This window comes from uncultured Roseibium sp. (genome assembly GCF_947494555.1).
Taxonomy (GTDB): domain Bacteria; phylum Pseudomonadota; class Alphaproteobacteria; order Rhizobiales; family Stappiaceae; genus Roseibium.
Map to the genome: position 1 here is coordinate 402,671 of NZ_CANLVF010000003.1, position 115,343 is coordinate 518,013.

Annotated in this window: 101 protein-coding genes and 2 tRNA genes (1 of these 103 cut by a window edge); 46 read left to right on the forward strand and 57 right to left on the reverse strand. The window is 57.1% G+C overall.

Going from position 1 to position 115,343, the window contains the following annotated elements:
* Positions 1 to 284: 284 nt before the first annotated feature.
* The 8 genes from Q0915_RS16580 to Q0915_RS16615 all read right to left on the reverse strand — a co-directional run bounded on the left by Q0915_RS16580 (position 285) and on the right by Q0915_RS16615 (position 10,335).
* Positions 285 to 1,022, reverse strand: coding sequence for a DUF2971 domain-containing protein (locus Q0915_RS16580; protein WP_299475772.1), 738 nt, complete (start codon positions 1,020 to 1,022; stop codon positions 285 to 287).
* Between the two features lie 67 nt (positions 1,023 to 1,089).
* Positions 1,090 to 5,970 (reverse strand): type ISP restriction/modification enzyme, encoded by a 4,881-nt coding sequence (locus Q0915_RS16585; protein WP_299477051.1) that lies wholly within the window; start codon positions 5,968 to 5,970, stop codon positions 1,090 to 1,092.
* 146 nt (positions 5,971 to 6,116) lie between these two features.
* Positions 6,117 to 7,226, reverse strand: coding sequence for a tyrosine-type recombinase/integrase (locus Q0915_RS16590; protein ID WP_299475774.1), 1,110 nt, complete (start codon positions 7,224 to 7,226; stop codon positions 6,117 to 6,119).
* Positions 7,219 to 7,707 (reverse strand): helix-turn-helix domain-containing protein, encoded by a 489-nt coding sequence (locus tag Q0915_RS16595; protein ID WP_299475777.1) that lies wholly within the window; start codon positions 7,705 to 7,707, stop codon positions 7,219 to 7,221. The genes Q0915_RS16590 and Q0915_RS16595 overlap by 8 nt, the downstream gene beginning before the upstream one ends.
* A 1-nt stretch (position 7,708) precedes the next feature.
* Complete coding sequence (locus Q0915_RS16600) at positions 7,709 to 7,927, reverse strand: AlpA family phage regulatory protein (protein WP_299475780.1); 219 nt, start codon at positions 7,925 to 7,927, stop codon at positions 7,709 to 7,711.
* A gap of 85 nt (positions 7,928 to 8,012) precedes the next feature.
* Complete coding sequence (locus Q0915_RS16605; protein ID WP_299475783.1) at positions 8,013 to 8,834, reverse strand: hypothetical protein; 822 nt, start codon at positions 8,832 to 8,834, stop codon at positions 8,013 to 8,015.
* A gap of 33 nt (positions 8,835 to 8,867) precedes the next feature.
* A complete protein-coding gene (locus tag Q0915_RS16610; protein ID WP_299475786.1) occupies positions 8,868 to 10,052 on the reverse strand; it encodes an integrase arm-type DNA-binding domain-containing protein in 1,185 nt (394 codons plus the stop codon).
* A 196-nt stretch (positions 10,053 to 10,248) separates the two neighbouring features.
* A tRNA-Leu gene (locus Q0915_RS16615) sits at positions 10,249 to 10,335 on the reverse strand.
* Positions 10,336 to 10,512: 177 nt separating this feature from the next.
* Between Q0915_RS16615 and Q0915_RS16620 the strand changes: the two genes are divergently transcribed.
* A complete protein-coding gene (locus Q0915_RS16620) occupies positions 10,513 to 11,487 on the forward strand; it encodes a complex I NDUFA9 subunit family protein (RefSeq protein WP_299475790.1) in 975 nt (324 codons plus the stop codon).
* Positions 11,488 to 11,599: 112 nt separating this feature from the next.
* Positions 11,600 to 12,862, forward strand: coding sequence for an MFS transporter (locus Q0915_RS16625; RefSeq protein ID WP_299475791.1), 1,263 nt, complete (start codon positions 11,600 to 11,602; stop codon positions 12,860 to 12,862).
* A gap of 27 nt (positions 12,863 to 12,889) precedes the next feature.
* Here Q0915_RS16625 and Q0915_RS16630 read toward each other — a convergent pair whose 3' ends face one another.
* Positions 12,890 to 13,123: a DUF1127 domain-containing protein gene (locus Q0915_RS16630; RefSeq protein ID WP_299475794.1), complete on the reverse strand. Its 234-nt coding sequence runs from the start codon at positions 13,121 to 13,123 to the stop codon at positions 12,890 to 12,892.
* A 147-nt stretch (positions 13,124 to 13,270) separates the two neighbouring features.
* Between Q0915_RS16630 and Q0915_RS16635 the strand changes: the two genes are divergently transcribed.
* Positions 13,271 to 14,299, forward strand: coding sequence for a WYL domain-containing protein (locus tag Q0915_RS16635; RefSeq protein WP_299475797.1), 1,029 nt, complete (start codon positions 13,271 to 13,273; stop codon positions 14,297 to 14,299).
* Here the strand turns inward: Q0915_RS16635 and Q0915_RS16640 are convergent.
* Positions 14,291 to 15,097, reverse strand: a complete 807-nt coding sequence (locus tag Q0915_RS16640; RefSeq protein WP_299475799.1) for an undecaprenyl-diphosphate phosphatase — start codon at positions 15,095 to 15,097, stop codon at positions 14,291 to 14,293. The two genes, Q0915_RS16635 and Q0915_RS16640, sit on opposite strands and share 9 nt — an antisense overlap.
* A 189-nt stretch (positions 15,098 to 15,286) precedes the next feature.
* On the opposite strand from Q0915_RS16640, the gene Q0915_RS16645 reads away from it, so the two are divergent.
* The 3 genes from Q0915_RS16645 to Q0915_RS16655 all read left to right on the forward strand — a co-directional run bounded on the left by Q0915_RS16645 (position 15,287) and on the right by Q0915_RS16655 (position 19,436).
* Complete coding sequence (locus tag Q0915_RS16645; RefSeq protein ID WP_299475802.1) at positions 15,287 to 15,979, forward strand: glutathione S-transferase family protein; 693 nt, start codon at positions 15,287 to 15,289, stop codon at positions 15,977 to 15,979.
* 17 nt (positions 15,980 to 15,996) lie between these two features.
* A complete protein-coding gene (gene queG / locus Q0915_RS16650) occupies positions 15,997 to 17,154 on the forward strand; it encodes a tRNA epoxyqueuosine(34) reductase QueG (RefSeq protein ID WP_299475805.1) in 1,158 nt (385 codons plus the stop codon).
* Positions 17,155 to 17,330: 176 nt separating this feature from the next.
* Positions 17,331 to 19,436: a hypothetical protein gene (locus Q0915_RS16655; RefSeq protein WP_299475808.1), complete on the forward strand. Its 2,106-nt coding sequence runs from the start codon at positions 17,331 to 17,333 to the stop codon at positions 19,434 to 19,436.
* Between the two features lie 218 nt (positions 19,437 to 19,654).
* On the opposite strand, the gene Q0915_RS16660 is transcribed toward Q0915_RS16655, so the two are convergent.
* Positions 19,655 to 20,608 carry an AraC family transcriptional regulator gene (locus Q0915_RS16660; protein ID WP_299475810.1) on the reverse strand — a complete coding sequence of 318 codons (954 nt, stop codon included), beginning with the start codon at positions 20,606 to 20,608 and terminating at the stop codon, positions 19,655 to 19,657.
* A 95-nt stretch (positions 20,609 to 20,703) separates the two neighbouring features.
* Between Q0915_RS16660 and Q0915_RS16665 the strand changes: the two genes are divergently transcribed.
* Positions 20,704 to 21,453 carry an SDR family oxidoreductase gene (locus Q0915_RS16665; RefSeq protein WP_299475813.1) on the forward strand — a complete coding sequence of 250 codons (750 nt, stop codon included), beginning with the start codon at positions 20,704 to 20,706 and terminating at the stop codon, positions 21,451 to 21,453.
* Between the two features lie 40 nt (positions 21,454 to 21,493).
* Here Q0915_RS16665 and Q0915_RS16670 read toward each other — a convergent pair whose 3' ends face one another.
* On the reverse strand, positions 21,494 to 22,132 hold the full coding sequence (locus Q0915_RS16670; RefSeq protein WP_299475816.1) for a TetR/AcrR family transcriptional regulator: 639 nt from the start codon (positions 22,130 to 22,132) through the stop codon (positions 21,494 to 21,496).
* Positions 22,133 to 22,238: 106 nt separating this feature from the next.
* Between Q0915_RS16670 and Q0915_RS16675 the strand changes: the two genes are divergently transcribed.
* Both Q0915_RS16675 and Q0915_RS16680 read left to right on the forward strand, forming a co-directional pair.
* Positions 22,239 to 22,700 (forward strand): nuclear transport factor 2 family protein, encoded by a 462-nt coding sequence (locus Q0915_RS16675; RefSeq protein WP_299475818.1) that lies wholly within the window; start codon positions 22,239 to 22,241, stop codon positions 22,698 to 22,700.
* Positions 22,693 to 23,532 carry an ergot alkaloid biosynthesis protein gene (locus Q0915_RS16680; protein WP_299475821.1) on the forward strand — a complete coding sequence of 280 codons (840 nt, stop codon included), beginning with the start codon at positions 22,693 to 22,695 and terminating at the stop codon, positions 23,530 to 23,532. Before Q0915_RS16675 ends, Q0915_RS16680 begins: the two co-directional genes overlap by 8 nt.
* 240 nt (positions 23,533 to 23,772) lie before the next feature.
* Here Q0915_RS16680 and fdhF read toward each other — a convergent pair whose 3' ends face one another.
* The 19 genes from fdhF to Q0915_RS16775 form a co-directional block, all read right to left on the reverse strand.
* Positions 23,773 to 26,541, reverse strand: coding sequence for a formate dehydrogenase subunit alpha (fdhF, locus tag Q0915_RS16685; protein WP_299475824.1), 2,769 nt, complete (start codon positions 26,539 to 26,541; stop codon positions 23,773 to 23,775).
* Positions 26,538 to 28,214: an NAD(P)H-dependent oxidoreductase subunit E gene (locus Q0915_RS16690; RefSeq protein ID WP_299475826.1), complete on the reverse strand. Its 1,677-nt coding sequence runs from the start codon at positions 28,212 to 28,214 to the stop codon at positions 26,538 to 26,540. The genes fdhF and Q0915_RS16690 overlap by 4 nt, the downstream gene beginning before the upstream one ends.
* Before the next feature lie 211 nt (positions 28,215 to 28,425).
* Complete coding sequence (locus Q0915_RS16695; RefSeq protein ID WP_299475829.1) at positions 28,426 to 28,956, reverse strand: RNA pyrophosphohydrolase; 531 nt, start codon at positions 28,954 to 28,956, stop codon at positions 28,426 to 28,428.
* Positions 28,957 to 28,998: 42 nt separating this feature from the next.
* Entirely contained in the window at positions 28,999 to 30,144 is a 1,146-nt protein-coding gene (locus Q0915_RS16700) for a divergent polysaccharide deacetylase family protein (protein ID WP_299475831.1), read from the reverse strand.
* Positions 30,145 to 30,254: 110 nt separating this feature from the next.
* Entirely contained in the window at positions 30,255 to 31,583 is a 1,329-nt protein-coding gene (locus Q0915_RS16705; protein WP_299475833.1) for a S41 family peptidase, read from the reverse strand.
* On the reverse strand, positions 31,580 to 32,971 hold the full coding sequence (locus Q0915_RS16710; protein ID WP_299475836.1) for a peptidoglycan DD-metalloendopeptidase family protein: 1,392 nt from the start codon (positions 32,969 to 32,971) through the stop codon (positions 31,580 to 31,582). The genes Q0915_RS16705 and Q0915_RS16710 overlap by 4 nt, the downstream gene beginning before the upstream one ends.
* A 276-nt stretch (positions 32,972 to 33,247) precedes the next feature.
* Positions 33,248 to 33,748: a GNAT family N-acetyltransferase gene (locus Q0915_RS16715; RefSeq protein WP_299475839.1), complete on the reverse strand. Its 501-nt coding sequence runs from the start codon at positions 33,746 to 33,748 to the stop codon at positions 33,248 to 33,250.
* Between the two features lie 44 nt (positions 33,749 to 33,792).
* Positions 33,793 to 34,275 carry a 23S rRNA (pseudouridine(1915)-N(3))-methyltransferase RlmH gene (gene rlmH, locus Q0915_RS16720; RefSeq protein ID WP_299477055.1) on the reverse strand — a complete coding sequence of 161 codons (483 nt, stop codon included), beginning with the start codon at positions 34,273 to 34,275 and terminating at the stop codon, positions 33,793 to 33,795.
* Positions 34,276 to 34,394: 119 nt separating this feature from the next.
* On the reverse strand, positions 34,395 to 34,805 hold the full coding sequence (gene rsfS, locus Q0915_RS16725) for a ribosome silencing factor (RefSeq protein ID WP_299475841.1): 411 nt from the start codon (positions 34,803 to 34,805) through the stop codon (positions 34,395 to 34,397).
* Between the two features lie 206 nt (positions 34,806 to 35,011).
* Complete coding sequence (locus Q0915_RS16730; RefSeq protein ID WP_299475844.1) at positions 35,012 to 35,644, reverse strand: nicotinate-nucleotide adenylyltransferase; 633 nt, start codon at positions 35,642 to 35,644, stop codon at positions 35,012 to 35,014.
* Complete coding sequence (locus tag Q0915_RS16735; RefSeq protein WP_299475846.1) at positions 35,641 to 36,921, reverse strand: glutamate-5-semialdehyde dehydrogenase; 1,281 nt, start codon at positions 36,919 to 36,921, stop codon at positions 35,641 to 35,643. Before Q0915_RS16735 ends, Q0915_RS16730 begins: the two co-directional genes overlap by 4 nt.
* A 52-nt stretch (positions 36,922 to 36,973) precedes the next feature.
* Positions 36,974 to 38,119 carry a glutamate 5-kinase gene (gene proB / locus Q0915_RS16740; RefSeq protein WP_299475849.1) on the reverse strand — a complete coding sequence of 382 codons (1,146 nt, stop codon included), beginning with the start codon at positions 38,117 to 38,119 and terminating at the stop codon, positions 36,974 to 36,976.
* Complete coding sequence (gene obgE, locus Q0915_RS16745; RefSeq protein WP_299475852.1) at positions 38,119 to 39,165, reverse strand: GTPase ObgE; 1,047 nt, start codon at positions 39,163 to 39,165, stop codon at positions 38,119 to 38,121. Before obgE ends, proB begins: the two co-directional genes overlap by 1 nt.
* A gap of 52 nt (positions 39,166 to 39,217) precedes the next feature.
* Positions 39,218 to 39,763, reverse strand: a complete 546-nt coding sequence (locus tag Q0915_RS16750; RefSeq protein WP_299475854.1) for a GNAT family N-acetyltransferase — start codon at positions 39,761 to 39,763, stop codon at positions 39,218 to 39,220.
* On the reverse strand, positions 39,763 to 40,302 hold the full coding sequence (locus Q0915_RS16755; protein ID WP_299475856.1) for a GNAT family N-acetyltransferase: 540 nt from the start codon (positions 40,300 to 40,302) through the stop codon (positions 39,763 to 39,765). The genes Q0915_RS16750 and Q0915_RS16755 overlap by 1 nt, the downstream gene beginning before the upstream one ends.
* Positions 40,299 to 40,868, reverse strand: coding sequence for a GNAT family N-acetyltransferase (locus Q0915_RS16760; RefSeq protein WP_299475859.1), 570 nt, complete (start codon positions 40,866 to 40,868; stop codon positions 40,299 to 40,301). The genes Q0915_RS16755 and Q0915_RS16760 overlap by 4 nt, the downstream gene beginning before the upstream one ends.
* Positions 40,865 to 41,470: a GNAT family N-acetyltransferase gene (locus Q0915_RS16765; protein WP_299475862.1), complete on the reverse strand. Its 606-nt coding sequence runs from the start codon at positions 41,468 to 41,470 to the stop codon at positions 40,865 to 40,867. Before Q0915_RS16765 ends, Q0915_RS16760 begins: the two co-directional genes overlap by 4 nt.
* 142 nt (positions 41,471 to 41,612) lie before the next feature.
* The gene (gene rpmA, locus Q0915_RS16770; RefSeq protein ID WP_299475865.1) at positions 41,613 to 41,882 is read right to left on the reverse strand and encodes a 50S ribosomal protein L27; all 270 of its coding nucleotides are present in this window, start codon (positions 41,880 to 41,882) and stop codon (positions 41,613 to 41,615) included.
* A 55-nt stretch (positions 41,883 to 41,937) separates the two neighbouring features.
* Complete coding sequence (locus tag Q0915_RS16775; RefSeq protein ID WP_299475868.1) at positions 41,938 to 42,633, reverse strand: 50S ribosomal protein L21; 696 nt, start codon at positions 42,631 to 42,633, stop codon at positions 41,938 to 41,940.
* Between the two features lie 492 nt (positions 42,634 to 43,125).
* Between Q0915_RS16775 and Q0915_RS16780 the strand changes: the two genes are divergently transcribed.
* The 8 genes from Q0915_RS16780 to Q0915_RS16810 all read left to right on the forward strand — a co-directional run bounded on the left by Q0915_RS16780 (position 43,126) and on the right by Q0915_RS16810 (position 50,645).
* Positions 43,126 to 43,215, forward strand: a tRNA-Ser gene (locus Q0915_RS16780).
* A 279-nt stretch (positions 43,216 to 43,494) separates the two neighbouring features.
* Positions 43,495 to 44,049 (forward strand): hypothetical protein, encoded by a 555-nt coding sequence (locus tag Q0915_RS32115; protein WP_366525301.1) that lies wholly within the window; start codon positions 43,495 to 43,497, stop codon positions 44,047 to 44,049.
* 377 nt (positions 44,050 to 44,426) lie between these two features.
* Positions 44,427 to 45,110, forward strand: coding sequence for a hypothetical protein (locus Q0915_RS16785; RefSeq protein ID WP_299475870.1), 684 nt, complete (start codon positions 44,427 to 44,429; stop codon positions 45,108 to 45,110).
* A gap of 191 nt (positions 45,111 to 45,301) precedes the next feature.
* The gene (locus tag Q0915_RS16790; protein WP_299475873.1) at positions 45,302 to 46,039 is read left to right on the forward strand and encodes an acylneuraminate cytidylyltransferase family protein; all 738 of its coding nucleotides are present in this window, start codon (positions 45,302 to 45,304) and stop codon (positions 46,037 to 46,039) included.
* 202 nt (positions 46,040 to 46,241) lie between these two features.
* Positions 46,242 to 47,630, forward strand: a complete 1,389-nt coding sequence (locus tag Q0915_RS16795; protein ID WP_299475876.1) for a glycosyltransferase — start codon at positions 46,242 to 46,244, stop codon at positions 47,628 to 47,630.
* Complete coding sequence (locus Q0915_RS16800) at positions 47,627 to 48,724, forward strand: Gfo/Idh/MocA family oxidoreductase (protein ID WP_299475879.1); 1,098 nt, start codon at positions 47,627 to 47,629, stop codon at positions 48,722 to 48,724. Before Q0915_RS16795 ends, Q0915_RS16800 begins: the two co-directional genes overlap by 4 nt.
* Positions 48,724 to 49,626: a 3-deoxy-7-phosphoheptulonate synthase gene (gene aroF, locus Q0915_RS16805; RefSeq protein ID WP_299475882.1), complete on the forward strand. Its 903-nt coding sequence runs from the start codon at positions 48,724 to 48,726 to the stop codon at positions 49,624 to 49,626. Before Q0915_RS16800 ends, aroF begins: the two co-directional genes overlap by 1 nt.
* Positions 49,627 to 49,763: 137 nt before the next feature.
* Entirely contained in the window at positions 49,764 to 50,645 is an 882-nt protein-coding gene (locus tag Q0915_RS16810; RefSeq protein ID WP_299475884.1) for a shikimate dehydrogenase, read from the forward strand.
* 621 nt (positions 50,646 to 51,266) lie between these two features.
* Here Q0915_RS16810 and Q0915_RS16815 read toward each other — a convergent pair.
* Together Q0915_RS16815 and Q0915_RS16820 are read right to left on the reverse strand one after the other, a co-directional pair.
* Positions 51,267 to 51,812: a hypothetical protein gene (locus Q0915_RS16815; protein WP_299475886.1), complete on the reverse strand. Its 546-nt coding sequence runs from the start codon at positions 51,810 to 51,812 to the stop codon at positions 51,267 to 51,269.
* Positions 51,813 to 51,911: 99 nt separating this feature from the next.
* Positions 51,912 to 52,817, reverse strand: a complete 906-nt coding sequence (locus Q0915_RS16820) for a LysR substrate-binding domain-containing protein (protein WP_299475889.1) — start codon at positions 52,815 to 52,817, stop codon at positions 51,912 to 51,914.
* Positions 52,818 to 52,912: 95 nt separating this feature from the next.
* On the opposite strand from Q0915_RS16820, the gene Q0915_RS16825 reads away from it, so the two are divergent.
* The 4 genes from Q0915_RS16825 to Q0915_RS16840 all read left to right on the forward strand — a co-directional run bounded on the left by Q0915_RS16825 (position 52,913) and on the right by Q0915_RS16840 (position 58,836).
* A complete protein-coding gene (locus Q0915_RS16825; RefSeq protein ID WP_299475892.1) occupies positions 52,913 to 54,427 on the forward strand; it encodes a trimethylamine methyltransferase family protein in 1,515 nt (504 codons plus the stop codon).
* The gene (locus Q0915_RS16830; protein ID WP_299475894.1) at positions 54,414 to 55,589 is read left to right on the forward strand and encodes a mandelate racemase/muconate lactonizing enzyme family protein; all 1,176 of its coding nucleotides are present in this window, start codon (positions 54,414 to 54,416) and stop codon (positions 55,587 to 55,589) included. Before Q0915_RS16825 ends, Q0915_RS16830 begins: the two co-directional genes overlap by 14 nt.
* A gap of 10 nt (positions 55,590 to 55,599) precedes the next feature.
* Positions 55,600 to 58,065 (forward strand): FAD-dependent oxidoreductase, encoded by a 2,466-nt coding sequence (locus Q0915_RS16835; protein WP_299475897.1) that lies wholly within the window; start codon positions 55,600 to 55,602, stop codon positions 58,063 to 58,065.
* A gap of 117 nt (positions 58,066 to 58,182) precedes the next feature.
* On the forward strand, positions 58,183 to 58,836 hold the full coding sequence (locus tag Q0915_RS16840) for a DedA family protein (protein ID WP_299475899.1): 654 nt from the start codon (positions 58,183 to 58,185) through the stop codon (positions 58,834 to 58,836).
* A gap of 96 nt (positions 58,837 to 58,932) precedes the next feature.
* Here Q0915_RS16840 and Q0915_RS16845 read toward each other — a convergent pair whose 3' ends face one another.
* Complete coding sequence (locus Q0915_RS16845; RefSeq protein WP_299475901.1) at positions 58,933 to 59,910, reverse strand: GlxA family transcriptional regulator; 978 nt, start codon at positions 59,908 to 59,910, stop codon at positions 58,933 to 58,935.
* Positions 59,911 to 60,038: 128 nt separating this feature from the next.
* On the opposite strand from Q0915_RS16845, the gene Q0915_RS16850 reads away from it, so the two are divergent.
* Genes Q0915_RS16850 through Q0915_RS16865 form a run of 4 tightly spaced genes read left to right on the forward strand, consistent with a single transcriptional unit; the run spans position 60,039 to position 64,516 of the window.
* Positions 60,039 to 60,749, forward strand: coding sequence for a GntR family transcriptional regulator (locus Q0915_RS16850; RefSeq protein WP_299475904.1), 711 nt, complete (start codon positions 60,039 to 60,041; stop codon positions 60,747 to 60,749).
* 19 nt (positions 60,750 to 60,768) lie between these two features.
* Positions 60,769 to 61,674, forward strand: coding sequence for a dihydrodipicolinate synthase family protein (locus Q0915_RS16855; RefSeq protein WP_299477059.1), 906 nt, complete (start codon positions 60,769 to 60,771; stop codon positions 61,672 to 61,674).
* Positions 61,675 to 61,676: 2 nt separating this feature from the next.
* The gene (locus tag Q0915_RS16860; protein ID WP_299475905.1) at positions 61,677 to 63,176 is read left to right on the forward strand and encodes an aldehyde dehydrogenase; all 1,500 of its coding nucleotides are present in this window, start codon (positions 61,677 to 61,679) and stop codon (positions 63,174 to 63,176) included.
* Positions 63,173 to 64,516: an FAD-binding oxidoreductase gene (locus tag Q0915_RS16865; protein ID WP_299475907.1), complete on the forward strand. Its 1,344-nt coding sequence runs from the start codon at positions 63,173 to 63,175 to the stop codon at positions 64,514 to 64,516. Before Q0915_RS16860 ends, Q0915_RS16865 begins: the two co-directional genes overlap by 4 nt.
* Positions 64,517 to 64,798: 282 nt before the next feature.
* Here Q0915_RS16865 and Q0915_RS16870 read toward each other — a convergent pair whose 3' ends face one another.
* Entirely contained in the window at positions 64,799 to 65,821 is a 1,023-nt protein-coding gene (locus Q0915_RS16870) for a permease (protein WP_299475910.1), read from the reverse strand.
* An 89-nt stretch (positions 65,822 to 65,910) separates the two neighbouring features.
* Between Q0915_RS16870 and Q0915_RS16875 the strand changes: the two genes are divergently transcribed.
* Complete coding sequence (locus tag Q0915_RS16875) at positions 65,911 to 66,765, forward strand: LysR substrate-binding domain-containing protein (RefSeq protein ID WP_299475912.1); 855 nt, start codon at positions 65,911 to 65,913, stop codon at positions 66,763 to 66,765.
* Between the two features lie 29 nt (positions 66,766 to 66,794).
* Here Q0915_RS16875 and Q0915_RS16880 read toward each other — a convergent pair whose 3' ends face one another.
* The 5 genes from Q0915_RS16880 to Q0915_RS16900 form a co-directional block, all read right to left on the reverse strand.
* Positions 66,795 to 67,529 carry an SDR family oxidoreductase gene (locus Q0915_RS16880; RefSeq protein WP_299475915.1) on the reverse strand — a complete coding sequence of 245 codons (735 nt, stop codon included), beginning with the start codon at positions 67,527 to 67,529 and terminating at the stop codon, positions 66,795 to 66,797.
* Positions 67,526 to 68,257, reverse strand: a complete 732-nt coding sequence (locus Q0915_RS16885; protein ID WP_299475918.1) for an SDR family oxidoreductase — start codon at positions 68,255 to 68,257, stop codon at positions 67,526 to 67,528. Before Q0915_RS16885 ends, Q0915_RS16880 begins: the two co-directional genes overlap by 4 nt.
* A 14-nt stretch (positions 68,258 to 68,271) precedes the next feature.
* Entirely contained in the window at positions 68,272 to 69,375 is a 1,104-nt protein-coding gene (locus Q0915_RS16890; RefSeq protein WP_299475920.1) for a mandelate racemase/muconate lactonizing enzyme family protein, read from the reverse strand.
* A gap of 55 nt (positions 69,376 to 69,430) precedes the next feature.
* Entirely contained in the window at positions 69,431 to 70,978 is a 1,548-nt protein-coding gene (locus Q0915_RS16895; protein ID WP_299475922.1) for a trimethylamine methyltransferase family protein, read from the reverse strand.
* Between the two features lie 146 nt (positions 70,979 to 71,124).
* Entirely contained in the window at positions 71,125 to 72,096 is a 972-nt protein-coding gene (locus tag Q0915_RS16900) for a helix-turn-helix domain-containing protein (RefSeq protein WP_299475924.1), read from the reverse strand.
* 60 nt (positions 72,097 to 72,156) lie between these two features.
* Here Q0915_RS16900 and Q0915_RS16905 point away from each other — a divergent pair, with 60 nt between their 5' ends.
* The 5 genes from Q0915_RS16905 to Q0915_RS16925 all read left to right on the forward strand — a co-directional run bounded on the left by Q0915_RS16905 (position 72,157) and on the right by Q0915_RS16925 (position 80,604).
* Entirely contained in the window at positions 72,157 to 74,634 is a 2,478-nt protein-coding gene (locus Q0915_RS16905; protein WP_299475927.1) for a CoA transferase, read from the forward strand.
* 490 nt (positions 74,635 to 75,124) lie between these two features.
* Positions 75,125 to 76,735 (forward strand): ABC transporter substrate-binding protein, encoded by a 1,611-nt coding sequence (locus Q0915_RS16910; protein WP_299475929.1) that lies wholly within the window; start codon positions 75,125 to 75,127, stop codon positions 76,733 to 76,735.
* A 182-nt stretch (positions 76,736 to 76,917) separates the two neighbouring features.
* Entirely contained in the window at positions 76,918 to 77,874 is a 957-nt protein-coding gene (locus Q0915_RS16915; RefSeq protein ID WP_299475931.1) for an ABC transporter permease, read from the forward strand.
* A gap of 10 nt (positions 77,875 to 77,884) precedes the next feature.
* On the forward strand, positions 77,885 to 78,949 hold the full coding sequence (locus tag Q0915_RS16920) for an ABC transporter permease (protein ID WP_366525292.1): 1,065 nt from the start codon (positions 77,885 to 77,887) through the stop codon (positions 78,947 to 78,949).
* A 2-nt stretch (positions 78,950 to 78,951) separates the two neighbouring features.
* A complete protein-coding gene (locus Q0915_RS16925) occupies positions 78,952 to 80,604 on the forward strand; it encodes an ABC transporter ATP-binding protein (protein ID WP_299475935.1) in 1,653 nt (550 codons plus the stop codon).
* 75 nt (positions 80,605 to 80,679) lie between these two features.
* Here Q0915_RS16925 and Q0915_RS16930 read toward each other — a convergent pair whose 3' ends face one another.
* From Q0915_RS16930 to Q0915_RS16945, 4 genes are all read right to left on the reverse strand, one after another.
* The gene (locus tag Q0915_RS16930; protein ID WP_299475938.1) at positions 80,680 to 80,802 is read right to left on the reverse strand and encodes a hypothetical protein; all 123 of its coding nucleotides are present in this window, start codon (positions 80,800 to 80,802) and stop codon (positions 80,680 to 80,682) included.
* Between the two features lie 302 nt (positions 80,803 to 81,104).
* Positions 81,105 to 81,974, reverse strand: a complete 870-nt coding sequence (locus tag Q0915_RS16935; RefSeq protein ID WP_299475940.1) for an NAD(P)-dependent oxidoreductase — start codon at positions 81,972 to 81,974, stop codon at positions 81,105 to 81,107.
* 109 nt (positions 81,975 to 82,083) lie between these two features.
* The gene (locus tag Q0915_RS16940) at positions 82,084 to 83,517 is read right to left on the reverse strand and encodes a pyridoxal-dependent decarboxylase (RefSeq protein ID WP_299475942.1); all 1,434 of its coding nucleotides are present in this window, start codon (positions 83,515 to 83,517) and stop codon (positions 82,084 to 82,086) included.
* A 166-nt stretch (positions 83,518 to 83,683) separates the two neighbouring features.
* Positions 83,684 to 84,646 (reverse strand): LysR family transcriptional regulator, encoded by a 963-nt coding sequence (locus tag Q0915_RS16945; protein ID WP_299475944.1) that lies wholly within the window; start codon positions 84,644 to 84,646, stop codon positions 83,684 to 83,686.
* Positions 84,647 to 84,723: 77 nt separating this feature from the next.
* On the opposite strand from Q0915_RS16945, the gene Q0915_RS16950 reads away from it, so the two are divergent.
* Both Q0915_RS16950 and hisD read left to right on the forward strand, forming a co-directional pair.
* The gene (locus Q0915_RS16950) at positions 84,724 to 85,920 is read left to right on the forward strand and encodes a DegT/DnrJ/EryC1/StrS family aminotransferase (RefSeq protein ID WP_299475946.1); all 1,197 of its coding nucleotides are present in this window, start codon (positions 84,724 to 84,726) and stop codon (positions 85,918 to 85,920) included.
* A gap of 49 nt (positions 85,921 to 85,969) precedes the next feature.
* Positions 85,970 to 87,280, forward strand: a complete 1,311-nt coding sequence (gene hisD, locus Q0915_RS16955) for a histidinol dehydrogenase (protein ID WP_299475948.1) — start codon at positions 85,970 to 85,972, stop codon at positions 87,278 to 87,280.
* 127 nt (positions 87,281 to 87,407) lie between these two features.
* Here hisD and Q0915_RS16960 read toward each other — a convergent pair whose 3' ends face one another.
* The 3 genes from Q0915_RS16960 to panC all read right to left on the reverse strand — a co-directional run bounded on the left by Q0915_RS16960 (position 87,408) and on the right by panC (position 90,233).
* Complete coding sequence (locus Q0915_RS16960; protein WP_299475949.1) at positions 87,408 to 88,481, reverse strand: trifunctional transcriptional activator/DNA repair protein Ada/methylated-DNA--[protein]-cysteine S-methyltransferase; 1,074 nt, start codon at positions 88,479 to 88,481, stop codon at positions 87,408 to 87,410.
* 73 nt (positions 88,482 to 88,554) lie between these two features.
* Entirely contained in the window at positions 88,555 to 89,364 is an 810-nt protein-coding gene (panB, locus tag Q0915_RS16965; protein WP_299475951.1) for a 3-methyl-2-oxobutanoate hydroxymethyltransferase, read from the reverse strand.
* A gap of 17 nt (positions 89,365 to 89,381) precedes the next feature.
* Positions 89,382 to 90,233: a pantoate--beta-alanine ligase gene (panC, locus tag Q0915_RS16970; RefSeq protein ID WP_299475953.1), complete on the reverse strand. Its 852-nt coding sequence runs from the start codon at positions 90,231 to 90,233 to the stop codon at positions 89,382 to 89,384.
* A gap of 282 nt (positions 90,234 to 90,515) precedes the next feature.
* Between panC and Q0915_RS16975 the strand changes: the two genes are divergently transcribed.
* Together Q0915_RS16975 and Q0915_RS16980 are read left to right on the forward strand one after the other, a co-directional pair.
* On the forward strand, positions 90,516 to 91,532 hold the full coding sequence (locus Q0915_RS16975; protein WP_299475955.1) for a TAXI family TRAP transporter solute-binding subunit: 1,017 nt from the start codon (positions 90,516 to 90,518) through the stop codon (positions 91,530 to 91,532).
* Positions 91,533 to 91,615: 83 nt separating this feature from the next.
* Positions 91,616 to 93,745 (forward strand): TRAP transporter permease, encoded by a 2,130-nt coding sequence (locus tag Q0915_RS16980; protein ID WP_299475957.1) that lies wholly within the window; start codon positions 91,616 to 91,618, stop codon positions 93,743 to 93,745.
* A 15-nt stretch (positions 93,746 to 93,760) separates the two neighbouring features.
* On the opposite strand, the gene Q0915_RS16985 is transcribed toward Q0915_RS16980, so the two are convergent.
* Positions 93,761 to 94,495 carry a helix-turn-helix domain-containing protein gene (locus Q0915_RS16985; RefSeq protein WP_299475959.1) on the reverse strand — a complete coding sequence of 245 codons (735 nt, stop codon included), beginning with the start codon at positions 94,493 to 94,495 and terminating at the stop codon, positions 93,761 to 93,763.
* Positions 94,496 to 94,659: 164 nt separating this feature from the next.
* Here Q0915_RS16985 and Q0915_RS16990 point away from each other — a divergent pair, with 164 nt between their 5' ends.
* The 4 genes from Q0915_RS16990 (at position 94,660) to Q0915_RS17005 (ending at position 98,101) form a co-directional block, all read left to right on the forward strand.
* On the forward strand, positions 94,660 to 96,051 hold the full coding sequence (locus Q0915_RS16990) for an FAD-binding oxidoreductase (protein WP_299475961.1): 1,392 nt from the start codon (positions 94,660 to 94,662) through the stop codon (positions 96,049 to 96,051).
* Between the two features lie 48 nt (positions 96,052 to 96,099).
* The gene (locus Q0915_RS16995; RefSeq protein ID WP_299475963.1) at positions 96,100 to 96,765 is read left to right on the forward strand and encodes a hypothetical protein; all 666 of its coding nucleotides are present in this window, start codon (positions 96,100 to 96,102) and stop codon (positions 96,763 to 96,765) included.
* Positions 96,766 to 96,795: 30 nt separating this feature from the next.
* Complete coding sequence (locus tag Q0915_RS17000; protein ID WP_299475965.1) at positions 96,796 to 97,407, forward strand: hypothetical protein; 612 nt, start codon at positions 96,796 to 96,798, stop codon at positions 97,405 to 97,407.
* A 292-nt stretch (positions 97,408 to 97,699) separates the two neighbouring features.
* Positions 97,700 to 98,101: a RidA family protein gene (locus Q0915_RS17005; RefSeq protein ID WP_299475967.1), complete on the forward strand. Its 402-nt coding sequence runs from the start codon at positions 97,700 to 97,702 to the stop codon at positions 98,099 to 98,101.
* Positions 98,102 to 98,146: 45 nt separating this feature from the next.
* Here the strand turns inward: Q0915_RS17005 and Q0915_RS17010 are convergent, their stop codons facing one another.
* Positions 98,147 to 98,983 (reverse strand): helix-turn-helix transcriptional regulator, encoded by an 837-nt coding sequence (locus Q0915_RS17010; RefSeq protein WP_299475969.1) that lies wholly within the window; start codon positions 98,981 to 98,983, stop codon positions 98,147 to 98,149.
* A gap of 79 nt (positions 98,984 to 99,062) precedes the next feature.
* Here Q0915_RS17010 and Q0915_RS17015 point away from each other — a divergent pair, with 79 nt between their 5' ends.
* Complete coding sequence (locus tag Q0915_RS17015; RefSeq protein ID WP_299475971.1) at positions 99,063 to 99,953, forward strand: SRPBCC family protein; 891 nt, start codon at positions 99,063 to 99,065, stop codon at positions 99,951 to 99,953.
* A 304-nt stretch (positions 99,954 to 100,257) separates the two neighbouring features.
* On the opposite strand, the gene Q0915_RS17020 is transcribed toward Q0915_RS17015, so the two are convergent.
* The 5 genes from Q0915_RS17020 to Q0915_RS17040 form a co-directional block, all read right to left on the reverse strand.
* A complete protein-coding gene (locus Q0915_RS17020) occupies positions 100,258 to 100,605 on the reverse strand; it encodes a hypothetical protein (protein ID WP_299475973.1) in 348 nt (115 codons plus the stop codon).
* 73 nt (positions 100,606 to 100,678) lie between these two features.
* Positions 100,679 to 102,295 (reverse strand): thiamine pyrophosphate-binding protein, encoded by a 1,617-nt coding sequence (locus Q0915_RS17025; protein WP_299475975.1) that lies wholly within the window; start codon positions 102,293 to 102,295, stop codon positions 100,679 to 100,681.
* On the reverse strand, positions 102,292 to 103,572 hold the full coding sequence (locus Q0915_RS17030; RefSeq protein ID WP_299475976.1) for a CaiB/BaiF CoA-transferase family protein: 1,281 nt from the start codon (positions 103,570 to 103,572) through the stop codon (positions 102,292 to 102,294). The genes Q0915_RS17025 and Q0915_RS17030 overlap by 4 nt, the downstream gene beginning before the upstream one ends.
* A 120-nt stretch (positions 103,573 to 103,692) precedes the next feature.
* Positions 103,693 to 104,544, reverse strand: coding sequence for a polyhydroxybutyrate depolymerase (locus tag Q0915_RS17035; RefSeq protein ID WP_299475978.1), 852 nt, complete (start codon positions 104,542 to 104,544; stop codon positions 103,693 to 103,695).
* Between the two features lie 131 nt (positions 104,545 to 104,675).
* Positions 104,676 to 105,461, reverse strand: coding sequence for an ion transporter (locus Q0915_RS17040; protein ID WP_299475980.1), 786 nt, complete (start codon positions 105,459 to 105,461; stop codon positions 104,676 to 104,678).
* A 202-nt stretch (positions 105,462 to 105,663) separates the two neighbouring features.
* Between Q0915_RS17040 and Q0915_RS17045 the strand changes: the two genes are divergently transcribed.
* Positions 105,664 to 106,425, forward strand: a complete 762-nt coding sequence (locus Q0915_RS17045) for an SDR family oxidoreductase (protein WP_299475982.1) — start codon at positions 105,664 to 105,666, stop codon at positions 106,423 to 106,425.
* 300 nt (positions 106,426 to 106,725) lie between these two features.
* Here the strand turns inward: Q0915_RS17045 and Q0915_RS17050 are convergent, their stop codons facing one another.
* Together Q0915_RS17050 and Q0915_RS17055 are read right to left on the reverse strand one after the other, a co-directional pair.
* The gene (locus Q0915_RS17050) at positions 106,726 to 107,205 is read right to left on the reverse strand and encodes a DUF302 domain-containing protein (protein WP_299475984.1); all 480 of its coding nucleotides are present in this window, start codon (positions 107,203 to 107,205) and stop codon (positions 106,726 to 106,728) included.
* Positions 107,206 to 107,311: 106 nt separating this feature from the next.
* Complete coding sequence (locus Q0915_RS17055) at positions 107,312 to 108,463, reverse strand: YeeE/YedE family protein (protein ID WP_299475986.1); 1,152 nt, start codon at positions 108,461 to 108,463, stop codon at positions 107,312 to 107,314.
* Between the two features lie 272 nt (positions 108,464 to 108,735).
* Here Q0915_RS17055 and Q0915_RS17060 point away from each other — a divergent pair, with 272 nt between their 5' ends.
* The 3 genes from Q0915_RS17060 to Q0915_RS17070 all read left to right on the forward strand — a co-directional run bounded on the left by Q0915_RS17060 (position 108,736) and on the right by Q0915_RS17070 (position 112,727).
* Positions 108,736 to 110,121: a tetratricopeptide repeat protein gene (locus Q0915_RS17060; protein WP_299475988.1), complete on the forward strand. Its 1,386-nt coding sequence runs from the start codon at positions 108,736 to 108,738 to the stop codon at positions 110,119 to 110,121.
* Between the two features lie 42 nt (positions 110,122 to 110,163).
* Positions 110,164 to 111,450, forward strand: coding sequence for an OpgC domain-containing protein (locus Q0915_RS17065; RefSeq protein ID WP_299475990.1), 1,287 nt, complete (start codon positions 110,164 to 110,166; stop codon positions 111,448 to 111,450).
* Between the two features lie 458 nt (positions 111,451 to 111,908).
* Entirely contained in the window at positions 111,909 to 112,727 is an 819-nt protein-coding gene (locus Q0915_RS17070; protein ID WP_299475992.1) for a hypothetical protein, read from the forward strand.
* 80 nt (positions 112,728 to 112,807) lie between these two features.
* Here the strand turns inward: Q0915_RS17070 and Q0915_RS17075 are convergent, their stop codons facing one another.
* Positions 112,808 to 113,404, reverse strand: coding sequence for a TetR/AcrR family transcriptional regulator (locus Q0915_RS17075; RefSeq protein ID WP_299475994.1), 597 nt, complete (start codon positions 113,402 to 113,404; stop codon positions 112,808 to 112,810).
* A 547-nt stretch (positions 113,405 to 113,951) separates the two neighbouring features.
* On the opposite strand from Q0915_RS17075, the gene Q0915_RS17080 reads away from it, so the two are divergent.
* Together Q0915_RS17080 and Q0915_RS17085 are read left to right on the forward strand one after the other, a co-directional pair.
* The gene (locus Q0915_RS17080) at positions 113,952 to 114,899 is read left to right on the forward strand and encodes a sugar ABC transporter permease (protein WP_299475996.1); all 948 of its coding nucleotides are present in this window, start codon (positions 113,952 to 113,954) and stop codon (positions 114,897 to 114,899) included.
* A 4-nt stretch (positions 114,900 to 114,903) separates the two neighbouring features.
* Positions 114,904 to 115,343, forward strand: the 5' portion of a protein-coding gene (locus Q0915_RS17085; protein ID WP_299475998.1) for a carbohydrate ABC transporter permease. Its footprint extends 412 nt past the window's final position; 440 of the gene's 852 nt are visible here — the first part of the coding sequence; the start codon lies at positions 114,904 to 114,906; the stop codon falls past the right edge of the window.

Consider the following 115,343-nt stretch of genomic DNA (forward strand, 5'->3'; position numbering starts at 1 on the left):
TCTTTTTGCAGTGTGAATTGCCGCAAAGTATTCAGGCTAGACAACAGAAACGAAAAAAGCCCCGGAAAACCGGAGCTCTTTCGAAGATAACAGACTATGTCGAACTATCTGAAATCGGAATTTGGTGCCAGGAGAGGCATGTGATTTTCACTGTAACCTATTATTTAATTTTGTGTTTTTCTATTTCATTATTCAAAAGACCAACAAAAAGACCAACAAATGCTTCTTTTGGAAACAAGGTAAGCTTCAAACGGGATTTCCGAAATGCGCTCTAATGTTTGTTTCTAGGTGCCGACTTTGAAACAGAACCCTTTCGGTAAGCGATACAATAATGAGTGTTTCAACTCGCCTGTCCATCCAAGCTCCGTTCTGATTTTGTTTTTGAGTTGTTTTCGCTCTGGTGATTTCAACATTGGATGAAGCATAATCTGGTCGAGAACCTGATGGGGATCAAAATCGTAGAAATGCAAATCCTCATAATCTTTGGTGGAGTTAGGACAAAGGTATATCAGCCGCACTTCTTGCTCATGCCGAAATGCGTTTCTCTTAATTAGCAAAGTTTCAGCTATTTTTCGACCGTCAGTTCCCAGGCCATCAGCAAAGTGGGTATCCGCAAAATCCTTAAGGTCATTGTCCCGTTTGTATTGAACTTTGCCAATGAAACAGGACACGCGACTAAATTGAGGTTCCGTTTTGGCCAGGTTGTCTAAAAGCTTGCCAACTGTCGTCCTAATTCGGATACCGTCGGTGTCTCTCGAATAAATTCTCCACATAGCATCTGAGAAATTTTGCAAGGTCCAACACTGCGCATAAACGTCATCCTTGAACCCGAATTGCACATATTCCCCTTGAATTTCGGCTGGCGAATTAAGGGCTAGATTTTCAAACGTATCGTCCCACTTTTTGGGCCTAACCAATGCGTCCTTGTTTTTTTCGAACAACTCGAAAAAGCGCTTCAACGGTATCGTTCTATATATTTGTGTTTCTCGATTGATGCCGTCTGTAAGTATCGTGCCAGCCAACTTGCCCCCCTTTTGATCTGCCCCTTACAATGTTTGTTAAGCCAATCAAAATGATCTTTGTCAGCCATCACTCAATTTCCAGCTTCGGTAGATTTTCCACGATCTTCATCGTCTCAAGGCTGACGGTGATAACTCTCTGGAACAGCTCAAGCGGGTATTTCGGGTCGCCGATGGTCTCGTTGGCATAATCGTTGGCGTCGTTGATGATGCCGCTGGCCTTGTCCGGCTTCACAAGTTGCCGCTCCATCACCCATTCAAGCGCGGGCTTGCCGTTGACCACATAGTCATAGGCTTCCAGCGGGATATTCTGCATGATGATATGGTCGTTGTAGATGACCGTGCTCTTGTCCTTTTCCTTGCCGTTGCCGCCGAACTTCATCTTCTTGACGCGATAGAATTTCTTCGGGTTCGCCTCGGCTTCCGGAATAAGCCTGTGATCTCCCTCCCGGTAGGTGACCATAAAGGGTTTCACTGTCTCGAAATTGACGTGAAGGTCTCCCAAGGCACGGCCAGCATCACGGAAGGCAGCAAAATCGGCGGACCTCTTCACGGCTGGAATGCGAGGCAACTGCTTGGCCAGGTTGTTCCTAAACCGCTCACGGTAGTCGGGCGAATGCAACAGTCCGTAGATATAGTAGAACAGGTCTTCCTTGCTGATCTTTTCCCCCGGATAAGCTGCTTGGAAATGCGCAAGCCCCCCATCCGTGATGGCATCGCGGCGGGCGAAACCGCTAATCTGGTCGTTTGAGGTTGCGAAGAGGCCGTCACTTGGTTTGACTTCATCGTAGAGATACAAGGGAAATCCTTGCCCTTTTTCAATCAAGTCATAGCATGGCACTGAATTCGACATGAGCAAATTAAACTCACCTCGAACCCCAGTTCCAGACATCTGAATGATCCGATTTTCAATACCTGGAGTAGGAAATATCTGATGAATCTGATAAACGCAGTTGTTGTAATATCGATCAAAATACATCCATCTATTATCGAATGGTCGATAAAGACCTAAACGAACCGATTCTTGCCTATAGGGGACCTTTTTCCCGCGCCCTACATCGTTGCGCTGCACTCGATCCCAACTCATTAGCTTTGGATTTGCATTGATGAAATCCTCTACTTTTTGAGACTTATCGGACGCCTGAAAACGATCAACTTCTGCGTTATAGAAATCAATCGTGCGTCGCATATTTTGTTCCATCTTATGCTTTGAGGCATTGTAGCACCACGCATCGCGATTGGTTTTCACGCCGCTCGAATAGTTTGCGAAAATTCCCTCTTCATTGCTCTTCTTAGCACCAACAACCAAAAACTGATCGAAGCTACGGTCTACTTGGTCCAGCCAATCATTATTTTCATCCGGTGTAATACTGGTCCAACCATGGTTTTCCGATATGCCGTCGACTGATTTTAGGTCACGGATGATCGCGAGCTTCTCCTGTTGATCCAGATAATCGCCAATATCTCGAAAATGGATGCGTCCCTGTTCCACGGCATCGGGGTTCTTAACTAGGACGGAGATCACGACCGGCGTACGAGTACCTTCCCCGAACACGTTGCCTTTCTCTTGCCGACGCAGTTCACCCTTGGTTCTTGCATTCCCGCGAAGATGGAAGATGTAGAGATCGCTAAACTCGTCGCACAGGCACTTGCGCATTCCATCAGCGGCGTTGCCGTCTATCCAGCCCGCATTCGAAACATAAGCCATAACACCCGCATCCCCGATTCTTTCGCTCGCCCAGCGGAAAGCACGGATGTAGCTGTCGTAGAGCGAATTCTTCAGGGTCGCCTTCGAATGAACGGCATATGTGTCACGGATTCTTGCATCCAGTTGAGGATATGAGATGTTAGCGGCATTGTCGTTGGCGCTGTCCTGCCCACTCGAATAGGGCGGATTGCCAATAATAACGCGAATATCCAGCGCCTTTTGCTTAGTGCGTCGCTCCGAATTGTCCGGCAGGAGATTGGCGATCATATCGCAATCCTGCTCATACATCTGGAATGTATCGGTCAGCAGGATTCCCTCGAACGGATCATAGGGGGCGTTGGTGCTGAGACTGCCATAGGCCAGCTCGTGATAGACGGTCTCGACGTTGATGGCGGCGATATAATAGGCTAGCAGCACGATCTCGTTGGCATGGATCTCGTGCTTGTATTTGTGCTCCAGCTCGTCTTGGGCAATCAGCCCTGATTGCAACAATCGAGTAATGAAGGTGCCGGTTCCTGTGAACGGATCGAGGATATGCACCCCTTTAGAGCCAAGCGTCTGACCAAACTGGGCCTTCAGCACGTCATTGACAGAATGGATGATGAAATCCACCACCTCGACCGGCGTATAGACGATGCCGAGCCGCTTGGTCAGCGCGGGGAAGGCAGTGCGGAAGAACTTGTCATAGAGCTCGGTGATCAGGGTCTGACGGCCATGAGCGGTTTTCACGTCAGCTGCGCGGCGCTCCACGCTGGCATAGAATCTTGTAAGGCTGTCTGATTCCTTCTCCAGATTATGCTCATGCAATTGCTGAAGCACGATCTCCATGGCACGGGAGACTGGGTTTTCCTTGGTGAAGCGACTGCCCTTGAACAGAGCATCGAAGACCGGACGGGTGATGAGGTGCTGGGCCAGCATCTCAATGGCCTCAGCCTCGGAGATTTCCGGGTTCAGGTCGTCCCGCAACTCTTCCAGAAATGCAGCAAAGGCCGTGCGCTCGGAGCCCTCATTGGCAACTATGGTGGTGATGCGGGTGATATGGGTCTGGGCGATCTTGGCGATATCCTTGGCCCAGGTATCCCAGTATTCGCGGGTGCCGCATTTCTCAACAATCTTCGCCATGATGGCTCGGGTGAACTCGTCAAACACGAATTCGCCCTGGACAACTTCTTCGCTACCTCTCTGCTCGGGAGCGTCACTGCCAATTGCCGCGCCCTTGCTTTCCGCCTTTGTCTTAGACGTTGCGAAATCGTCCACAACCGCAGTCAGATCTTTCAGTTCAGTCTCGGATGAAATGCGGACCAGCTCCACCTTGTCGCTGATATCCTCACCGATCTTGGCCTGATTGATCCGCGCATCAAGGCGTTCGTCATGAGCCCGCAGGGCATTGAGGATCTGCCAGACGACGGCATACCGTTCATTGTCGTTGAGCGCATCTTCCGGCTTGGTGTTGGGCGGAATCGCGACAGGCAGGATCACATAACCGAGCTTCTTGTCCTTGGCACGACGCATCACGCGCCCAACAGACTGAACAACGTCGATCTGGCTCTTGCGCGGGTGCATGAACATGATCGCATCGAGCGCGGGCACGTCCACCCCTTCAGACAGCACCTTGGCATTGGTCAGGATGCGGCAGGAGTCCTCCCCCGCATCGGCCTTCAGCCAGTTCAGCATTTCCTCGCGTGCATTGGCGTTGAAGCTACCGTCGATGTGGCGCACCTCGGTCGACAGCGGGCGCTCATCACCAATCTGATCGTTGCCCGTATATTCCTCGATAACTTCAGCGAACTCGTCCTCGATGATCTCTGACTTCGCGATGCTCTGGCAGAAAGCAAGCGCCCGCCGCATGGGTCTCGGATCAAACTCCAGATCGGCGGAAAGATCGGCCTTCGTCAGGGCCTTGTAGCAGCCGACAATCTTTGTCGCGTCATCGAGGGTCAACTCCGCGCCCTTCTTGAGGCGACTCTGGATGGTAGTCGAAATCAAGCCCTCATCGACAGCAAGCACCACTACCTTGTAATCGGTCAGCAGCTCATTCTCGACGGCCCATCCGAACCCACGATGAAACAGGTCCTTGCCGAACTTGGTTTCATCATCCATCGACGCCAGATTGGCATCGTGATCATCGGCCTTGCGCTTCGCTGCGTCCCCGAAGATGCGCGGCGTGGCCGTCATATAAAGACGCTTCCGTGCTGCCACATAGTCATTGTTATGAATGCGGACGAAAGTGCTGTCGTCCTCGTCCTTCAGGGTGACGCCCGTGGTGCGGTGTGCTTCGTCACAGATGATCAGGTCGAACTGCGGCAAGCCGTGATCTTTTTGGGCACGGGTCAGGACGGAAATGGAATGGTAGGTGGAGAAGACCACTGTCATGCGGTCGGATCTGGCGGTAGACACCTGCCTCGCAAGCCGTTCCGGATCTGTGGTCGCCGGGAACGCGAGATCATGCACATTCAAGTCCAGGCTATCCGCATCGGCGTTGCGCCCGACCTTTGTATCCGAACACGCAGAGAAGGCCGTGAACTCTTCCTGGCAGTCGTTTTTCCATTCCCGCACGGTTTGCGACATGAGGGCCAGCGATGGGACCATGAAAAGGACTAGCTTGCCCTTGCCAGCCAGTTCTTCGGCAATCCGGAGGCCGGTGAAGGTCTTTCCCGTTCCGCAAGCCATGATGAGCTTGCCACGATCCGCCTCTCCCAGCCCCTCCTTCACTGCTGCAAGAGCATCGCGCTGGTGATCCCTCAGCTCCTTCTTTGGCGCGAGACTGACAGTGCCGGTGCGCAGAAACTGCCGCCAATCAATTCCGCTGGCTTCCAGCTCGTTGATCCCGATCCGGTTCCAGTCCTTCGACAGCTTGTCCAACGTCTGCATGGCATTTCTGCCGAAATCGCGCCGCGTCGTATCTGCGATGACCAGCCGCACGAAGTGGTCATTCGAGGCCGCCGAAATGAAGCTGTCGAGGTCTGTCTTCTGGATGCTGTAGTCAGGCGCATAAAACTTGCATTGGATGGCCGCATAGCCCGTGCCGTCCGCTAGGGTGCCTACAAGGTCAATGCCCGTATCGTTGCCCTTCCAGCCGTGCGCCTTTGCCCACTCGCCGAACGGCACCACAGCAGAATAGAACTGTTTCTGGATGCTGTCGTTTTCAAGGAACACCTTGATCAGGCGCTCGAAATAATCGCCCTTCTCACGCTCGTTTCCAGAGGCTTCACGGTACGAATTCAGGAGATCACTTAACTGCATTTTTTCCAGCGGCAATATCTTGGATGAATCTTCGAACGTTATTCGTACCTACTACACTGACAAAAAGCTACCAGTGAGTGTATTCACGGGAAGTTGCTCCCCATACAGGCCAAGCCATTGGCTTCAACGCTAAACGCGATGGAAGGCTATCCGGCATTTTTAGCTAAGTGTTTCAAAACCCGCTGGATAGTCCTTGCATCCGGGGCGCCTCCACTTCCTGATAGTCCTAAGTCCTTTGAGCCCAAATTCTCTAATATCTCGGCCTGCCTGTGACTGGAAACGGCGCCGTAGCTTGTGAAGGTGGTCAAGACGTGTTCATGACCAAGGTTCTGACTCCAGGCTTTGAAGTCTTCTGGCGAACGGCACACTTTTTCACCGATCTGGGCCAGTGTATTTCGGAAACTGTGCGGATTGAAATAAGGAAGCCCAGTGCCTTCGAACGCCTGCCGGAAGATTTTGCGGATCGCACCAGCATTCGACCAGTGTTCGCGCGTCAGGCCCAGCGCGGTAAAGCCGCCATGATCTGCAACGCCAACCTTGGTTGATGGAAAAAGCGCATCTTCCTGGCCATAGAGGCGTTCGATTGCCAGAAAGTCAATCCAATCGCACACAATCTGCTCAATGTCTTCACCTACCGGGAAAAACCATGTGGTTATGGTCTTGCGGTTCTTGGTGCGCACCTCGCGCGCATCCTGAAACACCGTCCGGTTTTGCAGGCTGACGTGTTTCAGCTTGAGCGACGCCAGCGCATCATCGCGGACGCCGGTCAGGAACGTAAAGGCGATCAAGGCCCTGTTTCGCCTTTCGATATCGGTCCCGGCCTTCATCGAATTCAAAATATGTCGGATTTGCTCAGCGCTGGGCACGGGTTTCTCGCGCTTGGCTGTGGCGATCCGCGTGTCATTGGCCGATATGTTGAAATAGTCGGAATCTGAATAGCTGATCCTGGACTTGTAGCCCTGTTGCCCGGCCAGCCAGTGAAAGAACGCTTTCACATGATTAAGACGCGAACGCATTGTGGCCTTTGCTAACGGCTTGCCGGTTTCGGCATTGATATAGCCTGCCATGTCCCGTTTGAACTTGCGCGCCTGTTCGATATGGAAGGCTGCAAAATCCTTGTATCCAGTAGACTTTTCAAAGAGCGCTATGGCTGCCGCAACCTGGTCTGTAGTTTTGCCTGACATACGCTTAGCCTCTTCCAGATAGGCTAGGTACTGGCGCTTGATGCGTTCGTTTTTCGGGTGGTGCTTACGCATAGGTTTGAAGCTCCTTTCGCAAGTGATCATTCGTGCAGGGAGAATTGCCATCAGTTAGGCGTGTTTCCGCCTGCACATCCGTCACCGCCAAAATCGCCTTCAGAGCGTTCAATCCGTCCATTGACACCCGCTTGTGCATCACTGTGGCGCAATGCTCGCACAAAGCCCTGAGATTGCCGCCTGTGGCCGTGAGGGGATGGAATTCGACTTCGTCGAAGGCCGGACGCCGTGGCGCCTTGCAGGACAAGCAGAAGCATTCATCGATCCGGCATGTCTGCTTCGGCTTGCGCCGTTCATCGAGAAAGGCCTTCAAGTCCTGTCCGAGGATCAAGACTGGTCGCTGGTCCTTGAGGCAGGGAAGCCCCTCTTTCAGCCAGCGCCTGACTGTGCCCTTGGCGACGCCCAGCGCGCGGGCGGCTTCTGCAACGTCGTAGCTTCGATGGCTCTTGATCCGGCGCCCGTTCGGACGCTTGCCAGCCACCCTAAGCCGCTCCGGTTTCCAGAAGGTCGCGGATATCTTCCACGCGCCAAACGGTAATGCGCTCGCCAAGCTTCACCGGTCTGGGGAAACGCCCATCTTTCACACCTGCCCACCATGTGGACTTGCTGACGGGAATAGGGCCGTTGGGCGCTATGATAGATTTCAGTCGAACAAATCCAGTGGATGGAAGGCCGTCGGAAGGTGACAGTGATGTGTTCATGGTCGCGTTACCTGGTCTTTACCGGACAACCCCGGCTGGTAACGGAACAAATATTTTGCGCATGCGCGATTCGGGATGTCGAAACCTAGTGGACTGAACCCGAAGTTACATCATCCTTAACTTGCCTCCGAGAGTTTACCGCCCGGACAGTAGCCTCCCAGGCAACATCAGGCATGTTATCTCCGCCGCATGCCCATGCCGCTTCAAGAAACTCCATAAAAATTGTATTCGGCCCGGATGGGGCATCTTCACCTGTCAGAAGAAACCAGAGGTGAGACATACGAAACACAAACTCGTGTCGCCACTCCGATTTCGGCTTACCGCCCTGTGGAGGAGATATTGCATCGTAGCGCTCTCCCGCCCACCTTTCAAAATGCTCCAGATAAGAATCTAAATTTCCAAGACAATCGAAAAATTCATAAGTAAACCTCATGCGAAAACCAAACTCTTCTTTTGATAAATTACGCATTATGGAATAGAAATAAACAAATGATTGAATTTCGATATTTGAAAATTCTGCAAGAGCGCGGCGTAGTTCATCGCAATTTTCCAGGAACCTCTGCGATTCCTCAATTTCCATTTCTCTACGTTCTGGTGTAAGAGTGGCCACAGCTGAGAAAGCCATTTCAATATGGTTTCTGGCCAAGCCATACGGGCCGAAAACTCGCCAAATCAACAATGCGTATCGACTATTTTCTGTTTTAGGTCGTAATTTTGGTGGTCTATTACGAGAAGCGATTTTCTTGATTACCTCATCAATAGGCAGCCACCATTTTGAACCGTATTCCGGAACACATTCTTTTGGAAAATCACGCTTTTTTTCTATCAATTGAAAATGGGCTTCATACAGAAGCTTCTCATGTTCTGAAGTCAATTCTCCTTTCAGAAACTTTCGTCTCTTGCGCAAATTTCACCTCAATTACAGACCCTGCTGGAAAACTCACTTTAGCAGTTGTTCGATTTCGCCAGTCCACCACTCTGCCATTTTCTCGCGTTCTTCCCAATAGGCTGCCCGATGATAGGCCCGCCGCACCTCGTCCGCTCCGACATGGCCTAGCTCGGCCTCGATCGCATCCGGATTCCAATTGCCGCTTTCGTTGAGCAACGTCGAGGCGGTTGCTCGGAAGCCGTGAGAGGTCATTTCCTCCTTGGTGAAGCCCATGCGGCGCAAGGCGGCGTTCAAGGTGTTTTCACTTATGGGTCGTTTTGGCGAAGAAATAGACGGAAAAGAAAATTTACCGGCTCCGGTCAGCTTGTGCAGATCCTTTAAAATTTCTAATGCACTTTCCGGCAAAGGCTTCCTGTGCTCCCTCCGCATCTTCGTGCGTTGCTCTGGGACGGTCCAAACACCTTTAGCAAAATCAAATTCATCCCATTCGGCTTGCCGCAATTCACCGGGCCTCGGGTAAAGCAAAGTCATCAACTTCAATGCGGAACGGGTTTCATAGGAGCCTTCATATTCCCAAATGCAGCGAACCAGCCCGCCAAGGCGCTGCCAGTCGGTTATCGCCGCACGATGGACCACCTGCGGCGTTGTCAATGCTCCCCTGAGACCGAATGTCGGATCATTGTCAGCGCGGGCCGTTGCGATGGCATATCGAAAGACCTGGCCAATTGTCGCCCGTAGGCGACGCGCCGTTTCGTAATTGCCTTGAGCTTCCACCTTGCGCAACGTCGACAGAATTTCAGGAGCAGAGATGTCCTTTATCGGCCTTAGCCCTAATTCCGACCGCGCAAGATCGAGCAGCCAGCGCTTCTTTTTCAATGTTGTCTCGGCAAGGCCTTCTCGCGTTGCCTTGGCTAACATCTCATCTGCGATAACATCGAATATGTTGCCGCTGGTAAGCGCTGCCATCGCCTTTTCCGCCTTGGCCTGCTGAGACGGATCGGCGCCATTTGCCAAAAGCGCCTTGGCGGCGTCTCGTTTTTGCCGCGCCTCAGCGAGGCCAACGTGAGGGTACTTGCCCAGCGCCAACGTTTTCTGCTTTCCGCCAAACCTGTATGCCAACCGCCACAAGCGAGAACCGGTTGGCTTCAGGAGGAGGTGCAAGCCCGCGCCATCGCTCACCTTTTTCTCTTTGTCGGGCGTTTTCAAGCGTCGAATTTGGGTATCGGTCAGCGGCATTGTTGGTCTCCCGATTCCGAAAGGACCAACGCGAAAAGCTTCTCGTTGGTCTTCACTGCAGAATCATACCAACAATTGAGCCGGATACCAACACACCTCACTGGACAACACCGGACAGCAGAAACGAAAAAAACTCCGGAAACCGGAGCTTTTTCGTGTGTTTCTGGATTATCTAGGACAATCTAAAACGGGAATTTGGTGCCCAGGAGAGGACTCGAACCTCCACGCCCATAAGGGCACTAGCACCTGAAGCTAGCGCGTCTACCAGTTCCGCCACCTGGGCTGTGAGGGGGGCTTGTAAGCGCCGGACCTTCCCTTGTCAATCGCAAGGTGCGACTTTTTTTGATCAATCGCAGGCAGCACTTCACACCCGGCTTACAAAGGTCTAAGAAACAAGCTGACGGGCGCGGCGTTGGCGCTTCGGCCCCTCCAGTTCGGACGCGAAAAAAGGCATTTCCTGATGTCCAAACCTCTTAACGGCAAACTCGTCACAATCTTCGGCGGGTCGGGCTTCCTCGGGCGGCATATCGTGCAGTCGCTAGCGCGGCGCGGCTACCGGATCCGGGCCGCTGTCCGGCGTCCGGACCTGGCGACGCATCTGCAGCCGCTCGGTGCCCCCGGACAGATCATGGCGGTGCAGGCGAACCTGCGCTACCGCTGGTCTGTCGACCGCGCTTTGATCGGCTCCGACGCCGTCGTCAACGCAGTCGGCATTCTTGCGCCAACGGGCAACCAGACATTCGATGCCGTACAGGCGTTCGGTCCGCGCGCGATTGCCGAAGCGGCGCGCGGCGCCGGACTTTCAGCAATCACGCATATTTCGGCAATCGGTGCCGACGCGGACAGCACATCCCAATACGCGCGCACCAAGGCAGCCGGTGAAGCCGGCGTCCTGGAAACGCTGCCGGACAGCGTCATCCTGCGCCCATCGATCGTTTTCGGGCCGGAAGACGACTTCTTCAACCAGTTCGCGGAAATGGCACGTTTCGCGCCGGCCCTGCCGCTGATCGGCGGCGGTGAAACCAAATTCCAGCCGGTGTATGTCTGCGATGTCGCTGAAGCGGTTGCGCGGTCGGTTGACGGCCAATTGACTGCCGGCACGGTCTATGAACTCGGCGGGCCGGAACACAAAAGCTTCAAGGAGTGCCTTGAAACAATGCTCGAAATCACCCGCCGTTCGCGGGCACTGCTGCCGATCCCCTTCCCCGTCGCTTCCGCCATGGGCAAGGTCATGCAGCTCTTCCCGGGTGCGCCGATCACCGCCGACCAGGTCGAGCTTCTGAAAACGGACAATGTCGTTTCGGAAGCCGCGATCAAGGACGGGCGCACCTTGAAAGGTATGGGGATCGAGCCCGCGACGCTTGCAAGCATCCTGCCGACATACCTGGAGCGCTTCCGTCAACACGGTCAGTATGACGCGCATCGCGCTGTCTGACCCGGCTTTCCATTGAGAGGCAAGGCAGGCAATTCCTGAAGGCGGGCTCAGCCCGCCTTTTTCGTTGCTGGAAGGAAATGCTTGGCCTAGGCTTCTTTACAAGGGGGAGCCAATGCCATTTCTTGCCAAAGTCACAATGCTCTTTGTCGTCTTCGTCGACCTCTTGGGGCAGGGCCTCGTGTTTCCCATCATCAACAGCCTGATCATGGAACCCAGCACCTCGATGCTGCCAAAGGACACGACCGATGCGGTGCGCCATTTCAACTACGGCCTGATCATCGGCATCTTTTTCCTGTGCTGGTTCTTCGGCGCACCATACATTTCGAAACTCTCGGACGTGATCGGGCGCAAGAATGCCATTCTGATTTGCCTTTTCGGTGCACTTGGCGGTTATGCGCTCACGATTGCAGCGCTTTATCTCAACAGCTTCCTTCTGCTCATTCTGGGGCGTGCGATCACCGGCCTCACGGCCGGCAATCAACCCATCGCACAGGCGGCCATGATTGACGGAAGCGTCGATGACGAAGACCGAAACCGCAACATGGGCTATATCATCACCGGTGTCAGTTTCGGGCTCGTAGGTGGTCCCATCATTGGCGGGTTTCTGTCGGATCCCGTCATTCTGGGAAGTCTGGCGAGCGTCAAACTGCCGTTTTTTGCCTGTTTCGCGCTTGTGGCGGTCGCGATCCTGCTCGTGGTGAGTTGCTTCAAGGACAAGCACGACGTGGAAGCTGAACGCAAACCTTTCGTCTTCCGTCCGGCGGAGATCTTCGAACTGCTTTGGCAGATAAAGAACTATCCAGTTGTCCTCAGACTGACCTTCGTCTTCTTTTTCTTCCACATCGCCAATCTGTCGTTTTACATCTTCGTGGACAACTATCTGACAAGCCGGTTCGGGTACGGCACGTTCGGCGGCAGCATGGTGATGCTGACGATCGGTGTCGCGCTTGCCTTTTCAAGCACGTTTCTTGTGGTCCCGGTGCAAAAACGTTTCAGCAAGGAAGCTATTCTCGGAACGACATTTGTCGTCTGGGCCGTCTCGGCCGCAGCGTTCGTCGCGTCGCCGATCGCCATCTTGACCTTCATACCCGTCTTCTGTTTCTACTTTGTGTTCGGCATCGCCTACCCGACATTTCTCGGGCTCTACGCGGCGGCCGTCGATGATGAGGAACAGGGCTGGGTCATGGGGATAACGATCGCGATCTTTACTCTGGTTGCCGGCGTCATCTCGCTTATCGGCGGCGAACTGATCGGCCTGAACCTGGATATTCCGTTCTTTGGCGTCATCATCGCGGCGATCATCGCGCTTGTTGTCATGTTCCTCAGCTGGAACAAGCCTGAAATCAGAGCGCTGACGCGGATTTCCGGCGGCTGACACATTCATGCCAGCCGCCGGAAGCGTTTATTTCCAGAAGTCTGCACCGTATCTGTTCCGGTGCAGTTCACGATAGCCTTGTCCCGTGCGCATGAGTCCAATGTCCTTCAACTCCCCTTCGTTCAGGTGAGAAAGGGCACGGGCAGTTGTCCGGCGGCGAACATACCGGCGGAGCTGGTCGGCACATACACGAAGAACGGTGAACACAAGGCCACGGCTGTGTGCGCGGCTGCGGAATACAGTTTCAATTTCATAGCTCATCTCTCATCTCCTTGCGGATCTTGTCCGCCGTTTTCCGGCGACAGTGCGAAGATGGCAGGTCAATCCTGACAGCAGTGAGTCAGGTTTGATCTCGTTCTGTTCCCGGGATATGATTTTTTTCCGGATCAACCGTCCAAGGGCCTTTTCATGAACCCGATAGAACGCGCGCTCGGCATCCTTTTGCTGCTGACCGGTGGCAAGCTCGTCTCAGCGACCGTGCTTGCCGAACGATTCCAGGTGTCCCTTCGAACGATCTACAGGGACATTGACCGGCTGATCGCGCTCGGCGTTCCGGTCGACGCCGAAAGAGGCGCGGAGGGCGGATACAGGCTCGCAAGCGGGTATCTCCAGCCGCCGGTCGCGCTCACGCGCAACGAGACCGCCGCACTACTGGCTGCCATGGCGCTGGTGCGCAGCAGCCGCACCGTTCCCCTTGCCGACGATCTGACCTCCGCGGAAAAGAAACTGCTCGCCTCGCTGCCCAAAACCGTCCACGGACTTCTCAAGGAAGCCGATCGCATCGTCGGGATCGAACCCATTCCTGCCGATATTTTTCACGCCGGCACCAAGGCCGAGCCGACGGATGACTGGCAAAAAGCGCTCGACGGGTTCATGGCCGGGATCCTCGACGGCAAACGTGTCCGCTTCCATCATGTCAATCCATCCCGGAACACCGCCAAGGAGCACGACGTTGAACCCTACGGGGTCATGTTCGACCGGGACCTGTGGTACCTCGCCGGACGCTGCGTCGACACCGAGATGGTCAAGGTCTACCGGGCGGACCGCGTGCGCAACCTGGAAATCAGCGGGCTCTTTTTCAGGCCCGACAAGTCGTTTTCCATCAAAACGCTGCTCGGCGGAGCCTGGCTTTCCCAGGCAATGCGCCGCTGGGAGCAGGAAGAAGAAATCGCCAAAATCCTGATCACTGCCGAGCAGGCCAAGAAACTGAGCGCCGACTGGTACTACCGGCACGCTATCTTCACGCCCGCGGGTGACGGCAAGATCCTCGTCAGCATTCCCAGCACCGACCGCGCCCGCCTCCTGCCACTTGTCAGGTGGCTCGGCCCCGGGGCGGAACTCCTGTCACCGGACGCATTGCGGCTGGAACTTGCGGGCGAACTGGGAAACCTCGCCGCGCTTTACGGCGCCCGCCCTGCGGTAAAACACTCAGCCTAGGAAATAGAGACCTGCGAAACCGGCAAGGCCGACAAAAATCCGCCAGTAAGCGAACGGTGCGAAACCGTGGCGCGAAACGAAATCGAGCAGGCCTTTGACAACGAAGACGCCGGAGATGAAAGACGCAACAAAACCGATGACGATGAGCGTGGCATCGTCCGCGGAGAGCACGTTGCGGTTCTTGTAAAGGTCATAGGCGAAAGCGCCCGCCATGGTCGGCATGGCGAGAAAAAACGAGAACTCTGCCGCCGACCTTTTGTCTGTTCCCATGAGCAGCGCGCCGGCAATTGTCGCGCCGGACCGGGAAACGCCCGGCACCATGGCAAGACACTGGCAGAAACCGATCTTCAGGCAGAGCGCCAGGGGATAATCCATCACGTTGGTATAGCGCGGCTTCAGCGGCAGTCTGTCGATCCACAGCAGAATGAAGCCGCCCACCAGCAAGGTTGTGCAAATGAGCGCCGGCGTTTCAAACAGGACTTCCTTGATGAAGCTGTGCAGCAAAACGCCAATAACCGCAGCCGGCAGGAAGGCTATGAGGATGCCAAAGACAAAGCGCCGACTTGCCGCATCACTCGGTAGCGCTATCGTCAGCGCCCAGAGACGGCCGAAATAAACTGAGAGAATCGCGAGTATGGCGCCAAGCTGGATCAGGACCTCAAAGGTTTTACCGGTGCTCTCAAATCCGAGGAAATGGCCCAGCAACAGAAGGTGCCCGGTGGAAGACACGGGGATAAACTCCGTCAAGCCTTCGACAATTCCCAAAATTAATGCGCTTACAATAGTTTGGCCGTCCATAGGATGACATATCTCCGGCAGGCTCGATAAAAACTGGCCTGAAAATGGTAATTTCGCGACTCAGGCACTGCCTGTCGGCTGCTTATTTGCAGGACCAATCGGGCAACGTCAAACCCTTGATAACCATATCTGGGGCAAACTGTTGCCAGAATTCTTAGTCTTGCCACAGTTCGGGCTCTAAACCCATTCATGCTCACGCTCTATCATCACCCCTTTTCTCCTTCTTCCCGGTTCGTGCGCCTCATCCTGAGCGAATACGGTGCCGCGTTCGAAGAGCAGCACGTTGAGCCCTGGGCGCGGCCGCAACATCTCCTTTTGCTCAATGCCGCGGGAACCGTGCCTGTCCTGGTCGAAAACGATGGACCGTCTATCTGCGGGCCCGGACCGATCATGGAGTATCTCGATGAGACGCGCGGCTACGCGGTTGCCGACCGCCGCCTGATGCCCGATCATCCCGAAGCCCGCGCGGAAACGCGTCGCCTTGTGGAATGGAGCCTGATGAAGTTCGACCAGGAAGTGGTCGGTCATCTCGTTCGTGAGCGCATCTATAAACAGATCATGCCAAAGTCCGCCGGTGGCGGCGAACCGGATTCGGCAGCGCTGCGCGTCGCGCGGGCCAACATCCATCATCACCTCAAATATTTCGGGTACCTGGTCGCTTCGCGCCGCTGGATCGCCGGCGATCGCCTCTCCTTTGCCGACTTTGCGCTTGCAGCGGGACTGTCTTGCGCGGATTATCTGGGAGAGGTGCCGTGGAGCAACGAAGAAGACGTGAAAAGCTGGTATGCGCGTGTCAAATCGCGTCCCAGCATGCGCCCGCTCCTCGGTGAGAAAGTGTTGGGCATGCCGCCCGCCTCAACCTATGCGGACCTGGACTTTTAGTTCTGCCTCAGACGATTTTGGACACGAAGACCCGCAAACTGCTGACCGCACTTGAAACGAAGGCACAAGCCCTTGGCTTCAGCGGGATGAAGATCGCCGCAGCGGACGCCATACCCGATGCGGCCGAGAACCTGCGCGAATATCTGGACAAGAATTACCACGGCACGATGTCATGGATGGCGGAGACCGCGGACCGGCGCGGGTCCCCCAAATCGCTGTGGCCGGATGTTCGTTCCGTCCTGATGCTGGCGATGAATTACAGCCCGGACGAGGCACCTGAAAACCATCCGCTGGCGCATCTTGAAGACCCTGCCGGCGGTGGTATTTCCGTTTATGCCCGCCACCGGGACTATCACGATGTGATCAAGGGCAAGCTGAAGGAGTTGGCCGCCTTTCTGACCTCTCGTGCAGGTGGAGACGTCAAGGTTTTTGTCGATACCGCCCCCGTTATGGAAAAGCCGCTCGGACAGGCCGCCGGGCTGGGCTGGCAAGGCAAGCACACCAATCTCGTTTCTCGAGACCTCGGGTCATGGTTTTTCCTTGGGGCCGTTTTCACGAGTCTGGATCTGCCGCCAAGCGGTCGTGAAGCGGATCACTGCGGATCATGCCGGGCGTGCCTCGACAGCTGTCCCACCGATGCCTTTCCGGCGCCCTATCAGCTCGATGCGCGCCGCTGCATTTCCTATCTCACGATCGAGCACCCCGGGCCTGTGCCGATGGAATTTCGCAAAGCGATGGGCAACCGGATCTACGGGTGTGACGATTGCCTTGCTGCGTGTCCTTGGAACAAGTTCGCGCAAACAGCTCGCGAAGCAAAACTCAGAGCGCGCGCTGACCTCACCCGTCCCCGTTTAAGCGACTTGCTCGCTCTGGATGATGCGGCTTTTCGCAAACTCTTTTCCGGATCACCCATCAAAAGGATCGGGCGCAACAGGTTCTTGCGAAATGTCCTGATCGCTGCCGGCAATTCCGGTGATATAAACCTCGTCAGCAAGGTCGACTCTCTGCTCACGGACCCGGACCCAACCGTCCGGGGCGCTGCGGTCTGGGCGTTTCACAGGCTTGCCGGCGAAGATACTTTCAAGCGGCGCAAAAACGAGCTGTTGGGCGCGGAAACCGATGACGATGTCCGCGCAGAATGGCGCTCCTGGGGTTCCAATGAAAGGCACCTGTGAGTCGACGGGATCAAAAGAATGGGCCATAGTCATGGAATGGTCTGCAACAAACAACTATATCGGAACCGGCCGTCCCACGACGGTTGATTCTGATCATCTGATTTGGAGCCAAAACATTGTTTTCAAAGCCCGCATCCTCGATAAATCCTCAACCGATCCGGAGCCGCACAAGACTCTTGACCCTGACCACAGCCCTTGCGCTCGTGTCCGGGACAGCCTTTGCGCAAGATACCGGTGAAGCTGCGTTCGAAGCTTATTCCGAAGGTTTGAAAAAACTCGGTCTTCAATTCGAAAACGGTTCGGTCGACTATGATGCCGGCAGTGACACGCTGACCCTGACGGACAGCAAACTTTTGCTCAGTGGCAAAATTGAAGATTTCCCGTCAGAAGAAACGGATGTGACGGGCAATGATGGCGCGACGGACATCGACCCTTCGAAACTGGCTGACATCAACTATTCGATCTCGGTCAGCTCCGGCACCGTTACGATTACCGGCCTGGCGCACGAGGACAGCTACTTCACATCAGCGAGCTGGACCTACTCCGACGACACAGAAATCGTTATCGAGGGATCGGTCGAAAATGAGGGCGGGCTCAAAATGGAAGGCCGGCTCGCCGGCATGTCAGCAACGAACTACGAGTTCGAGCTGCCCGAATTGCCGCCCGAGGACTCCAGCAAGCAGGCAAGCCGCTGGCTGCCTTTCCTGAAGTCTACACTCCTGACCTCTTATGACGAGGTCAAGGTCGACAGCACGGCGGTGACCCTGGAGGCCTATGCTTCTGACGGAAGTTCGGAAACACAGATTCTTTCCGGTACCATGCAGATGGACGGATACCGGCTGGCCGGCGCCCGCGAAGGTCAGGTCGATGAATATTCGATGGACAAGCTGACCCAGGTCATGAACACGCTTGATGTTGCATCCGGTCAAATGCTTGCCCAGACTACCAGCCAGGGCAAGACCGTCTACAACGACATTGATATCCGCGGCTTCATCGATCTCTTCGACCCGGCCGTTCCGGAAAACGGAGAGGAATGGACACTGATCGGGTCCGGATCCGCGGTTGATTACGTCTCCAGCCAGGAAATCGCACAGGGGCTTTCGGTCAAGGTGGAAGCCGAGAAGGCAACGCTTGACAACGTGACAATGATCAAGCGCGAAAACAATGTGCTGCAGCTGCTCGATCAGGTTTTCGACAAACAGGCGCCCGGTCCGGAAGAACTGATCACCAACGTGTTCCAGTTTTACCGGTCCTTCGCATTTGCCGACGCCCGTGTGAGTGGCATTTCGGTCATTGTTCCTGTCGGTCCGGGGTTGGAATCGGCGATCAAGATCGAAGAAATCGCCATGACCGATATCGGCTCTGACGGCATCGGCGAAATGATGCTGGTCGGTCTCGATGCCCCAAAACTGCCTGAGGGCGCATCGGTCAAAATCGATTGGGCTGCGATCGGCGACATTGAGTTTGCCGAGTACTCGCCCATGAAGGAGATGATCAGCACGCTCATGGCCGATCCGGAGTACGGCGAAAACAATCCGCTGGAAGTCGCAAAAGCCTTCATGCCGCGCTCTTTCGCCTACGAGATTGAAGGCCTCGACGTGAACATTCCAAATGTCGGACAGACGGCCATCGGCAAGGCCGAAATGACCATGTCGACAACAGTGCCACCGATCCCGACAAGTGTGCATTTCAAGAGCGACGGCATTCGTATGCCGGTCAGTGCGATTGACGACCCGCAAGCGCAGGCGCTGTTTCAAGCGCTCGGCCTCGATACAATCGTCTGGTCGGACGAGGCCCGTCTCTATTGGGACGAAGCGACGTTGGAACTCAGACTGGAGCGCCTGATGCTCAATATTGAAGGGCTTGGACGAGCAGAAGCCTCCATGCGGTTCGCCAACGTCCCCAAAGCCTTGTTCGAGGACCCGGAAGGTCAGGGCCAGTTGGCCGCCATTTCGGCTCAGTTCGTTGATGCCGCGATTTCATTCCGCGACGAAGGCCTGACGACCAACGGCCTCAAGTTCTTTGCCGATGCACAAGGCCTTCCGGAAAACGTTCTGCGCGAAGCGCTCGTGGCACAGGCTGCGGGCGCAACGGCTCCGATCCAGAACGAGGCCTTCACCAAGATGGTCAGCGACGCGGTCTCCAAATTCCTGGACGACCCGAAGGATCTGAGGGTGACACTCGCCCCGGCAAACCCGGTGCCTCTGGCGCAGATCCTTGGTAGCATGGCAGCGCCGCAGACTTTGCCTGATCTTCTGAACGTGAAGATCGAAGCGAACTGAGCCAGTCAGTTTCAACCCTAGCGGAAGGACGCGCCGTCTCACTCCGCTAGCTTTTTTGGCATGCTTAGCATGGCTCCCGTTTCGCGACCGTGGAACGGGAGCCGATACTGCGCGTCACCGTGCTTTTTTACAAAACGGAGAATTGCGTCGTTATCTTTCCAAAATTTGCGTCATCCGACGGGTTTTTTGTGCCGCCGAGCGTGTTGATACCCATATCCTCAGGGCAGCATTTGTTCGTGTTTTCCTGACGCCGCTTGCTCAACAGATCGATCACTCCTGACGACCCTTGCGTATCGCGCGGGCGGGGACCCAACATAACGCGCGAACGCTGTGCTGAACGCGCTTGGGGAACCGTAGCCAGTCTTGTCAGAAATTTCGGCTATGCTCATGTGACCGGACCGGAGCATATGTTTTGCAAGCGTCATCCGCCAATTCAGCAAGTAGGTCATCGGCGGCGTTCCAACGATCTGGCTAAATCGCGTGAAATAGGCAGACCGTGACTGACCCGCTTCTCTCGCGAGCTCCGGTACGGTCCAGGAACGCTCGGGCGCAGCATGCATGGCTCGAAGTGTCGGGCCTACTCGCAAATCAGCCAATCCGCGCAAAAGGCCGGCCGTTGCATTCGGTTCAGCACCAGACCTGAATGCTTCGATCAAAAGGACCTGCAAAAGGTGCTCGACGACAACATTTCGCGCCGGGCGGTCAGAGCGTACTTCTTCACGCAACAAGCCCGTAAGTGCCGACAACCTGCCCTCGCCTCGAACAACAACCAAATCAGGCAAAAGCGACACAAGCAGTTCCGCATCCGGGCTAGTGAAAGTGCAATACCCAATAAGCTGCTGCACCCCCGCTTCCCCTTCTGAAGGACCAAGCCTGAAAACACCGTCCTCGCCTTCAATTGGCTGACTGATGAGGTTCACCGGCGGTTTGGGATCGACACTTGAAAACGTGAAGGATCTGGCAGCGGGGATGAGCACAAAATCCCCGGACGTCAGCATCAGCGGTTGTTTGCGGTCAACCTGCAGGCAAGCCTGGCCTGACAAGAGCGAACAGTAGAACGCGTCCTCCACATCGTCGCGGTGAACCCGAAATGCCCCCGCGGCGTGAACAAGTTTTGAAAAGCGTGCCTGAGGCTCCAGCAAAGAGATGACTTCTGAGTAAGGATCGCTCATTTTGGACTTCTGATAATCAATTTTGGATCTGGAATTATATATTGTCCATTGCCATCGGTCTACCTATTGGCCTCAGCCACAACAGGAGACTTGCCATGAAGACAGTGATGATTACCGGATGTTCCTCCGGGTTTGGACTGGATACAGCCTGCCATTTCCTGGAAAAGGGCTGGTCCGTGGTCGCCACGATGCGGAACCCGGACCCGGGGCTATTGCCTGTATCCAATCGGCTACGCATTGTCCCGCTTGACGTTTCGGTCCGTGAAAGCGTTGCCAAGGCCGTTGACGATGCCGGACCCATTGATGCCCTTGTGAACAATGCGGGGGTTGGCTGGTTAGCGCCACTTGAGGGTACTTCTCACGAAACCCTGCAAAGGATTTTCGAAACCAACACATTGGGCACCTTCGAAATGACCCGCGCGGTCTTGCCACAAATGCGGGCAAAGGGAGCCGGTGTGATCGTGAACGTATCTTCAAGCGTAACACTCAAACCCTTGCCACTCGCATCCGTCTACACGGCCAGTAAGGCCGCGGTGAACGCTTTCACCGAATGTCTTGCACTCGAGATGGCTCCATTTGGAATTCGGACTCATCTCGTGTTGCCGGGTCAGGCGCCGACAACAAACTTCGGGAAAACCGCGATGAGGCTGATGCAAGATTCAAGCTGCACACCGGCAGACTATGAGGATTTTGTCAGAAAGGTCATGGAAGCGTTCAGGGATCCTGCGGGCAAGGAATTCACTCAGTCGCGCGACGTCGTGCTGGCGATTTGGGATGCGGTAACAGATACCGAAGCACCGCTCCGAATTCCGGCAGGCAAGGACAGTGTCGCCCTGGCAGCTTAGGCGAAACCCCGGGCGGGACGCACAGACCTGCCCGGGGTTTTCATGTGTCGATCGCGCTGCCTTCGGCAAACCGCGTGACCAGGTTCGCGTACATTTCTATGTCCGAGGAAGTTGCACGTTGACGCTGTACGATCAAACGCCAGTACAATGGTGCGATAAGCAGATCCAGTATGGTCCGGCGGTCCGTCGTTTCCGGAAGTTCATGTCGGGCAATCGCCCTGTCTATCATGATGGTCGCTTGCGTCCGCCTGTCATGGGTGACATGCGCCAGCAGGTTCACCAGTTCATCTGAACGCGCGACTTCAGCATGCAGATCGGGCAGGATCCGGCGCACCATTGGGTGTCGAAGCGTCGCGGCCAGACGGCGCATTAACAGTCTGACATCCTGAACAAAAGAACCACTGTCAGGTATGGGCGTGATGTTTGTCGCCATCGCGCTTATGGCCTCACTCACCAGCTCCAGCTTGGACTTGCTACGGCGATAAAGCGCTGCTTTACCGACCCCCGCCCGCGCTGCAATTCTCTCCATACGGAGGCCGGAGTAGCCGTTTTCGGCCCACTCCTCAAACAATGCTCTGTGGATAGCGTTCGTAACTGAATCCTGCAGCAGCGCCGCTCCTGCCGGCTTTCGAGGCGACTTTCTTTGCTTTTTTTTTACGTCGAAACCATTGCGTTCCATCGAGCTTATCCTTAAATAGAACGAGACGGTATCGTTCCATCGTATTTTGACGCAACCAGCGTGAAACTTCAAGCAGGCCGGTACCCTTTTCCAGAAGGAAGAAATCATGTCTGACACGAATTCGATACCAAGCTTTGGCGCAATGCTGCGTGGTGCACTAGGCGATGCAATCATTGCTCGCGCAGGCGAAAATTTTCTGGAAATGTGTCACGAGGACATCGTGTTCCAGTTTCCCTTTGCTCCGGAGGGAACTGTTCGTGAACTACACGGACGTGACGCCATGGCAGCCTACCTTCCCAAGGTAGGCGAACTGATCGACTTTGAATCCATGAGCCCGGCGATCGCGCACCGGTCTACCGATGGAGTGACCTTCGTCCTGGAGTTTTCCTGCAAGGGAAAAGGCGCGAAAACAGGTGGGCGATACGATCAGGACTACATTTCCGTCATAAGGCTCCAAAATGGGCGGATTGTCCGCTATCGGGATTACTGGAACCCGCTCGTCCTGTTGAATGCTGTTGGCGGACTCGGGCGGTTGAAATCCGGATTTGAGGAGTTTCTCGATGACTAAGTCCATTCTGGTCACGGGAGGCACCGGAAAGACCGGTCGCCGCGTCGCAGCAGAGCTGCGCGAAAACCGGGTCGTGCCACGTATCGCGACACGCAACCCAACGGCTGACGACCACCAGCGTTTTGACTGGAAGGACCCGACGACATTTACCGAAGCGTTCGAAAATGTCCGGGCGGTTTACCTCGTCGCTCCGACAGACTGTGTGGATTCGCTCGCGGCCATGAAACCTGGGCTCGAGATGGCGCGTCGAGCCGGCGTGGACCGATTTGTCCTGCTGAGCGCCTCCTCGCTTGAGGAAGGCGGGCCGATGATGGGTGCTGTCCATAGCTGGCTTCGAGACAATGCCCCCGAGTGGGCCGTCTTGCGGCCGACCTGGTTCATGCAAAATTTCTCTGAACTTCATCATCGTGGGCCTGTCCGGGAGGAATCAGCGATTTACACTGCCACAGGTCACGGACGCGTCGGTTTCATCGACGCTGCAGACATCGCGGCTTGCGCGGTCGCTTTGCTCACAGCACCGGAGATCAAAAACACCGATTACATACTGACTGGACCAGAAGCCGTTTCATACGACGACGTCGCGCAAATCCTAAGTCTGCATTTGGGACGCAAGATCGTTCACCACAGCCTTACCATCGATGAACTGGCCGAGCGTCATCGCAAGCAAGGTCTGCCAGATGACTACGCCGCAACGCTGGCTGCCATGGATGGATCGATTGCCGCCGGTTCCGAAGATCGCGTTACCAACTCTGTTCTGGAACTGACCGGGCGGGCACCAAATTCAATATCTGAGTTCGTTCAAAAGAACCTCAAGGCATGGTCAACAGACTAAGTCGCATTGCCGGGTTACCATTGCCGTCAGGATCCTGCCTTCCTTGCCTCGAATGACGGTCGAACTTGGTTGACCCAAGTGAAAATGGCATCTCGAATTGCCACCGAGATACGAAATTCCAGATCATGCCCAAACTCTAAATCTGTTTTGAAACGATGCTTAAGCTAGACCAGCACTTTCATTCAAAATGCGAAAGGGCGGCCTGAAGGACCGCCCTTTCGCATGACTTGGAATTTCCTATCACTCGGCAGCGACTTGATGTTCCGCCGGACCGATCCGCGCAGCGCAAAACTTGAATTCCGGAATTTTTCCGAAGGGATCAAGCTGCGGGTTCGTCAGGAAGTTGGCCGGTGCTTCGAAGAAGCAGAACGGGATGAAGAGCATGCCTTCAGAGACATCCCGGTCGGCCCGAAGCGTCAAGGAAATAGCGCCGCGCCGCGTCTCGACAGTGACCTGCTGGCCAATCTCCAGTCCCGACATCTTGATATCGCGCGGGTTCATGGAGACAGCGGGCTCGGGCTCGATGGCATCCAGAACGGTGGCCCGGCGCGTCATGGCACCGGTGTGCCAATGCTCCAGCAAGCGGCCCGTCGTCAAAACCAGCGGGAAATCCTCGTCCGGCAATTCGTTGGGTGGAACAAGATCCGTCGGTACGATCTTGCCGCGTCCGTCCGCCGTCGGGAACGAAGACCCAAAGAGAATTTCGTTACCCGGTTTGTCCGGTGCGTCCGCCGGATAGGTAACGGTGCCGTCCCGTTCAAGCCGGTCCCAGGAAATGTTGTTGAGCGAACCCATATGCGAACGCATTTCCTCGTAGATGGCGGGGACACCATCATAGGACCAGCCCAAATCCAGACGATTGGCAAGATCGATCAGGATCTGCCAGTCGGCCCGTGCCTCTCCGGGCATCGGAACACATGGGCGCCCGATCTGCACCTGACGGTTGGTGTTGGTGTAGGTCCCGAGTTTTTCGGCGTGGGCCGAAGCCGGAAGGATAACGTCTGCATGCCACGCCGTCTCGGTCAGGAAAATGTCCTGCACGACGAGATGCTTCAGTGTGGAAAGCGCCTTGCGGGCATGGTTCTGGTCCGGATCCGACATGGCCGGATTTTCACCCTGTACAAACATGGCCTCGATGCCACCAGCGAGAATGTCGTCCATGATCTCCACGACGGTCAGACCACGAACCGGATCAAGCGTCCGGCCCCAGGCATCTTCGTAACCGGCGCGGATATCCTCGTTCCCGACAGACCGATAGTCCGGGTAGAACATCGGAATAAGGCCGGCATCGGAAGCGCCCTGCACATTGTTCTGCCCGCGAAGCGGATGAAGACCTGTCCCAGGTCGCCCGATCTGACCGGTCGTCAGCGCCATGGCGATCAGACAACGGACATTGTCGGTTCCGTGCACATGCTGCGAGACGCCCATGCCCCAGAAAATGATCGATTTTGGACTTGTTGCGTAAAGGCGCGCAACTTCGCGCAACGTCTGGGCATCGATACCACAGACCGGCTCCATCGCCTCCGGCGTGAACTCGCGGATCTTTTCGGCAAGTGCCTCAAAGCCGTCGACATGAGCGGCAATATACTGGCTGTCGTAAAGGCCCTCGGTAATGATCACATTTAGGATAGCGTTGAGCATGGCGACATCCGTGCCCGGCTTGAATTTCAAGCCGTAGTCGGCATGCCGCATCAGATCCTGACCACGCGGGTCCATCACGATCAGTTTCGTGCCCTTTTTTGCAGCCTGCTTGATGTAAGTCGCAGCAACCGGATGGTTCTGCGCCGGCCGCGCACCGATCACGATCATGCAGTCCGTGTCTTCGGCAGCGTTGAACGGGGCCGTCACCGCGCCCGATCCTATACCTTCGATAAGAGCCGCGACCGATGAGGCATGGCAAAGCCGTGTGCAGTGGTCGACATTGTTGGTCTGAAAACCCTGGCGGATCAGCTTCTGAAAGAGATAGGCCTCTTCGTTGGACCCCTTGGCGGATCCGAATCCGGCGACGCCGGCACCGCCTTTGGCGTCGAATGCCGCCTTAAGGCCACCAGCGGCCCTGTCAAGCGCTTCGTCCCAGGTTGCCTCGCGGAAATAGTCAAGATGGTTTTCCAGCGTCATGGAGATATCGCCACGCTTGGGCGCATCGTCCCGCCGGATCAACGGTTTTGTCAGTCGCTCGGGACTGGACACATAGTCAAACCCGAAACGTCCCTTGACGCACAGCCGGTTTTCGTTGGCCGGACCATCCCTTCCGTCTACCTTGACGATCTTGCCGTCTTTGACAGAAACAGATGTCAAACACCCGACGCCGCAGAACGGGCAGACGCTGTCTACCGTCTCCTCGGTGAAGACTTCGCGAACCTTGCCCGCGTCGTCCAAAAGGCTTTTTTCCATGAGCGCACCGGTGGGACACGCGGACACGCACTCACCGCAAGCGACACAGGTGGAAATGCCCATCGGATCCGCCAGATCGAAGACGGGCATGGTGTGGGACCCGCGATCCGCCATGCCGATCACGTCATTCACTTGGACTTCGCGGCACGCGCGCTCGCACAGATTGCAGGCAATGCAGGCGTCCAGATTGACGGCTATCGCCGGGTGAGACACATCCTGGGCAGGCTTCTCACAAGGCGCAAACCGGCTGTTCGTCACGCCGATTGCGTCGGACCACTTCCAGAAGTCGCTTTCCGGATCCGGGTGTGCATCGCGGCTCGGCTGATCGGCAGCGAGTAGCTCGAACACCATCTCACGCGCCTTCGATGCGCGTTCCGTTTCCGTTTTGACGACCATGCCCTCAGACGGGGCCCGTATACAGGATGCTGCGAGTGTCCGCTCGCCTTCAATATCGACCATACAGGCGCGGCAATTGCCGTCGGAGCGGTAGCCCGGAGCATCCTTGTGGCACAAATGCGGTATGGCAACGCCTTCGCGCTTTGCTACCTGCCAGATGGTTTCGCCTTCCTGGGCGGTAACGTCCTTACCGTCGAGCGAGAAAGTGATCCGGCTCATCCTTGGAACTCCTCCGGGAAAAACTTGAGCACTGAGGCAACGGGATTGCTCGCCGCCTGGCCGAGACCGCAAATGGAAGCCGAGCGCATAACTTCGTCAAGATCGGCGATCTTGGCCTCGTCCCAGTCGCCGTCTGCCAGCAGATGCTCCATCTTTTCCGTACCGGATCGGCACGGCGTGCACTGGCCGCAGCTTTCATGCTTGAAAAACCGCATCAGGTTAAGCGCGACGTCTCGCATGTCATCCTGATCGGAAAAAACGACGATCGCGTGGCTGCCGATGAAACAGCCATGCTTGTCGAGCGTGCCGAAATCGAGAGGCTCATCCGCCAGTCTGGCCGGGAGAATTCCGCCCGAAGCGCCACCTGGAAGGTATCCCTTGAAAACGTGGCCGTCTTCCATTCCGCCGCAATATTCTTCGAGAAGCTCGTTCATCGTGATGCCCGCCGGGGCGAGTTTCACGCCCGGTTCCTTCACGCGTCCTGAGACAGAAAAGGACCGGAAGCCCTTGTGATCGCGCCGGCCCTGGGCCGCGAACCATTCCGGACCTTTCTCGACGATGTCGCGAATCCAGAACAGTGTCTCGACATTGTGATTGAGGGTCGGGCGGCCGAACAGGCCGACCTGTGCGATGAAAGGCGGCCGGTGGCGCGGTAACCCGCGCTTGCCTTCGATCGACTCGATCATGGCGCTTTCTTCACCGCAAATGTAGGCGCCGGCACCGCGGCGTACTTCAATGTCGATGGATGTAATGATGCCTGCCGCGCGCAAGGCAGCTATCTCGGTCGCCAGGATCTCAAGCACTGCCGGATATTCGTCGCGCATGTAAAGGTAGACGCGCTCGGCGGAGATCGCATGGGCCGCGATCAGGGCTCCTTCCAGAAGACGATGCGGATCACGTTCAAGATGGTAGCGATCCTTGAACGTTCCAGGTTCACCTTCGTCGCCATTGATCGTCAGGTATTTCGGGCCTGGCAGATCGTTCACGATCTTCCATTTCGTGCCCGTTGGAAATCCGGCTCCGCCAAGACCGCGAAGGCCCGCTTCCAACGCCTTGTCGGCAATTGCAGCGGCGTCGAACTCGCCGGACCGCACCCTCTCAAGCAACTGGTATCCGCCATCTGCGCGATACGCGTCGAGCTTGATATGGTCAGGGATCTCCGCCGCGTTCTGACCCTCGAAAAGCAGGGCCCGAACGGACATTTCGCTGGCGTTGTCAACCGCGCGCTTCCCAACCTGGGCTGCCGGGGCTCCGGCGCACCGACCGATACAGGGCACTTTCTGAATTCGGATCTTTGCAGGATCGACACCGCTTTCAAGAGCTTTGGCGAGCGCGTCGGCTCCCTTGATCGAACAGGCGACGCTGTCACAGACCCTGACCGTCAAAGGTGCCGGCTTCGGCTCGTCTTCGCGGACAATATCAAAGTGGTGATAAAAGCTTGCGACTTCGTAGACTTCGGCCTGCGCCATGCGCATTTCCACCGACAATGCTTTCAGATGCCGCGCCTCCAGACACCCGTAGGCGTCCTGGATCTTGTGCAGATGCTCAATGAGCAAATCCCGCCGGCGCGGTTCGTCACCCAAAAGCGCCTGAACTTCGCTCAGGGCCGCATCTTCCAACTGACGCCCTTTTGGCTGGGACGGCTTTCGCGAAAGCCCCTTGCCGAAAGACATTGGCGTTCCTCCTAATCGTCCGGAACACACACTTCCTTCTGTGCGCTCCTGCAATGATCCGCTGCGCGACCGCGGGCAGAAACCATTCTCCGATTTCAACGCCTTCGGTCAATTTGGACCGGATGCTAGCTGTCCAATTATGCCTTGTCTGTTTGAAAAACGACAACGGGACTTCAAATGCTGACGCTTTGAGGATGGCGCTGTCGGGCGATCACGCCGTCAGGTGCTTGAAGGCTGCCACAACGCGTTCATAGACCGGCCTCTTGAAGGGTACGATCAGACCCGGCAGCCTTTCGGCATGTTCCCAGCGCCATGCGCTGAATTCCGCCGAATGCCCGTCCGGGGGTGTAAGGATGTTGATCTCGTCATCCGACCCATCAAAGCGATAGGCGACCCACTTCTGTGCCTGTCCGCGATGCTTGCCGCGCCGGGACGAGCGGATGACCTCTTCCGGGTAGTCGTAAGCGAACCATTCCGGCGCTTCTTCCAAAAGTGTCACAGACCTGATCGACGTTTCTTCGTAAAGCTCCCGCCGCGCTGCGGTTTCCGGGTTTTCGCCCTTGTCGATCCCACCTTGCGGCATTTGCCAGGCGAACTCGTAGTTGGAAGAACTGCCGCCATCGTCGCGGCTGCCGATCCAGACCATGCCGTCCTTGTTGATCACCATAATGCCAACACAGGGACGGTATGGCAGGCCGTCAGATGGTTCTGGGAACCCAGGCCCGAGTGCACGCTTTTTCACTGAACTCACCTATCTGAAAAAATGCCCCCTGGAATCGAAGGTCTATCTGTCGATCGTCGCACTGACCGGAACGAGCTGCAATCCGCGTTGTTCCAGATCCTTCACCCATTTTTCCAGTTGGCGGACGGTGACGGGCAAGGCCGACCCGGCCGCAACGGCGACGCCCCGGGAACGCGCAATGCTTTCCAACTGCAGCAGCTTCGCGTCGATATTGTCTTCCCGCGGGACTTCGTCGAGAACGACATCCACCCCCGCGAAGGGCATTCTGAGACCTGCCGCCGTTTCCGACGAAAGGCTGCGAGAGGACGTTCCGTTGTCCACGAACATCAAGCCACGCGACTTCAGTTTTTCCATAAGGTACTGCATGGAGGGTTTGGTGGATGTGAACCGGGAACCCATATCCGGGATCGTGCCCACGTAATTGGTCACCCGCGTTAGCAAAAACGCAAGCCGATCCAGCATTTCACTCGGCTGAAGGCTCACCAAAAGCGTGTGGGGTCCGGGGTCATTGTCCGGAAAATCGAAGGGCTCGAGCGGCAGTTGCAGAAGCAATTCATGGCCTTTGGACCGTGCCTGTTGCATCCAAAGATCAAGATCGTCGCCATACGGTGCCAGTGCAAGCGTGACGTCGGCCGGCAGCCGGTCGATCGCATGTTGCGTTCCGGTTTCGCTCAACCCCATTCCGTTGAGCACAACGGCAATCTTCGGAATCGACGTAAACTCGCGCACCACGGGCCGTGAATATGCATCGAGCGGACGAACGCCGGCTTCGCTGATCTTTGGCAAGAAGCCATAGTCCGAGCGCTCGCTCACGCGTGTATCCGGTGTCGGTGACAAGCCGCTGACCGGACTGTCAACGCCCTTCCCGTCCGGCCTTTCGACCATTTCGTAACGCGGCCCGAGAAGATCCTGATTGGAACCCGGCCTGAGATTCGGGCCGAGATCGCCGGTCAGCCCGGGTCTGATTTCGACCACTTCGATGTCCTGGGACGTCACACCTTCGACGGTAGCATCCAGCGGAATGACGGCAACCGGCTCACCGCCAAGGGGATCGTCGACAACCGCCACCCAGATAAGCGTTGTCGTGACAAAAACACTTATTAGTCCGACACCGATGAGACCAAAAGGCAGCCTGACCAGCCGCCGCTTGCCCATCCCTAAGGGAGCTGTGAGATCTTCGCTCGACATATCGTCCTGAGCCTTTGTTCCGGCAGGGCGCCGGAAGAATTCTTGATTTAAGGAAACGCAGAACGAGAACGGAAGTGCTGCGCGCCGGCGACCGGCGCGCAGGGAAAGCGTTAGTTTTTGACTGCAGCGCTGTCAGGCACAGGCGGGAAGGCACTGTCCACCTTTTCACCGCGCAAGAGGTCCAGAGCAAGGTTCAGCTGCGTGTCGTCTTCGGGATCCGGCGGCACATAAGCCTGGCTGCCTGACTGTTCTTCACCGTCGGCTTCCAGATGACCGCGCAGACCGGCTTCACCCCGTGTTTCCACACGGCCAACCAACTCCTCAGGAAGCTCTTGCAGGGACTGGATGTCCGGCACGATGCCCTTGGCCTGGATGGAGGTACCGGACGGAGTGTAATAGCGCGCCGTTGTGAGACGTATCGCACCATTCGCGCCGAGCGGGATAATGGTCTGAACGGAGCCTTTTCCGAAGGACCGTGTGCCGAGGATCGTTGCCCTGCGGTGATCCTGAAGCGCACCTGCAACGATTTCGGAGGCTGACGCGGATCCCCCGTTCACCAGAATGATAACCGGCTTGCCGTTGGTCAGGTCGCCCGAACGTGCGTTATAGCGCTGCGTCTCATCTGCTTCGCGGCCGCGCGTCGAGACGATTTCCCCCCTGTCGAGGAATGCATCGGACACGGCGATCGCCTGATCCAGAAGACCGCCCGGATTGTTCCGCAGATCGATCACATAGCCTTTGAGCTTGTCTTCACCGATCTTGGCGGTTGTTTCCTCGATGCCCTTTTTCAGGCCGTCATAGGTCTGTTCGTTGAACTGTGTCACACGCACATATCCGACATCTTCCTCTTCGCGCCAGCGCACGGACCGGATGCGGATAATGTCACGCGTGATCGTGATGTCGAACGGCTCGGCACGTCCCTCGCGGCGGATCGTGACGATGATATCCGTGTTGACCGGACCACGCATTTTCTCAACGGCTTCATTCAGGGTCAGGCCCTGGACCTGCTCACCGTCGATGTAGGTGATCAGATCGCCCGCAAGGACGCCGGCCTGCGCGGCGGGCGTTTCATCGATAGGCGACACAACCTTGACGAGGCCTTCTTCCATCGTGACTTCGATGCCAAGTCCGCCAAATTCGCCGCGCGTCTGAACCTGCATGTCGCGGAAACTCTTCGGCGACATGTAGCTGGAGTGCGGATCCAGGGAAGTCAGCATGCCGTTGATGGCGCTTTCGATCAGCTGCGCATCGTCCGGAACTTCCACATAATCGGAACGAACCCGCTCGAACACGTCGCCGAACAGGTTGAGTTGCCGGTAAGTGTCGGTTGCGGCAGCATTCGCCGTGGCAGAAACCTTGAGCGGCATCTGGGACATTGTCGTAACTGCCGCAGCCCCAACAAGGGCACCCACCAGCAGCAAGGAAGCTTTCCGTATCATCCGCGAGCCTTTTCTTCTTCTGTGCGTTCCCACCAGGGCGTGGGATCGATCGCACGGCCGTCCTTCCGAAATTCAACATATAGGATCGGCTGGGTCGAACCCAAGCCGAACGTAGAGGCACTTGCCCACTGGGTAGCGCCCATCACACCAACCGGTTCCCCGGTAAGAACAAATTGCCCCAATTCCGCATCTATCCGATCCATGCCGGCGAGGAGGACATGGTAGCCGTCGCCAGTGTTCAGGATCAAGAGCTGACCGAACGAACGGAACGGACCGGAATAGACCACCCAGCCATCGGCCGGGGAAGTTACATTAGACCCTGGCCTTGTGGCGATAGATTGACCTTCCGTCAAACCACCGAATTCATCTTCCTGGCCAAAATCCTTCAGCATGGTTCCCGCAACCGGATGCGGCAGCCTGCCCTTAGCTTCACCAAACGATATCTCCGGAGCAAGCCTTCCGGGATCCGCAAAGGGATCAACATTGCGCGAGGTGTCGCGCTTCGCATTCAACGCAGCCTGCCGGGATTTTTCTGCCGCAACCTGTGCGCTTTCGATTTCCGTCTCCAGATTTGCGATCAGCTCCTGCAGGGAGCCTGCCTGTTCCGCCAGTTCCGCCGCGCGTTTTTTCTCCTCTTCGAGCACCTGGACCGATTGAAGATGTTCCTGTCTTTTGGCACTCAAAAGAAGTTCCAGCCGCGACTTTTCCTCAGCCAATCTCATCGCATCGCCGCGAAGGCGGTTTTTCTCCTCGGCGATGACAGACTTAAGCCGCTGTAATTCTTCCAAATCTGCCGCAAGCGCCTCGGTCTCCACCTTCAATTCGGGCATCACCGCATTTAGAAGTATCGCACTTCGCACGGCCGACAAGGCGTCACTTGGGCGCACAGCAAGAGCCGGAGGCGGGCGTTTTCCGATTCGCTGAAGCGCAGCAAGCACTTCGGCCAGTATATCCCGCCGGGCAATCAGGGAGAGCCGAACGGCATCTTCGTTTTCCCCGAGGCTCATCAACCTGCGTTCCGTATCGGTCAGCTCGGTTTCAAGACCCTTGATGGTGTCCGAGGAGCTGATGATCTTTGCGTTGAGCGTTTCCCGGTCGCGATCCAGCGCGCGTATCTCGCGGGCGATGGCATCCTGACGATCCGTCGACACCTCAATGTCCCTCGACAACGCGGCCAGTTCGCCTTCGCGCTTTTTCTTGCGATCCAGAAACGCATCGATCTCGGAGGTTTCAGCGACCGATGTCTCAGGTTGCTCGTCGAGGCTTTCGCTTGAAACCGACGGACCAGGAGTGAGTATCAGAGCAAGCGCCACCAAACTCAGGACTGGCCCTGTTGTCTGCCGCTTCCAAAGTCCAGGACGCACTTTACTGATGCGATCCGGTTTCAATTCTCGTCAGCTCCCAAAGGTTGCCCTTCCTGCGATACACAGTCTGCGTTAACGAAGCGTTTACACACATAACCGGATTGTTAATCCACCCGCCGCCCAAGCGCGATCACGCAACCTTACCGCGGCATACTCCTGCTCTCTTACCGGTTAAGTGCGGAATACGGCGAGATACGGGCAAAATCGTGTTTTCTTGCCCTTTTGCCTGGTTAACAATAATTAATGTTGTCAGCTGTGGAATAAAGATTTGCCCACCGCCTCGGAGGATTTGCACGCCTGTTATGTGCGGGCGTAGCGGTAAACCAGATCGCCCGGATCGGGGCGCGCCGCATCAGGATCCAGAACCCCGCCGAGCCTTTCAGCAAGACGGCATGATCGGATATTGTCGGCATCCGTGTAGCTTACAAACGTCGCCAGCCGTACGTGATCGAAAGCCCAGTCGCGAAGAACCGCCGCGGCTTCATAGGCAACGCCCTTTCCTTCTGCATGTGCATAGACCAGCCATCCAAGTTCGTGCTCCGGGAAAAGCGGCCCGTGATTGAGTCCGACCTGCCCGAGGCACTCGGCTGTTACACGGTCTTCGATCATCAAGGCTCCATGACCCATCAGCGCCCATTGGCCAACGTCATGACAGAACATGCCCCAGGCCTTCTCCACCGACATGGGCCCACCCATGAACTTTGCGCGCTCTGACTGCATGAGGCTGACATAGTCCGGCCAGTCCGCCAGTGTCATCGGCCGCAATGCGAACCGCTCCGTCAGAAGCGTTGGTGTGTGCATGGCAAATTGATCCGTGCTTTGCAGTGAACGTTGGTCGGGCACGATCATGACCGGTGATAAGGGTGCCCGGATTGTATCGTCATGGCCCTGTAAATCTGCTCCGCGAGCAAGATGCGGGCAATCTGATGCGGCCAGGTCATGGTCCCAAGTGCCAGTTTCAGATCAGCGCGGGAAAGCACATCCGGACCGTGTCCATCCGCCCCTCCGATTGCGAATACGATTTCCGGAACACCCTCATTCCGCCAGCTTTCCAGTTTCCGACTGAAATCCGCGCTGGTCAGATGCCGCCCGTTTTCGTCAAGTGCGACGAGCTGTGCCCCGTTTGAAAGGGAGTTCAGCAGCGCCGTGGCTTCCTCGTTTTTCCGGTCCGCGGCGCGCTGCGCGCGGCTTTCGGACATTTCGTTGAGGATAATTCCGGCAACGCCGAGCCCGCGTCCTGTTTTTCGCGCACGCTCAAGATACCGGTCAAGCAGGTCCTTGTCCGCACCGGCCTTCATCTTACCGATACAGGAGAGTGTGAAGCGCATAAGATCCCCGCCGGATGTCTGTCCGGTCTTAAACTTCCGCATGACGGTTGGCGCGGACCGGGCGGTCCTCAGATCAGCCTGCTTTCAAGACGCGACTCGAAAGCAGGGTCTTTTCCGGCTCAGCCTATATATTGCGGCGCATCGTCCGTTTCGGGGGCCCACATCTTCTCAAGATTGTAGAAGCCGCGAACTTCAGGACGGAAAATATGTACGATGACATCACCTGCATCGATCAGAACCCAGTCACACGTGTTCTGACCTTCAACCGTAGCCTTGCCGACGCCGGCAGATTTCAGGTTCTTCAGCAAATGATCCGCAATTGCACCCACATGGCGATGGGAACGTCCGGACACAATTACCATGTGATCCGCAAGGGAGCTTTTGCCAGTGATGTCGAGAGTTACCAGGTCCTCAGCTTTCGAGTCTTCCAGACTGCTCAGAACCGTATCGAGGAGACCTGCCGCAAGATCAGCGCTTACGGAAGCCTGCAGAGGAGTGGACAATTCTGTCCGCCCACTTTCAAAGGTCATGGTCAGGTGTAGTGCCTTTCGCCGTTTGTGCCGTCCCGCTACCAACGTCGTCACGAACCAGATAGTTCGGCTTCATACGTCACCCGTTTTGGATGCAGGACCGGTTGACCGTACCTCGGCCGCGTTCATCGCGACCGCCTCTATAATACCGCTTCCCGTTTGGCATTTTCAAGACAACGGTTTTTCATCGTTAATTTTGTCAATATTCACGCGCGAGAATTTCGCAGATCCGTTGAGGATGTTCGATCAAGCGGCGTGTGCAAAAACGTCCAGATCGGCGGCTCCATATCCGGCAGCAGTTTGGCCTCTTCTTCCGGAAGCCTATATCTTTCAAAGGCTTTTGCCATAGGAGACGAGACGGTCGACAGCGACGCTCCGGGTCTGTCGACAATGGCAACCGGTACGGAGCCGACAATCGTCCGCCAATCCTGCCAGCGATGGAAACTGCCAAGATTGTCAGCACCCATGACCCAAACGAATCGCAGCGACGGGCATTTTGCTCTCAACGCAACAATCGTTTTTGCCGTGTAAGGCGTGCCGAGGACGGCTTCGTAGGCCGTTATCTTCATCCGGGGATGATCAGCAACCGCGCGTGTCATGCGCAGCCGCGATTCCAGTGGTGCCAGTTCCGCGTGGCTTTTCAGCGGATTGCCCGGCGTTACGAACCACCAGACCTGATCAAGACCAAGGCGTTTTATCACCGTTTCAGCAACCAGCCGATGTCCGGAATGAGGGGGATTGAATGATCCCCCGAAAATCCCGATACGGTTGCCCGGCTCTGCATGCGGCAGTTTCAACCAATCGCCACAAAGACCCGGCCCGAATGTGATAGGACTCATGGGCGCGTCTGACCTGACCCATGCACCTTGTATTTGAAACTGGTGAGTTGCTCGACGCCAACCGGGCCGCGCGCGTGCATGCGCCCTGTTGCAATCCCGATCTCCGCGCCCATTCCAAATTCGCCGCCGTCCGCGAATTGAGTCGATGCATTGTGCAGAACGATGGCGGAATCGACCTCGGCCTGGAATCGTGCCGCAGCCTCACCATCCTCCGTCAGGATGCAATCTGTATGGTTCGATCCGTAAGTGGCGATATGATCCATCGCCGCATCCAGACCCGGCACGACCTTGACCGACAGGATTGTGTCCAGATACTCGGTTGACCAGTCCTGCTCGCTCGCCGGAATAACGTTTTCGCAAATATCACGGACCACATCACATCCACGAATTTCGCAATCCCGGTCCTGCAAGGCCTTCACGATAAGCGGCATATGGCTGTGCGCGACCTGTTCGTCGACAAGCAGTGTTTCCAGCGCACCGCAGATGCCGGTGCGGCGGAGCTTTGAATTGACCACAATGTCAATTGACTGGGTCAAGTCAGCCTCCTTGTCGAGGAATATGTGCACCAGCCCCTCCAGATGGGCAAAAACCGGTACGCGGGCTTCCGTCTGGACCCGCTCAACAAGACTGCGGCCGCCCCGGGGGACGATGACGTCAAGGTTGCCGCCGAGCCCTTTCAGCATTTCACCGACAGCCGCCCTGTCCGTCACGGGCACGATCTGGATGGCATCTTCGGGCAGACCGGCCGCCTTCAACCCTGTCTGAAGCGCTGCATGGATCGCCCGATTGGAGTGAATGGTATCCGAACCGCCGCGCAACACCACTGCATTGCCCGCCTTGAGACAGAGAGCGCCGGCATCCGCGGTCACATTCGGCCGGCTTTCGTAGATCACACCGATGACGCCGAGCGGAGTACGCACCCGCTCTATCTTCAATCCGTTCGGTCGCTCCCAGGCCGCAATCACGCTTCCGACCGGATCGTCCAGTGCGACAATGTCTTCCAGCGCTTTTGCAATCGCCTCGATCCGCTCTTCATTCAAGGTGCCCCGGTCAAGAAAAGCAGCTGTCTGGCCATTGGCCTTCATGGCCTCGACGTCACGCACATTGCCAGCAAGGATGTCAGCTGTTGCGAGTCGGACTGCCTGTGCCATCTCACGGAGAGCATTGTCTTTTTGCTCTGCTGGAACGGTCGCAAGAACCCTGCCGGCAGCGCGGGCGCGTTGCCCGATCTCTGCCATGAGATCTTCGGTCGTTCTGGCCTCAACCACGTCCAGCATTGTCGTTTACTCCCAAAAATGCGGCTCTTGTGAGCCGTATTACCCTCGCGTTTTAGCGCGTTCCGTTCAAAAACGCATCCTCGAGTACGAGATCGTCCCGGTGGATCATCTCCGCACGGCCCGGGTAACCGACGATCGCCTCGATCTCGCGGCTGTTCCGTCCGGCAATCAGCCGGGCTTCATCAACGTCGTAGGCGACAAGTCCGCGGCCTATCGTGCATCCGTCGGGGCTCAGCAGCGTCACCGCATCGCCACGCGAAAAAGTACCAGACACCGCCGTCACACCAGCCGGCAGCAGGCTCTTGCCGGACTTCATCGCCTTCACGGCGCCTTCATCAAGCGAGATGTTGCCCCGCGGCTCCAGATGGCCGCCGATCCAGGCCTTGCGCGCACTTGCAGGCGTCGCAAGTGCCGGAAACCAGGTACCGCGCGCGCCCTCGTGCAAGCGCTTGAGCGGGTTCAATTCCTTGCCGGACGTGATCACCATGGATGTACCGGCGGCCGTCGCGATCTTACCTGCATCGATTTTCGTTTTCATACCGCCGCGGGACAGTTCGGACCCGGCACTGCCTGCCATTGCTTCAATTTCAGCGGTGATGCGCGGAACTTCCGGCAGAAATACCGCATCCGGATCTTGCGCAGGTGGAGCCGTGTAGAGCCCGTCGATATCCGACAGCAGGACGAGACAGTCCGCGCTGGCCATCGTCGCGACGCGCGCGGCGAGACGGTCATTGTCGCCGTACCGGATTTCGGATGTCGCCACTGAATCGTTTTCGTTGATGATCGGCACAGCCCCCATCTTCAAGAGCATCCCGATGGTCGCCCGTGCATTCAGGTAGCGGCGGCGCTCTTCGGTATCTCCCAGCGTCAACAGAATCTGTCCCGCTTTCTTACCGTGTTGGCCGAGGGCATCCGCATAAGCCTGCGCAAGAGCGATCTGGCCAGCAGCGGCAGCTGCCTGGCTTTCTTCCAGCTTGAGGGGCCCTTGCGGCAATCCCAGAACACCTCGCCCCAGGGCAATCGAACCGGATGACACAATCAGGACTTCGGATTGCGCCTCGGCGAGCATGACGATATCGCCCACCAGCGCCTCCAGCCAGGCACGTTTCAGTTCGCCGCGCTCCACGAGCAAAGCGGAGCCGATCTTCACGACGATGCGCCTGTATTGACCAAGACTGCGCGACGAGGATGTTGCCATCAGGGGTGCCACCCCTCCTGTTCAGGCGCCGGCACCTGATTGGCTGCCTCTTCCTTGTCCCTGTCGATTGCGCGCACGATCATGCGCAGTGCGCGATCGACATTCAGACCGCTGGCTGATGACAGGATAAGCGGCTTCTGACCACAGGCACTTTCAAGAGCCGCCGCTTTTTCCGCGATCATATCCTCCGTCAGTGCATCGCACTTGGAGAGCGCCACAATTTCCGGTTTCTCCGTAAGGCCCGCACCATAAGCGTCCAGTTCACCGCGCACGACCTTGTAGGCTTCGCCGGGATCTTCCAGTCCTGACCCGTCGACCAGATGCAACAGCACCCGCGTTCGTTCCACGTGGCCGAGAAAGCGGTCGCCAAGGCCCGTTCCTTCGTGAGCGCCTTCGATGAGGCCGGGAATATCGGCCATTGCAAAGCTGTGCCCGTCGATCTGGACAATGCCAAGATTGGGATGGAGTGTCGTGAACGGATAGTCGGCAATCTTGGGCTTTGCCGCAGAGACGGTGGCCAGGAAGGTTGACTTTCCCGCATTCGGCAGGCCGACAAGACCTGCATCGGCAATGAGTTTCAGGCGCAGCCAGACCCACTTCTCTTCGCCCTCGAGACCGGGGTTGGCACGCCGGGGTGCCTGATTGACCGACGACTTGAAATGCGCATTGCCAAAGCCGCCGTTGCCGCCCTTGAGCAGATGGACACGCTGGCCGAGTTCGGTCAGATCGGCGATCAGTGTCTCGTTGTCCTCTTCCAGGATCTGGGTTCCGACAGGAACCTTCAGCACGACATCCTTGCCATGCGCACCGGTGCGGTTCCGGCCCATGCCGTGAATGCCCGTTTCGGCCTTGAAATGCTGCTTGTAGCGATAGTCTATGAGCGTGTTCAGACCGTCGACGCATTCGACGATCACGTCCCCGCCCTTGCCGCCGTCGCCGCCATCGGGACCGCCATATTCAATGTATTTCTCGCGCCGGAAAGACACGCAACCGGCGCCACCGTTGCCCGAGCGGAGGTAGATCTTGGCCTGATCAAGGAATTTCATTGTTCTTCTTTCTTTTCACTTATCCTGCTGTCAGGCCATGACCTTTCAAGGGTCAAAGACCGCGCATAAAGTCCGCTCGCGTCATTTCGCTTCTGATGGCAGGCAACGTCTCACCGCGTGATACGCTTACGCAACTGACTTCGCCGACAGGGCGAAATCCGGTTCTTTCCATCACCTTGATCGAAGCCGGGTTTTCCGTCATGGCTTCACAAGCAAGCCGTTCATGTGCCGTGTTTTCAAACACCCAGCAGATCGCAGCGTTCAAAGCCTCGCTCATGAACCCCTTGCCCCAGTAGGGCCGCCCCAGCCAATAGCCGATCTCTGGGGTCTCCTGCAACTTTTTGAAGCCGAGGCCGCCGATCAATTCACCTTCATGGTCAATATGAAAACCAAGTTCATCCGCTTCCGCCAGGTTTTCCCAGCGAGCGAGCGATTTTTCAAGATATTGGCGCCCCTGTTCAAGGTCGTAGGGATAGGGGACGCGCGACAGCATCTTGGCGACTTCGTAGTCGCCCAGAAGCTCGGCACACCGGTCGATATCGTCGGCACGCGGTGGCCTCACCACCAGGCGTTCGGTTTCAATCACAGAGGTTCGCATCACGCAGTTTCCCTTGCGACGAATTCTTCTCTACCGAGAAACACCCTGGTGGATGCCATGACTTTTCCGCGTGCGCGCACATTCAGATCGCGGGCGACACCATGTCCGAAACCGAGCTTGGTCAGAACACTCATAGATGCAGGGTTCTCGTCCAGAGCACCCGACTCAATCGCTTGAGCGTCGGACACCGAAAAGAACCAGGCCAATGCCATGCCGGCCGCTTCCATCATATAGCCCTTGCCCCAATAGGGCTGGCCAAGCCAGTATCCAAGCGTTGGTTCATTGCCGTGGCGACCGAGCGAGACCGCGCCGATCAGACCAGTGCCGTCGTCAATTGCAAACGCGCATTCGCCCGCCAGGTCGTCGGATGCGATCTGCCCCAGCCACCAGCGGGCATCATCCATTGTGTAGGGATGCGGCACTACAGACAGCATCTTGGAGACTTCGTAGTTTCCAATCAATTCGAACAGCCGTTCAGCGTCCGACCCAGCAGGCGGACGCAGTATCAGACGCTTCGAATTCAGAGCCACGGGTTTCATGCCGGCACCCGCCGTTTCTCAAAGTCAGCCTGCGACAGGCGGACAACAACGTTCGAGACCCTTCGGTCAAGCGGTTTGGCAAAGCGTTCCGTGATGGAGTAAGGCTTGAACCCGACCTTGCGCAGAAGCGCACGCGAACGTGTGTTTTCTTCATAGGCGCGGGCAGCAATCACATCGGTCGCAAAGGCCTTGAAGGCCCAGTCGAGCGCAGCGTCGACGGCTTCACGGGCGTATCCGTGCCCCTGAAAAGCGCGACCGATCCAATATCCGATCGTCGGTGCGTTCGGCAATTCCTTCAGGTCACCGGGCGCTTCGACCGCGACAACACCGATAAACACACCACCGAGGGTGATCGCAAATACGGCTTCCGTCTCTAATGGGTCCTGCTCAATAACGGTGTCCAGAAAAGCTTCAGCGGATCCGTCCTCATAGGGCCACGAAAAAGACGTCAGCCAGCGGGCAACCTGAAAGTCCTTCCCGGCAAGTTCAATCACCGCTTCCGTGTCTGCGAGTGTAATCGGCCGCAATACCAGGCGTCGCGTTCTCAAATCAGGTAAACTCGTCATCGTCCTTGCCCCCAACATTTTAAAGACTTCCAAACTGTTCTTTCCAGTACATACCGTTCGATCGGCACGGACCCGCCGGCTCCAACCGAGCGGATCATCGCCTGGTCCCGGTACTGGAAACCGGACTTGACCAGCACACGGCGCGACGCCGGATTGGTCACGCGGCAGGATCCCTGAAGTTCTTCGATGTCGTTGTAGGTAAAGGCATGGTCGACCAGCGCATGCACGGCTTCGGTCGCATACCCCCTCCCCCAGAAAGGCTCGCCCAGCCAATAGCCGACATGCACGGCACCGTCCTCTTCGACGGCGGCATATTTGGCAACACCGATCAAACGTCCGGTGCTCTTCAGCCGGATTGCGAATATGGCCGAATTTTCCCTCGCCTGACCTGCACGCGCGATCAGATTGCGGCCATTTTCCAATGTAAATGGATGGGGCAAGGCGGCGAGATTCGCCGCGACTGTCTTGTTGTTGGCCAGAAATACCAGATCGGCCAGATCGTCCTTGCGCGGCTTGTCGAGCCGTACATGAACCGCTTCCTGCGGCAACGGGGCCGCGGCCAAACTGCTTTCGTCCAGCAATCCATCGCTTTCAACAACCATCATTTCCTCCAGCACAAACAAATCAAGGGAGAGATGGCGTCCCATCTCCCCCTTGGATCTTCGACTGGTCTTCTGGTTGCTGACCTGTCTCGAACTGCCGGGGTCTTACGGGACGCCGGCGTTTCGAAACTTCACGTCGGCTTTACTCCGCGGCTTCCGCCACTGGGACCACATTGATAAGTGTTCGTTTGTTGGCTGCCGCCTTAAACTGAACCTTGCCTTCAACGGTCGCGAAAATGGTGTGATCCTTACCCATGCCCACGCCGGTGCCCGGGTGCCACTGTGTGCCACGCTGACGAGCGATGATGTTGCCTGGAATCACGGATTCCCCGCCGTATTTCTTGATGCCGAGACGGCGGCCAGCTGAGTCGCGGCCGTTACGGGACGAGCCGCCTGCCTTCTTATGTGCCATCGTTAGAACTCCTCGTTCTTCGAATTCTTAAATCAACAGTCCTGAAACAGCGGCCTTAAGCGCCTGCAAGTTCCTTGGCCTGTTCAACCCAGTTGTCGCGCTCGATGCGGCCCTTGAAGTTCAGGACCTCGTCAACGCGGGCGATGTCTTCCGCAGAGAAGTTCACGATCTGCTCGTAGGTGGTGATGCCCAGAGCGTTCAGCTTCTTCTCAAGAACCGGGCCGACGCCGGAGATCTTCTTCAGGTCGTCCTTGCCTTCCGGTGCGGTGAAGAGCGGCTCGACGGCTGCTTCTTCTTTTTTGTCTTCCTTCACTTCGGAAGCCTTCGGAGCTTCTTCAGTCTTCGGAGCCGCTTCAGCTTTCGGCGCTGCTTCGGCTTCCTTTTCTTCAGCCTTTGGCGCAGCCTTTTTCGGCGCTGCCTTCTTGGCCGGTTTTGCACCACCGGTCAGAATGTCCGTTACCTTGACGAGGGTGTAGGACTGACGATGGCCATTGCGGCGGCGTGAATTCTGGCGCCGGCGCTTCTTGAACACGATGATCTTGCGGCCACGGCCCTGATCGACCACTTCCGCAACCACGCTGGCACCTTCCACAGTGGGAGCGCCAACAGTTGTTTCCGCGCCGTTTCCAACCAAAAGCACTTCGTCAAAAGTTACGGTGCTGCCGGCTTCGGCTTCGAGTTTTTCGACCCTCAGGAGGTCGTCTGCGGCAACAGTATACTGTTTGCCACCGGTTTTGATTACAGCGAACATGTCGCGCACGTCCTTCTTTTCGTTTTTGACATCCCGGCATAGGCCTTTCGGCTCGAAAACCGGTTGCATTCAGGTCGAACTCAAGGCGCCTGTCCCTCCGGACATCCGTCCGGTTGACAGGTCTTTGCGTCGGGTTGCGTGAAGCTTTCAGCCCGTCTGGCCTGGATCGACAAAGAAAACCCGAAAAAGCTGAACTTTTCCGAGCCCGCGCAATATAACTCTCCATCGCGTGGAGTCAAACGGAAATATGCGCCGCGCGCCGTGCTGCGCCCAGACCCCCGATGCATCAGCAGCCAACCGCCGCGTTCGTCTTGCGTGTCTGGCCCAGGGAAAGATCCGGTCTGCCAGGTGTCCGGCACCGCTGGTCTCCAGGAACGCGCAGCGCCGCACAATGAACCCGACTGTTCAAAGAATGCAAATCGGGTCTTGCGGTTGAAATGGAGCTTGTCTATGTTCCGCGCCACTTGAGACCCGTTTTGTCGAAAGTGCCGCGGAGAGGTGCCGGAGTGGTTGAACGGGGCGGTCTCGAAAACCGTTGAGCGCGCAAGCGTTCCGGGGGTTCGAATCCCCCTCTCTCCGCCATTTCCAAAAATGCCCAGCCTGAACACATCGACAACCGCCTGCACTGCTGGGAGAGTTTATCCTTCCGGTGCATCTGGTTGTGACAATGCCGCCAGAAACATCATTTGAAATCGATCTTGAAGATCGTGGTCCGGCGCACTAGACCGCACCGTCGCCAGCATGGCCGTCAAGGCGGCGAGCTCGCTCCGCTGTACAGATTGTCGGCTGGAGAACCGCCTGCTAGACAACGGACTTGTTCAGCAATGAGACATTTGAGCAGACAATATGCAGATCATATTAATGCGGCACGGCAAACCCGAACTCGATCTGGAATCTTTGAAACAGCAGAAGGTTTCGGCACGGCAAGTTGGTGAAATCGTCGCCAGCTACGAGTTTTCCGGATTGTCATCAACGGCAACTCCGACTGAGGCAGCCAGCACTGTCGCCGATGAATGTTCTGCCGCTTTCAGCAGTGATCTGAAACGTGCAACGGATTCGATCCAGAAACTTGGGATCCAGGCCAAAACCACGTACGATGACGTGTTTCGAGAGCCTGCCCTGCCGTATCTTAATTTGGGCTGGCCCAAATTCTCGTTTTTTACTTACTGCATTCTGTTTCGCGTGCTTTGGTTTCTTGGGTTTTCAGCGAACGGAGAGTCCTATAATTCCGCCAAAAGGCGCGCGAGAACCTGCGCCAAGATACTTCGAAAGAGTGCCAAAGAAGAAGGCCGAGTCTTGCTTCTTGGCCAAGGAATGATGAATCGCCTCATTGCCCGTGAACTCAGGGGCAGGGGGTGGTACAACGCGCAACACGGCGATGACGGGTATTGGTCTTTCACTGTTTTCCGAAAGTGAGCAATGTCTCTTCGCGTGTTGCGGCAGCGACAGGCACCCAAGCATGACGGCCTTTGGGCCAACATGGTGATTAATCTGGCAACTTCCCTTGTTGGCTTTCGTAGCCGATTGATACTTTAGATTTTTAGATTTTGATCCGGGCTCCAAAAGCAGGAGCCTGTGATTTCGCATTTTTCTCTTGCTTTGCTCCGTCCGAACCCGCCGGAGCCAAGCGCGATCGGTCCGGATCCTCAAATGAATTTGACCTGAAAATATCATTCTTTGCGGCCCCGCACCTTCAACACCGAGACAATACTTGTGCTCTTTGCAGTTCTGTCTGATAAGGCGGTCAAAATTGATACCAAGACTTGGTTCACGTAGAGCGTTTCAGGACAAGAATGATCGACAGCAGCCTGTTGGCACGAAACCCCAAGACACTTGCAATCGTCGGAAACGGCCCCGTCTCGCAGGAAAATGCCGCAGTAATCGACGAGGCAGATATCGTTCTGAGATTCAACAGGGCCACTTCGTGCGGCGCGGCCGGCAAGCGTGTGGACATTTTGATAATCAACCGCGCCCGCGTCTACATGAGCAAACGGATCAATCCCGTCGCCCTTCACCGGGCCAAGGAAGTCTGGATCAACGACATTGAAGAAAACGGGCAGGTCGACTGGCTGTTCGAACATGAATGCAAGCCGAATTATCTGGGCCTTGGTCCGCTGGAGAAGGCGCGAAAACACCTGGAACGCTACGCTGCGGGACCCGATTTCCTGCCCACAACCGGCATATGCGCCATCGCCGAACTGCTGGACACCATACCGGAGGCGGAACTGCGCATGTTCGGCTTCACCCACCAGGGCATGCACACACATGACCTTGATGCGGAAAGAGACTGGGTCAATGATCTCGTAAAAGAAGGCCGGCTCAAGAAGTTCGATGCGAGCGGAGCGGCGGCTCGGCGCCCTTTTGCCGAAGAGGCAGAGTTCTGGCTTCGGTTGACGGAAAAGCGCCTGAAGCACTACGTCCAGAACAAACTCATTCATTCCGGCGCCGAGACCAAAAAACGGATATACGGCGAATGAGACCTTTGCTTCTGACAGCTTAAGGCCTCACCGCAAAATGGCGCAAGCGCCCCAAAACATACAGGTGCTTGCGAGCCCGAGAATTCAGGGATCCCGTCACCATTCCTGATTTGTCGGAAAATATGCTAGACGGTGCGCGTTCACAGGCCCCTTCCGGAAAATCGAAATCTCAACCGACAGAGAACACATCAATGAAAACAATCGCAATTATTCCTGCGCGAGGTGGTTCGAAGGGACTTCCGGGAAAGAATATCAAGCTTCTCGACGGACATCCCCTGATTGCCTATCCGATTTCCGCTGCGCGCCTCAGCGGGGCCTGCGATGAGATAATCGTCACAACCGACTCGGAAGAAATTGCGGACGTTGCCAGGCGTTACGGCGCCAACGTTCCCTTTATCAGACCAAGGGAACTGGCTCAGGACCTTTCGACGACGGAAGAAACACTGCAGCATGCGCTCGCGTCTTACGAGGAGCTTGCGAACGAGGCCTTCGACATCTGCGTGTTTCTGACCGCGACAGACATCTTCAGGAACCCGGCCTGGATCAAACAGGCCGTCGATGCGCTCAAGAACGATCCGGATCTTGAGAGTGCTTTTTCGGTTCAGGGGACCCACAAGAACTACTGGATCAAAAACGATGATGACGAAGGCTACAGCCGCCTGCAGGAGTGGATGGCATCTTATTCGTCGCGGCAGGTCCGAAAGAAGATCTACCGGGAAGATACCGGGCTGACCTGCGCCAGCCGGGCCCATCTCTGGCGAAACGGCCGCCGTATCGGCGATAGCATTTCGCCGATCATCAACGATCGCACGGAAACGGGTCTGGACATTCACTCCGAGTTCGATTTCTTCCTCTGTGAGCAGGCAATTGCGTGGCTGAAGGCCAACGATCCCGACAATGCTCCTCAAATCATAGAACCCAAGCGTTGAGGTGTTTCCCGCACTGTTGCACTCGGGCCGATCCCGTGGTTAACAACAGCGCCGCGTGGCGCATTGAGCCAAAGGCTCTGGCCCACCTGGGCAAAATGGTGCCCTGGCGAGAAGCAGAGCGGCGGCATATCGCGGGAGCTTGAAACGCACACTCCCAATGACACAAATTTTGACGATGGCTCGCCAGTAACAGACCAGACAGATGAATAACGCACCGCTCGTTTCCATAATTATCAGAACAAAGAACGAAGAACGCTGGATTAGCGCATGCCTGAAAAGCGTATTCAGGCAGAATTATCCTAATCTTGAAGTTATTCTCGTCGACAACAAATCGACCGATCGCACCGTCGCCAAGGCAAAGCAATATCCGGTCAAGCTTGTCGAGATCGAGGATTTCAAGCCGGGGCTGGCCATCAATCTGGGAATCAAGGCCAGCAAGGGCGACATATTGGTCTGCCTGTCGGGGCATTGTGTTCCAACAGACGAAACCTGGCTGACCAATCTGGTTGCAGATCTGGATGATCCGCAGATCGCCGGTGTCTATGGCCGCCAGCAACCTCTGTCGTTCAGTTCGCCTTTCGACAAGCGCGATCTGATGATCGTCTTCGGCCTAGACAAGAAGGTCCAGCACAAGGACAGCTTCTTTCACAACGCGAACTCGGCATTCCGGCGAGAAATCTGGCAGCGTTTTCCCTTCGACAACGATCTTTCAAATATCGAAGACAGGTTGTGGGGCAAGACGGTTATCGATGCGGGCCTCAAGATCGTCTACGAGCCTGATGCGTCGGTCTATCACTACCACGGCATACACCAGGATCTTGACGTCAACCGCGCCAACAATGTTGTGCGGATAATGGAAGAGATCAGCGGAGCGGCGGATCTTGGCCGGCATGCGATGCACAAGGCCGAGGTGTTTGCGATCATCCCCGTGCGCGGCAAGTCCATAACAGGTGAAAACGGTCCCCTGCTGAAATACGCCATCAGACAGGCGCAGGCGTCGCCCTCGATCGACCGGGTCATCGTCAGCACGGATTCAGAAGAAACCGCCGAGCTTGCAAAGAGCCTCGGAGCAGAGGCTCCGTTTCTGCGCCCCGAACACCTGAGCGACGATATCGTCGGTATAGGAGACGTTCTTCAATGGACCCTGGAGGAAGTCGAGCAGCTCTATGGTGTGCCGGACCTTGTGGTCGTCCTTGGAGAAACCTACCCCTTCCGGCCCGACACGCTCATTGAGGACATGATTTCGCTGACCCTGGACCAGGGATTCGATGCTGTCATCGCGGGGCAAAGCGAGAGCCGTCATATCTGGTTCCGCGATCGCGACGGCCAGATCGAAGACAGCAGCGAGCCGGTATCGACCCCGCGCAACCTGCGCGACAAGCATGCGCTTGTCGGCCTGTTCGGACTTGGCTGTGTTACGCATCCGATGAACATCCGCCTGGGCGATCCCTTGTCGGGGCGCCTGGGTATCGTGGAAGTCAGTGACCCATTGTCACGGATCGAAGTCCGAGATCAAAAGACCATGCAGCTCACAGAGCCGATGCTGATCAACTGGCGCACGGCAAACGGCAGCGAGAACCCGAAACCATGACAAAAACAAAACTTCGTGTCGGCCTTCTGGGCTGTGGCCGCGTTGCACAACACTACGTCAAGATCCTGAACGGCGACCCCGGCGTGACCGGACTTGAGATCGTCGGGTGCGCGGATGCGCGCAGCCAGGCCGCAACGGCAACCGCCAATGCGCTCAACTCAACAGCCTTCGTGTCCCTTAATGCACTGATCGATGGGGCAAAGCCGGATCTTGTTCTTGTGCTTACGCCGAGCGGCGATCACACCGCCCATGCCCGCAGCGCGCTGGAAAAGGGCTGCCACGTCATTTGCGAAAAACCGATCACGCTTCTGCCCGGTGATGCCTACGACCTCGGCAAATTTGCAGCTTCCAAAGGTCTGATGTACGGCTGCATATTCCAGAATCGCTACAACCCGGCGGTGATGAAACTGAAGGAAACCTTCGCCGAAGGACGTTTCGGGCGCATTATTTCAGCCTGTGTCCGCCTGCGCTGGTGCCGCGAACAATCCTATTATGAGGACGAGTGGCACGGCACGTGGGCGATGGATGGCGGCGTCATCAACCAGCAGGCGATCCATCACGTTGACGCGCTCAACTGGATCTGCGGACCCGTCGAGCGGGTGTCCGCCGCCATGGCAAACCGCATGAATGAACTTGAAGCCGAAGACACCATGGTTGCAGCTCTGCAATTCTCAAACGGTGCCCTCGGCACGATCGAGGCAACAACTGCCGCCCGCCCGCGTGACTTTGAAGCATCGCTTTCCATTGTCGGCGAGAAGGGCATGGCGCAGATCGGCGGGATCGCGCTCAACACAATCGACACCTGGGAATTCACGGAAAGCAGGCCGTCCGACCAAACCGTCTTTGAAGAATTCAGCCGGTCGGTACCGACCGGCTATGGCCTCAGTCATGGACCAATGCTTCAGGATATCGTGGATCGCCTGCTTTCCGGCGACATTGAACCGCCGATCACTGCGCTGGATGCGGTTCGCAGCGTTGAGCTGGTGCATGCGCTTTACAAAAGCATTGAAAGCGAAACCTGGGTGAATATTGGCGACCAGCCGCTGTCATCGCGGCTCGGCACCGGCATAGCGACTGATAAGGGAGACATTTAATGGCCATTGAGAACAAAGCCCCCGGAAAAGACGTTTCGAGCGAAGATCTCGAGTCAAAGTTTCCCCTGGCTGCGAAGAAATCTGCAGATCACTTCTCGACCTTCGAGATTGCCGGCGCACAATTCGGCGGTGGCCATATCCCGGTGTTTGCCGGACCGAACATGGTCGAGAGCGAGGAACTGATTGTCGAAACCGCCACTGCTGTCAAAGCGAGCGGAGCACAATTCCTGCGCGGCGGCGCCTTCAAGCCGCTCTCCTTTCCGTACCGCTCGGCCAAGTACAATGAAACACGCGAAGACGGCATCCGCTGGCTCGGAACCGCGAAGAAGGAAACCGGGATCGGGATCATCACTGAAATCATGGAGGAACGTTATCTGGACCTCGTTTGTGAGGTCGCGGACATTCTCCAGATCGGTTCCCGGAACATGCAGAACTATCCCCTGATCACGGCAGCGGCGAAGACCGGCAAACCACTTATGATCAAGCGGCATTTCGGATGTTCATTGCGCGACTGGCTGGGCGCTGCCGAATACGCAATGGTTGAAGGGAATGAAAAGATCATTCTGTGCGAACGCGGCGTGACTGCACCGCATACACACAAGGATTCCTCACGCTTTCTCCTGGACCTGCAGGTCGTTCCCGCCGCCAAGGAAGTCACGCACTTGCCGATTGCCGTCGATCCGAGCCATGCCACTTTCTGGCGCAGCTGGGTCAAGCCGATGGCGCTCGCGTCCGTTGCTTCGGGGGCCGACGCGATCATGCTCGAGGTGCACCCCGACCCGGAAAACTCCGCGGTAGATCCGCTTCAACCGATCACCTTCGAGGCTTTCGAAGATCTGATGGTTTCGATGGAGGGCATCGCGCAGGTCGTCGACCGTACCATGGGCAGAACGCTCTCCTGATCCGCGGCCGATACAACGGGCGCCGCCTCAAATTCCTAATCTGACGGCCCGCAGTTTTGCAGCAGCGGGCCGTTACCGGACGTGCCGCGGATGACCGTTTCACCCGCCAATGACATGATGCTCAGGGACCCACTGCCATGAAGATCGTAGAACTCCTGGAAAACGATCCGGGCCTTAAGGCCGGCGAACGCTATGCCGGCATTCTTGGCGCTTCACCGTCAAAAGGGGCACGCTCTCCCCTTCTCTGGAATGCCGCTTTTCAGGACTTCGGGCGGCCGGAACGCATGGTTCCGATGGATGTTCTGCCGGAAAAACTCGGTCAGGTTCTTGAGACGCTCGCCGGCGATACGGATTTCATCGGCGGTGCCGTAACCATGCCCTACAAGGAAAGCATTGCTGCCTGGCTGGGCAGTCATAGACTTTCACCGCAGGCGCTGAAAATCGGCGCTGTCAATTGCCTCTATCGAAATGATGCCGGAGAGCTATGCGGCACCAATACCGATGGCGAGGCGGCCCTTGCCGATATCAAAGCGTCCATTCCGGACCTTCGGGGTGTAGACACCTTGTTGATCGGGCCGGGTGGTGCGGGCAAAGCGGTTGCCGCATTTCTGGCGGATGCCGGAGCCTCCCTGACGATCGTTTCAAGATCACCTGAAACTGCCAAAGACTTTTGCTCCGGGATCGGCGCTAAATCGGCCACCAACGCCGACATAGGCGCGTTGATACCGGCATCCTCCCTGATCGTGAATTGCACCCCGGTCGGATTTGCCAACGGGGTCGCGAGCGAAAGCCCGATAGCAGCCGCCGACCTGGACCAGGTGCGGCCCGGCAGCCTCGTCTTCGATATCATTTACGACCCGCTAAAGACGCCGTTGCTGACCATGGCCGAAAAGAACGGCCTGGAAATCAAGAACGGATTGACCATGAACCTGCTGCAGGCCGTTCTCGGGTTTTCCAAGGCGACCAGGATCGCGGATCTGGACCGCATTTCAGCGAGTATGAAAAAAGCGGCTGGATGACTGATGTCATATAGTCTGGTGTCTTTAGAGGCCGCCTGAATTCGACGCTACGGCTGCACGTTGGTTGGCGTTTGAAACTCGCAATAGATCGTTGAGTCTAGATATTTTTTCGGCCGCGCGAGATCACAGGTGACGCTGAATGGACCACCTGCCGACCCTGTGCCTGAGTCTCTAAACCCGAGGAGACTCTGGCCGTTGTGCCTGATGACAAGTGCATAGACCAGCAGCTCGTCTCCGAACATATGTACGACCTTGACAGTTTTGATCGGCCCGACCGCAAACCTGCCGCTTGAGTCCGATCTGGTGCTGATTGAACGCTGGTCTTTGGAAACTTGTGTCGCATCAACCGTAGAAAGATATGAGCGTACCAAAACCACTTCCGCGCCTTCGACAGGCACACCATTCTCAAGGACGACACCTGAGATCTTTGGTGCCAGATCATGCGGCACGGGAAACAGAACGCAGGCTGGCAAAACGCCGCAGACTGCGAACGACGCAAGCAAGCGGAACAAAAGGTTCAAAACGAAGACCGATTCTCTGGCTCAAGAACTAACGATATCGTCAGAACAGTGACGAAAAGCTTGGCCGATCTATGGCGCTCCGCTTTTTCAGACTGGATCGCTACTCCACCGGAAAATCAATTCGCGGCAGGCGGGTGCGAGAGCGGTAGAGGTGGCGTTCGGTGGGAACGTCGGAGCTGTAGAAATAAGTGTCGTCGACCTCATCCAGCGGGATGCGGCGTTGCAGGGGCGCCGTGCCGTTCTTGCTCGACAGGATAAGTCCGTTCCCGGACCATTCCTCCACACGTGCTGAATGACAAGGCATGCCGGCATACTCGCCACTGACTTCAAACCAGACCATGATGTCATGGACCTGCGGTTCGTCGACGGCGGTCCATTCCTCTTCCAGAACCGTCAGCATGGGAACGCCTGAGAACGGCGTATAGCCGTAGAGTGGGTACGTTCCGGTGGCCCAGCCATGGCAGAAATAGCGTTCCGGTAGGCGCGTAGTCGGCTTGGGAACCCAGACACGGACAGGCGTTCCCCCGTTTGTGCGGGCGTATTTGATATTGCCCCAGGCATTGGGATTGCGCTCCTGCCAGGCGCGCGGAACAATGCCATGGCAGGTGAGTGTTTCCGGCATGTCGTTGGGATCAATCGGTTGCACGTGTTGTCCTTTCAAAAAACGCAATCAACGACACCGATGCCAAAATGAACGCCTTTTCAGACATGAGATCAAGTGCAAGACGCTAACCCGAGAACGCAATCAACCCTCCTCCGCCGCTGAAATCAGCCAGTTTCGCACTCGTTCCGCATTTTCGCTGAGCGGTCGCGACTTCGACCAGACGAGATAAAACCCCATGCCCGTCCGCCAGCTCCAGTCCTGGCGGGCACTGACAAGACTGTTCTCGATCAGTGGAAAGGCGAGATGGTTCCAGCCGAACGCAAAGCCTTCGCCCGAGATGGCCGCGTTGAGGACGAGCGCATAGTCATTGAGACGCAACCCGGAGGGTGGGATCGCGACCTCACAGCCTTGCGCATCGAACCAGTCCTTCCAACTGGGGCGTTCGCGGACCGGTTCTTCGAGATGGATCAACGTGTGTTCAAGAATGTCTTCCTTGCACTTTAGGTCGCTGGCAGACATCAAGGCGGGACTGGCAATCGGATAAATCACCTCCTCAGCGATCAGCGAGGCGTTGCAGCCCGGCCAGCGTCCGTCGCCGCGACGCACTGCGAGCGTGATGCCGCCATCGTCAATATCGGGCTCCCGGTCGCTTGACTGCAGGCGCAGGTCGATATCGGGGTGAAGGTCGCGCAGGGTTCTCAGACGCGGCATCATCCAATAGGTGTTGAAGGCGGTCGAAGCACACAGGGTGACAATGGCATTTCTGGCTTCCGCCTGGACAGAACGTGTCGCTTCGAGGATCTGGTGCAGGCCCTTGGAAAGCTCGGCGTAAAACCGCGCACCGACGGGCGTCAGCTCCACCTTCTTGTGCGCCCGACGAAACAGCGGTGCGCCGAGCGCGTTTTCAAGATTTTTGACTGCGGCACTAACGGCCGGTTGCTGCACATTCAGTTCTGCCGCCGCGCGGGTGAAGGAGCCATGCCTCGCGGCAGCCTCAAAAATGAGGATGTAGCGCGGAGAACCAACGATCTTCCAAAGGTTTTGCATAATTTCAGTTTATGCAATGCGTGAATTTTTTCAATCGTCACAAGGCTTGTCCAAAGCGCTAGATTTTCGGGATCGGTCCATGGAAAGGCGACGAGATGGCAAGACGTTCACGTGCTGCACGCGGGCGGAGCGCGGAGGCAAAGCCCGGGGCACCGTTCATCCGGCGCGTGCTGCCCTATTTCGAAATTCTTGATGAAGAAAGCCTGACGGCACTCGAAACCCAGGTCGACTGGATTTTTGAAGATGTGGGCGTGGCTTTCAGAGACGATCCCGAAGCCTTGCGGATCTGGGCCGAAGCTGGAGCACGCATTGAAGGCGATCTCGTGCGCGCGGATGCGTCCTGGATCCGTTCCTTGTGTGGCAAGGCACCACGGAAGTTTATCCAGCGCGCACGCAACCCGGAAAGGTCGGTCACGATCGGTGGCGACAACCAGGTGTTTGCTCCGGTCTACGGATCGCCCTTCGTGCGCGACCTTGAAGGCGGGCGCCGCTACGGAGACCAGGCAAGCTTCGAGAAGCTGGTGAAGCTTACCTACATGCATCCCCACCTTCACCATGGCGGCTTCGTGACCTGCGAGCCCTGCGACGTGCCTGTCTCGAAACGCCATCTCGACATGCTCTTTGCTCACATGACACTGAGCGACAAGCCGCATCTTGGCGCGATCACGGAGATGAGCCGGGCCGAAGACAGCGTCGCGATGGCCGAGATTGTGTTCGGCCGGGATGTGATGGAGCAGGACTGCGTCATCATGGGCAACGTCAACACGAACTCGCCGCTTCTGGTGGACAAGGTGGCGAGCGAGGCCGTGCGCGTTTATTGCGGACGTGGCCAGGGCATCGTCGTCGTGCCGTTCATCCTGTCCGGAGCGATGGGGCCGGTTTCGACAGCCGCATCCGTCTGTCAGGCGATGGCCGAGGCGATGATGGTCTGCGCCTTTTCACAGATCGTACGGCCCGGCGCACCGTTTGTGCTCGGCAACTTCCTCAGTTCGATGAGCCTGAAGAGCGGAGCGCCAACGTTCGGAATGCCCGAACCTGTGGTGTCGAACTATGTCATCGGGCAACTTGCGCGCCGCGCAGGCCTGCCGCTGAGATGCGGCGGGTCATTGACAGCCTCGAAAATTGAAGATGCGCAGGCTGCCTATGAGAGCGCTGATTCAATGCATTCGACGATGCTTGCGGGTGCAAATTTCGTTCTGCATTCCGCCGGGTGGCTCGAAGGCGGGCTTTGCACCGGATTTGAAAAACTGATCATGGATGCGGACCGGCTGGGGTCCTACGAGAAGATCCTCTCCGGCGGGCTGGACACATCGGAAGAAGCATTTGCCCGCGACGCCTACGGCGAAGTCGGGCCCGGCGGTCATTTCCTCGGATCGGCGCACACGATGCGGAATTATCAGACAGCCTTTTACGAACCGCGTCTCTCAGACAGCGAAAATGTCGAAAGCTGGGAAGAAGGCGGATCGAAGGATATGCGCCAGCGTGCCTTCGAACGGTGGCAAGCGATGCTGGCCGATTATCAGGAGCCGCCTATGGATCCGGCGACGCGCGAGGAACTGGAGGCCTACGTGGCCCGGCGGAAGGAGGAGCTTCCAGATGCCTGGTATTAAGATCACGGCAGTGAAAACGACACCGGTCAACATTCCGCTTGAAAAGCCGATGTGGTGGACGGGCGGCCACTATCCCGGCACGTCCAAGATCGTCATCGAAGTGGAAACCGACCAGGGACTGGTCGGGCTCGGCGAAGCTCCTTCGGTAGATGTGCTTGCATCCGTGAAAGCCATGGGCGAGCGGCTGATCGGGTCCGATCCGCTGGATATTGCCGGCTGCGAAAGTCTGTGCGTTCCGCCCTGGCAGATCGTGCAGAACACGGACGACAGTTCGGTCGTGAAGGCATTCGGCGCAATCGAGATCGCGCTCTGGGACCTGCGCGGCAAGGTCACCGGAGAACCTTTATACCGGCTGCTCGGCGGCGCGGTGCGCAAGGACATTCCCTTCACCGAGTATTTCGCGTTCCGGCATGGCGGCGAAACAAGTCCGGACGAAGTTGCCGACTATTGCCTGCGCATGCGCGAAGAACACGGTGCGACCATGTTCGAGGGCAAGTTGATCCTCGGTGACCCGAAACTGGAAATCGATACCGTCAAGGCGCTGAGGGAGGCGCTCGGTCCGGACGACATGATCCGCCTGGACAGCAACATGCAATGGTCGCTCCCCAGCGCGATCCGGATATTCCGGGAGATCGAGCCTTATGACATCCGCAACTACGAAGACCCGGTTGCGACGTTCGAGGAAATGGCGGAACTTCGCAGACACTCCTCCATCCGGCTCTCCACCCATGTGCCCGACATCCGCCGCGCAGTCAGCCTCGGCGCACCGGACTATATCGTCACCAACTTTGCGGTGCTGGGCGGCATCTCCCGCACCGTGCGCTTTGTCGGGGCGTGCGAGGCGATGGGCATAGGTTTCTGGTGCTATTCGGGCGATGCGGGCATCGCGACCGCAGGCTATCTGCATATGTCGGCGGCAATGCCCTGGATTACCGAGCCGAGCCAGTCGCTGTTCCGCTGGCAGGTCGGCGATGTGATCGAAGGTGGACCGTTCCGCCAGAAGGACAACCTCATCGCCGCTCCGGAAGGTCCGGGGCTCGGCGTCACGCTCGATCGCGACGCATTGGCACATTGGCACCGGCACCTGGTCGATAACGGACCGCTCGATCATTTCCATGACCCCGCAATGCCGGGCAGCTTCAGGCGGCTGCCGCTCAATTGAGGAGACAATGATGCCCGAGATCCAGAAAGACGAGACCGGTAGCGGCAAACAACTGCCCAGCCATGCACGCGTTGTGGTGATCGGCGGCGGTGTCGTCGGCTGTTCCATCCTGTTTCACCTCGCCAAATTCGGCTGGAAGGATGTCGTCCTTCTGGAGCGCGACGAGCTGACTTCCGGGTCGTCCTGGCACGCCGCCGGACAGATCCACACGATCAGTTCCGATCCGAATATCTCACGCCTGCAGTCTTACACGATCGATCTCTACCGGGAGATCGAGGAGATCTCCGGGCACAGTGTCGGGCTGCACATCACCGGCGGTTTTTATCTGGCGTCGACGAAAGACTGGTACGGCTACCTGAAGCGGGAACGCTCGAAAGCCCGCTACATGGGCCTTTCGCAGGAGTTCATCAGCCCCCAGGAAGTTGCCGAACGCCACCCGCTGATCGACCCCAAACACTATTACGCTGCGCTTTGGGACGACCAGGACGGGGATCTCGACCCGTCTAGCGCGACCTATGCCTTTGCCAAGGCCGCCCGGCACCACGGCGCACAGTATTTCACCCATACGCCTGCAACGGCGACACGTCAGCGCGCGGACGGCTCCTGGGATGTCACGACACCCAAAGGCGTGATCAACGCCGAACACATTGTCAATTGCGGTGGCCTTTGGGCACGCGAGGTCGGGACCATGCAAGGGCTTCACTTGCCCGTGCAACCCATGGAACATCATTACCTGATCACCGAACCGATCCCGGAGATCGAAGAGCGGATGAAGCAGGGCGAGGCAGGCCGCCTTCCCGCCGGGATCGATTATGAAGCCAATATCTATTTCCGCCAGGAACGCCACGGCATGCTGCTCGGCACCTATGAGCCGAAGGGCACGCCGTGGAAAGTGGACGGCACGCCCTGGAGCTTCGGGCACGAATTGCTGCAGCCCGATATCGACCGTGTCGCCGATCGGCTCGAGATGTCCTTTGAGCGCATTCCGGCCATGGGACATGCCGGCATCAAGAATATCGTCAACGGACCATTCACCTTCGGTCCGGACGGGAACCCGATGATTGGCCCCGTTCCGGGCATGCGAAACTACTGGTGCGCCGTCGGTGTCATGGCGGGCTTCTGCCAGGGCGGCGGCGTCGGCCTGACGATGGCTGAATGGATGATCGACGGCGAGCCGTCAATCGACGTGTGGGCCATGGATGTCGCGCGTTTCGGCGATTTCGCCACGCCCGACTGGGGTACCGTCAAGTCGACGGAAAATTACGAACGCCGGTTCGTGATGACCTTCCCAAACGAAACTCTGCCCAAGGGCCGCCGCCAGAAGACCACGGCCCTTTACGACAGGCTGGTTAGCAAAGGTGCAGTGATGGGCCAGGGCTTCGGGTTGGAGCACGCGCTCTGGTTTGCGGACGGACCGGAGGATGCACACGAAGATCCGACCTTCCAGCGCAGCCGCTGTCATGACTATGTTGCCCGCGAAGTAAAGGCCGTGCGCGAGGCTGTCGGCGGCATTGAAATCGCTAACTTCGCCAAGCATGAATTCAAAGGTCCGGGCGCGCGCGCCTATCTCGACAATGTACTCGCCGGGCATGTTCCCAAACCCGGTCGCCTGACACTGACGCCAATGCTAACCGAGGCAGGCAGGCTTTACGGCGACCTGACGGTCGCCTGTCTTGAAGAAGAGCATTTCATGCTGTTCGGATCGGGTGCGATGCAGGAGGCGCACCGGCGCTGGTTTCAGCGCAACCTGCCCTCCGATATAACCTACGCCAATGTCTCTGACGACTGGCACGGTCTTGCTTTGTCCGGACCGAAATCCCGCAACTTGCTGCAGCGTCTGATGCGGGAAGACATCTCCGCGGACAGTTTCAGGTTCCGCGATCTTCGCCGGACATTTGTCGCCGGTGTTCCGGTCATCCTAAACCGCATCAGCTTTTCCGGTGAACTGGGCTACGAGGTCTACTGCCGCCCCCAGTACCTGCTTCGTCTTGCCGAAGCTGTCGAAGAAGCCGGAGCGGATTTCGGATATCGCTGGTATGGCGCGCGTGCGCTCATGTCGATGCGGCTGGAAAAAGGCTGGGGTGTCTGGACGCTCGACTACCGGCCTGATTTTAATGCGGTCGAAAGCAACATGGACATCTTCATCAACTGGAAGAAGGACTTTGTCGGCAAGAAAGCCACTGAAACCTTCCGCGCACAAGGCGTGAAGCAAAAGCTTGTCACCATGACGATCGATGTCGACGGCATTGATGTGTCCAATGACGAAGCCATCCTGAAGGACGGCGCCGCAGTCGGATATGTTTCCTCCGGCGGGTACGCGCACCACGTCAATCGTTCGATGGCAATGGGGTATGTGGCAACAGAGCACAGCACACCGGGAACGGCCCTCAAGGTTGAGATCCTGGGTGAGTTCTTCGATGCGGAAGTCCTTGGCACTCCGATCTATGATGCGAACGGGGCGAACATGCGGGCGTAGCGGTTCGACCCGAAGTGCCGTTGAGGCTTGCCGGTTCTTGCGTTGACGTTTTGTGATTGCGCAGAAAAACGCTTCAACAAGGTTTTGGCAGCGATCGCATTGCTGTAAACGGTTCAGATGCTGGATCTACCTGAACACTACAAGGTCTTCGTTGAACACTATGGCCTTATAGTGCTCTTCATAACGCTATTTCTTGAAACTCTCGGGCTGCCTCTTCCAGGCGAAACCGCGCTTATCATGACTTCCGCGCTTGCCTCAGATGGCGGTTTGAACATTGTGTCCGTTGCAGCGGCTGGCATCACAGCGGCAATGGCGGGCGACAATGTCGCTTACCTCATTGGCAGACGGTATGGACGAGGTCTGGTTTTGACATACGGCCGACGCTTCGGCGTGACTGATGAGAACTACCGGAAAGCGGAACAAGCGACGGAAAAGTATGGTGCCTACATTGTTGTCTTTGCCCGATTTTTCGTCGTGCTACGGCAACTAAACGGTCTGGTTGCCGGCTCGGCAAACATGAGTTGGCCAAGGTTTCTTCTGGCCAATCTTGTCGGCTCCACGTTGTGGGTCCTTTTCTGGACCACGCTGGTCTATCAGTTCGGGCACACCATCGCGCTTATCCCGAAAGCGCTTCACCATCTTTCCCTGATTGCGGCAATGTCTGTGCCCGTACTGTTGATCCTTTTGGTGATCTTGTATCGCCGATATGGAATCGACATTCGATCTCGTCTTCCGAGCCCGTCTTCCACGTCTGATGAGGAGAAGCGTTGACGCGCAGCCATCAGCGAGCAGTCCCTTCCGGCAACTGCTTAGCGCTTGCGTTCTTTTCCAAGCCCGTCGCAGTCGTGCATGTGCATCTTCAGACACTCACGCAATCTGATGAACGGCCAGTGTGTCTTTGGTGAAAACACGCTGGTTATGCGGTGTAACGCCAAATCTGTTCTGATAGGTGCGGATAAAATGCGATGGGGATTCGTAGCCGCAGGCAAGTGCGATTTCCGAGACAGACTGTTCGGTCTGAAGAAGAAGGTTTCTTGCCTTTGTGAGTTTCTGATTGATTGCAAATTTTTTCGGCGACATTTTCAGATGCTTCTGGAAGAGCCGCTCGAGTTGCCGCGTTGAAATTCCGATCCGCCGTGCGATTTCCGATGTCGGTATGAAGTAAGGTGCCGTTTCGTTGAGAAGCCGGATTGCCTCCGCGATATGCGGGTTCCGGATACCATAGCGGGCCTGCACCGATATCTGCTGGGTTGCGTGGGCGGGCCGGACACCCGAATAGACCATCTGGTCCGCTATCGCCATGGCAAGATCCATCCCATGGGTTTCCCCGATCAGGTGCAGCATCAGGTCCGTTGCAGCAGTTCCCCCTGACGCGGTGACAAAAGCTTCATCTGCCACGAAAACATTCCTGACCAGGTCCACATCCGGAAAATTTTCCTGAAAACTGTCGTGGAAAGCCCAATGAACAGCCGCCCGGCGATTTTCGAGCAGACCGGCCTTGGCAAGGACAAAGGCACCAGAGCAGAGAGCACCGATCCTCGTCCCGCGCGCCCGTTCCCGGCGAATGAATGACAATACTTCCGGCGACGCCCTGTCACCGACATTCAGTCCTGAAATGAGAAACAGGCTGCTTCTTGACGGAAGCGGCTCCAGTCCCTGGTCGACCAGCGTGACCGTCCTGTTTGAGCAGACGGCCCTCTCACCCGACGGTGACGCCAGTTGCCAGCGGTAAAGCTCGTTTCCGGAAAGCAGGTTGGCGATCCGGAGCGGCTCGACCGCACAGGAGAACGCAATGTGTGAAAAATCATCCAGCAGCAGAAAGGTGACGTCGGTGGTGCGGGACATGTCGCTTTTCTCCGGCCTCTGTCGCCTCATGCTCATATGGCCGGGCGACGTGTTTGTATAATTTTTGTGTTGCTATTGTATTCAACATGTATACAAGCAGGTCAACAAAAATCGAAAGGTGCGGTTCCATGCCAAATGCTCGTGGCACAGCCAAATCGGCCGCCTATGAGGATCTGAAACGCGCAATCCTGACCCTGGAGCGCGAACCCGGAAGTCCCCTTGAGGAAAGCGAACTTTGCGACCAGTACGGCCTCTCGCGAACACCCTTGCGCGAGGTGCTGCAGCAACTCTCCGGAGAAGGATATGTGACGCTGCAGCTCCACAGGGGGGCACGTGTTTCTGACATGACGCACTATACGCTCCGGGACTTTTTCCTCGCTGCACCGTTGATCTACAGCGCGGTCCTGAGGCTCGCGGTTCAAAACGCAACGCCGCGCCAGATCGAGGCCCTGAAGGAGGCGCAGGATGCGTTTCGAGCAGCGCTTGGATCGAGCGATACGACAGCGCGTGCACTTACCAACGATCAGTTCCACCGGATCACGGGGCACATGGCCGGCAACAGCTATCTGCTTGCAAGTCTCGACCGGCTCCTGATCGACCACACACGCATCGCCATGACGTTCTTTCGCCCGAAGGCCGGAGCGAACAACGACCGGCTCGAACTTGCCAGCCAGCAGCATGACGAGATGATCGCATGCATCGAAAGCGGTGATGAGGACCGGGCCTCGGAACTGGCGCTCGAACACTGGGCGCTGTCGCGTGACCAGATCGAATTGTTCGTGATGCCCGAGGGACTGGAAGCCCCGCTCGGCGCACCACCGAAGCAAAAATCCGCATGAGGTTCATATGACGCCGATAATGACGTTCGAAGGCATCTATACGCCTGTCGTCACTCCCTATGACGACGACGGGAATGTGGTCTGGGATGCTCTTGAAAAAGTGATCGACCACCTCGTCTACAGCGGGGTGCACGGACTGATTTCCGGAGGATCAACCGGCGAGAACTACACTCAGACGGTCGAGGAGCGCCTGGAACTCGCGCGCTTCACAAATGAAAAACTGTCTGGGCGGCTCCCCCTCATCATCGGCACCGGCACGATGCGAACGCCCGATTCCATCGCGCTCGCGGAAGGTGGTGCAAAACTCGGCGCGGATGCTTTGCTGGTGGCAACGCCACCTTATGCGGTACCAACGGAGCGAGAGAATGCGCTGAACGTTCTGACGATCGACCGGGCCGCGAACCTGCCGATCATGCTCTACAATTACCCGGGCCGGATGGGTGTGAACATGGGCGAGGAATTCCTCGACCGTGTGGGCCGGTCGCGCAATGTCTGCGCAATCAAGGAAAGTTCGGGCGACATCAACCGGGTCCATCTGCTGGCGCGCGACTACCCGCACATCCAGATGTCCTGCGGCATGGACGACCAGGCACTTGAATTTTTCGCCTGGGGGGCTCGCAGCTGGGTTTGCGCCGGATCGAATTTCCTGCCGCATGAACACGTCGCGCTTTATCGAGCCTGCGCCCTCGAAGGCGATTTTTCGAAGGGCCGGCGGATCATGTCGGCCATGATGCCGCTGATGCGGGTTCTGGAGCAGGGTGGGAAATTCATCCAGTGCGTCAAGCACGGGGTGGCGATGACGGGCCTTTACTCCGGTCCGCCGCGGCCACCGCTCAAGGCCCTCAACAAGGACGACAAGCGTCAGCTTGAACAGGTCATCCGGGTTCTCAAATCAACCATCGAAGACATCACGGCGGGAGCATGACCATGACGGATCTTCTGACTCGCGAGGAATACAAGGCACTCGCCGCCAAGCTCGACTTTCCGACCAGTGCCTTTATCGATGGCGGTTACCGGCCGGCACAGTCCGGCAAGACGTTTGCGACGGTCAATCCGGCGACAGCCGAAACCCTTGCCGAGATCGCGTCCTGCGGCGCGGAGGATGTCGACTTTGCCGTTCTGAAGGCACGTGAAGCATTCGAGGATGGCAGGTGGTCGAAACTGCATCCTTCAGAGCGCAAGGACATCCTTATCCGCTTTGCCAAACTGCTCACACGCAACCGGCGCGAACTTGCCGTCATGGAAAGCCTCGACAGCGGCAAGACGATTTACGATTGCGAGACGGTCGACATTCCTGAAACGATCCATTGTCTCAAATGGCATGCGGAGGCAATCGACAAGATCTATGATCAGGTTTCCCCGGCATCCGATGAACACATCGCGATGATCGTGCGCGAACCGGTTGGTGTCGTCGGCCTCGTCCTGCCGTGGAATTTCCCGCTTCTGATGCTGGCCTGGAAGATCGGACCGGCGCTTGCGGTCGGCTGTTCGGTTGTCGTGAAGCCCGCCGAAGAGACATCGCTCACCGCGTTGCGCGTTGCTGAACTGGCTTCAGAAGCCGGCATTCCGCGTGGCGTTCTGAACGTCGTTCCGGGAACGGGTCCGGATGTCGGCGAACCGCTTGGGCGTCATATGGATGTCGACATGATCTCCTTCACGGGGTCGACGGAAACCGGCCGCCGGTTCCTGCGCTATTCCGCCGACAGCAACTTGAAGGAAGTTGTCCTAGAGATGGGCGGCAAGAACCCGAGCGTCGTTCTGAAAGATGCAGAGAACCTGGATCGGATTGCCGCGCATATCGTCAACGGCGCATTTTGGAACATGGGCGAAAATTGCTCCGCCAGCTCACGTCTGATTGTCGAGGAAGAAATCAAGGAGCCGCTTCTGGAGCGGATCTACGCCCACGCCCGCGAATGGACAATGGGCGACCCGCTCGATCCGGAACACAGGGTTGGTGCGCTGGTTTCGGCGGAGCATTACGGTAAGGTCTGTTCCTATCTGGAAACCGGTGCGAAGGTCTTGATGGGCGGCAAGGCGCACGACGGTGCGTTCGTGGAGCCCACCATCCTGGAAGCGCCCGCCAATTCCAGTGTTGCGCGGGAAGAAATTTTCGGTCCCGTCCTAAATGTGCTCACCGTCAAGGGGTTCGATGATGCCATCGAACTTGCGAACTCCACGGAGTACGGGCTGGCGGCCTCGATCTTCACAGCCAATGCAAAACGTGCCTTGCGCGGTGCCAGGGCCATTCGCGCGGGGACTGTTACGGTCAATTGCTTCGGTGAAGGCGACATCGCAACACCGTTCGGCGGATTCAAACAGTCCGGTTTCGGTGGGCGCGACAACAGCCTTGCGGCCCATGATCAGTACACGCAGATTAAGACAATATGGCTCGACCTTTCCGACGACGGGGATGAGGCCGTGGGATGATAGGCGAGCGGTCCGCCAAGACGCTGCCGAACCTTCAGGGTCCGGCAGCATGGAACCGGATACTGGCGGACCGGCCGGAGGCAATGCCCCTGAGCGAAGCGACGAGCGCCGACATCGTCGTCATCGGAGCGGGATTTGCAGGGCTTTCGGCGGCAAGGCGATTGAACCAAATCGACAGCGGTCTGAATATTGTCGTTTTGGATGCGTGCGGGATCGCGGAAAGTTCCGCCGGCCGCAACTCAGGTTTCATGATCGATCTACCCCATGAACTGAACTCAGATGACTACGCGGGTACCGGAGACGATCAGGCGATCACCTCGCTCAACAGAAAGGCGATCTCCTTCGCAGGCGAAGCTGTCGAAGACTATGGCATCGACAAGAATTTCTTCGACAGCGCCGGCAAGATCAATGGCGCGGCCAGCTCCAAGGCTGTTGAACACAACGAAAGTTATGCCAGACACCTACAGAATCTCGGTGAAGCCTATGAAATGCTGGACGCACAGCAAATGGCGGATCTGACCGGCAGCCGTCACTACCTGTCAGGACTCTACACACCAGGAACCGTTATGCTCCAGCCGGCCGGTTACATTCGCGGCCTGGCCAATGGTTTGCGGCGCAAAGGCGTCCGGATATTCGACAAGAGCCCGGTGCAGCGCTACGCGCGCGAGGGATCCACCTGGAAAGTCGTCACACCGGCGGGATCCGTTGTGACGCAAAAAATCATCCTGACGGTCAACGGGCACCTGGAAAGCTTCGGGTTCGAACGCGGCCGCCTGATGCAGCTCTTCCTGTTTGCGGTCATGACGCCGGAACTCGACAAGGATGCCCTGTCGCGACTGGGAGGCGCACCGCGGTGGGGAATAACCCCATCGGACCCCATGGGCACAACCATGCGCCGGATCGACACTGCCCAAGGCGGCAACCGGATCGTGACCAGAACCTGCGCCGTTCTAAAGCCGAACATGCAGCTGCATGCCAAAAGCCTGGAACGCGCAGCCTGTGTGATGCAGCGCAAATTCGACGAGCGTTTTCCGCAATTGGCTGGCCTCAATATGGAGTTTCGTTGGGCCGGACATCTCTGTCTCAGCCTTAACTCGGTTGCGGTGATGCGGGAACTGGATGAGGGCGTCTATTCGGGCTGCGTTCAAAACGGGCTCGGCACGGCGCGCGGAACATTGACAGGCATAGGTGCAGCCGAACTTGCGTGTCGCGTATCGAGCGAAATCACCTGTCATTTCAGCGCTGAAGCGCCTCCCAGGAAACTACCACCCCAGCCTTTTCGCGAGATTGGCGCCAACATGGTGCTGCGCTGGAAAGAATGGCGCGCTGCCGCGGAATAGGCAAAGGCTGTTTGGAGGAAGGTGCTGGGCAGACAAGTACCTGCCCCTTTCGTCATCTCCTGTTTCAATTGCTTGCCCGCAAACAAGACTTCTCAAACTCTCATTATCCAACGACCTCATCCTGAGGAGGGCTGAAAGACCGTCTCGAAGGATGCGAGGCACACTTAGAACTTGGGAGCACGTGGCCCATTCTTCGAGACAACGCACGCGCTTCCTCAGGCTTAGTAGGACAAGTCTGTCGCGCGAACGTTCTTCTAGCGGCAAGGCGCGCGCTAAACCGCATCAATAGACCCAGCCGAAAACGTATCCCGCCAGAACCGACCCGGTCACAGCCAGGGCCAGATACAACAGGAAAGGCTTCAGTTTCAGCACAGGGAAAATCGCCAGGGCGCCCCAAATGCTGACGACGCCACCAGAAACCAGAAAGGCCATCGCGGCACCGGGCGCCATACCGTTGTCGACCAGAGCGCGCGTGAGCGGCAATGCGGCGTAGCCGTCGATATAGGCCGGCGCGCCAACAAAAACAGCAGCCGGTATCGCCCACCATTTGTCTTCCCCGACATAGTGCGCAAGCGCGCCAGGCGTCAGGGCGGCATTGAGTGCGTATTCGGCAAAAAAGGCCGGGAGCAGGCAGATCAGGATCAACCGCGTCGTGGCGCTTGCCTGACGGACAAAGGCCTGACGGCGGTCCGCTTGCTGCCAGACACGTGGTTCGAACGAGGTCGCACCGCAGCATGATTTTGCGGTCAAATCCGCTGCAAGACCACCTGTGCGCAGAACAGATTGCTGCGTTTGGCTACTTGTCAGCAAGGCCGTGACCGTGCCCCCAAAAATGCCCAGTCCAAAAGCCGCGACCGTCTTGCCGATCGCGAAGGCAAATCCGAGCGTCGCGGCGGTTGTCGCAAGCATCGCCGGGTCGGTGACCGGTGAAGACAGCCAGAACGCCATTACGGGCGCAAGAGGAACGCCGGCGGCCAAAAGGCCCACCATCAGCGGCAGAACCGTCACACCGCAAACCGGGGTGAGTGCGCCAATCAATGACGCCGCCAGGACCGTGTATGCCACCCGGCCTTCGAAAGCCTGCTTGATGATCCTGTCTGCACCACTCGACATGATCCAGGCGGTCAGCAAGATGCCAGGAACGACAAGCGGCGACACAGTGACCAGCCCGGCCACCGAAAACCAAAGACCATCGAAAACAAAAGCAGGCCATACAAGGACCGGAGCGAGGATCAATGCGGCGACGGCTGCCAATCGCAACGCCTGCCCACGGTTCCAGTTCACTGTCATTTCCCGAACGTTCATTGGTGGCTCCACTGTTGACGACAGCACCATACGGGTGTTTCTTACATTAGAAAAACGAATATCTTGAATATCAGACATTGGGAAAATCGATGGAAAATCTTGACAGCGATCTCCTGCGCACATTTCTCGCTGTCGCTGATACCGGCAGCATTACCGAAGGCGGGCAAAGGATCGGCCGCTCGCAGTCGGCGATAAGCCTGCAGGTCGGAAGACTGGAGCACATTGTCGGTCAATCGGTGTTTCGACGAACGGGGCGCGGCGTTTCGCTGACCGATGCGGGAAAACAATTGCTGCCTGTTGCCAGGGATGTGACGGCGCGGCTCGATGCGACGCTGCGCGACCTGACCTCAACCTCCTTGCGCGGAACGCTGCGGCTTGGAATACCCGACGATCACGGCAGGGCAAAGCTGACGCAGATTATCGGACGATTTGTCCAGGCCCATCCTGAGGTTCGTCTTGAGGTCACGTGTTCGCTGAGCCCGGATTTTCCGGAAATGCTCGCCAGGGACAAGCTGGATCTTGCCGTTTACGAGGTTGAAAACCCGACCGCGACCGAAGAGGTCATTTTCGAGGATGCGACCCACTGGGTCGTGTCGAAACACAGAAATATCGAGACCCTGGACCCGCTTCCGGTCGCTTTGTTCGACCGCGCCTGCTGGTGGCGCGATGCCGCAATTGCTTCGCTAACGGCGAGCAAGAAGCCGTTCCGGGTCATTTATTCAAGTCAGAGCGTATCCGGGGTGAAGGCCGCTGTTGAAGCAGGGGTTGCGATAGGTCTTCTTGGACGCACTTCGATCGATGCCCAGATGACTGTTCTTGGCGAAGACCGGGGGTTCAAACGCACACCGGTGTCCAACCTTGTTCTCGGAGCGAACAACGCGCACGACCAGGATCTCCTGAACTCCATGAAGTCCGCTATCAGAGATGCGTTTCGCTACGCATAGACTGAACCGCTCTGCGTGAATCTAAACCGCTAGGGCAAGCTCAACCGCGTCATGCGGCCACCATCGACGATATAGGTCTGACCCGTGATGAAGCCGCTTTCGGCTGCCGCCAGGAATGCGACGAGTGCCGCCACTTCCTCCGGCTGTCCCGTTCGGCCGACAGGATGAAGCGCACCGACATCGCGGCGGAAGGCTTCGGGATCCGGCATGGCATTGATGAAATCGAGATTGAGATCAGTGTCGATCCAGCCGGGGGCAACCGCATTGCACCTTATTCCATCAGCACCGTGATCGACTGCAACAGCACGCGTCAACCCGTGCAGACCGGCCTTCGAAGCCGAATAGGCAGCATGATTGCCATTACAGCCGATGCCCTCGATCGATCCGATGTTCACGATTACACCACGCGTCTTGCGCAGATGAGGCAGTGCATGCTTGATCAGCAGAAAGGGCGCCGTCAGATTGACGTTCAGCGTGCGCTGCCAGTCCGACAGATCCATGTCTTCGACCGAAGCTTCCTGCATGACACCGGCATTGTTTACGAGAATATCCAGAGTGCCAGCACGCGCTACGACCTCATGCACGACACCCTGTGGCGCGTCAGGGTCGTTGAGGTCTGCCGGCACATTTTCGAAATCCGGATCCTCACCCCGCTGGGTGGTGAACACCCGGGCGCCTTCAGCCTTCAGGCGTCCGGCAACGGCCTTGCCAATGCCGCTGCGCCCGCCCGTTACAAGTGCGACCTTTTCCGCGAACCGGTTCATGAGACGGGTTTACCGCCGTTGACCTCGACCAGCGCGCCGCACATGTAGCGCGCGGCATCGGAGGCCAGGAACAGAACGACGTCTGCAATCTCTTCCGGTTGCGCGACATGGCCCAGAGGCACTGTCTTCCCCAGCTCCGCTATAGCCGACTGAGGATCAAATCCGCGCTTTTCAAATCCAGTGCGCAGCATCGGAGTATCGACTTCGTTCGGGCACACCGCATTGATCCGAATGCCCTGGTGGGCATGATCGCGACCCATGCATTGCGTCAGAGACGCAATCGCCGCCTTGGTCGTGCAATAGATCGCATGGTTCGGCCCGGGATGAATCCCCCAGCAGGACGCCACGTTGACGATCACGCCGCCGCCAGCATCCTCCATGATCGGAATTGCCGCACGGCAGATGCGGAAAGGTGCTTCCACATTGACACCGACTGACAACGCCCAGTCACTGTCGCTGGTTTCAGTCACAGGTCCTCGCGAAATCACGCCGGCGTTGTTGACGATGATGTCGAGACCACCAAGTGCTTCGACCGCAGCTTGTGCGAGACCATCTGCGTAGCTGCGCTCCAACAAATCTCCGGGTAGATCGACATCCGCGTCCAGTCCATCGCAATTCATGTCTGCAACGGCCACCTTTGCGCCTTCTTCGCGCAGCAGCCGTGTGATGACCTGTCCGATACCACCGGCGGCGCCGGTTACGAGCACTCTCTTTTCTGCAAAACGCAACTCTTGCCTCCCAATCAGAATGACGCGATCGGCGCACCGAAAAGACGTTCGTCCGGCATAATGCCAAGACCCGGGCGTCGCGGCAGGCGGATATGGCCGTCTTGGATCCGAACGCCACCGTCTTCAACGTATGGCGTTTCGATCATCGGTTCGGCAAGCCAGACCCCCTCCAGTAGTGCAGGTTTCACCGTTGCCGCAAGGTGCGTACAGGCGGCTGCTATGATATCGCCGCCCCAGGCGTCGTCGCATGTGTGCGGCAGATTGAGAGCCTCGCAAATGTCGCGGAACGCAGCCATTTGCTGGAGACCGCCGATCCGGGTCACCTTCATGCCGAATCCATCGACGAGGCCACTGCCTGCCGCACGAATGACGGTCGCCAGATCGACACCGCTTTCGTCCATGTAAATGGCGTGCTGAACCTGAGGCCGGATCTTTGCCAAATCCTCGATCCGATTGCAGGGTTGCTCCATGACAAAGGGAATGTCAGGGCATTCCCGGCTGACGCGCAAGGCGTCGCGCGTCGTCCAGCCACGGTTGCCGTCAACGGCGAGGCGCATACCGGAACCAGATACCCGCTCCCAGACCTTGCGGATTGTCTCAATGTCGAGCTCTACCGGGCGTCCGCCGACCTTGATCTGGAGGCGCGGATAACCTTCGTTGCACTTGTCAGCCGCCAGCCTTGCGATTTCGTCCGGAGCGCCGACACCGGTCGCATAATAGGACGGCAGATTTTCGTTGGCGACGCCGCCAAGCAAATCGGCCACCCGCACGCCATAGTGCTTGCCGAGCAGATCGTAACCGGCAATGTCGATAGCCGCCTTGGCGTAGTTGTGCCCGTTCAGCTCGCCGTGCATTGTCCTGGCAATCGTGAGCGGCAGGACATCTGTTCCTACCAGAGATGGCGCCATTTGCAGCAGAGCGGCCTGCGCACCACGCGCGTGTGCTTCAGCATAGGTGGGACCGACCGGACAGGTCTCGCCCCATCCGACAAGGCCGTTGTCGGCGATCAGCTTGACCAGCGTCGTTTCCAAGGCCCAGACCTCGGCATTGGCCATGGTATAGGGCCCGTTCTTCACGGGAAGGTCGTGGCGGAAAATCTCGACCGATTTGATCTTCATTTAAGCTTCCGACTAGCAAGCCTGAAGGGACGCGCAGCCCCTTCCCCGGTACGTATCAATAGTCCTGATTGAGGGCATCTTCCGCCGGAATTTCACGTTCACGGCGGGCGATATAGTCGAGCAGCGCTTCGTTTTTCGCTTCGTCCAACTTGGGTTCCTGATACTCGGACAACAGCTTGCGAGCCTGTTTCAGGGCGCGCTCGGTGATTTCCACCTCTCCTTCCGCTTTCCATTGCTCAATGGAATTGTTGTCGAACATGTCCGGCATGAAGAAGGCCCGCTGGAAATTCTCCTGTGTATGGGGGTGCCCGAGATAGTGACCGCCCGGCCCGACGTCGCGTACGGCCGCAAGCGCTTCGTCGAAATCATCCCAGCGAGGCCCTTCGGCCATGCGGTACACCATTGCGGTTTGTTCAGCGTCGACGATGAACTTGGCAACCGAGCAATGCATGCCCGCTTCGTTCCATCCGGCCGTGTGCCAGATGTAGTTGGCACCTGCATGAATGACGGCGCTCAGCGTGGCCGCGCTTTCATAACCTGCCTGCGCGTCGAAGGTCTTGGCACCACCAAGCGACCCTGACGTCCGCCAAGGCACGTCATAGTGCCTGGCCAGCTGACCAATCAAAAAATTCATCAGGCTGATTTCCGGCGTTCCGGCCATCGGAGCACCGGATTTCATTGAAACCGTGGACAGGTAGTGCCCGTAGATCGCAGGTGCTCCTTTGCGGATCACCTGCGTATAGGCCAGCGCGCTCAGCGCTTCCGCGTTGAGCTGGGCGACCGCCGGCACGACCGACGCAGGCGTGTTGGCACCGCCGAGGACAAAAGGAGAGCACAATACCGGCTGGTTTCTTTTTGAGAACGCACGCATGGCACCAAGCATTGTCTCGTCCCAGACAAGCGGTGAGTTGCCGTTGCAGTTTCCCGTCGTGACAGGGTGGTCTTCCAGGTAGTCCTCGCCGAACAGGATCGCGCACATATCCATGACGTCTTCCGCATTCTTCGGGCTGGTCGTCATGCCCATGAATGTCTTGTCGGAGTGTTTCATCGACGAATAGGTGATGCGCAGGTGTCGGTGGCTGATGGGGTGGTCGTAGGGCTCCACAATGTGGTGTGCACTGGAATGGATGGCCGGAAGCATGTGGCTCAGTTTGTGAAACATGGCCAGGTCGTCCAGCGTCGGATTGCGCCTCTCGTCGTCGAGATCCCTGAGGAACGGCGCTCCCGTCATGGGAACGAACATGGAGCGGTTTCCACCAAGGGGAATGTTCTTGGACGGGTCCCGGGCGTGATACGTGAAACTGGACGGGATCGTGCTGATCAGTTCACGAACATGCCCGCGGTCCAGATAGACACGCTCGCCATCGACCTTCGCCCCGGCCTTCTTCCAGTCGTCCAGCGCGATCGGGTCTCGAAAGACGATACCGACCTCTTCGAGGATCGACATGGACGCATCGTCAAGTTTTCGGATCTGGTCGCCGTCCAGCGGCTCGCAAAGCGGAAGGTTACGCGTGAGCCCGGGAAGCATGGCGTGGTCTGGCGCGGTCCGAATGGCTCTGCGGCCGGCACGGCCGCCGCTGCGACTGCGAGCTGCAACACTCATCAATGTCTCCGAATTCTGGTCTGTTATGCCATTAGAGTGCGCTTTCGCGTGATGTCCTGCCTGTCAGAAACCGAACACGGCGCGCATTTTCCGACATTGCCGCACTATTCGGCGATCAACAGGAACTCCTCCGGGCCGAAATCGCATCATCCTCGATTGCGCAAGCTCCTCAGATCCACCTCGCGATGTGCCTTGAAGCTTCGGATCAGGGTCGAGGCACCGGCAAAACCGCAGCGCAGTGCAATATCGTTCAGGGACAGATCGCTAAAGAGGACAAGCTGCCTTGCCCGGTCAAGGCGCATGAGAAGGTAGTATTTCCCGGGAGGCATCTGCAGCTTCTCGATAACGAGGCGATGGAGCGATCGCTCGGACATGTTCACGGCACGGGCAATGTCGGCGATCGTCATCGTCTGCTCCAACGCTTCGGACATCACCCGGATTATCCGCTTCAGCTGGTGCGGTGCGCTCGATGCCAGCGTCAGATCGAAACCGGAAGCGCCTGACCGGCGTACGTTGTCGTGAAGGAACATCGCCCCTGCATCGAAGGCAGCAGCCTGACCAAACCGGTCACCGATATAGTTGAGGATCAGGTCGAGTGCGGCAGACGCGCTGCCACATGTCCAGAAGCGGCCATCCTTGACGAAACGGTCAGACAGGACACGCACCTTGGGAAAAGTCTCGGCGAACTCGTCGAGCAACTGCCAGTGAAGGGTTGCCGAACGTCCGTCGAGACAGCCCAACATTGCAAGTTTCCAGGCGCCTGTGTCCGCGGCGATGATCGTGCAGTCCTGAGTGAGTGAGGAAAGGTAACGGCGAAGCGCTATCAGCGCATTGCCCTCACGAAACTTGTCTCCCGAGATCAGAAACACGAGATCCGCGGGCCCGGCATCTGCGAGGCGAGTGTCCGGAGAGACCTTGATCCCACTCGAACTGCTGACTTCGGTGTCTGCCTCTGTCGCGATCTTCCAGCAGATCTCCGCTCCGGCGCGGTCCCGCACGACCCGCAGAGGCTCCAGCAGACAGGCCAATACCATGTTCGAGAAGGACCCGGAGAGCAGAATTGTCACATTGAAGTCAGGCATTGGCAGATAGGGACAGCTTTTTGGCAGAATCGGCACAGCTTTGTTCCCCCGCTTAAATAATCTGTTTCCCGAGGAGAACAAGTCGGAGGGCTTATCGTGCAGGAAAGGCCGCTTTCGCACATCAGGGTGCTTGATTTCGGGCACTACCTGGCTGGGCCACTGGTCGGAATGATGCTTTCCGATCTTGGCGCCGAAGTGATCCGGATCGATCCACCCGGAGGCCCGCGATGGAAGGCCCCGGTCTTCGACATGATTTCCAGGGGTAAGCGGGCGCTGACGCTCGATCTCAAATCGGAAGAAGGCCGTCTAACGGCTCTGAAGTTGACCGCGAGATCAGATGTTGTCATCGACAATTTTCGCCCCGGCGTGATGGCAAGGCTTGGCGTTGGCCCCTCATCTTTGCGCCGCGCCAATCCGGCGATCATCTCCCTGTCGCTGCCAGGATTTGCATCCACAGATCCGGAATTGCGGGAGATTGCAGCCTGGGAAGCCGTGATCGCGGCAAGAACCGGTCAGTTTACGGATATGGGACTTAACCGCCGTCTGATGGGCATCAACCCGTCCTTTACACCGCTCGGACTGGCGTCCGCCTACGGCGCAGCATTCGGAGCAATGTCGGTCCTGTTCGCGCTTCGCGCGCGGGAGCAACTGGGCGGTGACCATATCGAAGTGCCACTCGCATCGGCGCTGTTCGAAGGGCTGGTCTACAACAGCGAGCAGATCGAGGACTATCCGGATCGCTACAAGTCGCCACGCGAACTGGAATTGGAACGCCGCGCGCGGCTTGGACTGCCCAACAATCTGAGTTATCCGGAACTCTCGGAGTTTCTCGACCCCTTTTATCGCACTTACATGTGCGCGGACGGGCGCGGCTTTTATGTGGTTGCCTGCTCGATCGTGACGCATCCGCGCCGGGTCCTGGAACTCCTGGGTCTGCAGGAGCTGTTGAAGGATCTGCCGGATTTCGACGTATACCTCGATAGAGGCGACTGGCCATCGGACTGGGCCCTTCGAAATTATCCCGTCGGGACGCAAGATCGCGGCAGGATCTCGGATGCCATGAAGGCAGCGTTCCTAACCCGGCCCTCACATGAATGGGAAACGCTGTTTGGTGCCGCGAAAGCGCCTGCAACCACACAGCGCAGCACCCGGGAATGGCTGAAGGACCCACACGCGCTTCAGTCCGGTCTGGTCCTGGAAGTCGACGACCCACGCCATGGCAAAATGCGTCAGATGGGAAACATCTGCTGGCTATCTTGTGATGGCGACGCGGTCAACAAGCGGCCTGGTCCATTGCCAGACGACATGCGCCCCGCCCTGCCTGAACTTCTGTTGGAACCTCCAAGAACGCAGCAGGGATCGAAAGTTGGCGGCTGGCTGGACGGGCTCAGGGTTCTTGATCTGACAAACGTGATTGCAGGGCCGACCATCGGCTCGACGGTCGCGCGCTTTGGAGCGGAGGTCACCCTTGTTCAACCGGTCTCGCCATCCGTTGATCCGTGGAATGCAGTCGTGTTCGGGCTTCAGGCGCAACGTGGCAAACGAAGCATCCTGTTGAACCTGCGCACGGCCGAAGGCCAAAGCGCGCTTTGGAAACTGTTGTCGGAGGCAGATGTCGTGACAATGAACGGAACGGACGAGCAGCGTCTGTCTCTTGGTTTGAGCGAAGAGCGGTTGGCCGAGATCAATCCAAAGCTGATACTCGTTCAACTGGACGCCTTTGGCGCACCACTCCGCGGTCCGAAATCGGACCATCTCGGTTATGATGATCTGGCCCAGGCGGCTACAGGCGTCATGACCCGATTTGGCGGCGGTCCGGATACGCCGGAAGAACACGCACATTTCGGCACGATTGACGTCCTTGCCGGTTTTTGCGGTTGTGCGGCGCTCGGAGCCGCCTTGGAACGGTTGCGCGTAACCGGCTGTGGCGGCATTGCCAGGGCGTCGCTCGCTTCTGCCGGCGAATTGATCCAGGCCCAATTCATGTACGATTTCAACGGCCGGGCGCCCTTTGACGAACCTTCGGGTCGTCATGTGCGCGGATGGGGACCGTTCTACAGGTGCTATCAGGCAGCAGACGGCTGGATGTTCTTTGCGGCCCCTACGTTACAGCAGAGCAGTTTGAACCACGTTCCTGAATTTCATGACCTGTTAAATGCTCAAGAAAACGACCTTGAGGAGACACTGACTACTCGCTTTCTGCAGCAACCGATAAGGTACTGGGCTGAACGTTTTTCAGGAACGGCGGCGGCCGTTGTGCCCCTAAGCTCTCTTCATGCAACGCGAAAGGCAGCGCTCAAGAAGGAGAGTGAGGGTGAGGCCGACATTCGTTCCGGTACCTTCAGCGCGATCCGTCATGACGCGCACCCGATGGGGCGATGGGTTGACCTTGTTGCTCCCAATGCCGTCCGCCCTGAACAGGCACAGGTTGTTGTTCCCGGCCCGGCTCCCAAATACGGGGCTCATACCAGGGATATCCTCTCAGAACTGGGTTATGAGGCACGGGAAATCGACGCGATGATCGCCAAAGGCTCCGCCGCAGAACAATGGTCGGAAAAATATCTTCCAGAATAGTTTCATGAAGGATGAGAAATGCCTGTCGACATCCTCAAAAGCCCCTTGGGAACAGGGCCGTTTCTGAATCAACGCTCACAACACTCCCGTGTGAATCGCAACAATTTTCTTGCCACAATTGACGGGAAGCGGCTGAAATCTTGGAAAATAATGACGCAAAAAAGTTAAATAATGTTAATTTCAGACCCGTTGCAAGATGATACTAAAGTATTCAATAATATTGGCAGCTCAACATGCAGCCAGAATGTGCGCTGCTGCCCAAAATTAAAGCAACTGGTCAAATCCTGTGCCGCAATGCGGAAAAATTGGATTTAATCAAGATCGAAAAAATGAAAGGAATAATTTCATCCAAAGGGTAGCGGAATCGGCATTGTTCGTGTTTTGCTGATTACATGTCGCATATGAGCTTTGCAAATACCGCAAATATGCTGAAGCTGCATGTGGGAAATTGAACGACAAATGTCAGGCAACGATCCTGAAGGGGAGAATGATGACAAAATCGAAAAATCCAGAGTTGCTGAATAACCTCGAAAAGGCGGCACGGAGCGGCGGCATATCGAAACGTGAGTTCCTGCATTATTCGATGCTCGCAGGTGTGACCGCGTCCACTGCAACAGGGCTTTGGACGTCGCAGGCCAAGGCACAACCCAAGCGCGGCGGAACCTTCCGCTATGGCGTGCATGACGGAAACACCAGCGACAGCCATGATCCAGGCACTTACCAGAGTGTCTACTCCATTCAGCTTGCTCACACACATCGCAGCTATCTCACCGAAATCACCGAAGAAAACGGCCTCGGCCCTGACATGGCCGTCGGTTGGGAAGCAAGCCCTGATGCCAAGACCTGGACGTTTGAGCTGAACACGGATGCGACCTTCCATGACGGGCGCAAGTTCACGGCTAACGATGCCGTCGCATCTTTGAATTTCCACCGCGGTGAAAAGTCGACTTCGGCCGCCAAGGCGCTTCTCGACAGCGTGGTCGACATCAAGACTGACGGTGACAAACACATCGTGATCGAACTCGATCAGGGATTTGCGGACCTGCCGTGGATCCTGACCGACTACCATCTCGTCATGCTTCCGGCAAAAGACGATGGATCGGTAGACTGGGAAAGCGGCGTCGGTGCCGGCCCCTACAAGATCGAGCAGAACGAATTCGGCATCGGTACATCGCTTGTGCGCCATGACGGCTGGCATCGCGAAGGTGCCTGGTTCGACCGTATCGACATGACCGCTCTCAATGACCCGAATGCGCGCCAGACAGCGCTCGTGACCGGCGATGTCGACGCAATTTCGTCTGTCGACCTGAAGACCATGGCTCTTCTGCAACGGCATCCCGAAGTCGAGCTCGACAACATTCCGTCCGGTTCGGCGATCACGCTGCCGATGTTCTGCGATGTCGCACCGTTCGACAACGTCGATGTGCGCATGGCACTCAAGCTTGCGATCGACCGTGATGAGATCGTTGAAAAGATCGTGTTCGGCACCGGCATACCGGGCAACGACTTCCACGTCTCACCGAACATGCCTTATTTCCCTGCGGATATTCCGCAGCGGACATACGATCCGGAAAAGGCCAAGTGGCACCTGAAGCAGGCCGGCATGGAAAATCTTTCGGTCAGCCTGTCGGCTGCCGACAGTGTTTTGCCGGGCGCGGTCGACATGATCGTGCTTTATTCCGAACAGGCCAAGAAGGCCGGGATAGACATCAAGCCGGTGCGCGAGGCAAACGACGGCTACTGGTCGGATGTCTGGCTCAAGAAGCCCTGGGTCTTCGTCAAGTGGGGCGCGCGCCCGACACCGGACAACATGTTCACGCTCGCCTACAAGGACGATGCAGCCTGGAACGAAGCGCACTGGAAGAACCCGCGCTTCAATGAGCTGCTTCTCCAGGCGAAAGCCGAACTCGACGAAACACGGCGCGGTGAAATGTACCACGAGATGTGCACGCTCGCCCGCGACGATGGCGGCACCGTCATCCCAATGTTCGTCAACTTCGTCTATGCGCGCCGGAAGAACGTCAAGCACGGCCCAAGCGTCTCCGCATCCTGGGAAACCGATGGTGCACGCGGAACGCATCGGTGGTGGTTCGAAGGCTGATTATCAACACTTGCGGCGGGCTTTGCCCGCCGCACTCGCATTGGAACGGCGTCTGTTATGAGGCCGCTCCATACTAGACTGTCGGGTATTTCCAAAGACAAAATCAGGACCTGTTCTGGGTCCGCACCCGACATAAAATCCGGTCAACTGGGGTACCGGGCGTCTTTATTCTGGAGGGACAAATGGGGGACATCCTACAGCTGGTCCTAAAGAGACTTGGCTTAGGTGTGGTCACTCTTCTGGTGATCTCAATCCTGATTTTCTTTGCGGTCGAATTACTGCCGGGCGACATCGCCCAAGCCGTTCTGGGGCAGGCCGCTACACCTGAAACTGTTGCAGCGCTGCGCGAAAAAATGGGGCTCGATCAGCCTGCCATACTGCGCTACTTCCAATGGCTCGGAGGTGCCTTGACCGGCGACTTCGGGGTGTCATTGATTTCCGGTGAACGGGTCACCGAAGCCATCAGCGGCCGGTTTATAAATACGCTGTTCCTGGCGTGCTACGCCGCCGTCATTGCCGTACCGATTTCGATCATTCTCGGCGTCATCGTCGCACTGCTGCGCAATACGCTGTTTGACCGCGTAGCAAACGTTGTGACGCTGACATCGATCAGCTCTCCAGAATTCTTCCTCGGCTATATCCTGATCCTTTACCTGGCTGTGAAGACCAACTACTTCCCGGCGATCGCGAGCCTGAGCACCGACATGAGCTTCGGTGAATTGCTCCACAGGACGTTCCTGCCGGCCCTTACGTTGGTCCTTGTCGTGACCGCGCACATGATGCGCATGACACGTGCCGCGATCATCAATCTTCTGGCATCGCCCTATATCGAAATGGCACGATTGAAAGGCGTGCCGCCGTGGAAAGTCATCGTCAAACATGCGCTTCCCAACGCCTGGGCACCGATCATCAACGTTGTTGCCCTGAACCTTGCCTACCTCATCACAGGCGTGGTTCTCGTTGAGGTCGTCTTTGTTTACCCGGGTATCGGCCAGCTTCTTGTCGATGCCGTCTCGAAGCGTGACTTCCCGATCGTTCAGGCGTGCTGTCTCATCTTCGCTGCGACCTTCATCCTGCTCAACCTTGCAGCCGATGTCGGATCGATCTTGACCAACCCGCGTTTGCGGCATCCGAAGTGAGGGCAGCGACATGAATTCATTCGTCATTGGATATTATGCGCTGCTGATCGGGGCCTCGTGCCTGGCAGCCTACTTCAAGCAACGGCAGATCTTTCTGCTGATCTTCTCGCTGACGCTTGTTTCCTTCGTCACGGGGATCGTCGGCGGTGCGCCTGCGTTGCGCTCCATCACAATTGCCGCCGGACTGCTTGCGCTTGCCGCAGGCGTTTCCTACGCTTTCCGCGAGTTCCTGATCATCATCGCACCAGATGGTGTGGCAAAGGAACTGCGAACCGCGCCACTCACGGCGGCCTTCGGCATGTTCGTGATCTTCACCTACGCCATTGCCGGGATCTTTGCGCCGGTCATCGCACCGTTCGGTGAAGCTGAGGTGATCTCGTCAGCCTTTGCACCGGCAGACGAGAATATGTTGCTCGGAGCAGACCAGCTCGGCCGCGACATGTTCAGCCGGATCATCTACGGCGCTCGCAACACGGTCGGCCTCGCCCTCGTGGCAACCAGCCTGGCGTTCATCGCCGGCGCTCTGGCAGGCCTTCTGGCCGCGACGAAAGGTGGCTGGTTCGACCAGTTCATGGGGCGGCTCGCGGACGTGATCATGTCGATCCCGTCGCTGATCTTCGCACTGCTGATCCTGAGTATCTTCGGGACCAGTCTCTTTGTGATCGTCATCGTGGTTGCGTTGATCTATTCGCCACGCGTTTTCCGCCTGACACGCGCCGTAGCGGGCAACGTTGTCGTTATGGACTATATCGAAGCGGCAAAGCTCCGCGGCGAAGGGACCTGGTATCTGATCCGCAAGGAAATCCTGCCGAACTCAACCGCCCCGCTTGTTGCGGAATTCGGTCTGGAGTTCTGCTTTGTGTTCCTGCTGATCGCTGGTCTGTCCTTCCTCGGTCTCGGCATCCAGCCTCCAACGGCGGACTGGGGATCGATGGTGCGCGAGAACGCAACGCTGATTTCGTTTGGTGAACTCACGCCGCTTATCCCGGCCGCCGCGATCGCGCTGCTGACGGTTGCGGTGAACTTCGTTGTCGACTGGATGCTGTTCCGGTCCTCCGGCCTTAAGGAGGTTTGAGCATGGTCCCTAAAAAAGATGTGCTTCTTCAAATCAAGGACCTTCGGATTGAAGGTTATTCCGACGAAAATTGGATCGAGATCGTCCATGGTGTCGACCTCACCCTTCACAAGGGTGAAGTCCTCGGCCTGATCGGGGAATCCGGCGCCGGCAAATCGACTATCGGTCTGGCCGCAATGGGGTTTGCGAGAGACGGCTGCCGGATTTCCGGTGGCTCGATCGAGTTCGACGGCATGGAACTGACAACGACGCCGGAAAGCGATCTGCGTGCTCTTCGCGGATCACGGATCGCTTATGTGGCCCAATCGGCTGCGGCGTCGTTCAATCCTGCACACAGGATCATCGACCAGCATACGGAAGCTCCGATCCAGTATCGCATCCAGAAGCGTGTCGAAGCGCAGGAAGATGCGATGGAACTCTACCACCGCCTCCGCCTGCCCAATCCGGATGAGATCGGGTTCCGCTACCCGCACCAGGTGTCGGGTGGGCAGCTTCAACGCGCCATGACGGCGATGGCGATGGCATGCCGTCCCGACCTCATCATTTTCGATGAGCCGACGACAGCTCTGGACGTGACGACCCAGATTGAAGTTCTCGCTGCGATCAGGGACATCGTGGACCAGTTCAACACGGCTGCCATTTATATCACTCACGACCTCGCGGTCGTTGCGCAGATGGCAGACACGATCAAGGTTCTTCTGAAAGGCGAAGAAGTCGAAGAAGCGCCAACGGAACAGATGCTGGATGCCCCGAGCGAGGACTACACAAAGAGCCTCTGGGCGGTCCGCAGCTTCAAACGGCCGCAGAAAGAAAGGCCGGCGGCGGCCGATGCCGTACCGATCGTCTCGGTCAAGAATGTGGACGCTGCCTATGGCAAGATCCAGGTGCTCGACGATGTCTCGTTCGATATCTATGCAGGCATGACCGTCGCCGTTGTCGGCGAGTCGGGATCGGGAAAATCGACGACTGCACGCTGCATTACGGGTCTGCTGCCACCGACCAAGGGCGAAATTCTGTTCAATGGAGAAGCTCTGCCACCGCGGTATCAGGACCGGTCCAAGGACCAGCTTCGCCAGGCTCAGATGATTTACCAGATGGCGGACACCGCGCTGAACCCGAAAATCAGGATCAGCGAGATCATCGGCCGTCCCGCCCAGTTTTACGGTGGTCTGCGTGGCGCTGAACTCAAAAACCGGGTCGATGAACTTCTTGATCTGATCGAATTGGATCCGGCGAAATTCTACAATCGATTTCCACCGGAGCTTTCGGGAGGACAGAAGCAGCGCATCGGGATCGCGCGTGCGCTTGCCGCAGAACCCACCTTCATCATCTGCGACGAGGTCACGAGTGCCCTCGATCAGCTGGTCGCCGAAGGCATTCTGAAGCTGCTCGACAAACTTCAGCAGGACCTGAACCTGGCCTATATGTTCATTACCCACGATTTGGCGACAGTGCGCTCAATCGCCGATGAAGTTGTGGTGATGCAGAGAGGCAAGGTGGTTGAACAGGGTCCCAAGGAAAAAATGTTCACCCCGCCGCATCACCCCTATACAGACCTCTTGCTGTCTTCGGTTCCCGAAATGGATCCGAACTGGCTAACAACACTGCTTGAGGAACGTGGTACGGATTCGATTGGCGAAGCGGCAAACGTCTAGGCAAACGAAAGAAAAACCCCGGGACATCAAGCCCGGGGTTTTTGCTTTACATCGGAAATCCGGATTTTGGCGTCGTCAGCCGACCATGAGATAGCCGGACAGAGCCATAACGCCAACGATCAAACCATAGACACCCACCAGACCCTGCCAGGATCCGCTGTGCTCTTTGTATTCGCGAATGAGATCATCACGGGTCATGCCGACCTCCTTTTGCCGGACACTGTCCGGAATGATGGCGTTTCAACTTACGCGGACACTTAAGGGAGAGAGATTAATAATTCAATGATTCAATACTAAGAATCGTACTACATTTTTTGCATAGCTGAACTGCGAGTTATGACAAAAAAGACCGGGTATCAATGCAAAGTGTTCGATGCGGAAGCATTTGGGAAAATTTCTTCATGAATTCTATGTAGTTACAACTGAGATCACTTCAAAAGTACATAACTCGTTCGGCTTCGAACCACAGGCATTCATCCCATTGAAATGCACAGGGTGCGTCAATTTTTTCCAGCTCTGGCCCGGTAAACTTCAAAGACCGAAGCCGTATCAAGCCCTTCCGGCAACTCCCGAAGCGCGTTTTCATAGATCGATCTGCTCGCTTCAAACAACGGTGCCGAAACCCCTTTTGCAGCTATGTCGTTACCGATGATTCGCAGATCCTTTTCAAACATCCGGAGGCTGGCTGTCGGTGGCTCGTAAACACCAGTCATCATCATCGGCATTCGCAAGTCCGACATGCGCGACTGACCGGCTCCGCTGGAAAGCAGCTGATAGACGGTCTCCCGATCCAGTCCCAGGGCATCGCAATAGCTCAATGTTTCCGCCGCAGCTACATTGTGAACCGCGACCGCATGATTTGCGACGAACTTCAGCTTGGTGCCATTGCCGAATGCACCGACATTCATCACCAACCGCGTAAATTTTTCCAGCAACGGAACGGCGCGGACAATCGCATCCTCATCGCCCGACGCCATCATCACAAGGTCTGCGTCCGCCGCCTGCGCGCCGGTTCCACTGACCGGACAATCAAGAACATCGACGCCGCTTCGCTCCAAAACGGCTCTTGCAGCTTGCTTGTCCTCTAAAGAAAAGGTTCCCGTCTCAATGACAATCTGTCCTGCCCGCAACAACTCGCTGAGTACGTTGCACACGGAAAACAACGCTTGCGGCGATGCGAGTGCAAGAATTACCGCATCGCAATCGGCAATCCATTTTCCCGGAGTTTCGAATACCCGGCCACCGGCTTCAAGAAGCGCTTGTCGCCCAATCTGCGAAGGATCAACCCCCAAAACAGTCTCACCCGCTCTGATCAGGTTCCTGCAATATGCCCCTCCCATGATACCAAGGCCGATCACGGCGACTGTCATGGCCGCCCCCTCCGGGTCGAGACTTCTTCGTTATCGACAATCTTGTGCTCGTTCATGCGTCAAGTTTAACCGAAACGTGCATTACCGGCACCTAGTGAATGCAGGAAGATCAGACCTGCGTGTTTGTTGCTTCCAGGCGCACCTGCGCCTCGACCGCCTCGATTGAACGGATGATATCCATCGACGTTGTCCGGTGATTGACGATGGCTGCTCTCAAGCAGGACCGTCCTTTCTGTTTTGTCGTGGAAAAAACGGCGCTTCCCTGAAGTTGCAGCCGGGCTGCGATTTCATTCGGGTCGCCCTTTTCCGGATAGAAACAGCAAACATTCGATGTCACGGGGTGCGCCAACTGCAAAACGTCGGACTTTTCGACAAGCTCCGCCATCAGGCCGGCCTGCCTGCAATTGTCGCTGATTGCGTTCCCAAATGCATCCATTCCGATCGCTTTTACGGCCGTCCAGACCTTCAACGCACGAAAACCGCGTGACAACTCCAGGCCAAGATCGCAATACCATGTGCCGCCGCCGCCCAGACCTGCTTCCTGGTGTTCAAGATAGGAAGGGCGTGAAGAAAAAGTTTGCAGATGCAGTTCACGATCGTAAATCATGCAGGCGCCGCAATCATAGGGCACCGACATCCATTTGTGGAAGTCGCAGGCGATGGAATTTGCCTTCTCGATACCCCTGCATAAATCCCGCCACGGCTGGTCTGCCAGACGTGTCCAAAATCCAAAGGCCGCGTCGACATGCAGCCAGATGCCTGCTTCATTGCAAAAGGCGGCCAGATCGTCGATCGGATCGAAAACACCCGTGTCAACAGCCCCTGCCGTGCCGATGACCGCGAGCGGGACGCGCCCATTTGCCCTGTCCCGTTCGACCGCTGCCTTCAAGGCTGCCATGTCCATCTGCAGCGCTTCATTTGTTTCCACGAAGGTAAGTGCATCGGTGCCGTGTCCCATCACTTCAAGCGCCTTGGCAATGCAGGAATGTGTTCCCTTGCACAGATAAACAGCTATCTCCGGAAGCGACTGGATACCGGTTTTGCGAATTTCCTTTCCAAAGAGACGCGTGCGCGCTGCGGACAATGCCAATATGGTTGCCTGGGAGGTGCCACTTGTCAGGATAGCCGAGGCGTCTGAGCCGAACCCGGCAAGCTTCAGCAACCAGTCCAGGACCGCCTGTTCAACCTTCATCGCCCCATGATCACGCCCACCGCAATTGCTGTTCATGGTCGCTGCGACAAGTTCAGCGCCAACAGATACCGGGAGGCCGGTGCCGTGAACCCAACCGAAAAAGGCAGGATGCGTGTTGCCGGTCGCATAAGGCATAATATCTTCTGTCAGATGCCTAAATGTGGCTGCTGTGCCGCTTCCGGTTTCGCTCGGTTCCAGTTTCAGACTGTCACCGAGGCCAGCCGGCAACGGCTGCCAAGGCAGGTCACGCGCAGCTTTCATGCGGCCAATGCACTGCTCCAGAAGAGCGTGCATTTCGTCACCAAAATCTTCCCAGTCAGCTGGTTCAAGGCGGTCGCCTTCTTCTGACATTCCAAACTCCATCTATGCCGGCGCGGATCCAATAACGTTAGATCACGCAGAAAATACCTTGCAACGACGCATCCACACCTTTCAATTTTTGAAATCCATCATTTCTGCTTTCACAAACAACCGATTTGGAATTGCCTACTCATGACAGCGTCCGCTTCAATCGCTCTCAACCTGCCACCTTGAAGGAATGACCCAGCCAGGGATATTCCGACACAACCGGTGTTACTGTATGCGAGTGCAAAAACCCCTTCAGTGTTCTGGCCATCGCATCACCGAGCGAGCGGCTCCATTCGGGTCCGGCAGCAAGAACGATCGTTCGGGAAAAGGCCTGAAACGGCAGCGGATGTATATCAATGTCCTTGTGGAATCGGCGAGCGCTTTTATAGGCAAGCGGCGTCGTGATCGACCAGTATTGGCCCGTCGCAATCAATGCGAACAGAGACTGGTAGCTGTCAATCTCGACCCGAACTTCCTGGGTCAGGCGCAACCGGGAAAGCTGGGCCTCGATCTGCCTGCCCATAAGCAACCGCCTATCATAGGTAATATATTGAAGGTCCTTCAAATCCTGCAGGCCGGATTGCGGTGGATAGGCAGCCGAACTTGGAACAGCCAGTACATATGGATCCGAGAGAAGATCAATTTTTTCAATATCTTGGTCAATCTCACCACTCGACGTGTAAATCCCGATATCAAGAGACTGAGTTCGCAACTTGTCTTCGATCTCGTGACTTGGTCCGGTCAGAAGCCGGAATTCGCTCCTGGTCAGAGACGACGCCAGCTGACTAAGCAACATAGGCGTGATCTGGTCTTCAAAGTCTTCGATTGCACCAATACGAAGGGTTGCGTGGCCGGACAGGTCGAGCGAGATCAGTTCGGTCTGTGCCAGGTGAATTTCACCCATCGCCGTCTTGGCGCGCTCCAGGAAAAGCTGCCCGGCTCGGGTCATCGTCATCGGCCGGGAGTTGCGGTCGAGCAGCCGGCATCCAAGCGCCTGCTCCAGTTTCTTGATTTGCTGCGAAGCAGCGGGAAGACTGAGATCCGTCTCTGCAGCGGCCTGAGCTATCGATCCCGTTTCGGCAGCGATGCAAAATACCTCGATCCCTTTGAGGGACATGTTGTTGAATCGCATGTTGCCGCTCCCTGGGGTCAATTTGACCGATCGCAACGCGGCCAAGTCCGACAATCCCACCAGAGAGTTCTGATACCATGTCAGTGTTAGATTTCAAAAAATCATTCACTCAGCAGGAAGCGATCACTCCGGAGGCAATTGCCGAAGCCGTGCGTGTTCTGCAAACGGGGCGCTTGCATCGTTACAACACGATCGAAGGAGAGGACGGCGACACAGCCCTTTGGGAACAGGACTATGCCGCATATCAGGGGGCCGCATTCTGTCTTGCTACCACCTCCGGCGGAACCGCCATGCAGATTGCCCTGCGCGCGGTGGGGGTTCAGGCAGGCGATGCCGTATTGACCAACGCCTTCACCCTTGCGCCAGTTCCGGGTGCGGTCGCTGCTGTCGGTGCTACCCCGATCTTCGTCGAAACCACTGAGAACCTCACCATCGACCTGGAAGATCTTTCGGCAAAGCTGCTGGCCAGCAGCGCCAAATTTCTGTTGCTGTCTCATATGCGCGGGCACCTTACGGACATGGATGCCTTGTGCACGCTGCTGACGAGATCGGGCGTCGTGCTGATCGAGGATTGTGCACACACGATGGGTGCCGAGTGGAACGGCACCAAAAGCGGAAACTTCGGCAAGGTCGCCTGTTTCAGCACGCAGACCTACAAGCACCTGAACAGCGGTGAAGGCGGCCTTCTTACAACGAATGACCCGGATGTCATGGCAAGGTCCATCATCCTGTCCGGCTCCTACATGCTCTTTGAGAAACACCTGGTCCGCCCAGACAAGGAAGCATTCGAAACGGCCAGGTTCGAAAGCCCCAATTGCTCATCGAGACTGGACAATCTTCGGGCCGCGATCCTGCGTCCGCAGCTTGCTAATCTGGACAAGAACGTGGAGCGATGGAACCGGCGTTACAAGATCCTTGAAAACGGGCTTTCGAACGCTGCGAATGCCGTAGTCCCGGTCCGGCCTGACAAGGAATTCTATGTCGGATCGTCGTTCCAATTTCTGGTTCCATTGTGTCCCGACGAGGCATGCCGGTCTTTTGTTGCTGCATGCAAGAAACGCGGCGTCGAATTGAAATGGTTCGGCGATGCCAATCCCGTTGGCTTTACAAGCCGGTATGACAGCTGGACCTATGCACCCGAACAATCCCTGCCCCAAACGATCAATGTCTTGAGACGGGTTATGGATCTCCGGGTCCCGCTCAGTTTCACTGAGGGCGACTGTGAAACGATCGGCACCATCATATTCGAAGAACTGGCGCAAATTCAGGCCTGATGCCAGGCGAAAACCAAAAAAACAGCACCAAACGGACAAAGGCACATTCATGGCTTCTACCTTTCTGAAACAGGCAAGTGAGAACGGCGGCTCGGTTCAGGACATGACAACCGTCACGCAACGGGTGTCTGAGATGCTTCGGAAAATCGAGGCTGAAGGCGAGGATCGGACGATTGCCTATGCCAGACAACTCGATGGTTGGGAACAGGATATCGTCGTCGCTCCGGAAGCGATCGAAGCGGCCTCGACGCAGGTTCCAGAAAGTCTGAAGGATGACATTCGATTTGCCCACGAGAACATCGCAGCATTTGCGAAAGCGCAGATGGAGAGCATTCGGGAATTTGACGTGGAATTGCGTCCAGGCCTTGTTGCCGGTCAAAAACTGATCCCGGTGTCCGCTGCAGGCTGCTATGTCCCCGGAGGACGTTATAGCCATATCGCGTCGGCGATAATGACGGTGACAACTGCCAAAGTCGCGGGTGTGGATTTTATCTCGGCCTGCTCGCCGACACGGCCCGAGACTGGCATTGCGCCTGCAATCTTGTGGACTCTCGATTATTGCGGCGCGGACCGGGTCCTGTCTCTCGGAGGCGTACAGGCAATCGCCGCCATGGCCTTCGGGCAATTCGGTTTGCCTGAGGCAGACATTCTAGTCGGCCCTGGGAACCAATATGTGGCCGAGGCGAAGAGGCTCTTGTTCGGACGAACAGGTATCGACATGTTTGCAGGCCCGACGGACAGCCTAATCATTGCCGACGAAACAGCTGACCCGGATATTGTTGCAGCGGACCTCGTTGGCCAGGCGGAGCACGGCTATAATTCTCCGGTCTGGCTCGTGACGACGTCCGACCGCCTTGCCCGAAAGGTGCTGGAACTGGTGCCGATCATTGCAGGTGAGCTGCCGGACCCGAACCGCGAAAGCGCGTTGCAGGCATGGGACAATCTGGGTGAGGTTGTTCTTTGCGACCGGCGCGAGGACATGGTTGAATTCGCCAACAGGACCGGGCCGGAACATCTGCATGTGCAGGCCTCCGACCTTGACTGGTGGATCGGGGAGCTGGCGTCTTACGGTTCACTCTTTCTGGGCGAAGAAACCACGGTCGCCTTCGGTGACAAGGCGTCAGGGCCGAACCACGTGCTGCCGACGGCCAATGCCGCGCGCTACACGGGTGGCCTTTCGGTGCACAAGTTCCTGAAAACAGTGACCTGGCAGAAAATGACCCGGTCGGCAGTTCGTGACGTCGCACTTGCCACCGCTCGCATTTCGCGCTTTGAAGGGATGGAGGGCCACGCCCGCAGCGCGGACATTCGCCTGCAGAAATATGACCTGACAAATGACCCTCAGGCGCGCATCAAGTGATCGTCTTCGCACTCAAGTTTTGATTGCGGCCTGTGCCTGAAGCATTTGTTGAAAAGGTTGAATCACCAGTCGCTGCCTGAGATCATGAATTTCAGCGCGATAGGTGACGAGCTGTGTTTCAAGGTTTTCACGAAACGCTATTCGTGCCTAATTCAAGATAAGTCCGCTCTACCTCGATCAGACGCTGTTTGCGCCACAACCCACCGCCGTAGCCGGTTAACGATCCATCAGCGCCAAGGACCCTGTGGCAGGGCACGACAATTGCCAGCTGATTGGCACCGTTGGCACGCGCCACGGCACGAACCGCCTCCGGTTTGCCCAGGTCTTTCGCAAGTTCGGAATAGCTTCGGGTGCTGCCCGCCGGAATTTTCAAGAGTTCGCGCCAGACATCCTTGGTGAACGCAGTGCCGTGCAGCGCGAGCCTGGTTTCAAACCGGCCCGACTCGCCGGTAAAAAAGACGTTCAATTCCTGCTGGATCTGGTCTGTGACGCTTGTCCTCCCGAATCCAATCCGGCCTTTGGCAAAGCCTTGAAGTTTCTTGAATTCGGCTGGAAGCGCTTTTCGGTCGAGAAACTCAAGCAAATGCAGATGCGTGTTGTCCGTCACCGCTATCAACGGGCCGAGTGGCGAGGACACCCAGTCTGCGAACAGCAAGGGGTTCTGGGAGAAGGTTCCCGGTGGCTGACCGATTATCCTGGAAAACGCATCGCGGAATGCGCTGGAAGACTCAAACCCGGCCGTGATTTGCGCATCGATGACCTTGCCGCCTTCGGCAAGCGTGGAAAAGCCTTCCTGCAAGCGGCGCTGACGCGCCATTTCCAGAAACGTCATGCCGTAGTGTCTCTTGAACGCACGGCGAACCGTGGACGGATCCAGTCCCAGCCGCACAAGATCCGGCTCGCCCCACCGATATCCGGGGCGCTTTTCAAGAGCTTCGATCAATGTCGACACGAGCGGGTCCGCGCCGGCTTCCGGCGCGGTCGGGCAGCAACGTTTGCAGGGACGGAACCCGGCATCGATACACGCCGCCACTGTCTCAAGGAAAGTGCAGTTCTCCCGCTTCGGCTTACGGGCCGGACATGTCAGACGGCAGAAGATCCCGGTTGAGGCGACGCAGACAAACATGCGCCCGTCATAGGACGCGTCACGATTGAGAAGCGCTTCGTAGAGCGTGTCGAAATCAGGTCGGATCATCAGCATGGCCTGAAACTAGTGTGCCAAACAAAAATATGCAGCCGGAAATCGGGCGCCTAATTTGAACGTATAATCTAAATTAGCGATAGACCTGCTCTTCAGCGGGAAACTTGCGGTCCTTGACCTCATCCGAATAGGCCTTGACGGCTGCTTCAATCTGGCCTCCGAGATTTCCGTAGACCTTGACGAATTTGGGCGGCGCCGGATTGAGGCCGAGCATGTCCTCCAGAACAAGGATCTGGCCGTCGCACTCCGCCGATGCGCCAATGCCAATGGTCGGAATTGGGATTTCCTTGGTGATCTGTGCGGCAAGGGGCTCAACCATCCCCTCCAGGACAACCGCGAATGCACCAGCTTCCGTTACAGCTGTCGCATCCTCAAAGTGCTGATCCCAGTCATCTTCGTGCCGCCCTTGCGTCTTGAACCCGCCCATGACGTGAACCGACTGCGGCGTGAGCCCGATATGCGCCATTACCGGAATACCGCGTTCACTCAGGAAGCGGATGGTTTCGGCCATTCGGACACCGCCCTCAAGCTTGACCGCGCCGCACTGGGTTTCCTTCATGACCCGCGCGGCATTGCGGAAGGCAACGGACGGGCTTTCCTCGTAGGTTCCAAAGGGCATATCGACAACGACGAGCGCGCGTCTGGTGCCGCGCACCACCGCCTTGCCATGCATTATCATCAGGTCGAGCGAAACGCCGACGGTGGATTCCATGCCGTGCATCACCATCCCGAGGCTGTCGCCGACCAGAATGAAGTCGGCATAGTTGTCGACAATGGCCGCTGTATGCGCGTGATACGAGGTCAGAGAAACAATCGGGTCGCCGCCCTTGCGTTTCGCGATCTGGGGTGCGGTCAGCCGGCGGACAGGTTTTTGGACGCTCATAGGGCGTATCCTTCGGGTCAGGTTTGCGGCGCAATAACGCGCTGATCTATCAGGAGAACGGTTCCGAAGCGAACCGCGAGCAGGACCACAGAGGGACGATCGAAGGGACTGGAACACTCAGCCAGTGTTTCGGCGTCCCGGATATCGACACTTTTCACCTCGGCTGAGGGTGCTTCCGCGAGACAAGACCTGACGGCGGCGTCTATCTCTTGGACTGAAGACCCCGCTGCAGCCAACGCCTCTGCCCTGTCGAGTGCGCGGTTCAGCACAGTGGCTTCAGCCCTTTGGTCATTGGACAGCCGCACGTTGCGCGAGGACATGGCCAGGCCGTCGGCTTCGCGAACGGTCGGATGAGCGATGATCTCCAGCGGCATATCAAGGTCACGCACCATCTGACGGATCAGTGTCAGCTGCTGATAGTCCTTTTCTCCGAAAACGGCAAAGTCAGGCGTGACGATATTGAACAGCTTGGTCACGACCGTTGAAACGCCACGAAAGTGACCCAGTCGCAGCGCACCCTGCAGGATCCCCGAAAGGCTTGGAACTTCGACATGGGTATCGCCAGCAGATGCGTACATTTCCTCAACGCTCGGCAGAAACACCGCATGGATACCTTCCGCCTCGAGGAGGCTCAGGTCCCTTTTCTCGTCACGCGGATAAGATGAGAGATCTTCACCAGGTCCGAATTGAGTCGGGTTGACGAATATACTTGCGACGGCCCGGTCCGCCTTCCGCGCTGCAGCGCGGACCAGGCAAAGATGGCCCTCATGCAGGTAACCCATGGTCGGCACCAGGGCCACCGTTTCTCCCGCCTTCTTCCATGTCCGGACGGTGTTCCGTATCTCCGCCTTTGTCCGGCAGATTATCATTTTGTCCTCCCAGGCGCCCGGTTCCCGCCCTAGCCGCCTCTATTTCGCAGGTGCAACATATGCGGTGCACCCAGGAAGGTCCAGTAGCCCGTCCGGAGAGCATTCCATTCCCGTCCGGTGCGCCCGGACCGTGTGCTTTCCAAAATGTTATCGGCACAACTTCTTGATTCCCGGTGCTTGCGCCCGATGTCTTCTGACAAAGAAACGAAAAATCGCTGGACATGCGAGTGGAACACCCTGCGCGAACATAATGTTCGCCGCTTTGATCTGAGGAGGAATTCAATGGCTTTGAACAACGCAACAGGTTTATTGAACGTTTTCTCTAAGAATGCGCCATCTGCAATCGCCGCTTTGCTCACATTCGGCCTGATGGCTCCCGCAGCTTTTGCCGAAGACCGGAGCAACTGGCCTTCCAGCTTTTCCGTCGGGACAGCAAGCCAAGGAGGCACCTATTTCGTTTACGGTTCCGGCTGGACCAATATGGTCGCCGACGAACTCGGTATTCCAGGCGGTGCGGAAGTTACGGCCGGACCGGTTCAAAATGCAGCCCTTGTCCAGACGGGCGATCTTGATTTCGGCATGGTCACGATGGGCCCCGCCTTTGACGCGATCAATGGCGAAAGCGCTCTGGCACCCGGTCTGAAACACGACAATATCCGGGCCATCTTCCCGATGTACAAAACCGCGTTTCACGTGATGACACTGAAAAGTTCCGGTATTGAAAGTCTCGACGATATACCGGACGGCGCGACGATCGGCTTCGGTCCTGTTGGAGGCACACCCGGAACGTACTGGCCCCGCTTCTTCGAGACCTTTGGCAAAAACGTCGAAGCTCAACACGGTGGTGCAGCCGATCTCGCCGGTCAGCTGCAGGACGGCCTGATCGATGTTTACACCTGGGCGGCCGGCGTACCGTTTCCGGCATTTTCGCAGGTGGAAGCCCAAGCGGACGTCAATTTCTTCGGCATGACAGAAGAGCAAGCCAAAATGATCGCCGAAAATCATCCGGTGTCGCTCTTCACGATCCCGGCCGGCACCTATCCGTCTCAATCGGAAGATCATGCAAGCGTATCCATGTGGAACTTTGCCATCGCACGCGCGGATCTGCCGGAGGATTTTGTCTATGCGGTCGTTGACACGGTCATGAGTAATAATCCGAAGATGCTCGACATTCACAAGGCGGCGATCGAAACGCTTCCGGAGAACTACGACAAGAACGCTTTCATCCCGTGGCATCCCGGTGCCGTAAAGTGGTTCAAGGAAAACGGATTCGAGATCGATCCGGCTCTCGGTGGCTAGTAAATTAAGCCAGATTATCCTCAATATACGCCCCGGGCTGTCATCAGCAGCTCGGGGTAAGCCCTGTCGTTGAGAACATTGTCATGTCCGAACCCTCAGGCCCGAATGATGCAGATGTCGATCAGGGCAGCACCAACGGCCTTCGGGGCTGGCAGGGCCTGGCGTTCGGTTTCCTGTGCGTCTTTTACGCGGCATGGCATTTATACAGTCTGAATATCGCACCGCTTGAAACCTGGCTCTTTCGCATTCTTCATATCGCGGGAGCCCTGGTTCTCGGTTTCGGTCTGACGGGCATCCTGCTTGTCGGCGATGACAGGCGTTCGCGGAACGAGCGGCTTGAACGGCTGATCGCAATCATTGCCGGTATCCCGGTTTTGTATGCGTTCGGGCTGGTTGCATTCGGCCTCAACCAGTACTGGACGACCGGCAAGGTCGAAAACCCTGATGCTGTCTTTGCCTATTTCGGGATTTCGCTTGCGGCCGGAACAACACTTGCCATCGTTTCGGGCTGGTTTTTGCGCGGCAAGGAGGGCTATGTCGCGCCAACCGACTGGGTGCTATTGGTCGCAAGCCTCGCTTCAACGGGCTTTATCGCCCTAAGCCTGGATGCACTGAACCTGAGACTTCGGGCCGGTACGCCCTTTGCCGATCCGCAAAATGCATGGGCCGCGTTCGTTGCCGTCGCACTCATGCTCGAACTAACCCGGCGCGTTGCCGGTCTTGCGCTCGTCGTCATTGCAACGGTGTTCGTGGGCTATGCCTTTCTCGGACCCTGGCTTCCCGGATTTCTGGAGCATCGCGGCTATGGTGCCAAGCGCTTCTTCAGTTACATTTTTACCGACAACGGCATTCTCGGACCAACGACAGCGGTCTCGTCGACCTACATCATCCTGTTCATCATCTTCGCAGCCTTCCTGCAAAGCTCGAAGGTCGGCGACTATTTTGTCAATCTTGCTTTTGCAACAGCGGGCCGTGCCCGCGGCGGGCCGGCGAAAGTCGCGGTCTTTGCCTCCGGTCTGATGGGCATGATCAACGGCACTTCGGCCGGAAATGTGGTCTCGACGGGCTCGCTGACCATCCCACTGATGAAACGCGTCGGCTATCGGCCCCAATCAGCAGGTGCGATCGAGGCTGCTGCCTCCACCGGCGGGCAGATCATGCCGCCGATCATGGGTGCCGGTGCGTTCATCATGGCCGAAATCACCGGCATCCCCTACACCGAGCTCGTTGTCGCCGCGCTGATCCCCGCGGTGCTTTACTTCGTGTCGATCTACTTCATGGTCGACTTTGAGGCACGCCGACTTGGCATGCGCGGCATGACCAACGAGGAAGTGCCTAAATTCAGGAACCTGGCAAAACAGGCATTCCTGTTCCTCCCCATCATCATTCTGGTCGGCTCGCTCTTCCTGGGGTACTCGGTCATCCGGGCCGGGACACTCGCCATTGCCTCGGCAGCGGTCGTGAGCTGGCTTACGCCGTTTCGCATGGGAATTCGCGAGATCATCGAAGCGCTGCGCAATGCGTCCCAGATGTCGATCCAGATCATCACCGTCTGCGCGACGGCCGGGATCATTGTCGGCGTGATTTCCCTGACCGGTGTCGGCGCGCGGTTCTCATCGCTGCTGTTTGAACTTGCCGAAACCAGCAAGCTGCTTGCACTCATTTTCGCGATGATCATTTCGATCATTCTGGGAATGGGCATGCCGACAACAGCAGCCTACGCCGTCGCGGCGTCCGTCGTCGCGCCCGGACTGATCGAACTCGGCATTGCTCCGCTCGTGGCACATTTTTTCGTGTTCTATTTCGCGGTCGTCTCGGCGATCACACCGCCGGTCGCGCTCGCCGCCTATGCGGGCGCCGCCATCGCCGGGTCGGAGCCGATGCGCACCTCGGTGACCGCCTTCCGGGTCGGCCTTGCCGCCTTCATCGTCCCATACATGTTCTTTTACAGCCCCGGCCTGCTGCTGGAAGCAAGCTGGCTGGAGATTATACGCAACGCGGTAACGGCAATCATCGGCGTCTATCTCCTTTCAGGAGCTGTTCAGGCTTATCTCATGGGACCGCTTTCCCCAATCTGGCGGGTTCTGCTCCTGGCAGCAGCACTGTGCATGATCTCAGGCGACTGGCGCTCGGATATTGTCGGTATCCTTCTGGGCGCAGGGATCTGGCTCAAGTCGAGGCGCGATACCCGACCCGTCTCTAATACGGCTTAGAGAGGCCTTGCCACCCTAGCCTGCCTTGGCGATATCGTCTGTGCAGTCGATTTCCGCTTCGGTGCCGGTTTGTCTCGGGAACTGCGACAGGGCGCTCAGCATCAGCCAGTCCGGCAAGGCTCTGCGGTATTTTTCCTGCCCGACAACGTTCAGGTGGCCGTTGGCGATTTCGCTACGCAGGTCTCGCATGCCTCTCCAGGATTCCACGAAACGGCGAATGTCCGAACTTATCGTGAGGTCCACTTCGAGCCCGGGGTATTTCAGGCACATGTCGACATTGCCGCCTTCAACCACGAGCCAGAAACGGCTGAAGCCCTTGTGCGTTCCAGAAAAAGCGAATTCCATCACGATCCGCTGTTCGGGCATGGCGTCGACATTCAGTCTGGTGTGCATGCTCCAAGCCAGGAAAGCTGGATCAAGATCCTCCGTCTCCATGTCGCGCGACCACTTTTGGCCCCAGACCGCCAGGTTCATGATGATGGGATCCAGGTCGCGCCCGGCCTCCGTCAGCTCATAAGCGAAGCCGCGTCCGTTATCGAGAGCGCGGCGTGTGATCAGTCCCGCATGTTCCAGGCTCGATAATCGCTGGCTCAGCAAAGTCGCAGAGATCTTCGGCACGCCACGATGAATCTCGTTGAAGCGCGTACACCCGTCGATCACGCGGCTGATGACCAGCAAGGTCCAGCGTTCGCAGAGAACTTCCGCCGCCAAGGCAAGCGGGCAGTACTGTCCATACCCTTTGTACGGCATCCGGCACTCCTCAGGTCCAATAGCGATAGAGGAAAGAGTACGGCGCTGCCAGAAATCGAACAACTCCGGAATCTGTAGTTACTGCATATTCGTGAGTTTTTTGGCTTCAAAATTCACGTCACGCTGACAGCCAGGATGACAACCAGCGGAAGGCGGACAGCGAGATGACAGACACTCTCCAGAACTTTCTGGCAACGCGTCTCGGCGCGAATGCCGTGTTCCCAGGGAACCCCGAATTCGACGAGAGACGGCAGGTCTGGAACGGTTACATCGACCGTAAACCGATCGCAGTGGTGAAGGTCAAAGATGTTGCCGATGTCAGCGAGACGATCCGGACAGCCGCCGGACGCGGACTGAATGTTTGCGTCAAGGGTGGAGGGCACAACATTGCCGGGTCGGCGGTCGCCGACGGTGCGCTGATGATCGACATGTCGGGATTGGACCAGATCCGGATCGATGCAGCCAACCGGGTCGCTCAGGTGGGCGGCGGGGCCACCTGGGCGCAATTCGATGCCGCCGCACAAGCAGAGGGACTGGCGGCTCCCGGTGGTGTTGTTTCCTCGACCGGCGTTGCCGGGCTGACACTTGGAGGCGGGTTCGGGTGGCTCGCGCGCCTGCATGGGCTGGCAGTCGACAACGTGTTATCCGCCACGCTCGTTCTGGCCGACGGTACCGTCGCAATCTGCTCAGCTGATGAACATGCCGATCTTTTTTGGGCCATCCGGGGTGGCAGCGGAAACTTTGGCATCGTGACCGAGTTCACGTTCAGGCTTCACCCGGTCGGACCGGCTGTTCTTTTCGGCCCGACTTTTTTCGATTTGAAGGATGCGCGTGCGGTCCTGAACGCTTACGCGGAGCACGCACCATCGCTGCCGCGCGAGGCCTGCGTCTGGGCCAACCTGATGACAGCGCCGCCGGCGCCCGTTCTGCCTGAAGAAAGTCACGGGACCACGGTCCTGACCCTGATGCAGTCATACGCCGGGCCGCCGGAAGCGGGATACGCTGTCCTGAAATCTCTCTATGGCGGCGTGGAACCTGTTGGAAGCGCGCTGACACCGCGTGCGTACACAGAAGCTCAGAGCTTTCTCGATCCAGCCTATGTGGCCGGTGCGAGGAACTATTGGCGGACACATAATCATCACGCACTTACGCCGGAGCTGATCGACACCCTGATCGAGCTGGCTCAAACCTTGCCGACGCCCGAATCTGAAATCCTGATCTGCCAGCTCGGCGGAGCCGTTGCCGACATCGGTGCCGATGCAACCGCATTTCCCCACCGTCACATTCCGTTCATGTCGACACCGGGCGCACGCTGGCACGACCCGGCCAATGATGAGGCTATGGTCGCGTGGCTGGCATCTGTTTCCGATCGCATTTCAGACCATGCTGTTCCCGGGTCTTACGTGAATTTTATAGCCGAGAGCGATGGGCAAGCACCTTCCGCGTATCAAGGCAATCTCGACCGGCTGGCAGCGATCAAACGCAAGTATGATCCGCATAACCTCTTCCGATTTAACCAGAACATTGCCCCCGACCGTGCCGCGGAGATCGCATAGGCACGAGCCATCCATCTCAAAATAGCCCGCTACAGAAAGGAAATTTCGATGTCTATTCGCTTAACATTTTTCCGCCAGTTATTCCTCGCCGGCACCTGTGCTTCCTGCTTCGGGACTGCATCACTCGCATCGGACGACGCGATGATTTCAGCGCCGGTCGAACATATGGCAACGGAAGACAAGCCGGCAAAACATATCGACGGATCGGAGGCCAGGCTCTCCAGAACCGATCACGGCGCAGCCATGACCCTGAAGACATCAGAACTTGTCCCGGGCAACGTCACAACGGCCTGGTGGGTGATCATGACACGTCCGGAAAACTGTTCGGCGACCCCTTGCACCGCAGAAGACGTCATCGGGCGCGCTGCCGAAGTCGGCACGCAGATTGTCTATGCGGACGGCACCGTCAACGGTCCTGATGGCACTGCCAACTTTGCCGCCTATCTCTCGGCCGGTGATGTCCCAGGCGGCTGGTTCGATCAGACATTCGATGCGCCTGGGACCACAGAGATCCATCTGGTTCTTAACGACCACGGGCCTCTCATTCCCGACATCGCGGCCTCGATGCTCACCAGCTATCGCGGTGGCTGCTCAGACGACAGCCTGCCACCACCATTCCCCGACACGGCAAAAGCCGACGGAACTGCAGGGCCAAACGCGTGCCGCCTTATCCAGGACGCCATATTTCCGGCGCGGGTGTCCAAGGGAAACTAGCCGATGTTTTCAAGAAAAGGAGTATTTCAGATGTTTAAGTACCTGTTTGCCGCCGCCGTCATTCTCGCGGTTCAATCAAGTACCGCCCACGCGATCACGGTCACGTCGGGCGATACTATCCGAGGCAGCTACACGTTTCCGACATTCGGAGCAACGGAACTGGAGCCAACCTCGTATTTGCTCAGGCTTGCCTCAGCCGACCTGTTCGGAGGTGGCGACGCAGTGGGCATCCGTATCCTCGATGAAAGTTTCAATCCGTTGCTTTTCACAACCTTCAATGCGAACGGTTCGGCGCTTGATCCGACGATCGGGATCCAGGTAAGTCTTTCGGATTTTCTTCCCGGCGTGCTTGGACCTGGCGACCCGGCGAGGGTGCCCCGCAGCGGCTTCGTTGATATTACAGGTCTTGCAGGATCATTTGACGTTTCTTCCCTGTCGCTTTTCGGCACGGAACACATCGGCAATGTCGGTGTCTTGCGTCAGGTTCGAGTGGTCGAGTTCGACGCTGTCACGACACCAACAACACCAGTCCCCTTGCCGGCTGCAGGTTTCCTCCTTGCAGGTTCCGTCGCAGGCCTCCTCGGCTTCAGATTCGCCAGGACCGGGAAGAACACAAGATCTGCTGCAATGACAGCGGCCTGAGTCTCGGCGCGGCGGCGAAGTTTGTTTCGCCGCCGCACCGCCATCATCTCGCTGAAAATGCTCTCACGCATTCGAGTTCTTCAAAAATCTTGCTTTCATGCGGATCACAAAATCGCGCTATGCGGTTCAACATGCTGACCGCGGACTTCCTGACCGCTAAGGTGATTGGCGCCGCAGCCGAAAACCGCGCCCGCTGCTTTGCGAAATCAACGCCCTGAGCGGGCACTTGAAGCCGGCGACGACGATCCGAGGCAGCACTGCGCTGCCCTCTTTTGATTTTGGAGAGGTTTCCATGTCCGACCGCATTAATCCCGACAGCTTGTACAATAGCGTTCAGTGGGGGTTTTCCCACGCAGCCGTTTCGGAACCGGGCAGGCTATTGCATCTTGCAGGACAGGTTGCCTGGGACAATGACTGCAAACTGGTCGGAGGCGACGACCTCAATGCCCAGGCGCGCCAGTGCCTTGCGAACCTCAAGGCGGTGTTGGCCGATCAGGGCCTTGGTCCTGAACATCTTGTCCGTATCCGGACCTATGTCGTGAACCACTCACCGGACAAGCTGGAGCCGGTCGGCATGGCACTAGGGGAATTCTGGGGCGATGTGACGCCCGCGCCGAACACGTGGCTTGGCGTGCAGTCCCTGGCTTTGCCGGAGTTTCTCGTCGAGATCGAAGGAACGGCTGTCCTTCCGTAAGTCCTTTAGACCGGATGTCGTTCAGGTCTCGCGCCTGAACGACACTCACTGCATAAACCGATCCTGAAACCAGGTACGCGTCGCATCGTTCGCGGGCAGTAGCGTCTCTACGCGCACATCGTCCAGCGTCGCGTCCGCGCTCATGCCGATCGTGGCAATCAGGGAAAACAAATCGAGCTCCGCGTCTTCGATCCGGAACCGGATGGTGAGAACGGGCGCGCTCGCATCTGAACTTGGATGGCTCAGCAGATCGCCGACCCCATCCAGTGATTTCAGCTTATCCAACAGGTGCCGCGCCTCCTGGTCATGCGGCCTTCGCGCGACCTCAAGCTCCAGGAGACGCAGGAGCGCGCGCGCCGTGTCGTTCCAGTTGAGAATGCAGTCACGCACCGGCCCGGGTGACAGGATCTCGCGCAGGATGTTGGTCTCCCCTCTTGCCCCGGCGAGGGCGAAAAACCGTTGTGCTGCGTCATTCGCCTTCAAGAGGTTCCAGATCCGGTCAATCGAAACCGCCGGATAGGGCTCATGCCCCTTCAGGACATGGTCGATCGAAGCCTCGACAGCCTTTTGGACAGCACCGTCCCAGCCCTTGCGGGAAGACAGCGCAGCGAAACCCGCCGAGAGCAGCATGGCATCCACTTCAGCCGCCGGCATCTCCAGCGCTTCGGCGAGCTGAACGATCGCAAACCGGCTCGGATTGGAGCGGCCGGTTTCCAGGAAACTGATATGGCGTTGCGACAGGCCTGACTGCAACGAGAGTTCCAACTGAGAGAGCCTTCGCCGCTGGCGCCAGTTTTTCAGGAAACCCGGAAACGCGGGATCTTCTATGTTCGGATTGTAGGTCATGTCCTTTTCCTGACTGATATCTGCGCCGAGGTCCATTACCTCCGAGGTAATTGAATGCATCGGCCGTCAGGTGCAGGGATGTCCGCGATCGTCAACCGACTTGCGAGACAACATCATGGACACTTCACGAAACGCCCGCCTTTTCCTGGGATTGAACGCCGCTTTTTCGCTCCTGATCGGCATTGATCTGGTTTTCGCTCCTGCCTTCGCAGCCGAGTTGATCTTCCTTGAGCCGGCCGGGTGGCAGTCACTCGTCTTGCGCATTCTTGGTGCCGGTCTGATCGTATTCGCGCTGGATCTGATACTGATGGCGACAGACCGCTTTGTCACGAAGGGTCAAGTGCTGTTTATCAGCGCGCTTGATCTCGGCTGGGTTCTGGGCAGCGGTGCTCTGCTGATATTCGCCAACCAGCTTTTTTCAGGTTTCGGTGTTGCAGCAATTGTCGCTGTCGCCGTTTTCGTTGCGGTGTTTGCACTCGGTCAATATTTTGGAGCTCAAAGGATCGTGGCGCCACTCAGCCAGGCATCCGTCCGCTCGGCGGGAGAGAAACTCCTCGCAAGCGTGAGCCGCACAGTCGCGGCCCCAAAAGATGTCGTCTGGAAAGTCATGACGGACCATCCACGATATGCGGACGTAGCCGACAATATTTCCAAGGTTGAGATCGTTGCAGGAAACGGTGAAGGCATGCAGCGCAGGTGTTACGGTCTGAAGGGCGAAAACTGGCTCGAAACATGCGATCTGTTCGACGAAGGACACGCCTTCGGTTTTCGCATTCACACGGAAGCCGACGACTATCCCTACCCGATTTCGAAACTCCACGGTGAGTGGTCGGTCGTGCCGATGGAAGAAGGGTCCAAATTCACGATCGATATTGAAGCAACGCCAAAAGGCAACTTCCTGACAAGAACGCTGTTCAAGGCAGCAGCAAAACGTCAATTCAAAAAGGTGCTTGCGGACCTGGCAGATGCCTGGGCGGCGCGGATGGAGCGCGAGGCAAGAGCCTGACACGCCGCACAAAGCTTACCGCCAGCAGGTGCAGTGACAGCACCGCTGGCACGATAAATACGCACGGACGTGGTGCTCAGGTAATTCAAGAATGATGTGCCACCTGCGCCCAACAGCCGACTCGACGTACAATAGCTGTGCATACCGAGTTTCTTATCATGATCGTAGGAACAGCCGTCCCACCATGAGTTTCCCTAGGCGACAGATGATTGAGCAGTTTGCTGTCGTCTAAACTCTTGCGCCGACTAGAACAAACACACCGATCAAAACTCGGTCAATTACGACTCGAGTTGGCGATTGGCAATCATTGATCAAGCGTATGCTCACCAGGGTCCAAGACTTCTTCTTTTTCGCGAAACTTTTCAAACCACAGTTTTGCGTGCTCCTGAGATACTCCCAAATTTCCGGAAATCTTTTTTATCATCGAATAATCGGTCCGGTTCGGAGACAACTGACGGATCAATGCGATATGTCGAAAGCGGGCCAATTCGAAATCGTCGAAAAAGCTGGGAAACTCGAACGTTTCCATTCCAAAATGAAAACGCAAAGCCTTCCTAATAAAAGCTTCTTCGTGCCCGATACTTTCTAGCCGACGACAATATTCTCTCGAGTTTTCACCCGCAACAGGAGGCAAATTCTTGTAGTCTAACAAAGCAGTATGCCTCCAACTCAAGTTACGTTTCAGTCTTTGGCCAAAACAAAGATTTAGCGTCTTTTTCCGTAACCTAAAAAGTCCCGTCATATGCGCGGCGCGAAATCCGGCAGGCAAGCACCGTGAAGCCATTTCGGTCCAGGGCGGCTTGTGCTTCCTGTTTCAGGTCACCGGCATTGTCGATCCATACGCCGTGGCCGCCATAGGCGCGCGCAACGGCGGGAAAGTCGGTCTCGCCGAAGTCGACGCCGACATTCGGGCGTTGGCTGCCACGCTGCTTCAGTTCGATCAGCGCAAGGCTTGTATCGACAAGGACGCAGATGATGACAGGGATCTTCAGGTCTCGAAGCGTCGACAATTCGCCCAGACACATTTCGAGCCCCGCATCGCCAACGAATGCAATGACGGGGGCCTCGCCGTCCACCAGCCGGTGACCCATGGCAAGTGGCACCGCACATCCCATGGTGCAGAGGGCGGAAGACTGCAGCATCTGCCGGGGCAGCGGGCAGCGCCAGATCTGGCTGACCAGGATACGGTGCGCGCCACTGTCCGCCGTCGCAACCGTGTTGGCCGGCATCACCTTGCGCAAGGTATGGAAGACCGTTCCCGGACCCCAGCCTTCGCCTTCCGGTGCAAACGCTTCGTCGAGATCCCTGCGGACAGTTTCCGGTTCCTTGTCCTCCCAGCTCGCCCGATTGACGTCCCTCGCATCACCCAGGATATCCAGAACCGGGGCAACTGCGCTGCGCAAAGTCGCAGACACGCCGTGCATGCCGTGGGTTCGCAGAACCGGCGTTACATCGATAACCGGCGCGTCTGCGTCCCAGGGATTGCGCCAGTTGATGCGCATCTCGATCGGGTCGTACCCCAGAAGAAGAATGCAGTCGCTCTTGTTTATCAGCGGCAGCAGGTGACCGTCTGCCTTCGGGGAGAGGCCAGCCCCTCCCAGAGCAAGCGGGTGGTTTTCATCGAGAAGCCCCTTGCCCTTGTAGCTTGTGACCAGCGGGATCCCGAACTTTTTACAAAAGGCACTGATCGCTTCAGACGCACCTTCGTTGACAGCATCGACCCCGGCGATCGCAATCGGCCGCTCCGCCTTGGCAAAGAGCGCAAGAGCTGTCTCAAGATCCGATCCCTTGGCTGGTGCAGTCGCAACCGGGAATGAGCGGAATGTCTTCGACCAGGCCTCGTCCGTTTCTCCTTCCGCAACCTTGATCGGGACATCGATGTGAACCGGACCCGGTTGACCGTCAAGGGCAATCGCAAGCGCCTTTTCCATCACGACGTCAAGCGCCCCGAGCCGGGCCGAGAAGCTTGCCTTCACGATCGGGCGAAGCAGTTGCTGGTGATCGAAAACCTGGTGCGTGTAACTTTCGGCCTCGCCCTGATCGACGCATCCCGTCAGGAAAATCAGTGGAACCCGATCCTGCCAGGCGTTCGCAACCACATTGATGGCATTGGCTGCGCCCGGCCCGATCGTTGCCAGAAGCACGCCCGGTGCACCATCCGCATGCCAGCCTCCCTCGGCCATGAAACCACCGGCGTTTTCATGCTTGACGAGCACGAAGTTCATACCGGCCTGATTGAGAGATTGCATGAGGGCCAGAACCTCGCCTCCGGGAATGCCGAAGGCGTGGCGGCAGCCGGCAGCAAAAAGCTTGCCGGCAATGATGTCTGCGCCGGTTGTCATTTGGCGGAGTGTTCCTTGTTCTTCTGTGCTTTGCCGAGGTCGAGAATGCCCCGGTCGGAGAGGTCTTTCAGCGTCGCGTCGCTCAAACCGAGATGCCGCTGTAGCACGTTCGCCGTGTCAGCTCCCAGCATGGGAGGCGCCTTGGCGTATTTGACCGGCGTCTTATCCAGATTGATGGGAGACCCGATCAGATCCACCGATCCGCTAAGCGGATGCGGCAGCGTGATGCGCATATTCCGCTCCAGGATCTGAGGATCGGAAAACACCTGACCGAGGTCGTTGACCGGTCCGCACGGCACTCCGGCTTCCTCCAGGACGGCGATCCAGTCGCTGGCGGACCGTTCGATCGTCAGCCGCCGGATGATCGGGATCAGCTGTTTGCGATTTCGGACCCGGTCGGCATTCCTGGCATAGAGCGGATCATCCGCCAGTTCAGGCGTTCCCGCGATTTCGCAAAATCTGCGAAACTGGGCGTCGTTTCCAACAGCAATGATGAAGGACTGGTCGCTCGCCGGAAAGGTTTCGTAGGGCACAATTGTCGGATGCCCGTTGCCAAGCCGTCCGGGCACGTCGCCCGACACGAGATGAGCAACGCCCTGATTGATCAGCCAGGCAACCTGGGCATCCAGAAGCGATATGTCGATATACTGGCCCTCGCCGGTCTCATGCCGGTGATTGAGCGCTGCCAGGATCGACACGGTCGCGTACATTCCGCACATGACATCCGCGATGCCGACGCCGCATTTGGTTTCGGTACCCCCCTCATCGTCCGGAAAACCGGTCAACGACATGATGCCGCCCATGCCCTGGATCAGGAAATCATAGCCGGCACGGTGCGCGTAAGGCCCGGTCTGGCCAAAGCCGGACACGGAGCAATAGATCAGGCGCGGATTGGCGGATTTCAGGCTCTCGTAGTCGAGCCCTCTCCGCCGCAAGTCGCCAACCTTGAAATTTTCCAGGAGAATGTCGGCTTTAGCAGCCAGATCCGAAATCAGTTTCTGACCTTCAGCGCTCGCAAGATCGATGGCGACGGAGGACTTGTTCCTGTTCGACGAGAGGTAGTACGCACTTTCGGCCGTTTCATTGCCGTCGCCGTCCTTCAGGAAGGGCGGACCCCAGCCACGGGTATCGTCACCACGACCCGGCCGTTCAATCTTTATGACTTCCGCACCGAGATCGCCGAGGATCTGCGAACAGGTCGGTCCCGCCAGAATACGGGAGAGATCGAGGACGACGAGACCGGACAATGCGCCGGGTGGTGTGGTGGGCTCAGACACGTCAAACCTACTGACTGACAGTTTGTCGGGAAATGGGCATATAGCGACCTTCCCGTCAACTGCAGCCGGAACGCCCGCGCAACACCTTGCCTCACATTCCCGTTAAGGCTGTGTGACGGTTCAGCTTTTCCGATCCCAACCCTTTATTTCGCCAAGCTCGTTCCAGGCACGCTTGATCCACTTGGCTTCAACGCTGTGGCCTCCGGTGTGCAGACAAAGCTCGAAGAGACCGCCTTCCGGCGCCCAGCGTTCGCATTCCAGGTTGCCGTCTGTCAGTTTTTCAGCAGGTGCCTCGCCCAACCCGTTCTGGCGGCGCCAGACATCAAAGCTTTCAAAAACGTCACCTTGCTTCCATTGGCCTCCACCCAGCCAGCGTCCGGCGAGCGGGACGACAGTGTCGCTCGTTCCGTGAACGTGGAAGAGATACGGATTATCAGCGGGACAAGTGTCGGGGAGCGGTTCCCAGAAGGCGCCGGCGATGGGCGCATATCCCGAAAAGTGCCCGGAGTTCTCGCATGCGATATACCAGGTCATGAACCCGCCCGACGAGAAGCCGGAAAGCATCGTCCGGTCCCTGTCGATGTCGAACCGGTTTTCAAGATCGGACAAAACACTATCGAAAAAGAGCGGCTCGTCGCGAAGGTTGCGGGGGGCTGTGGGAAAGGACCATGTGCCGTTGACGCCCTGAACGGCGACAAATGCCACGCCCAGATCATCCGCCATGCGTTGGAAGCCCTGGTTCCGGATGGCATTGACGGCCTTGCCGCGATGACCGTGAAGATAAAATATCGCGCCGAGCGGGGCGTCACCGTCCCGGTTTTCGGGCATGTGAATGTAATATTCGCCATTATCAAGCGTGCACGGCGTTTCGCCGCCGCATGCGGGCAGTTCACTTGCCTGGGTTGGAACAGCCAGTAGCGACGAGGCCAGAAAGGCGACGCATGCGGCAGAGGGTAGCTTTTCAGAAATCAAGATCGGCTCCTGTGGCATTCCTTCGCGCCTCTCCGGTCTGAGAGACTGTCTGAAAAGAATGGTTTTTGGAGCCCGTTTGTCCAGCTTGACGTTATCACAAGTCAGCGAGAGGGGGCTTGCATAGGGATAACCTAGTCCCAGGCGCCTTCAGTCGGGATGTTCAGCATCCGGCCGCAATGCTTGCAATGGATCGCATCCGTGTCGTGCCGGTTCAAGCCACAGTCGGGGCAGGCGATCTGAGCCTTTGACGGCCGGAAGATCGTCTGCACCAGCCTCAAGAACAGTGCGACACCGAAAATCATGATCAGGACCGTCATCAGCCGGCCGATGCTGTCGGTCATCGTGATATCGCCGAAGCCTGTGGTCGTCAGCGTCGTTACGGTGAAATAGAGCGCGTCGAGATAGTTGTTGATGTTCGGGTTCCGGTCATCTTCGATCACGAAAACGATCGCCGTGACCACGAAAATGAAGACGACCAGATTGACGGCGGACTGAAGGATGTCCTCGTTTCGTCGGAACCAGCTCGACGCCTCGCGGAGCTCTTTCAAAAGATGATAGGACCGCAAGAGACGAAGCATTCTGACGACGCGCAGGAATGCGAAATTCTCGAAAAAGACCGGTACAAGCAGCGAAACGATCACGACGATATCGGCAAGCGATGTGAAGCTCAGAAGATAACGCGTCGGCGTTGCCGATGCGATAAGCCGTGCCAGGTAATCCACCGCCAGTATCACGGCGATTGCATAGTCAAGCGTATGAAAGTGCCGTTCGGGATCCATCACCGATGAAACGATGAAGTAACCGATGGTAACCAGATCGAATGCCAACAAAGCAAATCTGAAGACGCGAGCCCGCGTGGAATGGCCGTAGTAAAGCTGACGGAGGAAAGTTTGAAAGACCGGTTTTTCTTCCGCCATCATATATTCCTCGTCATGCGTTCGCTCTGCTGGACAGGACAGCAGACTGAACCCGAAATCATCAAAATACCGTTTTCAAGCATTCGTGTAAGTCTTGCACGAAGTTGCTGCAAACAAGTTGTTTATTCTCCTGCTTTCTCGCACTAAGTTTGCGCCAAGTTCAACAAAGGCCACTCCGGCCTCAATAATTCAGGGACAGTATATGTTTGATTTGTCTGGACAAGTGGCTTTGATTACCGGCGCCAGTCGCGGTATTGGCGAAGCTGCGGCCAGGAGCCTGGCGAAATATGGCGCCAAGGTCGTACTTGCTGCGCGGTCTGGTACCGACGTCGAGCGCATTGCGGCGGATATCAACGGAAACGGTGGCCAGGCAATCGCGGTCACCTGCGATGTCGCCAAATACGAGGACGTTGAAAAGACCATTCAGGCATGTCTGGATAAATTCGGCACGATCGACATCCTGGTCAACAATGCCGGCATCATCGAGCCCATATCCAGGATCGAAGTCTCAGATCCGGAGGCCTGGAGTTCTGTTATCGATGTCAATGTGAAAGGCGTCTATTTCGGGCTTCGCGCTGCCGTGCCGCATATGCTGCAAAAAGGCTCCGGCACGATTATCAATATCAGTTCGGGAGCGGCCACCGGTGCGCTGGAAGGATGGAGCCACTACTGCTCTTCCAAGGCGGCAGCCCTGTCACTCACCCGATGCGGCGAAAAGGAATTCGGTGACAAGGGGATTCGCGTCATCGGGCTAAGCCCCGGAACCGTTGCGACCCAAATGCAGGTGGACATCAAGGCATCGGGAATCAACCCGGTCAGTCAGCTTGACCCGTCCGTTCATATACCGGCCGAGTGGGTTGGTGAAGCCATCTGCTGGCTCAGCACGGACGCCGGCGACACTTATCGCGGCATCGACTGCTCCTTGCGCGATGAGGACGTTCGCAAGGCTGTCGGCCTGGTCTGAGGCAAAGACTGCATTTGTCTTGCAGCCGGAATCAAAAGAGGGCCGCAAGTGCGGCCCTCCCATGAGATCGACGTGGACCCCAAGTCCGGATCAGATCCCAGTGAAACCGTTCGACACCAGAGGCTGCTCCAGCACCGTTCCATTCCACCCAGACTTCCGGGCCACGTTCCGATACTCATTAGACATGGGCACACCTCCTTTCAGTTGTTGACGACACAAACAGTGTTGCTCCGTAATTGTGGCATCACAAGGCTATTTTTTGTTCATCCTCAGGAAGAAAACCAGAATGTGTGCTGCGTGTTACCGTGATGCAACAGCATTGTCGGCGATGATTTGGAAGACGCCATCGAGTTCTGCGGCGAGTTCTTCAAGCGCCTTCCCGCCTTCATCCATGTATGGTGCAAAAACGAAGCTCGGCGTCTTCCATGAGAGCGTTGCGGTGCCGTTACTGTTTTCCGTCACGTAGAATATGATCGGAGCTTCGATACCCGCCGCAACGGACGCCTCAAGCATTCTGATCGCATAGTCGTTGCGGTAAACGCCCATCACCCGATTGCCCGGTATCGTGAGGCCACGGCCCTTGGCCCCGGCGGACGCGCTCGCCTGCGTGACCAGAAGCATCTTTTCCGCCTTGATGGACGCCTTTAGATCGTCAACGAGCGCCTGATAGGCCTTCGTTGTGGGGACGACCTGCCAGCCCTCCCTGGGTGCGATACTGTCGGAAAATGCCGGCCCGGCAGTGAGTGAAATCAGAAAAAAGAAACTCAGCAAGTGGCGCATGCGCTTGTTCCTCGTGATCAAGCAGTGGAAGAAAATCAACTTATCGCGCGCGCACTCACGCAAGTCTCACAATAAGGTGTTTTCACGGATCTTAGTTTCGAGGCTGCTATCCCATTCCCAGACGCAGCCTGAGACGGGTGCCGAAGAGGCTGCCGGCAAATCCGAAGAGCAGCCACAGCCAGCCATGGAGAGACCCAGAGACAAGCCCGCCGAGATAGGCTCCGATGTTGCAGCCATAGGCAAGCCGCGCCCCATAACCCATCAAAAGGCCACCGGCGATTGCCGTCAGCAGGTCGCGGCGGCTGAGTCGCCAGAGGGGAGCGAACCTGCCTGCAAGCGCGGCAGCGATCATTGCGCCCAGAATCACGCCGAAATCCATCACCGAGGTGGTGTCGCGCAGGACCGAATTTTCCAGCGCGCCGCGCTGCCAGGTCCAGTATGGCCAGGTGTCGACCGGTATGCCCACCGCGTGAAAAATCTTGCCTCCCCAGAGCGCGAACGCAGACGTGATTCCCCAAGGGCGGCCCACCACGATGAACGTGGCAATGCCGACCAAAGCCAGCATCACGGCACCCAACATGGGAGACCAGGGCCCCGTCACAAACGATCCGGTGCTGCCCGGTGCCGCCAGCTCGCCATGCGCGTTTCGTTCGATCCGGATCGTTGCAAGGGCAAACGCGCCCAGGACCAGGGCCGTCAGCAGGAAGGCACCATGGGGACCAAATTCGCGGATAAGGGACACTGCGGGCAGTTTTGGTAACTGTCCCCAAAGATGAAGATGCGCCGTCGCGAGGACAGATCCGAGCACGAACGCTGCCAGCGTGATCATCATGCGGGTCGAGCCGCCACCCGCCGTGAACAGGGTACCCGAACCGCAGCCACCGCCAAGCTGCATGCCGACACCGAACATGAATGCGCCAAGCGCGGCTGCAACACCGAAGGGAAATACAAACCCGCCCGTCGGCCACCCGAACTGTGCACCCCAGGCAATCAATGGGAAGGATATTGCGCTGGTCAGGAGGATCAGAACAAACTGGGCGCGCAGACCCGCACCGCGCCTTTCCGTCACGATGCGACGCCAGGCAGCAGTAAACCCGAAGCTGGCGTGGTAGAGCGAGAGCCCCGCAACACCTCCAATCAGAACTGCGACAGCCTGACGCAGGCCGGCCTCGGCATAGGCGCCGGTCGCGATCAACGCAAGCATGCCGGCCGCGACGACAACGACTGTAGTCTGCGACTTCGGTATGGTAACGGCCATCAGATTCTGTACCCTTTTCCGTACGTTATCCCGCAAACCGGATGTGTTCATACTGCCAAAATATTGGGCTTTACCCTTGCATCAGACGCAATATCTTCACAATCCAAGTCTCTGTGACTGCTCTACACATTGCCAACACCTTTTTGTGTTTTGCAGTTCATAAGAAGGCTGCGGATTTTTAGCGGTGAGTATTCATTCGGCTGCCGGCTGCCGTTTGCGTTGACGAAAGCGACGCTCGGCAGCTGTCAGCTTGGGAAACGAAAAGGCCAAACATGCGTCTCAGCGATCAATTCGGGTACGATCTCACACTGTCCGACAAGGACGCCGCAGCAGCATGGAATGCGACCGTTCTGGCCTTTCTTGCGCATGGCAAATCCACGCCCACACATCTGGAAACCTGTCTTGGCCTGAGCCCGGATTTCGCGCTTGGCCACGCGGCACGCGGACTGTTCTGCCTGCTTCTGGGACGCAAGGAGCTTTTTGGCACCGCCCGGGAATGTCTTTCGATTGCCAAGACTTCGGCGCAGAACACTCCGGTCACCGAGCGCGAACAGGCCTTTATCGATGCATTGGACGCCTGGATGCAGGGTTTCCCGACACGGTCCGCAGACCTCCTCGATGCAATGCTCGTTCGCGTTCCGGAAGACGCTTTCATGATGAAGGTCATTCACGCGATCCGATTTGTTCTTGGCGACGCGGTCGGCATGCGCCAGTCCATCGAGCGCGTGTTTTCCGCCTATGACGAAAAACATCCTGCCTATGGCTACCTCCTGGGCTGCCGCGCATTCTCCCTTGAAGAAACCGGAGAGTATCGCCTTGCCGAGGCATCCGGGCGCAGAGGGCTCGAGTTTGCCCGCAACGATGCCTGGGGGCTGCATGCCGTTGCGCATGTCCACGATATGACCGGCCGCTCCGAGGAGGGCGCAGGCTGGCTTGAGAACCATCCCGACGGATGGGCTCACTGCAACAATTTCGGCTATCATGTCTGGTGGCACCTTGCGCTGATGTATCTGGATCAGGGCCAGGCCGACAAAGCGCTGGCGCTTTACGATGCCGACATCCGCAAGGACAAGACAGACGACTACCGCGACATTTCCAATGCCGCCTCCCTGCTCGCCCGCCTTGAACTTGAAGGCGTTGATGTCGGTGCGCGGTGGGAAGAAATTGCGCAGCTTTCCGACAAGCGCGCCGAGGATGGCTGCAATGTGTTTGCCGATCTTCACTATCTGCTGGCACTGTTGAACGGCGGGCGGCGCATGGGCGCGGACCGGTTGCTCACCGGTTTGAAAGAGCGGGCAAGTAGCGAAACGGATATCGGCCGGGTCTCAGCCGAAGCCGGGCTTCCGACAGGCCTCGGGCTCGAACAATACCGGAAAGGCAACTATGCCTCGGCATTTTCCCTTTTGACGTCGGCGCGCGACAATCTTTACACCATCGGTGGCTCCCACGCGCAGCGTGACGTTTTCGAGCGCATCACGATCGACGCCGCCTTGCGCGCCGGGTTCTCAACGGAGGCGGAAGCGATCATCAAGAGCCGGAGCACAAAGCGCGGCGCGATGGATCGTTTCGCCGAGCAGCGACTTGACATATGCAGCAAGATGCAACGAGCCGAACAGGTCATGGAAGACGAGAACCTCAGGGCTGCCAACTCCGTTTAGGCAGCACCTGAACCTGATCGACTGAATTAATCTGGATTAGACGTGAACGTACATACGCAAACCAAACGTCCGCGCGACCCGCGACTCGACTTCTTTCGCGGGATCGGGATGTTCATCATTTTTATTGCGCACGTACCGTGGAACTGGTGGACCCTTTGGATCCCCGCACGGTTCGGTTTTTCCGACGCTACGGAAATTTTCGTTTTCTGTTCCGGGATGGCGTCCGCGCTTGCGTTCGGCAAGACCTTTGACATTTACGGATGGGGCATCGGTGCTGCCCGTGTCGCCCAGCGCATGTGGCAGGTCTACTGGGCGTTCCTAGGACAGTTTCTGGTCATTGCCGTCGGGTTGGTCATGGTCCATGAGAGCGGTTTTTTGAACAGTTGCTGTGGCCTGACGCAGGACTATGTCAATTCGCTCAACCTTTGGCATCTCTACAATAAAACTGAAATTGCCCTTCCGGGCCTCATGACCATGACCTGGGTGCCCAATTACTTCGACATCCTGCCGATGTATGTGGTGATCCTGGCGATAATGCCGGCAATCATGCTGATCTCGCGTTATTCGGTACCTGGAGCATTCGCGTTTTCCATCGGGCTCTGGCTGGCTTCGCAGTTCGGTGTTCTTGACCTGCCGGCGGAGCCCTGGTCCGATCGCAAGTGGTTCTTCAATCCCTTCGCCTGGCAAATGCTGTTCTTTACGGGCTTTGCGTTCATGCGCGGCTGGATCCCGGCGCCGCCCGTCAACCGGAAGCTGATCCTGTTTGCGATCGCGATTATTCTAGTCACGATCCCCTTCGCCTATTTCCGCATCCACAGCGCGAACCACCTGGATGTCGTCTGGGCACGGGAGGTCCGCGAAGCCATCCGGCCGCTCTGGGTCAAGACCGAATTCGGCATCCTGCGCTACATCCATTTTCTCGCACTTGCCTATGTGGCCTGGGTCGCGGCGGGCGAACATGGCAAGTATCTGCTCGGACACGGCAAGCTCTGGGGAGGGTTCGTACGCGTCGTCCAGAAGGTCGGCCAGCAATCGCTTGCCGTTTTCATGGCCAGCCTCGTAATTGCGCAAACCGTCGCGATCCTGAGGGATATGGCCTGGGCGCGCGGAGAATGGCTGGCGCAGATCTTCACCAATTTCGCCGGGTTCCTGGCTCTCATTGCGGTCGCCTATCTGGTCGCATGGTACAAAGGCCAGCCCTGGCGCAAACCACCTCCATCCGTTTCGGGATCATCGTCAGACGGAAAGCCGGGATCTGCCCCGAGGGACGGAAACGCACCAAACACCGAACGCAAGTCATCCGACACAAAGGAACCGGCGCTGACCTGACAAGCGCCGGAATCTCGTCACCCAGCTGCGTCGCTTTCCTTATGGAGCGCCACACGCCGTATGAGTCTTGTTTCGGTGTCTGTCAATGCGTCGACGTCCGACCGTGTATGCCAGTTGCACGGCTCCTGTGCCGCGTCAGTAGATTTGCGGCAGGGACGGATACGAAAATGCCCGATGCCCGGCCGGTTAAATCGGAAAGTTGCAAGGCCTCTTTTCGTAAATGCCTGGCCATTCGCGGGGCATGCCAACCCTGAGGCCTACACAGCGACATCTCACCTTCAAGCTGATCTGATCACCTTTGCGCTTTTCCATTTCGGGAACACGATCCGTTTTCTGCGTGCGTTTCGAAAAGGGTTCAAACTGTCGTCGTGAGAGAACCTAATTCATCTGATCGAATTGACAAACGGACAAGTGTCCGTTTAATTGACGTCGAATTTGTCTCGAGCATGGCAGTCAAGATGAAGAACCTTTTGTACTCTCTATTGGTAGGCATACTTTCTCCCGCATACGCAGCCGCCTGTGAACCGGGAGCGGCTTGTCAGGTCGACACCGGTTTCTACCGCTACGAAGTCCCCGAAACGATAGCCGGGCCGCTGCCCCTCATCGTGTTTCTGCATGGCTACGCAAGCTCTTCTGAGCGTGTCATCAATGTTGACCGGGTTCTGGTCGACAACGCAATCAAGAAAGGTTTTGCCTTTCTTGCTGCGGAAGGCACGGTTGCCGAACGCGACGGCGCTCTGAACGGCTGGTCTGTCTGGCCGGGATTTCCAGGCATTCGCGATGACCGGCAATATATCTGGGAAGCAATCGACGATTTTTCGGAAAAAATCGAAGTCGACAGAAGCAGGATCTATCTGGTCGGGTTTTCGCTCGGAGGGTCCGCCACATTGGACACAGCGTGCAAAGACCCGGAAGGGTTCGCCGGCTTCGCGGTTTTGAACGGGGCCATGTGGAACCCTTTGCCGGAGAGCTGCGTTTCAAATGTCAGTATTTTTCAAACGCATGCATTCGCTGATGACGTCTTGCCCCTGGAAGGGTTGCGGTACGATCAGGTTACTTCGGGCGATGTCTTTGCCGGCTTCGGACTTTTCCGACAGGCTGCCGGGAATTTGCAGCCCGACAGCTTTGACTTTACCGGCGAGTATTGGTGCCGGAGCTGGGACGACGATGCGCGACGTTTTTGCCTTTATGGTGGAAACCATGACTGGCCGCTCAGTTGGATGCCGCAAGTCACACAATGGATCGAGCACATCAGTGCAGCAAACCAAGGCAACTAGACGAATAGTCTCGAAAGCGAACAAAAACAGTCGGTTGAGTAATATCTCAACCATCGACATGAAAGAAGAAGCCCGCTGGTTCAGGTCGATGAATTGGGTGCTGCGGACGCTTCATTCAGCTCAAGAAACTGGTCGAGCAAATTCATGGCAATTCCAACAGAGATCTCAGATCTCGCTTCCAGGATGTGACACGACATAAGGTGACCTGTTTCGACACAATGGGCCATCACGTCGGCCCATTTGGACAGCTCGATCGGTTTCAACGGCGTGTCAGACATGAGGGTCGCCGTTACGAAGATCTTCCTGCGGAGTTCGTTCTTTGCAAGCTGGAGACCCTCTGAGGTCAGACATTCCGGTGAGGATAGAAGCGTGTGGTTTTCTATATTGAACCTGAAATACAGGGTGAGAAATTCCTGAAGCCGCTTTCGCAGGACGGCCCGCCCCCCGCTGATCCACTCGGGCTCATAGGTGCAGCATAATTTCGTGTAGCCATCCTGCAGATACGCAAAGAACAACTCGCCGATATCTGCGAAATGCCGATAGACGGTCCCGCGTCCCAGACCTGACGCCTTCACGATGTCTGACATCGTCGGCAGAGGGCGCCGGCCGCTTTTGATTGCTTCTTCAACGACGCTCAAGATCAGACTTCGATTTTCAACAGCATCGCTTCTCGTCATAGACACCTCAAACGCAAAACAAATCGCAAGCCAGACACTTGGAGAACTCCTTCTAGCAGAGTCACCTGAACCGAACCAAGCCCGAGCCGATAGACGCCGGCGCATGTCTAAGCCGATTAGTTTTCGGCACGGCATCCGTCCCCCGTCCAAGCGTCGATGCCTGAACACCAGATTGACCCGGCTGTTTCGAAACCATCAAGGACAACAATTATCCTACACGCGCATTGACAAACGGACAATTGTCCATTTACCTCGTATTCATTGATTGTCAGTCGCAAGCCTCAGATCGGTGAGGGTGAATAGCAGGTGCGTACCGCACTTCCTGAAGGCACTGTGCGCTTTACTCAGACTGTGAAACGAGATGGATCAAAGGTGCAGCTGAGCCAACGCGAGCGAAGCAGAACCTGCAACGACACCGGCGACGCGCACCTTCGCGGAGCCTTCCATAAACGGGACCGTTCGGTTCTTTCCTGAGCAGAGGTTCGGACCGGGCTTCAGGGTCTGAAAATCCAGTGCTTGAAGGCGTCAACGAAAGACAGGTTCGGACATGAGCAATGTTCTGACGGCAAGTGCTGCCGAAAGCCGATCCATCTTCAAGTTTGTTCCAAAAATGCCGCGTCGCATCAAGGCGTATTTCTTTATCGCGCCTGCAATTCTGGTCTTTTCGGTTCTTGTTCTTTATCCGCTCGTCCATTCGATCTTTTTGTCTTTCTTCAGCCTGACCGGAACAGAATTGTTTCGAGCGTCGAATGAAGCGCAATGGATCGGATTGGGCAATTACCTGGAGTTACTGGAAGATCCACGTTTTCACGTTTCGCTGCGAAATACGCTGTTGTGGTTCTTGCTCTTCATGCTCGCCCTTCCGGGCGGGCTTGCGATCGCCCTTCTCGTCAATCAGACGGTTCGCGGGATCTGGCTCTACAGGTCACTCTTCTTTTTCCCATTCGTAATCTCGCAGGTCGTCGTCGGTCTGATCTTTACGTGGTTTTATAACCCGCGTTTTGGCCTGGTTGCGAAATTATGGGAGGCGTCGGGCGGCTCAGCACCAGCCATTCTGGGAGACCCGGTTCTTGTGAATTTCGGATTGATCGCGGCAGGTCTGTGGCCCCAGACCGCCTTTTGCGCGCTGATCTACCTGACCGGTCTTTGCACGCTTTCGCAGGACCAAATCGAAGCGGCCCGGCTGGACAATGCCAGGGGGCTGAAACTGCTGTGGTACGTGATCCTTCCGCAATTGAGACCGGCTACCTTCATTGCGTTTCTTGTGACCGCCATCGGGGCCCTGCGGTCTTACGACCTTGTTGTGATCATGACGGACGGGGGACCCTATGGTTCGTCAAGAGTGCTCGCCTACTTCATGTACGAACAGGCCCTTTCGGAATATGGAACACGCCAGGGCTATGGGGCCGCAATCGCGGTGGTTCTCTTCCTTTTGACAATGGCTGTTCTCGGGCTCTTCATCTGGCGGACCATGCGGCTGGAGGCGGAAAACTGAGACCATGTTTCCCCGGCCAATTGAACAGACCTCCCTATCCACGCAATTGCTCTACAAGCTGCTCCTGCCGGTCTGTGTCGCCGTCTGGCTCGTTCCCTTGCTCGCCGTCCTTGTTACCTCGATCCGGTCACAAGGCGACATCACGCGCGGCAACATCATGGGCTGGCCCAGCGAGTTCCAGCTCATCGAAAACTACGTCGCGGTCTTCAACGAGTCCGAGTTTGCCTTTTATCTCCTCAATACGCTGAAGATCACAGTTCCTAGCGCTCTTCTTGCGATCTGCATCGCCAGTCTTGCCGGGTACGCGCTGGCCATCCACCGGATGAAAATTGGAGCACCGCTTTTTTTGCTCTTTCTGGCCGGAAACTTCGTTCCCTTCCAGATCCTTCTTGTGCCGATCCGCAATCTCGCGTTGGAGACCGGGCTCTATGATACAGCAACCGG

Coding starts and splice junctions, on each gene's coding strand:
- Q0915_RS16865 (WP_299475907.1), top strand. CDS start 63,173: ATGATAGGCGAGCGGTCCGCCAAGACGCTGCCGAACCTTCAGGGTCCG.
- fdhF (WP_299475824.1), bottom strand. CDS start 26,541: ATGAGCCGGATCACTTTCTCGCTCGACGGTAAGGACGTTACCGCCCAG.
- Q0915_RS16925 (WP_299475935.1), top strand. CDS start 78,952: ATGGTCCCTAAAAAAGATGTGCTTCTTCAAATCAAGGACCTTCGGATT.
- Q0915_RS16635 (WP_299475797.1), top strand. CDS start 13,271: ATGAACCCGATAGAACGCGCGCTCGGCATCCTTTTGCTGCTGACCGGT.
- Q0915_RS16620 (WP_299475790.1), top strand. CDS start 10,513: ATGTCCAAACCTCTTAACGGCAAACTCGTCACAATCTTCGGCGGGTCG.
- rlmH (WP_299477055.1), bottom strand. CDS start 34,275: ATGCGCTTCACACTCTCCTGTATCGGTAAGATGAAGGCCGGTGCGGAC.
- Q0915_RS16715 (WP_299475839.1), bottom strand. CDS start 33,748: ATGCACACACCAACGCTTCTGACGGAGCGGTTCGCATTGCGGCCGATG.
- Q0915_RS16830 (WP_299475894.1), top strand. CDS start 54,414: ATGCCTGGTATTAAGATCACGGCAGTGAAAACGACACCGGTCAACATT.
- Q0915_RS16680 (WP_299475821.1), top strand. CDS start 22,693: ATGACTAAGTCCATTCTGGTCACGGGAGGCACCGGAAAGACCGGTCGC.
- Q0915_RS16945 (WP_299475944.1), bottom strand. CDS start 84,646: ATGCGATTCAACAACATGTCCCTCAAAGGGATCGAGGTATTTTGCATC.
- obgE (WP_299475852.1), bottom strand. CDS start 39,165: ATGAAATTCCTTGATCAGGCCAAGATCTACCTCCGCTCGGGCAACGGT.
- Q0915_RS16975 (WP_299475955.1), top strand. CDS start 90,516: ATGGCTTTGAACAACGCAACAGGTTTATTGAACGTTTTCTCTAAGAAT.
- Q0915_RS16735 (WP_299475846.1), bottom strand. CDS start 36,921: ATGCTGGACGTGGTTGAGGCCAGAACGACCGAAGATCTCATGGCAGAG.
- Q0915_RS16665 (WP_299475813.1), top strand. CDS start 20,704: ATGAAGACAGTGATGATTACCGGATGTTCCTCCGGGTTTGGACTGGAT.
- Q0915_RS16660 (WP_299475810.1), bottom strand. CDS start 20,608: ATGAGCGATCCTTACTCAGAAGTCATCTCTTTGCTGGAGCCTCAGGCA.
- Q0915_RS16760 (WP_299475859.1), bottom strand. CDS start 40,868: ATGACGAGTTTACCTGATTTGAGAACGCGACGCCTGGTATTGCGGCCG.
- Q0915_RS16930 (WP_299475938.1), bottom strand. CDS start 80,802: ATGACCCGTGATGATCTCATTCGCGAATACAAAGAGCACAGCGGATCC.
- Q0915_RS16880 (WP_299475915.1), bottom strand. CDS start 67,529: ATGAACCGGTTCGCGGAAAAGGTCGCACTTGTAACGGGCGGGCGCAGC.
- Q0915_RS17010 (WP_299475969.1), bottom strand. CDS start 98,983: ATGGACCTCGGCGCAGATATCAGTCAGGAAAAGGACATGACCTACAAT.
- Q0915_RS16590 (WP_299475774.1), bottom strand. CDS start 7,226: ATGCGTAAGCACCACCCGAAAAACGAACGCATCAAGCGCCAGTACCTA.
- Q0915_RS17025 (WP_299475975.1), bottom strand. CDS start 102,295: ATGACAACCGGCGCAGACATCATTGCCGGCAAGCTTTTTGCTGCCGGC.
- Q0915_RS16610 (WP_299475786.1), bottom strand. CDS start 10,052: ATGCCGCTGACCGATACCCAAATTCGACGCTTGAAAACGCCCGACAAA.
- aroF (WP_299475882.1), top strand. CDS start 48,724: ATGGCCATTGAGAACAAAGCCCCCGGAAAAGACGTTTCGAGCGAAGAT.
- Q0915_RS16910 (WP_299475929.1), top strand. CDS start 75,125: ATGACAAAATCGAAAAATCCAGAGTTGCTGAATAACCTCGAAAAGGCG.
- Q0915_RS16730 (WP_299475844.1), bottom strand. CDS start 35,644: ATGAGTCCTATCACATTCGGGCCGGGTCTTTGTGGCGATTGGTTGAAA.
- Q0915_RS16810 (WP_299475884.1), top strand. CDS start 49,764: ATGAAGATCGTAGAACTCCTGGAAAACGATCCGGGCCTTAAGGCCGGC.
- Q0915_RS16785 (WP_299475870.1), top strand. CDS start 44,427: ATGATCGACAGCAGCCTGTTGGCACGAAACCCCAAGACACTTGCAATC.
- Q0915_RS16625 (WP_299475791.1), top strand. CDS start 11,600: ATGCCATTTCTTGCCAAAGTCACAATGCTCTTTGTCGTCTTCGTCGAC.
- Q0915_RS17015 (WP_299475971.1), top strand. CDS start 99,063: ATGGACACTTCACGAAACGCCCGCCTTTTCCTGGGATTGAACGCCGCT.
- Q0915_RS16845 (WP_299475901.1), bottom strand. CDS start 59,910: ATGTCCCGCACCACCGACGTCACCTTTCTGCTGCTGGATGATTTTTCA.
- Q0915_RS16825 (WP_299475892.1), top strand. CDS start 52,913: ATGGCAAGACGTTCACGTGCTGCACGCGGGCGGAGCGCGGAGGCAAAG.
- Q0915_RS17075 (WP_299475994.1), bottom strand. CDS start 113,404: ATGACGAGAAGCGATGCTGTTGAAAATCGAAGTCTGATCTTGAGCGTC.
- Q0915_RS16790 (WP_299475873.1), top strand. CDS start 45,302: ATGAAAACAATCGCAATTATTCCTGCGCGAGGTGGTTCGAAGGGACTT.
- Q0915_RS16940 (WP_299475942.1), bottom strand. CDS start 83,517: ATGTCAGAAGAAGGCGACCGCCTTGAACCAGCTGACTGGGAAGATTTT.
- proB (WP_299475849.1), bottom strand. CDS start 38,119: ATGGCAACATCCTCGTCGCGCAGTCTTGGTCAATACAGGCGCATCGTC.
- Q0915_RS16775 (WP_299475868.1), bottom strand. CDS start 42,633: ATGTTCGCTGTAATCAAAACCGGTGGCAAACAGTATACTGTTGCCGCA.
- Q0915_RS17060 (WP_299475988.1), top strand. CDS start 108,736: ATGCGTCTCAGCGATCAATTCGGGTACGATCTCACACTGTCCGACAAG.
- Q0915_RS16995 (WP_299475963.1), top strand. CDS start 96,100: ATGTCTATTCGCTTAACATTTTTCCGCCAGTTATTCCTCGCCGGCACC.
- Q0915_RS16915 (WP_299475931.1), top strand. CDS start 76,918: ATGGGGGACATCCTACAGCTGGTCCTAAAGAGACTTGGCTTAGGTGTG.
- Q0915_RS16960 (WP_299475949.1), bottom strand. CDS start 88,481: ATGCTGATGATCCGACCTGATTTCGACACGCTCTACGAAGCGCTTCTC.
- Q0915_RS16850 (WP_299475904.1), top strand. CDS start 60,039: ATGCCAAATGCTCGTGGCACAGCCAAATCGGCCGCCTATGAGGATCTG.
- Q0915_RS17050 (WP_299475984.1), bottom strand. CDS start 107,205: ATGCGCCACTTGCTGAGTTTCTTTTTTCTGATTTCACTCACTGCCGGG.
- Q0915_RS17070 (WP_299475992.1), top strand. CDS start 111,909: ATGAAGAACCTTTTGTACTCTCTATTGGTAGGCATACTTTCTCCCGCA.
- Q0915_RS16755 (WP_299475856.1), bottom strand. CDS start 40,302: ATGAAACCCGTGGCTCTGAATTCGAAGCGTCTGATACTGCGTCCGCCT.
- Q0915_RS16870 (WP_299475910.1), bottom strand. CDS start 65,821: ATGAACGTTCGGGAAATGACAGTGAACTGGAACCGTGGGCAGGCGTTG.
- Q0915_RS16675 (WP_299475818.1), top strand. CDS start 22,239: ATGTCTGACACGAATTCGATACCAAGCTTTGGCGCAATGCTGCGTGGT.
- Q0915_RS16835 (WP_299475897.1), top strand. CDS start 55,600: ATGCCCGAGATCCAGAAAGACGAGACCGGTAGCGGCAAACAACTGCCC.
- Q0915_RS16630 (WP_299475794.1), bottom strand. CDS start 13,123: ATGAGCTATGAAATTGAAACTGTATTCCGCAGCCGCGCACACAGCCGT.
- panC (WP_299475953.1), bottom strand. CDS start 90,233: ATGATAATCTGCCGGACAAAGGCGGAGATACGGAACACCGTCCGGACA.
- Q0915_RS16990 (WP_299475961.1), top strand. CDS start 94,660: ATGACAGACACTCTCCAGAACTTTCTGGCAACGCGTCTCGGCGCGAAT.
- Q0915_RS16700 (WP_299475831.1), bottom strand. CDS start 30,144: ATGTCGAGCGAAGATCTCACAGCTCCCTTAGGGATGGGCAAGCGGCGG.
- Q0915_RS16985 (WP_299475959.1), bottom strand. CDS start 94,495: ATGCCGTACAAAGGGTATGGACAGTACTGCCCGCTTGCCTTGGCGGCG.
- Q0915_RS17005 (WP_299475967.1), top strand. CDS start 97,700: ATGTCCGACCGCATTAATCCCGACAGCTTGTACAATAGCGTTCAGTGG.
- Q0915_RS17040 (WP_299475980.1), bottom strand. CDS start 105,461: ATGGCGGAAGAAAAACCGGTCTTTCAAACTTTCCTCCGTCAGCTTTAC.
- Q0915_RS17045 (WP_299475982.1), top strand. CDS start 105,664: ATGTTTGATTTGTCTGGACAAGTGGCTTTGATTACCGGCGCCAGTCGC.
- Q0915_RS16750 (WP_299475854.1), bottom strand. CDS start 39,763: ATGCGAACCTCTGTGATTGAAACCGAACGCCTGGTGGTGAGGCCACCG.
- Q0915_RS16950 (WP_299475946.1), top strand. CDS start 84,724: ATGTCAGTGTTAGATTTCAAAAAATCATTCACTCAGCAGGAAGCGATC.
- panB (WP_299475951.1), bottom strand. CDS start 89,364: ATGAGCGTCCAAAAACCTGTCCGCCGGCTGACCGCACCCCAGATCGCG.
- Q0915_RS16895 (WP_299475922.1), bottom strand. CDS start 70,978: ATGAGTGTTGCAGCTCGCAGTCGCAGCGGCGGCCGTGCCGGCCGCAGA.
- Q0915_RS16980 (WP_299475957.1), top strand. CDS start 91,616: ATGTCCGAACCCTCAGGCCCGAATGATGCAGATGTCGATCAGGGCAGC.
- Q0915_RS17055 (WP_299475986.1), bottom strand. CDS start 108,463: ATGGCCGTTACCATACCGAAGTCGCAGACTACAGTCGTTGTCGTCGCG.
- rpmA (WP_299475865.1), bottom strand. CDS start 41,882: ATGGCACATAAGAAGGCAGGCGGCTCGTCCCGTAACGGCCGCGACTCA.
- hisD (WP_299475948.1), top strand. CDS start 85,970: ATGGCTTCTACCTTTCTGAAACAGGCAAGTGAGAACGGCGGCTCGGTT.
- Q0915_RS17080 (WP_299475996.1), top strand. CDS start 113,952: ATGAGCAATGTTCTGACGGCAAGTGCTGCCGAAAGCCGATCCATCTTC.
- Q0915_RS16860 (WP_299475905.1), top strand. CDS start 61,677: ATGACGGATCTTCTGACTCGCGAGGAATACAAGGCACTCGCCGCCAAG.
- Q0915_RS16670 (WP_299475816.1), bottom strand. CDS start 22,132: ATGGAACGCAATGGTTTCGACGTAAAAAAAAAGCAAAGAAAGTCGCCT.
- Q0915_RS16705 (WP_299475833.1), bottom strand. CDS start 31,583: ATGATACGGAAAGCTTCCTTGCTGCTGGTGGGTGCCCTTGTTGGGGCT.
- Q0915_RS32115 (WP_366525301.1), top strand. CDS start 43,495: ATGCGGCACGGCAAACCCGAACTCGATCTGGAATCTTTGAAACAGCAG.
- Q0915_RS16690 (WP_299475826.1), bottom strand. CDS start 28,214: ATGTCTTTCGGCAAGGGGCTTTCGCGAAAGCCGTCCCAGCCAAAAGGG.
- Q0915_RS16645 (WP_299475802.1), top strand. CDS start 15,287: ATGCTCACGCTCTATCATCACCCCTTTTCTCCTTCTTCCCGGTTCGTG.
- Q0915_RS16600 (WP_299475780.1), bottom strand. CDS start 7,927: ATGAACACATCACTGTCACCTTCCGACGGCCTTCCATCCACTGGATTT.
- Q0915_RS16765 (WP_299475862.1), bottom strand. CDS start 41,470: ATGGTTGTTGAAAGCGATGGATTGCTGGACGAAAGCAGTTTGGCCGCG.
- Q0915_RS16820 (WP_299475889.1), bottom strand. CDS start 52,817: ATGCAAAACCTTTGGAAGATCGTTGGTTCTCCGCGCTACATCCTCATT.
- Q0915_RS17000 (WP_299475965.1), top strand. CDS start 96,796: ATGTTTAAGTACCTGTTTGCCGCCGCCGTCATTCTCGCGGTTCAATCA.
- Q0915_RS16840 (WP_299475899.1), top strand. CDS start 58,183: ATGCTGGATCTACCTGAACACTACAAGGTCTTCGTTGAACACTATGGC.
- Q0915_RS16800 (WP_299475879.1), top strand. CDS start 47,627: ATGACAAAAACAAAACTTCGTGTCGGCCTTCTGGGCTGTGGCCGCGTT.
- Q0915_RS16890 (WP_299475920.1), bottom strand. CDS start 69,375: ATGAAGATCAAATCGGTCGAGATTTTCCGCCACGACCTTCCCGTGAAG.
- Q0915_RS16935 (WP_299475940.1), bottom strand. CDS start 81,974: ATGACAGTCGCCGTGATCGGCCTTGGTATCATGGGAGGGGCATATTGC.
- Q0915_RS16640 (WP_299475799.1), bottom strand. CDS start 15,097: ATGGACGGCCAAACTATTGTAAGCGCATTAATTTTGGGAATTGTCGAA.
- rsfS (WP_299475841.1), bottom strand. CDS start 34,805: ATGACCTTTGAAAGTGGGCGGACAGAATTGTCCACTCCTCTGCAGGCT.
- Q0915_RS16585 (WP_299477051.1), bottom strand. CDS start 5,970: ATGCAGTTAAGTGATCTCCTGAATTCGTACCGTGAAGCCTCTGGAAAC.
- Q0915_RS16855 (WP_299477059.1), top strand. CDS start 60,769: ATGACGTTCGAAGGCATCTATACGCCTGTCGTCACTCCCTATGACGAC.
- Q0915_RS16795 (WP_299475876.1), top strand. CDS start 46,242: ATGAATAACGCACCGCTCGTTTCCATAATTATCAGAACAAAGAACGAA.
- Q0915_RS16920 (WP_366525292.1), top strand. CDS start 77,885: ATGAATTCATTCGTCATTGGATATTATGCGCTGCTGATCGGGGCCTCG.
- Q0915_RS16875 (WP_299475912.1), top strand. CDS start 65,911: ATGGAAAATCTTGACAGCGATCTCCTGCGCACATTTCTCGCTGTCGCT.